The 111,424-nt window shown below is 64.4% G+C and carries 107 protein-coding genes, 2 tRNA genes, 1 other RNA gene, 2 pseudogenes and 1 riboswitch (2 of these 113 only partly in view); of the genes and pseudogenes, 77 read left to right on the forward strand and 35 right to left on the reverse strand.

Features of this window, described 5'->3' with window-relative positions; all coding sequences use genetic code 11:
* The 3 genes in view from ACA097_RS16060 to ACA097_RS16070 are tightly spaced (at most 10 nt apart) and all read left to right on the forward strand, a layout consistent with a single transcriptional unit that may run on beyond the window.
* A protein-coding gene (locus tag ACA097_RS16060; protein WP_371364492.1) for a cytochrome ubiquinol oxidase subunit I crosses the window boundary here: on the forward strand, nt 1-1,053 show its 3' portion. Its footprint begins 384 nt before the window's first position; only the last 1,053 of its 1,437 coding nucleotides appear in the window; the start codon falls outside the window, past its left edge; the stop codon is at nt 1,051-1,053.
* A gap of 2 nt (nt 1,054-1,055) precedes the next feature.
* A complete protein-coding gene (gene cydB, locus ACA097_RS16065; protein ID WP_043255519.1) occupies nt 1,056-2,063 on the forward strand; it encodes a cytochrome d ubiquinol oxidase subunit II in 1,008 nt (335 codons plus the stop codon).
* A 10-nt stretch (nt 2,064-2,073) separates the two neighbouring features.
* Nucleotides 2,074-2,223 (forward strand): DUF2474 domain-containing protein, encoded by a 150-nt coding sequence (locus ACA097_RS16070; RefSeq protein ID WP_160288469.1) that lies wholly within the window; start codon nt 2,074-2,076, stop codon nt 2,221-2,223.
* 197 nt (nt 2,224-2,420) lie between these two features.
* On the opposite strand, the gene ACA097_RS16075 is transcribed toward ACA097_RS16070, so the two are convergent.
* Nucleotides 2,421-3,632: an MFS transporter gene (locus tag ACA097_RS16075; RefSeq protein WP_371364495.1), complete on the reverse strand. Its 1,212-nt coding sequence runs from the start codon at nt 3,630-3,632 to the stop codon at nt 2,421-2,423.
* Nucleotides 3,633-3,932: 300 nt separating this feature from the next.
* On the opposite strand from ACA097_RS16075, the gene ACA097_RS16080 reads away from it, so the two are divergent.
* From ACA097_RS16080 to ACA097_RS16100, 5 genes are read left to right on the forward strand one after another with little or no spacing between them, the layout of a single operon-like run.
* Nucleotides 3,933-6,764 carry a xanthine dehydrogenase family protein molybdopterin-binding subunit gene (locus tag ACA097_RS16080; RefSeq protein ID WP_043255513.1) on the forward strand — a complete coding sequence of 944 codons (2,832 nt, stop codon included), beginning with the start codon at nt 3,933-3,935 and terminating at the stop codon, nt 6,762-6,764.
* Entirely contained in the window at nt 6,757-7,290 is a 534-nt protein-coding gene (locus ACA097_RS16085) for a (2Fe-2S)-binding protein (protein WP_371364498.1), read from the forward strand. The genes ACA097_RS16080 and ACA097_RS16085 overlap by 8 nt, the downstream gene beginning before the upstream one ends.
* A 2-nt stretch (nt 7,291-7,292) precedes the next feature.
* Nucleotides 7,293-8,534 carry a cytochrome c gene (locus ACA097_RS16090; RefSeq protein WP_371364500.1) on the forward strand — a complete coding sequence of 414 codons (1,242 nt, stop codon included), beginning with the start codon at nt 7,293-7,295 and terminating at the stop codon, nt 8,532-8,534.
* 3 nt (nt 8,535-8,537) lie between these two features.
* Nucleotides 8,538-9,506: an XdhC family protein gene (locus ACA097_RS16095; protein WP_371364502.1), complete on the forward strand. Its 969-nt coding sequence runs from the start codon at nt 8,538-8,540 to the stop codon at nt 9,504-9,506.
* The gene (locus ACA097_RS16100) at nt 9,503-10,066 is read left to right on the forward strand and encodes an NTP transferase domain-containing protein (RefSeq protein ID WP_371364504.1); all 564 of its coding nucleotides are present in this window, start codon (nt 9,503-9,505) and stop codon (nt 10,064-10,066) included. Before ACA097_RS16095 ends, ACA097_RS16100 begins: the two co-directional genes overlap by 4 nt.
* Here ACA097_RS16100 and ACA097_RS16105 read toward each other — a convergent pair.
* Complete coding sequence (locus ACA097_RS16105) at nt 10,063-10,938, reverse strand: alpha/beta fold hydrolase (protein ID WP_371364506.1); 876 nt, start codon at nt 10,936-10,938, stop codon at nt 10,063-10,065. The genes ACA097_RS16100 and ACA097_RS16105 overlap by 4 nt on opposite strands.
* Nucleotides 10,939-11,005: 67 nt before the next feature.
* Nucleotides 11,006-12,130, reverse strand: a complete 1,125-nt coding sequence (locus tag ACA097_RS16110; RefSeq protein ID WP_371370530.1) for a methyltransferase — start codon at nt 12,128-12,130, stop codon at nt 11,006-11,008.
* Nucleotides 12,131-12,257: 127 nt separating this feature from the next.
* On the opposite strand from ACA097_RS16110, the gene ACA097_RS16115 reads away from it, so the two are divergent.
* Nucleotides 12,258-13,034 (forward strand): ferredoxin--NADP reductase, encoded by a 777-nt coding sequence (locus ACA097_RS16115; RefSeq protein WP_371364508.1) that lies wholly within the window; start codon nt 12,258-12,260, stop codon nt 13,032-13,034.
* Between the two features lie 55 nt (nt 13,035-13,089).
* On the opposite strand, the gene mscL is transcribed toward ACA097_RS16115, so the two are convergent.
* Entirely contained in the window at nt 13,090-13,491 is a 402-nt protein-coding gene (mscL, locus tag ACA097_RS16120) for a large-conductance mechanosensitive channel protein MscL (RefSeq protein ID WP_043255500.1), read from the reverse strand.
* Nucleotides 13,492-13,676: 185 nt separating this feature from the next.
* Between mscL and ACA097_RS16125 the strand changes: the two genes are divergently transcribed.
* From ACA097_RS16125 to radA, 4 genes are all read left to right on the forward strand, one after another.
* Nucleotides 13,677-13,919, forward strand: coding sequence for a YdcH family protein (locus ACA097_RS16125; protein WP_043255499.1), 243 nt, complete (start codon nt 13,677-13,679; stop codon nt 13,917-13,919).
* A gap of 76 nt (nt 13,920-13,995) precedes the next feature.
* On the forward strand, nt 13,996-14,244 hold the full coding sequence (locus tag ACA097_RS16130) for a hypothetical protein (protein ID WP_236658334.1): 249 nt from the start codon (nt 13,996-13,998) through the stop codon (nt 14,242-14,244).
* 662 nt (nt 14,245-14,906) lie between these two features.
* Complete coding sequence (locus ACA097_RS16135) at nt 14,907-15,320, forward strand: hypothetical protein (RefSeq protein ID WP_052355385.1); 414 nt, start codon at nt 14,907-14,909, stop codon at nt 15,318-15,320.
* A gap of 179 nt (nt 15,321-15,499) precedes the next feature.
* Entirely contained in the window at nt 15,500-16,873 is a 1,374-nt protein-coding gene (gene radA / locus ACA097_RS16140) for a DNA repair protein RadA (protein ID WP_043255496.1), read from the forward strand.
* Nucleotides 16,874-16,947: 74 nt separating this feature from the next.
* Here the strand turns inward: radA and ACA097_RS16145 are convergent, their stop codons facing one another.
* On the reverse strand, nt 16,948-17,322 hold the full coding sequence (locus ACA097_RS16145; protein ID WP_043255494.1) for a PilZ domain-containing protein: 375 nt from the start codon (nt 17,320-17,322) through the stop codon (nt 16,948-16,950).
* A gap of 253 nt (nt 17,323-17,575) precedes the next feature.
* Here ACA097_RS16145 and ACA097_RS16150 point away from each other — a divergent pair, with 253 nt between their 5' ends.
* The 3 genes from ACA097_RS16150 to yjiA all read left to right on the forward strand — a co-directional run bounded on the left by ACA097_RS16150 (nt 17,576) and on the right by yjiA (nt 20,922).
* Nucleotides 17,576-19,642 carry a carbon starvation CstA family protein gene (locus ACA097_RS16150; protein WP_371364512.1) on the forward strand — a complete coding sequence of 689 codons (2,067 nt, stop codon included), beginning with the start codon at nt 17,576-17,578 and terminating at the stop codon, nt 19,640-19,642.
* A gap of 15 nt (nt 19,643-19,657) precedes the next feature.
* Nucleotides 19,658-19,864 carry a YbdD/YjiX family protein gene (locus tag ACA097_RS16155; protein WP_043255491.1) on the forward strand — a complete coding sequence of 69 codons (207 nt, stop codon included), beginning with the start codon at nt 19,658-19,660 and terminating at the stop codon, nt 19,862-19,864.
* 74 nt (nt 19,865-19,938) lie between these two features.
* Nucleotides 19,939-20,922 carry a GTPase gene (gene yjiA, locus ACA097_RS16160; RefSeq protein ID WP_371364514.1) on the forward strand — a complete coding sequence of 328 codons (984 nt, stop codon included), beginning with the start codon at nt 19,939-19,941 and terminating at the stop codon, nt 20,920-20,922.
* Nucleotides 20,923-21,078: 156 nt separating this feature from the next.
* Here the strand turns inward: yjiA and ACA097_RS16165 are convergent, their stop codons facing one another.
* Nucleotides 21,079-21,768: a GntR family transcriptional regulator gene (locus ACA097_RS16165; RefSeq protein WP_371364516.1), complete on the reverse strand. Its 690-nt coding sequence runs from the start codon at nt 21,766-21,768 to the stop codon at nt 21,079-21,081.
* Between the two features lie 142 nt (nt 21,769-21,910).
* Between ACA097_RS16165 and ACA097_RS16170 the strand changes: the two genes are divergently transcribed.
* The 7 genes from ACA097_RS16170 (at nt 21,911) to ACA097_RS16200 (ending at nt 29,277) form a co-directional block, all read left to right on the forward strand.
* On the forward strand, nt 21,911-22,993 hold the full coding sequence (locus tag ACA097_RS16170) for an ABC transporter ATP-binding protein (RefSeq protein ID WP_371364519.1): 1,083 nt from the start codon (nt 21,911-21,913) through the stop codon (nt 22,991-22,993).
* Nucleotide 22,994: 1 nt separating this feature from the next.
* Complete coding sequence (locus ACA097_RS16175; protein ID WP_371364521.1) at nt 22,995-23,912, forward strand: ABC transporter permease; 918 nt, start codon at nt 22,995-22,997, stop codon at nt 23,910-23,912.
* On the forward strand, nt 23,909-24,700 hold the full coding sequence (locus tag ACA097_RS16180; RefSeq protein ID WP_160288455.1) for an ABC transporter permease: 792 nt from the start codon (nt 23,909-23,911) through the stop codon (nt 24,698-24,700). Before ACA097_RS16175 ends, ACA097_RS16180 begins: the two co-directional genes overlap by 4 nt.
* 27 nt (nt 24,701-24,727) lie before the next feature.
* Nucleotides 24,728-25,780 (forward strand): extracellular solute-binding protein, encoded by a 1,053-nt coding sequence (locus ACA097_RS16185; RefSeq protein WP_160288454.1) that lies wholly within the window; start codon nt 24,728-24,730, stop codon nt 25,778-25,780.
* A 121-nt stretch (nt 25,781-25,901) separates the two neighbouring features.
* Nucleotides 25,902-27,101: an amidohydrolase family protein gene (locus tag ACA097_RS16190; RefSeq protein WP_371364524.1), complete on the forward strand. Its 1,200-nt coding sequence runs from the start codon at nt 25,902-25,904 to the stop codon at nt 27,099-27,101.
* A complete protein-coding gene (locus ACA097_RS16195) occupies nt 27,098-28,594 on the forward strand; it encodes an amidohydrolase family protein (RefSeq protein WP_371364526.1) in 1,497 nt (498 codons plus the stop codon). The genes ACA097_RS16190 and ACA097_RS16195 overlap by 4 nt, the downstream gene beginning before the upstream one ends.
* A gap of 11 nt (nt 28,595-28,605) precedes the next feature.
* Nucleotides 28,606-29,277 (forward strand): flavin reductase family protein, encoded by a 672-nt coding sequence (locus ACA097_RS16200; RefSeq protein WP_043255475.1) that lies wholly within the window; start codon nt 28,606-28,608, stop codon nt 29,275-29,277.
* Nucleotides 29,278-29,881: 604 nt separating this feature from the next.
* On the opposite strand, the gene ACA097_RS16205 is transcribed toward ACA097_RS16200, so the two are convergent.
* Nucleotides 29,882-31,366: an APC family permease gene (locus ACA097_RS16205; RefSeq protein ID WP_043255473.1), complete on the reverse strand. Its 1,485-nt coding sequence runs from the start codon at nt 31,364-31,366 to the stop codon at nt 29,882-29,884.
* A gap of 108 nt (nt 31,367-31,474) precedes the next feature.
* Nucleotides 31,475-32,968 (reverse strand): aldehyde dehydrogenase, encoded by a 1,494-nt coding sequence (locus tag ACA097_RS16210; protein WP_043255472.1) that lies wholly within the window; start codon nt 32,966-32,968, stop codon nt 31,475-31,477.
* A gap of 299 nt (nt 32,969-33,267) precedes the next feature.
* On the opposite strand from ACA097_RS16210, the gene ACA097_RS16215 reads away from it, so the two are divergent.
* The 4 genes and pseudogenes from ACA097_RS16215 to ACA097_RS16230 all read left to right on the forward strand — a co-directional run.
* Complete coding sequence (locus ACA097_RS16215; protein WP_371364528.1) at nt 33,268-34,014, forward strand: FadR/GntR family transcriptional regulator; 747 nt, start codon at nt 33,268-33,270, stop codon at nt 34,012-34,014.
* Nucleotides 34,015-34,122: 108 nt separating this feature from the next.
* Nucleotides 34,123-34,881, forward strand: coding sequence for a cache domain-containing protein (locus tag ACA097_RS16220; protein WP_043255467.1), 759 nt, complete (start codon nt 34,123-34,125; stop codon nt 34,879-34,881).
* Nucleotides 34,882-34,940: 59 nt separating this feature from the next.
* Entirely contained in the window at nt 34,941-35,618 is a 678-nt protein-coding gene (locus ACA097_RS16225; RefSeq protein ID WP_043255465.1) for a YceH family protein, read from the forward strand.
* Between the two features lie 94 nt (nt 35,619-35,712).
* Nucleotides 35,713-35,943: pseudogene (locus tag ACA097_RS16230) on the forward strand (hypothetical protein); the annotation flags it as partial.
* A gap of 91 nt (nt 35,944-36,034) precedes the next feature.
* On the opposite strand, the gene ACA097_RS16235 reads toward ACA097_RS16230, so the two are convergent.
* The 4 genes from ACA097_RS16235 to ACA097_RS16250 all read right to left on the reverse strand — a co-directional run bounded on the left by ACA097_RS16235 (nt 36,035) and on the right by ACA097_RS16250 (nt 39,921).
* Complete coding sequence (locus ACA097_RS16235; protein WP_371364530.1) at nt 36,035-37,654, reverse strand: NADP-dependent glyceraldehyde-3-phosphate dehydrogenase; 1,620 nt, start codon at nt 37,652-37,654, stop codon at nt 36,035-36,037.
* Between the two features lie 129 nt (nt 37,655-37,783).
* The gene (locus ACA097_RS16240; RefSeq protein WP_167333377.1) at nt 37,784-37,933 is read right to left on the reverse strand and encodes a hypothetical protein; all 150 of its coding nucleotides are present in this window, start codon (nt 37,931-37,933) and stop codon (nt 37,784-37,786) included.
* Between the two features lie 39 nt (nt 37,934-37,972).
* On the reverse strand, nt 37,973-39,325 hold the full coding sequence (locus ACA097_RS16245) for a GntP family permease (protein ID WP_043255458.1): 1,353 nt from the start codon (nt 39,323-39,325) through the stop codon (nt 37,973-37,975).
* Nucleotides 39,326-39,399: 74 nt separating this feature from the next.
* The gene (locus ACA097_RS16250) at nt 39,400-39,921 is read right to left on the reverse strand and encodes a gluconokinase (protein ID WP_043255456.1); all 522 of its coding nucleotides are present in this window, start codon (nt 39,919-39,921) and stop codon (nt 39,400-39,402) included.
* Nucleotides 39,922-40,136: 215 nt separating this feature from the next.
* Here ACA097_RS16250 and ACA097_RS16255 point away from each other — a divergent pair, with 215 nt between their 5' ends.
* The 4 genes from ACA097_RS16255 to ACA097_RS16270 all read left to right on the forward strand — a co-directional run bounded on the left by ACA097_RS16255 (nt 40,137) and on the right by ACA097_RS16270 (nt 47,441).
* On the forward strand, nt 40,137-41,168 hold the full coding sequence (locus ACA097_RS16255; protein ID WP_043255454.1) for a LacI family DNA-binding transcriptional regulator: 1,032 nt from the start codon (nt 40,137-40,139) through the stop codon (nt 41,166-41,168).
* A gap of 245 nt (nt 41,169-41,413) precedes the next feature.
* Nucleotides 41,414-44,074, forward strand: coding sequence for an EAL domain-containing protein (locus ACA097_RS16260; protein WP_371364533.1), 2,661 nt, complete (start codon nt 41,414-41,416; stop codon nt 44,072-44,074).
* A gap of 96 nt (nt 44,075-44,170) precedes the next feature.
* Complete coding sequence (locus ACA097_RS16265; protein ID WP_371364535.1) at nt 44,171-45,790, forward strand: mechanosensitive ion channel family protein; 1,620 nt, start codon at nt 44,171-44,173, stop codon at nt 45,788-45,790.
* A gap of 322 nt (nt 45,791-46,112) precedes the next feature.
* On the forward strand, nt 46,113-47,441 hold the full coding sequence (locus tag ACA097_RS16270) for an OprD family porin (RefSeq protein ID WP_371364537.1): 1,329 nt from the start codon (nt 46,113-46,115) through the stop codon (nt 47,439-47,441).
* A 461-nt stretch (nt 47,442-47,902) separates the two neighbouring features.
* Here the strand turns inward: ACA097_RS16270 and ACA097_RS16275 are convergent, their stop codons facing one another.
* The 5 genes from ACA097_RS16275 to ACA097_RS16295 form a co-directional block, all read right to left on the reverse strand.
* The gene (locus ACA097_RS16275; protein WP_160288444.1) at nt 47,903-48,094 is read right to left on the reverse strand and encodes a hypothetical protein; all 192 of its coding nucleotides are present in this window, start codon (nt 48,092-48,094) and stop codon (nt 47,903-47,905) included.
* A gap of 249 nt (nt 48,095-48,343) precedes the next feature.
* Nucleotides 48,344-48,538 (reverse strand): hypothetical protein, encoded by a 195-nt coding sequence (locus ACA097_RS16280; protein WP_043255448.1) that lies wholly within the window; start codon nt 48,536-48,538, stop codon nt 48,344-48,346.
* 333 nt (nt 48,539-48,871) lie between these two features.
* Entirely contained in the window at nt 48,872-50,071 is a 1,200-nt protein-coding gene (locus ACA097_RS16285; RefSeq protein WP_371364539.1) for a hypothetical protein, read from the reverse strand.
* 78 nt (nt 50,072-50,149) lie between these two features.
* Nucleotides 50,150-50,656, reverse strand: a complete 507-nt coding sequence (locus ACA097_RS16290) for a hypothetical protein (RefSeq protein WP_371364541.1) — start codon at nt 50,654-50,656, stop codon at nt 50,150-50,152.
* A gap of 78 nt (nt 50,657-50,734) precedes the next feature.
* Nucleotides 50,735-51,001 carry a DNA-binding protein gene (locus ACA097_RS16295; protein WP_371364543.1) on the reverse strand — a complete coding sequence of 89 codons (267 nt, stop codon included), beginning with the start codon at nt 50,999-51,001 and terminating at the stop codon, nt 50,735-50,737.
* A 136-nt stretch (nt 51,002-51,137) separates the two neighbouring features.
* Between ACA097_RS16295 and ACA097_RS16300 the strand changes: the two genes are divergently transcribed.
* From ACA097_RS16300 to ACA097_RS16370, 15 genes and pseudogenes are all read left to right on the forward strand, one after another.
* Complete coding sequence (locus ACA097_RS16300; RefSeq protein WP_371370531.1) at nt 51,138-51,362, forward strand: DNA-binding protein; 225 nt, start codon at nt 51,138-51,140, stop codon at nt 51,360-51,362.
* A gap of 5 nt (nt 51,363-51,367) precedes the next feature.
* Nucleotides 51,368-51,478 (forward strand): annotated as a pseudogene (locus ACA097_RS16305) (Arc family DNA-binding protein); the annotation flags it as partial.
* A 28-nt stretch (nt 51,479-51,506) separates the two neighbouring features.
* Complete coding sequence (locus ACA097_RS16310; protein ID WP_371370532.1) at nt 51,507-51,794, forward strand: DUF5447 family protein; 288 nt, start codon at nt 51,507-51,509, stop codon at nt 51,792-51,794.
* A gap of 3 nt (nt 51,795-51,797) precedes the next feature.
* Nucleotides 51,798-52,025 carry a hypothetical protein gene (locus ACA097_RS16315; protein ID WP_371364545.1) on the forward strand — a complete coding sequence of 76 codons (228 nt, stop codon included), beginning with the start codon at nt 51,798-51,800 and terminating at the stop codon, nt 52,023-52,025.
* A gap of 227 nt (nt 52,026-52,252) precedes the next feature.
* Nucleotides 52,253-52,666 (forward strand): DNA-binding protein, encoded by a 414-nt coding sequence (locus ACA097_RS16320; RefSeq protein WP_371364547.1) that lies wholly within the window; start codon nt 52,253-52,255, stop codon nt 52,664-52,666.
* Nucleotides 52,667-52,682: 16 nt separating this feature from the next.
* Entirely contained in the window at nt 52,683-52,913 is a 231-nt protein-coding gene (locus ACA097_RS16325) for a hypothetical protein (RefSeq protein WP_371364549.1), read from the forward strand.
* Nucleotides 52,910-53,122, forward strand: a complete 213-nt coding sequence (locus ACA097_RS16330) for a hypothetical protein (protein ID WP_371364551.1) — start codon at nt 52,910-52,912, stop codon at nt 53,120-53,122. The genes ACA097_RS16325 and ACA097_RS16330 overlap by 4 nt, the downstream gene beginning before the upstream one ends.
* Nucleotides 53,123-53,135: 13 nt before the next feature.
* Nucleotides 53,136-53,366 carry a major capsid protein gene (locus ACA097_RS16335; RefSeq protein WP_371364553.1) on the forward strand — a complete coding sequence of 77 codons (231 nt, stop codon included), beginning with the start codon at nt 53,136-53,138 and terminating at the stop codon, nt 53,364-53,366.
* Nucleotides 53,367-53,511: 145 nt separating this feature from the next.
* A complete protein-coding gene (locus ACA097_RS16340; protein WP_371364555.1) occupies nt 53,512-54,951 on the forward strand; it encodes a virulence factor TspB C-terminal domain-related protein in 1,440 nt (479 codons plus the stop codon).
* Nucleotides 54,951-55,277 carry a DUF2523 domain-containing protein gene (locus ACA097_RS16345; RefSeq protein ID WP_371364557.1) on the forward strand — a complete coding sequence of 109 codons (327 nt, stop codon included), beginning with the start codon at nt 54,951-54,953 and terminating at the stop codon, nt 55,275-55,277. The genes ACA097_RS16340 and ACA097_RS16345 overlap by 1 nt, the downstream gene beginning before the upstream one ends.
* 12 nt (nt 55,278-55,289) lie before the next feature.
* Nucleotides 55,290-56,483, forward strand: a complete 1,194-nt coding sequence (locus tag ACA097_RS16350) for a zonular occludens toxin domain-containing protein (protein ID WP_371364559.1) — start codon at nt 55,290-55,292, stop codon at nt 56,481-56,483.
* A 141-nt stretch (nt 56,484-56,624) separates the two neighbouring features.
* Nucleotides 56,625-57,917: a hypothetical protein gene (locus ACA097_RS16355; RefSeq protein ID WP_371364561.1), complete on the forward strand. Its 1,293-nt coding sequence runs from the start codon at nt 56,625-56,627 to the stop codon at nt 57,915-57,917.
* Nucleotides 57,917-58,912 carry a tyrosine-type recombinase/integrase gene (locus ACA097_RS16360; protein WP_371364563.1) on the forward strand — a complete coding sequence of 332 codons (996 nt, stop codon included), beginning with the start codon at nt 57,917-57,919 and terminating at the stop codon, nt 58,910-58,912. The genes ACA097_RS16355 and ACA097_RS16360 overlap by 1 nt, the downstream gene beginning before the upstream one ends.
* Nucleotides 58,913-58,932: 20 nt before the next feature.
* Nucleotides 58,933-59,142 carry a YodC family protein gene (locus tag ACA097_RS16365; protein ID WP_371364565.1) on the forward strand — a complete coding sequence of 70 codons (210 nt, stop codon included), beginning with the start codon at nt 58,933-58,935 and terminating at the stop codon, nt 59,140-59,142.
* A gap of 5 nt (nt 59,143-59,147) precedes the next feature.
* Nucleotides 59,148-59,414: a hypothetical protein gene (locus ACA097_RS16370; protein WP_371364567.1), complete on the forward strand. Its 267-nt coding sequence runs from the start codon at nt 59,148-59,150 to the stop codon at nt 59,412-59,414.
* A gap of 87 nt (nt 59,415-59,501) precedes the next feature.
* Here ACA097_RS16370 and ssrA read toward each other — a convergent pair.
* From ssrA to ACA097_RS16420, 10 genes are all read right to left on the reverse strand, one after another.
* Nucleotides 59,502-59,858, reverse strand: a transfer-messenger RNA (tmRNA) gene (gene ssrA / locus ACA097_RS16375).
* Between the two features lie 68 nt (nt 59,859-59,926).
* Entirely contained in the window at nt 59,927-60,604 is a 678-nt protein-coding gene (locus tag ACA097_RS16380; protein ID WP_043255374.1) for a type 1 glutamine amidotransferase domain-containing protein, read from the reverse strand.
* 100 nt (nt 60,605-60,704) lie between these two features.
* Complete coding sequence (locus tag ACA097_RS16385; RefSeq protein WP_043255372.1) at nt 60,705-61,715, reverse strand: sodium:calcium antiporter; 1,011 nt, start codon at nt 61,713-61,715, stop codon at nt 60,705-60,707.
* A 58-nt stretch (nt 61,716-61,773) separates the two neighbouring features.
* A riboswitch (yybP-ykoY riboswitch) is annotated at nt 61,774-61,949 on the reverse strand.
* 38 nt (nt 61,950-61,987) lie between these two features.
* Nucleotides 61,988-65,269 carry a carboxyl transferase domain-containing protein gene (locus ACA097_RS16390; protein WP_371364570.1) on the reverse strand — a complete coding sequence of 1,094 codons (3,282 nt, stop codon included), beginning with the start codon at nt 65,267-65,269 and terminating at the stop codon, nt 61,988-61,990.
* 143 nt (nt 65,270-65,412) lie between these two features.
* Nucleotides 65,413-65,667: a hypothetical protein gene (locus ACA097_RS16395; RefSeq protein ID WP_043255369.1), complete on the reverse strand. Its 255-nt coding sequence runs from the start codon at nt 65,665-65,667 to the stop codon at nt 65,413-65,415.
* 98 nt (nt 65,668-65,765) lie between these two features.
* Nucleotides 65,766-67,151, reverse strand: coding sequence for an ATP-binding protein (locus ACA097_RS16400; RefSeq protein ID WP_043255367.1), 1,386 nt, complete (start codon nt 67,149-67,151; stop codon nt 65,766-65,768).
* On the reverse strand, nt 67,148-67,822 hold the full coding sequence (locus ACA097_RS16405) for a response regulator (RefSeq protein ID WP_043255366.1): 675 nt from the start codon (nt 67,820-67,822) through the stop codon (nt 67,148-67,150). The genes ACA097_RS16400 and ACA097_RS16405 overlap by 4 nt, the downstream gene beginning before the upstream one ends.
* Before the next feature lie 138 nt (nt 67,823-67,960).
* On the reverse strand, nt 67,961-70,777 hold the full coding sequence (locus ACA097_RS16410) for an FAD-binding and (Fe-S)-binding domain-containing protein (RefSeq protein ID WP_371364574.1): 2,817 nt from the start codon (nt 70,775-70,777) through the stop codon (nt 67,961-67,963).
* 145 nt (nt 70,778-70,922) lie between these two features.
* Nucleotides 70,923-72,071: an FMN-dependent L-lactate dehydrogenase LldD gene (lldD, locus tag ACA097_RS16415; protein WP_160288438.1), complete on the reverse strand. Its 1,149-nt coding sequence runs from the start codon at nt 72,069-72,071 to the stop codon at nt 70,923-70,925.
* Nucleotides 72,072-72,145: 74 nt separating this feature from the next.
* Complete coding sequence (locus tag ACA097_RS16420; protein WP_371364576.1) at nt 72,146-73,822, reverse strand: lactate permease LctP family transporter; 1,677 nt, start codon at nt 73,820-73,822, stop codon at nt 72,146-72,148.
* A gap of 303 nt (nt 73,823-74,125) precedes the next feature.
* Between ACA097_RS16420 and ACA097_RS16425 the strand changes: the two genes are divergently transcribed.
* Nucleotides 74,126-74,890, forward strand: coding sequence for an FCD domain-containing protein (locus ACA097_RS16425; protein WP_371364578.1), 765 nt, complete (start codon nt 74,126-74,128; stop codon nt 74,888-74,890).
* A 77-nt stretch (nt 74,891-74,967) separates the two neighbouring features.
* Here the strand turns inward: ACA097_RS16425 and smpB are convergent, their stop codons facing one another.
* Complete coding sequence (gene smpB / locus ACA097_RS16430; protein ID WP_043255356.1) at nt 74,968-75,447, reverse strand: SsrA-binding protein SmpB; 480 nt, start codon at nt 75,445-75,447, stop codon at nt 74,968-74,970.
* Between the two features lie 183 nt (nt 75,448-75,630).
* Between smpB and ACA097_RS16435 the strand changes: the two genes are divergently transcribed.
* Nucleotides 75,631-76,065, forward strand: coding sequence for a type II toxin-antitoxin system RatA family toxin (locus ACA097_RS16435; RefSeq protein ID WP_043255353.1), 435 nt, complete (start codon nt 75,631-75,633; stop codon nt 76,063-76,065).
* Between the two features lies 1 nt (nt 76,066).
* On the forward strand, nt 76,067-76,366 hold the full coding sequence (locus ACA097_RS16440; RefSeq protein ID WP_371370533.1) for an RnfH family protein: 300 nt from the start codon (nt 76,067-76,069) through the stop codon (nt 76,364-76,366).
* Between the two features lie 57 nt (nt 76,367-76,423).
* Here ACA097_RS16440 and ACA097_RS16445 read toward each other — a convergent pair whose 3' ends face one another.
* The gene (locus ACA097_RS16445; protein WP_160288436.1) at nt 76,424-76,957 is read right to left on the reverse strand and encodes an outer membrane protein assembly factor BamE; all 534 of its coding nucleotides are present in this window, start codon (nt 76,955-76,957) and stop codon (nt 76,424-76,426) included.
* Nucleotides 76,958-77,053: 96 nt separating this feature from the next.
* Between ACA097_RS16445 and fur the strand changes: the two genes are divergently transcribed.
* Nucleotides 77,054-77,458 (forward strand): ferric iron uptake transcriptional regulator, encoded by a 405-nt coding sequence (gene fur, locus ACA097_RS16450; protein WP_043255346.1) that lies wholly within the window; start codon nt 77,054-77,056, stop codon nt 77,456-77,458.
* Between the two features lie 77 nt (nt 77,459-77,535).
* Here the strand turns inward: fur and recN are convergent, their stop codons facing one another.
* A complete protein-coding gene (gene recN, locus ACA097_RS16455; protein ID WP_160288435.1) occupies nt 77,536-79,212 on the reverse strand; it encodes a DNA repair protein RecN in 1,677 nt (558 codons plus the stop codon).
* A gap of 170 nt (nt 79,213-79,382) precedes the next feature.
* On the opposite strand from recN, the gene grpE reads away from it, so the two are divergent.
* The 9 genes from grpE to ACA097_RS16500 all read left to right on the forward strand — a co-directional run bounded on the left by grpE (nt 79,383) and on the right by ACA097_RS16500 (nt 90,239).
* On the forward strand, nt 79,383-79,946 hold the full coding sequence (grpE, locus tag ACA097_RS16460) for a nucleotide exchange factor GrpE (protein WP_043255340.1): 564 nt from the start codon (nt 79,383-79,385) through the stop codon (nt 79,944-79,946).
* A gap of 90 nt (nt 79,947-80,036) precedes the next feature.
* Entirely contained in the window at nt 80,037-81,953 is a 1,917-nt protein-coding gene (gene dnaK, locus ACA097_RS16465) for a molecular chaperone DnaK (RefSeq protein WP_043255338.1), read from the forward strand.
* 122 nt (nt 81,954-82,075) lie between these two features.
* A complete protein-coding gene (gene dnaJ, locus ACA097_RS16470) occupies nt 82,076-83,209 on the forward strand; it encodes a molecular chaperone DnaJ (protein ID WP_043255335.1) in 1,134 nt (377 codons plus the stop codon).
* Nucleotides 83,210-83,290: 81 nt separating this feature from the next.
* Nucleotides 83,291-84,097, forward strand: coding sequence for a 4-hydroxy-tetrahydrodipicolinate reductase (gene dapB, locus ACA097_RS16475; protein ID WP_160288433.1), 807 nt, complete (start codon nt 83,291-83,293; stop codon nt 84,095-84,097).
* A gap of 196 nt (nt 84,098-84,293) precedes the next feature.
* Nucleotides 84,294-85,430 (forward strand): glutamine-hydrolyzing carbamoyl-phosphate synthase small subunit, encoded by a 1,137-nt coding sequence (gene carA / locus ACA097_RS16480; protein WP_043255332.1) that lies wholly within the window; start codon nt 84,294-84,296, stop codon nt 85,428-85,430.
* Between the two features lie 26 nt (nt 85,431-85,456).
* On the forward strand, nt 85,457-86,110 hold the full coding sequence (gene leuE / locus ACA097_RS16485; RefSeq protein ID WP_371370534.1) for a leucine efflux protein LeuE: 654 nt from the start codon (nt 85,457-85,459) through the stop codon (nt 86,108-86,110).
* Nucleotides 86,111-86,129: 19 nt separating this feature from the next.
* Nucleotides 86,130-89,351 carry a carbamoyl-phosphate synthase large subunit gene (gene carB, locus ACA097_RS16490; RefSeq protein WP_160288431.1) on the forward strand — a complete coding sequence of 1,074 codons (3,222 nt, stop codon included), beginning with the start codon at nt 86,130-86,132 and terminating at the stop codon, nt 89,349-89,351.
* Nucleotides 89,348-89,824, forward strand: a complete 477-nt coding sequence (gene greA / locus ACA097_RS16495; protein ID WP_043255325.1) for a transcription elongation factor GreA — start codon at nt 89,348-89,350, stop codon at nt 89,822-89,824. The genes carB and greA overlap by 4 nt, the downstream gene beginning before the upstream one ends.
* Entirely contained in the window at nt 89,787-90,239 is a 453-nt protein-coding gene (locus tag ACA097_RS16500) for a hypothetical protein (RefSeq protein WP_052355372.1), read from the forward strand. Before greA ends, ACA097_RS16500 begins: the two co-directional genes overlap by 38 nt.
* Nucleotides 90,240-90,297: 58 nt before the next feature.
* On the opposite strand, the gene yhbY is transcribed toward ACA097_RS16500, so the two are convergent.
* Nucleotides 90,298-90,612, reverse strand: coding sequence for a ribosome assembly RNA-binding protein YhbY (gene yhbY / locus ACA097_RS16505; protein ID WP_043255322.1), 315 nt, complete (start codon nt 90,610-90,612; stop codon nt 90,298-90,300).
* Nucleotides 90,613-90,690: 78 nt separating this feature from the next.
* On the opposite strand from yhbY, the gene rlmE reads away from it, so the two are divergent.
* The 18 genes from rlmE (at nt 90,691) to ACA097_RS16595 (ending at nt 108,389) form a co-directional block, all read left to right on the forward strand.
* Nucleotides 90,691-91,314 (forward strand): 23S rRNA (uridine(2552)-2'-O)-methyltransferase RlmE, encoded by a 624-nt coding sequence (gene rlmE / locus ACA097_RS16510; RefSeq protein WP_043255320.1) that lies wholly within the window; start codon nt 90,691-90,693, stop codon nt 91,312-91,314.
* 198 nt (nt 91,315-91,512) lie between these two features.
* Entirely contained in the window at nt 91,513-93,429 is a 1,917-nt protein-coding gene (gene ftsH, locus ACA097_RS16515) for an ATP-dependent zinc metalloprotease FtsH (RefSeq protein WP_160289004.1), read from the forward strand.
* A gap of 9 nt (nt 93,430-93,438) precedes the next feature.
* Nucleotides 93,439-94,308: a dihydropteroate synthase gene (gene folP / locus ACA097_RS16520; RefSeq protein ID WP_043255318.1), complete on the forward strand. Its 870-nt coding sequence runs from the start codon at nt 93,439-93,441 to the stop codon at nt 94,306-94,308.
* Nucleotides 94,305-95,645 carry a phosphoglucosamine mutase gene (gene glmM, locus ACA097_RS16525; protein ID WP_160288430.1) on the forward strand — a complete coding sequence of 447 codons (1,341 nt, stop codon included), beginning with the start codon at nt 94,305-94,307 and terminating at the stop codon, nt 95,643-95,645. The genes folP and glmM overlap by 4 nt, the downstream gene beginning before the upstream one ends.
* A 65-nt stretch (nt 95,646-95,710) precedes the next feature.
* Nucleotides 95,711-96,466: a triose-phosphate isomerase gene (gene tpiA / locus ACA097_RS16530; RefSeq protein WP_371364584.1), complete on the forward strand. Its 756-nt coding sequence runs from the start codon at nt 95,711-95,713 to the stop codon at nt 96,464-96,466.
* A gap of 3 nt (nt 96,467-96,469) precedes the next feature.
* The gene (secG, locus tag ACA097_RS16535) at nt 96,470-96,862 is read left to right on the forward strand and encodes a preprotein translocase subunit SecG (RefSeq protein WP_043255311.1); all 393 of its coding nucleotides are present in this window, start codon (nt 96,470-96,472) and stop codon (nt 96,860-96,862) included.
* A gap of 11 nt (nt 96,863-96,873) precedes the next feature.
* Nucleotides 96,874-96,959 (forward strand) — tRNA-Leu (locus tag ACA097_RS16540).
* A gap of 91 nt (nt 96,960-97,050) precedes the next feature.
* Nucleotides 97,051-97,127: transfer RNA gene (locus ACA097_RS16545), tRNA-Met, on the forward strand.
* Between the two features lie 129 nt (nt 97,128-97,256).
* Entirely contained in the window at nt 97,257-97,715 is a 459-nt protein-coding gene (gene rimP, locus ACA097_RS16550) for a ribosome maturation factor RimP (RefSeq protein ID WP_160288428.1), read from the forward strand.
* Nucleotides 97,716-97,761: 46 nt separating this feature from the next.
* Nucleotides 97,762-99,243, forward strand: coding sequence for a transcription termination factor NusA (nusA, locus tag ACA097_RS16555; RefSeq protein ID WP_043255309.1), 1,482 nt, complete (start codon nt 97,762-97,764; stop codon nt 99,241-99,243).
* 27 nt (nt 99,244-99,270) lie between these two features.
* Nucleotides 99,271-101,805 (forward strand): translation initiation factor IF-2, encoded by a 2,535-nt coding sequence (gene infB, locus ACA097_RS16560; protein ID WP_043255307.1) that lies wholly within the window; start codon nt 99,271-99,273, stop codon nt 101,803-101,805.
* 211 nt (nt 101,806-102,016) lie between these two features.
* A complete protein-coding gene (rbfA, locus tag ACA097_RS16565) occupies nt 102,017-102,406 on the forward strand; it encodes a 30S ribosome-binding factor RbfA (protein ID WP_043255305.1) in 390 nt (129 codons plus the stop codon).
* A gap of 3 nt (nt 102,407-102,409) precedes the next feature.
* The gene (gene truB / locus ACA097_RS16570; RefSeq protein WP_371364588.1) at nt 102,410-103,324 is read left to right on the forward strand and encodes a tRNA pseudouridine(55) synthase TruB; all 915 of its coding nucleotides are present in this window, start codon (nt 102,410-102,412) and stop codon (nt 103,322-103,324) included.
* A 97-nt stretch (nt 103,325-103,421) separates the two neighbouring features.
* Nucleotides 103,422-103,691, forward strand: a complete 270-nt coding sequence (gene rpsO, locus ACA097_RS16575; RefSeq protein ID WP_017518939.1) for a 30S ribosomal protein S15 — start codon at nt 103,422-103,424, stop codon at nt 103,689-103,691.
* A gap of 167 nt (nt 103,692-103,858) precedes the next feature.
* The gene (pnp, locus tag ACA097_RS16580; RefSeq protein ID WP_043255300.1) at nt 103,859-105,964 is read left to right on the forward strand and encodes a polyribonucleotide nucleotidyltransferase; all 2,106 of its coding nucleotides are present in this window, start codon (nt 103,859-103,861) and stop codon (nt 105,962-105,964) included.
* 233 nt (nt 105,965-106,197) lie between these two features.
* On the forward strand, nt 106,198-107,616 hold the full coding sequence (locus ACA097_RS16585; protein WP_371364591.1) for a hypothetical protein: 1,419 nt from the start codon (nt 106,198-106,200) through the stop codon (nt 107,614-107,616).
* A 196-nt stretch (nt 107,617-107,812) separates the two neighbouring features.
* Nucleotides 107,813-108,163 (forward strand): BON domain-containing protein, encoded by a 351-nt coding sequence (locus ACA097_RS16590; protein WP_160288424.1) that lies wholly within the window; start codon nt 107,813-107,815, stop codon nt 108,161-108,163.
* Between the two features lie 28 nt (nt 108,164-108,191).
* Entirely contained in the window at nt 108,192-108,389 is a 198-nt protein-coding gene (locus ACA097_RS16595; RefSeq protein ID WP_160288423.1) for a CsbD family protein, read from the forward strand.
* A 48-nt stretch (nt 108,390-108,437) separates the two neighbouring features.
* Here the strand turns inward: ACA097_RS16595 and ACA097_RS16600 are convergent, their stop codons facing one another.
* The 4 genes from ACA097_RS16600 to ACA097_RS16615 form a co-directional block, all read right to left on the reverse strand.
* Nucleotides 108,438-109,886 carry a rhomboid family intramembrane serine protease gene (locus ACA097_RS16600; RefSeq protein ID WP_371364594.1) on the reverse strand — a complete coding sequence of 483 codons (1,449 nt, stop codon included), beginning with the start codon at nt 109,884-109,886 and terminating at the stop codon, nt 108,438-108,440.
* A gap of 61 nt (nt 109,887-109,947) precedes the next feature.
* Complete coding sequence (locus ACA097_RS16605; RefSeq protein WP_043255290.1) at nt 109,948-110,250, reverse strand: DUF2845 domain-containing protein; 303 nt, start codon at nt 110,248-110,250, stop codon at nt 109,948-109,950.
* Between the two features lie 15 nt (nt 110,251-110,265).
* On the reverse strand, nt 110,266-110,556 hold the full coding sequence (locus ACA097_RS16610) for a DUF2845 domain-containing protein (protein ID WP_043255288.1): 291 nt from the start codon (nt 110,554-110,556) through the stop codon (nt 110,266-110,268).
* Between the two features lie 11 nt (nt 110,557-110,567).
* Nucleotides 110,568-111,424: the end of a DUF748 domain-containing protein gene (locus tag ACA097_RS16615; protein ID WP_371364597.1), read on the reverse strand. 2,332 nt of this gene lie beyond the right edge of the window; only the last 857 of its 3,189 coding nucleotides appear in the window; the start codon falls outside the window, past its right edge; it ends in the stop codon at nt 110,568-110,570.

Here is a 111,424-nt window from a genome sequence, read left to right on the forward strand (position 1 = left end):
TTCTTCGCCACGGTGATGGTGGCGATCGGCACGCTGATCTCGACCTTCTGGATCCTCGCTTCCAACAGCTGGATGCAGACCCCGCAGGGCTTCGAGATCATCGACGGTCGGGTGATCCCCACCGACTGGTTCGCGGTGATCTTCAACCCGTCCTTCCCCTACCGCCTGATGCACATGGCGATCGCTTCCTTCCTCGCCACAGCCTTCTTCGTCGGCGCCTCGGCGGCCTGGCATCTGCTGCGCGGGCGCGACAACCCGGCGATCCGCAAGATGTTCTCCATGGCCATGTGGATGGCCCTGATCGTGGCGCCGATCCAGGCCATGGTCGGCGACGCCCACGGCCTCAACACCCTCGAACACCAGCCGGCGAAGATCGCCGCCATCGAAGGGCACTGGGACAACGGCGAGGGCGGCCCGACGCCGCTGATCCTCTTCGGCCTGCCGGACATGCAGCGCGAGGAAACGCGCTTCAAGGTCGAGATCCCGGTGCTCGGCAGCCTGATCCTGCGCCATAGCCTCACCGAGCCGATCCCGGCGCTGAAGGACTTCCCGCGCGAGGACCGGCCCAACTCCACCATCGTCTTCTGGTCGTTCCGCATCATGGCCGGGCTAGGCATGCTGATGATCCTGGTCGGCCTCTGGAGCCTGTGGCTGCGCTGGCGCGGCGGGCTGTTCCGGCAGCGCGCCTTCCTGCGCCTGGCGCTGTGGATGGGGCCCTCGGGACTGCTGGCGATCCTTGCCGGCTGGTTCACCACCGAGGTCGGTCGCCAGCCGTGGGTGGTCTACGGACTGATGCGAACCAGCGAAGGGGTTTCCAACCACAGCACCCTGCAGATGAGCATCACCCTGCTGATGTTCGTGGTCGTGTACTTCTCGCTGTTCGGAGTCGGCATCGGCTACATGATGCGCCTGGTGCGCAAGGGCCCGGTCACCCACGAAGGTCGCGAAACCAGCGAGGGCGGTGCCGGTCGCCAGCGCACCCCGGCACGGCCGCTGTCGGCCACCGTCGAGGGTCTCGACGACGATGACAACGCACCGGAAGGGAGGAACTGAACATGGGCATCGACCTTCCGCTGATCTGGGCGATCATCATCGTCTTCGGCGTGATGATGTACGTCGTGATGGACGGCTTCGACCTGGGCATCGGCATGCTCTACCCGTTCTTCAAGGACGACGGCGACCGCGACGTGATGATGAACACCGTGGCGCCGGTCTGGGATGGCAACGAGACCTGGCTGGTGCTCGGCGGCGCGGCGCTGTTCGGCGCCTTCCCGCTGGCCTACTCGGTGGTGCTGGAGGCGCTCTACCTGCCGCTGGTGCTGATGCTGGTGGGGCTGATCTTCCGTGGCGTGGCCTTCGAGTTCCGCTTCAAGGCCAAGGCGCACAAGCGGCACATCTGGGACAAGGCGTTCATCGGCGGCTCGCTGGCGGCGACCTTCTTCCAGGGCGTGGCGCTGGGCGCCTACATAGAGGGTATCCCGGTGGCAAACGGGCAGTTCGCCGGCGGCTCGCTCGACTGGCTGGCGCCATTCCCGCTGTTCTGCGGCCTGGGCCTGATCGTCGCCTACAGCCTGCTCGGCTGCACCTGGCTGATCATGAAGACCGAAGGCACCTTGCAGGAGCGCATGCACGACCTGGCGCGGCCGCTGGCGCTGGTGCTGCTGGCGGTGATCGGCATCGTCAGCCTGTGGACCCCGCTGGCGCACACGGAAATCGCCCAACGCTGGTTCAGCCTGCCGAACCTGTTCCTGTTCGCCCCGGTGCCGTTGCTGGTGCTGGTGACCTTCTGGGCGCTGCTGCGGTCGGTCGCCAACTACGACCACGTGAAGCCCTTCGTGCTCACCCTGGTGCTGATCTTCCTCGGCTACAGCGGCCTGGGCATCAGCCTGTGGCCGAACATCATCCCGCCGTCGGTGAGCATCCAGGCCGCCTCGGCGCCGCCGCAGAGCCAGGGCTTCGCGCTGGTTGGCGCGCTGTTCATCCTGCCGTTCATCCTCGGCTACACCGCCTGGAGCTACTACGTGTTCCGCGGCAAGGTGAAGCACGGCGATGGCTACCACTGAGGGCACTGTCATGAAAGAGACGAACGCCGACAAGGCGCCGCTGCGCAAGCGCCTCGGCTGGCTGGTGCTGATCTGGGTGGCCAGTGTGCTGGCCCTGGGTGTAGCGGCCTGGCTGCTGCGTCTGCTGATGAGCGCGGCAGGGCTGCAGGCGCCACACTGAGCTCCTATCCGGGCGCCCCGTGCGCCCGCTTCCAGGCCCCCGCATTTGCGGGGGCTTTTTTATGGGAAGGGGAAAAAGACCTGTAGGAGCGGCCCATGGCCGCGATTCGCGCGCATGGCGCGCTCCTACCGGGTGCATCGGTGCGGGGATTTTCGCGGATGAGATCCGCTCCTACGGGGTGACGCCGGGCGGTCCTGTCAGTGCAACTTGTCGCGCTTGGCCAGCGCCGGGAACAGCTTCATCCAGGCGCCGGTGACGATCAGCGTGCCGACCCCGCCGAGCACCACCGCCGGCACCGTGCCGAACCAGTGCGCGGTCAGGCCCGACTCGAACTCGCCGAGCTGGTTGCTGGCGCCGATGAACAGGCCGTTCACCGCGCTGACTCGGCCACGCATCTCGTCCGGGGTTTCCAGCTGCACGAAGGCGCCGCGGATCACCATGCTGACCATGTCCGCCGCGCCGAGCACCACCAGCACGCCGAGGGAGAACCAGAATGACGTCGACAGGCCAAATGCGATGGTGGTGACGCCGAAGATGCCGACCGACAGGAACATGATGCGGCCGACGTTGCGTTCGATCGGGAAGCGCGCCAGCCAGAACGACATCAGCAACGCACCCACCGCCGGCGCCGAGCGCAGCAGGCCCAGGCCCCAGGGGCCGGTGAGCAGGATGTCCTTGGCGAACACCGGCAGTAGCGCAGTGGCGCCGCCGAGCAGCACGGCGAAGAGGTCGAGGGAGATGGCGCCGAAGATGTCGGGGCGGCTGCGGATGAAGCGGATGCCGGCGAGCAGCGATTCCAGCGTGGCCTTTCCCTGGGTCAAGGGCTGCTGCCGCGAGGGCAGGGTCAGTACCAGGCTGCAGGCGATGGCATAGAGCACTGCCGTCGGTACGTAGACCCAGAAGGCGCCGAAGGCGTAGAGCAGGCCGCCAAGTGCCGGCGCGGCGATGGTCGCGGCTTGCATGGCCGAGGCAGAGGCCGCCACCGCGCGGGGGAAGAGGGCGGTGGGCACTATGTTCGGTAGCAAGGCCTGGGTAGTCGGCATCTCGAACGAGCGGGCGCTGCCGAGCAGGAAGGCGAGCACGAAGATCATCTCGCGGGTGACGTTGCCGCTGCTGGCGCCGAGTACCAGGGCAACGGCGATCAGGCACTGCGCGCTCTGGCAGAGCGCGGCGACCTTGCGTCGGTCGTAGCGGTCGGCGACGTGCCCGGTGTGCAGCATGAACAGCACCCGCGGGAGGAACTCCACCAGGCCGACGAAGCCAAGGTCGAGCACGTTGTGGGTCAGCTCGTACATGTGCCAGCCGATGGCCACGGTGAGCATCTGGAAGCCGCTGGCGGTGCACACGCGGGCGAGCCAGAAGGCGAGGAAGGGGCGATGGCGGAGCAGCGAATTGGCGTCGGCGGACATGGCTGTCAGGCTATTTGTTAGGACGCTAATGAAAGGCCGCCGAGCGTAGCACGTCCGAGGATTACTGTCGGGTATTTCCTACAGACGAACGGTCGGCTCCACGCAATCCGGTGCGCTGATCGCCCTGCTTAACTTTTGCCTGAAGCGCTTTGATTGGGTAAAGTTGACAATTCGGTCAGGATTTTCCGTAGGACGCTTCCTTCGCAACCGCCGTTGCCCGGCGTCCCACGCCCCACCTCTGCCGCTTCCAGTACCCCATTACGACATGGGCGGGTTCGTTCACCGCCCAGAGGATGATCCATGTCCAACCGTGATATCTCCCGGCGCGCCTTCCTCCAGGGCGGATTGATCGCCGGCGTGAGCGTCACCCTGGCGCCGCTCGGCAGCCAGGCTTTCGCTGCCCTGATGGAGAAAAGTGTCGCCGCGCCGCCCGAGCGCTGGCTGGCCAACGACGGCCGCGTGCGCATGCGCAACGATGCGCTGTCCAAGGTGTGCGGCGAGAAGGTCTTCGCCCGCGACATCCGCGCCAAGGACATGCCCGGCTGGCCGCAGCAGCAGGGCCACGCCATGCTGCTGAAGACCATCAAGGCCGACCGCGTCTACGAAGGCTACGACCTCTCCTGGCTGGGCGCCGAGCTGCAGCCGGACCGCATCGTCACTGCCGACGACCTGGTCAAGGACGGCATCGCCTTCCCCGAGGCCCACAAGCCGGACCCGCTGCTGCCGCCGGGCAAGGTGCCGATGTTCATCGGCCAGCCGGTGGCCATCCTGATCTGGCACGACTTCGAGCGCTTCCGCCAGGCCAAGCTCAAGCTCAAGTTCAACGACAAGGCGATCCGCTACGGCGCGCAGGCGCCGCTGTACGAAGGCGATCCCTACGGCAGCTTCCGCTTCGTGCGCGTGGGCGGTGCCACCTCGGCCGATCCGGACGAGTTCTCCAGCCTCAAGGATTCGATGCTCTTCCCGCTGATCCGCAACCGCAAACCGGTGTGGGACCAGCAGCCGCGCGAGCATGGCAACCTGTCCGAGCAGGGCATGTTCTACGCGCAGAAGATCCAGCAGCAGATCGACAGCCCGCCGGCCGACTGGCTGGTCTTCGACGAACGCTACAAGACGCCGTCCATCGAGCCGGCGGCCATGGAGCCGGACAACGGCAACGGCTGGTACGACCCGGCCAGCAAGACCCTGCACTTCGTGGTCGCCACCCAGTGCCCGTTCGAAGCGGCGTCCGAAACCGCGCAGATGATTGCGCCCTCGCGCTTCGGCCTGGCCAAGCTGAACATGCACCCCGGCTACACCGTCGGCTACGGCTCCAAGGACCACAACATCTTCGTCTTCTACGCGGCCCTGGCTGCGCTGTACGGCGAAGGCGTGCCGGTGCGCCTGGCCAATGACCGCTACGAGCAGTTCCAGAGCGGCATCAAGCGGCATGCTTTCGACATCCACTACCAACTGGCTGTGGATAAGAAGGACCTGAGCTTCAAGATCTTCCGCGCCGAGATGAGCCTCGACGGCGGCGGTCGCGCCAACTACAGCGCCTCGGTTGCGGCCGTGGGGGCCACGGCCGCGCAGTCGATCTACTACATGCCGCAGAGCGACCTGCAGGCCACCGCCTACCATTCGCGCGGCGTCGAGGCCGGCTCCATGCGCGGCTACGGCACCCTGCAGAGCATGGCTTCCACCGAGATGATGGTGGACGAGGTCGCCGACCGCCTGGGCGTCGATGCCATCGAACTGCGCCGCCGCAATGCCATGGTCTCGGGGATGAAGAACACCCAGGGCGCGGTGCCCGCCGGCGCGCTGCGCCTGCACGAGATCCTCGACAAGGCCTCCGCCCACGAAGTCTGGAAGAACCGCGCCGAGCGCAAGAAGAAGTTCGACGCGCAGGACCCGGACAACTGGTACGGCGTCGGCTTCGCCATCTGCCAGAAAGACTTCGGCACCGGCGCCGAGGCCCCCATGGCGAGCCTGGAGTTTGACGCCGACGGCCACATCCGCATGCGCCACATCGGCATCGAGATCGGCACCGGCATGTCCACTTCCCAGGCGTTGGTGGTGGCCGACTTCCTCGGTCGCCCGGCCGACGAGGTGAAGACCGCCGAGACCGACTGGTCCGAGCTGCAGCTCGCCAGCGGCGAAGACCCGTACATCATGAGCCAGGCCACCCAGGACGAAAAACTGCGCAACCCGCGCTGGGTCGGCAAGTATGCCTCGGCGTCCTCGGCGACCAACTCGGCCTACTACTTCAGCCACGCCAGCCGCGAGGCGGCGCGCGTGCTGTTCAACCACGGCCTGTGGCCGGCGGCGCTGGAAATCTGGGGCCGAGGCCCGTTCGGCGGCCAGGCCAACCCCTACGTGGTGCGCCGTGAGGACGCCCGCTGGGTAGACGGCAAGCTCACCGCCAACGGCCTGGAGCCGCTGCCTTTCGCCCTGCTGGCCAAGCACGCCCACGAGCGCGGCCTGGTCACCGGTGCGACCGTGCACGCCTTCAACCGCTGGAGCTGGGCGGATAGCGAGTTCACCGTGGACGGTGTCAGCGAGCGTCTGCCGCTGGACGGCCTGGCGGTGAAGTACGGCGACGGCGCCCCCCAGGTGAAGAAGGCGCAGATGACCAGCGCCGGCTTCCACCTGCTCGACCGCAAGAACGTGAACTACCCGCCGGTGCAGCTGAACAACGCCATGGTCACCTACTACAGCCCGGTGGCCACGCTGGTGGAACTGAAGGTCAACAAGGGCTCCCACGAGGTGCAGGTGCTCAGCCACCACTCCTGGATCGAGTGTGGCCGGGTGCTGGTGCCCGAGCTGGTGAAAGGCCAGATCGAGGGCGGCACGGCCATGGGCCTGGGCCACGCGCTGCTGGAGGAAATGCCGCTGCACGAGGGCGGTCCGGCCGAAGGCGACTGGAACTTCAACCGCTACCGCCTGCCGCGCGCCAAGGACGTCGCAGTGTGGACCCAGAGTTCGGAAATCCTCCCGCCGCTGTCGGACAGCGATCCGGCCAAGGGCATCGCCGAAGTGGTGATGATCCCTATCGCCGGTGCCATCGGCAACGCCGTCGCCCATGCCATCGGCAAGCGCGTCCGCGACCTGCCCGCAACCCCCGCCCGTATCAAGGAGGCCCTCAATGGCTAAGCTCCAGCTGACCCTCAACGGTCAAGCCGTCGGCCCGGTGGAGGTCCCCGCGGACCTGCCGATGATCGACTACCTGCACGAATACCAGAACCTCACCGGCTCGCGCCTGGGCTGCGGCCAGGGCATCTGCCACGCCTGCGTGGTGATCGTCGACAACCCCGACGGCACCAGCGAGGAAGTCCGCACCTGCATCACCGGCGCCAACTGGTTCGACGGCAAGAAGGTGCGCACCATCGAAGGCCACGCCAAGCGCGATGCCGACGGCAAGGTGAACGAGTTGAACCCGATCCAGCAGAAGTTCGTCGAGCGCTTCGCCTTCCAGTGCAGCTACTGCGCGCCGGGCTTCGTCAACGCCGCCACCGTGCTGGTGGAGAAGGCCCAGCGCCAGCCGCTGAAGAAGAGCGAACTGGAGTCGGAGATCGAGGCGAGCCTCGGTCACCACATCTGCCGCTGCACCGGCTATGTGCGTTACTACGAAGCCACCCGCGAGGTCCTCGGCGACCTCGGCCTGGTCAAGGAGGGCTGAGCATGGCGCGACTGCTATCCGGCCTGCTGCTGGCAGCCGGCATCGGCCTGGCCGCCAGTGCCCAGGCTGCCGATGCCGATCTGGTCAAGCGCGGTGAATACCTGGCCCGCGCCGCCGACTGCATGGCCTGCCACACCGCCGAGGGCGGCGCGCCCTATGCGGGCGGCCTGCCGATCGCCTCGCCGTTCGGCACCATCTACGGCAGTAACATCACCCCGGACAAGGACCACGGCATCGGCGCCTATAGCGCCGACGAGTTCTTCGCGGCCCTCACCCAGGGCAAGCGCAAGGACGGCGCCAACCTCTATCCGGCGATGCCCTACACCTCGTACCACCTCATCAAGCGCGAGGATGCCGATGCCATCTACGCCTACCTGATGAGCGTCGAGCCGGTGCACCGCCCGGCGCCGCAGACCGCGCTGAGCTTCCCGTTCAACGTGCGCGTCGGCCTCTCCGGCTGGAACATGCTCTATGGCAAGGGCGTGCAACTGCCCGGCGCCGAGGGCAAGAGCGAGACCTGGCGGCGCGGCCAGTACCTGGTGGAAGTGCTCGGCCACTGCGGCGAGTGCCATACCCCGCGCAACGCCATCGGTGCGCTGCAGCAGGACAAGCGCCTGTCCGGCGGCCTGCTCAACGGCTACCTGGCGCCCAGCCTGCTGCCCGACGATCTCGCCGCGCGCGGATGGAACCAGGCCGACCTCGCGGCCTTCCTGGAGCACGGCATGAGCGGCCAGGGCAGCATGTTCAACGAGATGTTCCCGGTGCATCACCACAGCACCCAGCACCTGGAAAGCCAGGACCTCGCGGCCATGGCCACCTACCTGCTGGGCGACACCCCGCCGGCGGCCAAGGCGGTGCAGCACGTGCCTTATCCACAGCTGTCCGAGAGCTCCAAGCGCGGCCGCCAGCAGTACCTCAACGTCTGCGCCGGTTGCCACGGCATGGAAGGCGAGGGCAAGCCACACATCGCCGTGGCCATGCAGGGCAACACCACCCTGCGCCTGAGCGACACGCGCAACCTGCTGCGGGTGGTGGTCGACGGCATCGGCGAACAGCAGTTCGGCGGCTTCGAACGCATGCAGCCGATGCCCGGTTTCGCCGAGAAACTGGATGACGCGCAACTGACCGATCTGCTCAACTACCTGCGTCAATCCTGGGGCGGCCTGCCTGGCGATCTCGATGTCCAGGCGGTCTCGCAGCTGAAGTCCGATGGTGTGCCGGCCCATGCCGGCAAGGCGATGTAAGACGTGCAACATCTCGATCTGCAAGTGGTTCGCCAGGCGCTGAAGTGGTCCGTCGAGGGCCAGCGTGTCTGGCTCTGCACCGTGCTCTTCACCTACGGCTCGGCGCCTCGCGCGCCGGGTTCGCTGCTGGCGGTGAACGGGCAGGGGCAGTGGGTCGGTTCGCTGTCCGGCGGCTGCGTCGAGGATGATTTCCTCGAACGCGTCGCCGTCGGCGAATTCGCCGATCCGGTGCGAGTCGTGCGCTACGGCGAAGGCGACGAGCGCAGCAACATCCGCCTGCCCTGCGGCGGCATCCTCGACGTGCTGGTGGAGAACCTGGCCGCGGATTGTGACGTCCAGGCCCACCTGCGCGAACTCGAATCGGCGCTGCTCGGCCAGCGCCGCCTGCTCCGCGAAGTGAACCTGGAAACCGGCGCGCGCCGCCTGAGCGACGACCATGACCATGGCCCGCGCGTGGAGCGCGACCAGGCTCATGTGCAATTGCGCGTGGGTGCGGCGCAGCGCCTGTTGCTGGCCGGCTACTCCAGCGTGGCGCATTTCTGCGCGGAATTCGGCAAAGGGCTGGGCTTCGAGGTGATCCTCTGCGATCCCCGCGAGGAAGCACTGGAGGGCGTGGTGCTGGACGGCATCGAGATCCGCCGCGAACTGCCGTCGATCTTCATCGCCAACGGCGGCTGCCATGCCGACACTGCGGTGGTGGCGCTGACCCACGATCCGAAGATCGACGACCTGGCGATGCTCGAAGCGGTGCGCACCGAGGCGTTTTATATCGGTGTGATGGGCTCGCGTACGACCTCGGCGAAACGCATGGAACGCCTCCAGCGCATTGGCGGTTTGGGGGAGGCGGAGCTGGCGCGTATCCACGCACCCATCGGTCTCAACCTGGGCAGCAAGACCCCGGCGGAAATCGCTTTGGCGGTGCTCGCCGACATCCTTCGCGTACGCAGCGGCATTGCCCGCGAGAGCCTGTGACGTCAGTCGCCCTGTTGCTCGCTGCCGGCTTCGGCCGGCGCTTCGGTGCCGACAAGCGCCGCGCACGCCTGGCCGATGGCCGCACGCTGTTGGCTGCGAGCCTGGCCAACGCCCGCGCGGTGTTCGACGAAGTGCGCGTGGTGTTGCGCGCCGAGGACGATCCAATCGAACTCGGCCTGCCTGTGGATATCCCGCTGGTGCGCTGCGCCGATGCCCAGTCCGGTATGGGGCATAGCCTGGCGGCCGGCGTGAATTCTTTGAAGAGTTGCACGGCCGACAGCGTGGCCATCCTGCTCGGCGACATGCCCTGGCTCGCTGAATCGACCCTGCGGTTGTTGCTGGAGCAGGCCACTGCTCAACGCATTGTCTTCCCCCAGCACGACGGCCAGCGCGGCCACCCGGTGCTGTTCGGCCGCGCCTTCTGGCCGGAGCTGCTGCAGTTGCAGGGCGACGAGGGCGCCCGCCAGGTGCTGCAGGCGCACCGCGATGCCTGGCATCCCGTGGTGGTGGACGATTCGGGCGTGCTGCGCGACGTGGATACGCCGGCCGCGCTCGACTAGCGCTGTGCCATCCAGTCGGCGATCAGCGGCCACAGCTCCAGGCTCGCGTTGCGCGACAGCACCAGGCGGTTGTGGCTGTAGTCCTCGCGGAAACCTGTCGCGTTACCGCAGAGCCGGAAGCTTGCATCGCCGGCATCGAAAGCCCGCACCAGCGTCTGGCAGCCGCTCGCCGGAGCGATGAATCGGTCGCCGCTGCCGGCCAGACCAAGCACCGGCAGGCGTAGGCCGGCCAATCCGTGCAGATAGTCGAAACCATCTTCTCCCTGGAAGCGTGCGCGCAGGTTCCACTGACACCACTGGCGCATCAGCCGCGCGCTCTCGGTTTCCGGGCCGATGCGCTTGCGTTGTTGCGGGGCGGTCCGGCGTCCGCGCAGTAGCCAGTCGTAGGCGTGGATCGCCCAGCGGTGCAGCGGCCGCTCGGCCGCGGCTGTCGCCTGCGAACCCAGCAGCACCAGGCCGCGCATGCGCTCGCGGGCCTGCGCCGGGTTGCGCGCGGCCCACATGGAGGCGATCAGGCCGCCGCCGGAATGGCCGATCCAGAACTGCGCCGGCTGGCCGCTGCGCTGGTGCACGGCGTCGAGCACCGCCGGTACGTCGTGGGCGGCGACTTCGTCGAAGCTGTGGCGGAAGTCGCCGTTGTCGCTGGCGCCGTGGCCGCGCCAGTCGAAGATCCAGCAGGCGAAGCCGCGCGCGGCGAGGAAATTAGCCAGGCCCAGGCAGCTGCGGTAGTTGGAGAAGGTGCCGTGGGTGAGGATCACCGGCAGGCCGTCGGCCGCGCCTATGCGGTACAGCGCCAGGTGCAGGCCGTCGCCGGTGCGGATGCGTTCGACGGGGATCTCGGCGCTGGCGAAGGCGCTAATCGACTCGGACATGGCGGGGCTTCCTGGCTCGCGTTGGGGTTCGCGCATCCTGCTCCCGGCGCGGCCGCCAGGCAACCGGTCACTTGCTGGCCTTGAGCACCACGAATTTCGGGTTTGCCGCCACCTGCTCCACGCCGCGGAACAGGCGCTTGAGCTTGGCGTGGTAGCCCAGGTGGCGGTTGCCGACTATCCACAGCTGGCCGCCGGTCACCAGCGCGTGGCGGGCCTGCTGGAACATGCGCCAGGCGAGGAAGTCGCCGACCACCTGCTGCTGGTGGAAGGGCGGGTTGCACAGCACCAGGTCCAGCGAATTTTCCGGCTGCCCGGCCAGGCCATCGGCGGCACGGAATTCCGCTTCGCGCCCGCCCAGGGCGGCACGCCAGTTCTCCTGCGCCGATTGCACGGCCATGAAGGATTCGTCGACCAGCGTGTAGTGCGCGTCCGGGTTGGCCAGGGCGCTGGCGATGGCGAGCACGCCGTTGCCGCAGCCGAGGTCGGCGACCCGCGCGCGGCCCAGGCCTTGTGGCAGGTGCGGGAGGAAGGCGCGGGTGCCAATGTCCAGGCCTTCGCGGCAGAACACGTTGGCGTGGTTGATGAGCTCCAGCGCGGGTTTGTCTAGCCGGTAGCGGGTGGGGTAGGGCGATACCACCGCCGCTTTATCCACAGGCGTGGCGAACAGCAGGCGCGCTTTCTTCTCCGCCAGCGAGGCCTGCACCGGGCCGATGTACTTCTCCAGCAGGTCGCCGGCGGCGCGCGGCAGGTGCTTGATCATCGCCCCGGCGATCACCCGCGCGCCGGGCGCGAGCTGGCCGTGCAGGCGGATCAGCTGTTCCTCCAGCAGGGCGAGGGTCTTGGGCACGCGCAGCAGCACCAGGTCGAACGGGCCGGTCGGGGTCGCGCTGGCTGGCACGAAGGTCACCGCGTCTTCCGCCAGGCCGTTGCGGGCGAGGTTTTTCTGCAGGGCCAGGGCGGCGAGGAAGGAATCGCCGCTGCTGGTCACCCGCGCATGCCCGGCGAGGCCGGCGGCCAGCGCGCCGAAGGCGTCGTTGAGCACCAGCACGCGGCTGCCTTCGGCAAGGCCGTCGGCGACCACCTGGCGCAGCAGGTATTCGTCGGCGGCGTCGAACGCCTGCAGCGGGTCGTTGTGTTGCTCCGGCTGGCGGATCAGGTCGAGTTCGGCGAAGGGCGTGAGGAAGGTCGGCATGGGCATCGCTTTTCGTTGCGCCAGGTCAGGGCGGCTGCCGATTGCGGCAAAGGCCCTGTTTTCTGGCGGTGTTTCTCGCACCTGCGATGGGAGAAACTGTAGGCAGAGATTGGATCGGGAGCGGAGTATGACCGCCAGCGAAGAGAAGTTCACCCGTCAGACGCTGACAGACGTGCAGACCCTGACGCCCAGCCTGTTCACCCTGCGCACCACGCGCGACGCGGGCTTCCGTTTCCGCGCCGGGCAGTTCGCCCGCCTGGGTGTGCGCAAGGAAAGCGGCAGTATCGTCTGGCGCGCCTATTCGATGGTGTCCTCGCCGTTCGACGAGTACCTGGAGTTCTTCTCCATCGTGGTGCCCGGCGGCGAATTCACCAGCGAGCTGAGCCGCTTGCGCGAGGGCGACCAGCTGCTGGTCGATCGCCAGGCCTTCGGCTTCCTCACCCTCGACCGCTTCCCCGACGGCCGCGACCTCTGGCTGCTGGCCACCGGCACGGGGCTCGCGCCCTTCCTGTCGATCCTCCAGGACTTCGAGGTGTGGGAGCGCTTCGAGACCATCAAGCTGGTCTACAGCGCGCGCGAGGAAAAGGAACTGGCCTACCGCGAGCTGATCGCAGGCCTGGCGCAGCGTGAGTACCTGGCCGAGTACGCGCACAAGCTGCAGTTCATCCCGGTGGTGACCCGCGAGCAGGTGCCCGGCTGCCTGAACGGGCGCATCACCACGCTGATCGAGAACGGCGAACTGGAGCGCGCGGCCGGCCTGGAACTGTCGCCGGAGCATTCGCGGGTGATGATCTGCGGCAACCCGCAGATGATCGAGGACACCCGCGCGGTGCTGAAGACCCGCGGCATGAGCCTGGCGCTGACGCGCAAGCCGGGGCAGATCGCGGTGGAGAACTACTGGTAGCGCAACGCCAACGAAAAGGGCCCCGATGGGGCCCTTTTGCATTTCTGCCTGCGCGTCAGGAGCGGTTCTGGTTCTTCAGCAGGTCGCGGATCTCGGTGAGCAGTTCCTGATCCTTGGTCGGCGCCGCCGGCGCGGCTTCTTCCTCGCGTTTGAAGCGGTTGATCGCCTTCACGCCCATGAAGATGGCGAAAGCGACGATCAGGAAGTCCAGGCAGGTCTGGATGAACTTGCCGTAACCCAGTACCACGGCCGGCGCGTTGCCTTCGGCGGCCTTGAGGGTGATGGCCAGGCTGGAGAAGTCGACCCCGCCGATCAACAGGCCGATCGGCGGCATGATCACGTCGCCGACGAAGGACGAGACGATCTTGCCGAAGGCCGCGCCGATGATGATACCGACGGCCATGTCGACCACGTTGCCCTTGACCGCGAAGGCCTTGAACTCGCTAAGCAGACTCATGCACAGACTCCTTTCATAAACAGAGGGGGACAGGCGCCAGTGTAGCGGCCTGGCTGCGGCGCAGCAGCCCCGGCGCGGCGCTGCGGGGAATATTTCCCGGGCGTGGCGGCATGACCGGCGGTTATGGGCGAATTTCGGCGCTGGACTAGGCTGTAGGGAAATCCACCCCGCAGAGGAGGTCTGCCATGCCACTCGAGCACCACCCGCTGGCCCGCGAGTTTCCCGAGCAACGCGCCAAGATGGCCCGCCTGATCGAGGAAAACGCCCAATTCACCCGCCTGGCCGGCACCTACGAGGAGCTGGACCGCAAGATCTACGACGTCGAGGACGGCCGCGAAGCGATGGATGACCTCGCGCTCAACAGCCTCAAACTGCAACGCGTCACCCTGAAGGACGAGATTGCCGAACTGCTGCAGCGATCGACCTGACCTTGACGAGCGTCAAGGGTACTCACCAGGGGCGGGAGTAGGCTCCGGTTATCCATTTTCCAGCTGGTGTCTAGTCATGCTCAAAGCATCTCGCCCCTTCAACCAGTTCACCCGCAAATCCGCTACCACCGACGCAGGTGCCCGCCAGGCGCAGGAGCGCCTGGTGCGACTGAAACTGCAGTACGAGCTGCTGGACCAGCGCATCAGCCGTGTCGAGGAGGGCATCGAGCGCCCCGACGGCTCGCTGGCCGCGCTGCTGATGCGCCGCGAAGGTCTTCGCCACGATATGGAAAGCCAGTACCGGCGCCTGGGCATTGCCTGCTGAGGCGCATCGCGCTCCCGGCTTTCTCGCTGGGCGACGAGGCTAAAGGCTTCTCGACGAACGCAAGGGTTTCAATGACAGGCTCACCGGGCACTAGCGTCCGGTGGGCCTGCGTTCGTTATAGCGGCGTTGAACTTTCAGGAGATGGAATTGCGTCTGGCTGGATGGCGCTATTCATGGGGCGCAAGTGTGGCGCGCACTGGTGCTCGGTATTGCCGCTTGAGTGAATAGTTCGACGGAAAAGTCATTGTTTTACAGACTTTTCTGACAAGCCAGCCCATATCGAAAAATACATAATGGTAATGCAGAGCTATCGGCTAGTGGCGGGCACTCTTGTTAACGCGTTTGTCCGCCGCCCGGCCTCTTTCAATGGAGCAATTGCAGGAAGCCTTTATAAGGCGGCTCGTATTGAGTCTCGGGGTAATTGGCTTGCCGGGCTGTTTGGGCAAAGTCGGGCTGCGAGATGTTCGCTCTATATCAGGTTGATGACCTGTCGATGTATGGCGTCCGAGCTGAACGCCCCATCACCATAAAGTCACTCATCGAATTCACAACGGCGAAATGGCCAGGCGATTGGGCGGGATTTGGGCAATGAAACGCTTTCCGCCTCAAGGCGCCCAGCTCACGGAATTGACTGACGCAGATGAGTCATAGAGAAGAGACGCATGCATAAACTTTCTATCGCGGGATTGAGCTTTGTCTTGTTGGCCGGATGCGCGCAGAAGACGCCGGAGACTGTTGTCGTAGCTGCGCCGGAGCCAGCACCCGTCCGCGCGCCAGCGCCGATCATTATCCAGCAGACTGCCGTTGAGCCTAAGGCCGAAGACGCTCAAGCGAAAAGCCTCAAGGAATGCCGTCAGCAACTGGAAACCATGCAGGTTTACAGCAAGGCGTCCTATAACAGGTACCAAGCTGAGCTCAAGAAGTTGGATGCGGCTCAGGCGAAGTACCAGCGGGTGAAAGACGCCGTTGGCGAAGACATCAATAGCGTCCTGATGCCGAAGTCCGAGTTCCAGACTCGCGAGCTTTGCTTCCGAATCAAGGGCCATCTGATGCAGTTGATGGTCAGGCGGACTTGATCGCGTATTGCGGTTCCTGAAAGGGAGCTCGATGACCTCCTTTTTGCTTTTTGAGGGAGTGCATGACGGCCTGTGCGACCGGGATATGCCTGCTCTGCGAGCTGGCGATCCGGGGTGCTAAGATCGCCCGCTTCAATTGCCGGCTCCTTCTGGCCGGCACTACGACGGAGTCCGCCCCCATGGCCAAGGCCAAGCGTATGTATGGCTGCACCGAGTGCGGCGCCACCTTCCCCAAATGGGCCGGCCAGTGCGCCGACTGTGGCGCCTGGAACACCCTGGTCGAAACCGTCATCGACAACACGCCCACCGGCGGCACCGGGAGTTCAGGGCGCGGCGGCTGGGCCGGGCAGCAGGCCAACATCAAGACCCTGGCCGAAGTCAGCATCGAAGAGATGCCGCGCTTCTCCACGGCCTCCAACGAACTCGACCGCGTGCTCGGCGGCGGCCTGGTGGATGGCTCGGTGGTGCTGATCGGCGGCGACCCGGGCATTGGCAAGTCGACCATCCTCCTACAGACCCTGTGCAACATCGCCACGCGTCTGCCGGCGCTCTACGTCACCGGCGAAGAGTCGCAGCAGCAGGTCGCCATGCGCGCGCGTCGCCTGGGCCTGCCGGAAGACAAGCTCAAGGTCATGACCGAGACCTGCATCGAAAGCATCATCTCCACGGCTCGCCAGGAGCAGCCGAAGGTGATGGTGATCGACTCGATCCAGACCATCTTCACCGAGCAGCTGCAGTCCGCCCCCGGCGGCGTCGCCCAGGTGCGCGAGAGCGCGGCGCTGCTGGTGCGCTTCGCCAAACAGAGCGGCACGGCGATCTTCCTGGTCGGCCACGTCACCAAGGAAGGCGCGCTGGCCGGCCCGCGCGTGCTCGAACACATGGTCGACACCGTGCTGTATTTCGAGGGCGAGTCCGACGGCCGCCTGCGCCTGCTGCGCGCGGTGAAGAACCGCTTCGGCGCGGTCAATGAATTGGGCGTGTTCGCAATGACCGACCGCGGCCTGAAGGAAGTCTCCAACCCTTCGGCGATCTTCCTCACCCGCGCCCAGGAGTCGGTGCCCGGCAGCGTGGTCATGGCTACCTGGGAGGGCTCGCGGCCGATGCTGGTGGAGGTGCAGGCGCTGGTCGACACCAGCCACATGGCCAACCCGCGCCGCGTGACCCTGGGCCTGGACCAGAACCGCCTGGCCATGCTGCTAGCGGTGCTGCACCGCCACGGCGGCATCCCGACCTACGACCAGGACGTGTTCCTCAACGTGGTGGGCGGGGTGAAGGTGCTGGAGACGGCCTCCGACCTCGCGCTGATGGCAGCAGTGATGTCGAGCCTGCGCAACCGTCCACTGGATCACCAGTTGCTGGTGTTCGGCGAGGTCGGCCTGTCCGGCGAGGTGCGCCCGGTGCCCAGCGGCCAGGAGCGCCTGAAAGAGGCGGCCAAGCATGGCTTCAAGCGCGCCATCGTGCCGCAAGGCAATGCGCCCAAGGAGGCGCCGGCCGGCCTGCAGGTGATCCCGGTGACGCGCCTGGAGCAGGCGCTGGATGCGTTGTTCGAGTAGCGTTCTTCGCGGTTGATCTCGGCGCAGTCGGCGGCGGCTGTGTATCGGCGTACAACCGCGAGCGGTTGTACGCCCTACGCCTCCGGCTCACCCAGCAAAGTCAGCTCGCGTTCGAGCAGCGACTCATCCCCCAGGTTGAGCTCCACCAGGCGGCGCAGGTGGCTGATGGAGTCCAGGTCGATGTGCCGGCAGTTGAAGCCGAGCAGGCCTTCGCGTTCCCAGGCCAGCTCCGCGTCCATGTAGACGTTGGCGTCGAAGCCCAGGTAGATCCTCACCTGGAAGGCTTGCCCGGTGCTGCCCTCGAAGTGCTCCGGGCGCTCCACCAGCACCCCCTGTAACGAAAGGTCGAGCAACTCGGCTTTCCAGCGGTGCTCGCCCTGGCTGATTTCGGTGCTGGCGTCGAAGGCGATACGGCTGAAACGCCGCCGTTCGGCATGGTCATCGCTCATCTGCGGGCTCTCCGGCCGATCTGGTTGCATCACTATAGCCAAGCTGCCCGCAGACCGCCGTGGCGAGCGGCTTTCGGCGCACTCCGCTGCGCCGGGATGCCCGGAATAGACGGATGCGGCGTCCTACAATCGCTGTAGGAAGACCGGCAATATCGCTGTAAGGCCTATAGACTAAGGTCGTATAAATGGTTTGTAGGAAAGGACTAGAATTTTCCTGCGAATTCTCGCCCTTCAAACAGTCGGAAGCCTCGCCATGAACAATAACAACAGCCTCCTGCGTCACGTCGCCTGGGCGATAGTGGCGATAGTTGGTGCCTGTGCCTTGGGAGTCGTGGCATTGCGCCGCGGCGAAGCCATCAACGCTCTGTGGATCGTCGTCGCAGCAGTCGCCATCTATCTAGTCGCCTACCGCTACTACAGCCAGTTCATCGCCAGCAAGGTGATGCAGCTGGACCCTAACCGCGCAACGCCGGCGGTGCTCAACAACGATGGTCTGGACTACGTTCCGACCAACAAGCACATCCTCTTCGGTCACCACTTCGCCGCCATCGCCGGCGCCGGACCCCTGGTCGGTCCGGTACTCGCCGCGCAGATGGGCTACCTGCCCGGCACGCTCTGGCTGATCGCCGGCGTGGTGCTGGCCGGCGCAGTGCAGGACTTCATGATCCTGTTCATCTCCACGCGGCGTAACGGCCGCTCGCTGGGTGAACTGGTGCGCGAGGAAATGGGCCAGGTGGCGGGGACCATCGCCCTGTTCGGCACCTTCCTGATCATGATCATCATCCTCGCGGTGCTCGCCCTGATCGTGGTGAAGGCCCTGGCCAACAGCCCCTGGGGGACCTTCACCGTGCTGGCGACCATCCCGATCGCCATCCTCATGGGCCTGTACATGCGCTACCTGCGCCCAGGCGCGGTGGGTGAGATCTCGGTGATCGGCGTGGCCCTGCTGCTGGGCTCGATCTGGCTGGGCGGGCAGGTCGCCGCCAGCCCCGAATGGGCGCCGGTGTTCACCTTCAACGGCGTGCAGATCACCTGGATGCTGATCGTCTACGGCGCCGTCGCCTCGGTGTTGCCGGTATGGCTGCTGCTGGCGCCGCGCGACTACCTGTCGACCTTCCTGAAGATCGGCACCATCGTTGCCCTGGCCATCGGCATCCTGATCGTCATGCCGGAGCTGAAGATGCCGGCCCTGACCCAGTTCACCGACGGCACCGGCCCGGTGTGGAAGGGCGCCCTGTTCCCCTTCCTGTTCATCACCATCGCCTGCGGCGCCGTTTCCGGCTTCCACGCGCTGATCTCCTCGGGCACCACGCCCAAGCTGCTCAACCGCGAGCCCGACGCCCGATACATCGGCTACGGCGGCATGCTGATGGAGTCCTTCGTGGCGATCATGGCCATGGTTGCCGCCTCGGTGATCGAGCCGGGCGTGTACTTCGCCATGAACAGCCCGCCGGCTGTCGTCGGCGCCGACGTCAACGCTGTCGCCGCGACCGTCAGCAGCTGGGGCTTCGTGATCACCCCGGAAGTGCTTACCCAGACCGCCAAGGACATCGGTGAAACCACCATCCTCGCCCGTGCCGGTGGCGCGCCGACCCTCGCGGTGGGCATCGCGCACATCCTGCACAATGTGATGCCGGGCGAGAACACCATGGCGTTCTGGTACCACTTCGCGATCCTCTTCGAGGCGCTGTTCATCCTCACCGCGGTGGACGCCGGCACCCGCGCCGGACGCTTCATGCTGCAGGACCTGCTGGGCAACTTCGTCCCGGCGCTGAAGAAGACCGACTCCTGGGGCGCCAACATCGTCGGCACCCTGGGCTGCGTGGCGCTGTGGGGCTGGCTGCTGTACCAGGGCGTAGTCGATCCGCTGGGCGGCATCAACACCCTGTGGCCGCTGTTCGGCATCTCCAACCAGATGCTCGCCGGTATCGCGCTGATGCTCGCCACCGTCGTGCTGATCAAGATGAAGCGCCAGCAGTACGTCTGGGTCACCGCCTTCCCGGCGGCCTGGCTGCTGATCTGCACCACCACGGCGGGGCTGATCAAGATCTTCGACAGCAACCCGGCAGTGGGCTTCGTCTCCCTGGCGAAGAAATACGGCGCCGCGCTCGACGCCGGCCAGGTTCTGGCCCCGGCCAAGGACATGGCGCAGGTGCAGGCCGTGATGGTCAACGCCTACATCAACGCCGGCCTCACCGTGCTGTTCCTGCTGGTGGTGCTCAGCGTGCTGGTGTACTCGATCAAGGTCGGCTCCAGCGCCTGGACCAAGAAGGAGCGCACCGACAAGGAAGCGCCCTTCCAGCCCATCCCCGAGTCCTGAGGGAGGAGGTGACACGTGTTCAATGACCTCAGCCGCATGGGCAAGTACCTCGGGCAGGCCGCCAGGATGCTGGTCGGCATGCCCGACTACGACACCTATGTCGAGCACATGAAAAGCAAGCACCCGGACAAGCCGGTGATGAGCTACAAGGAGTTCTTCCGCGAACGCCAGGAGGCGCGCTACGGCGGTGGCGGCAAGGGTCGTCCGATCCGTTGCTGCTGATGAAGCGGAAGGGTGTATAACGGGACGGGCCGCCTGCGGGCGGCCCGTCCTTTTTCCTGCCTGGAAGTTGCCCCATGAGTGAATCGACACAGCCCGCGCAGATTCCGGTGACCGTGCTCACCGGTTTCCTCGGCGCCGGCAAGACCACCCTGCTGCGCCACATCCTGGAGGCCGAGCACGGCCTGAAGATCGCAGTGATCGAGAACGAGTTCAGCGACACCCCGATCGACGGCCAACTGCTCGGCGATGCCCCGGCGCAGGTGATGACGCTGTCCAACGGCTGCGTCTGCTGCACCATCAACAATGACCTCGAGCGCGCGCTCTATGTGCTGCTGGAGCAGCGCGACAACGGCGAAATCGAGTTCGATCGCCTGGTGATCGAATGCACCGGCCTGGCCGACCCGGCGCCGGTGGCGCAGACCTTCTTCGTCGACGAGACCCTGCGCGAGCGCTACCTGCTCGACGGCATCCTCACCCTGGTCGACGCCGCCAACGCCGACCGCCACCTGCAGGAAGCCATCGCCCAGGCCCAGGTCGGCTTCGGCGACCGTGTACTGGTGAGCAAGCGCGACCTGGTGTCGGCCGAGCAGCACGAAGCGTTGGTCGAGCGCCTGCAGCGGATCAATCGGCGCGCTGAGATTCATCCGGTGGACCATGGCCGTATCGACCTGGAACGCCTGCTCGATGTGCGTGGTTTCAACCTGAATGCCGACGTCGGCCTGCGTCCGCTGCAACCGCTGCGCCCGGCGACGAAAGCCAACGACCGCATTTCCACCATGGTGCTGCGCAGCGACAAGCCGCTGGATATCGAGCGCCTGAGCACCTTCATGGACGACCTGCTGCAGTGGCACGGAAATTCGCTGCTGCGCTACAAGGGCGTGCTGAGCATCGCCGGCGAGGACCGCCGCCTGGTATTCCAGGGCGTGCTGCGGTTGTACGGATTCGACTGGGATACGCCCTGGGGCGAGGACGAGCAGCGCGAGAGCGTGATTGTCTTCATCGGCGACAACCTGCCCGAAGAGCAGATTCGCCAGGGCTTCGAAGCCATCCTCGGCTAAGCCCGTTGCCGCAATAAAAACGCCCGGCAGATGCCGGGCGTTTTTGTTTCACCGGACCTGTAGGAGCGGATCTCATCCGCGAACAGCCGTGCACGGCGTAACCCTGTAGGAGCGCGCCATGCGCGCGATTTCGCGGACAAGGTCCGCTCCTGCGGGTTACGACGAAATCAGGTGCTTCAGCGGGTGATAGTCCGCCTTGAAGCCTTCAGCCGCCTTGAGGATCGCCTGTTCGATACCGTTCAGGTGCTGGCAGGTCATTTCGATGGCCGCCGCCTGGTTGCCCGCCTCGATGTACTCGACCAGGCGCAGGTGCTCGTTCTCCCGGCAGGTGCCGTGGCTGTCGTCGTCCAGCGCCGCGGCGAACAGCGAGGCGCGCTCCACCAGCTTGCGGAACCAGCCGAACAGCACCGGGTTGTTCAGCGCCTGGGCGAGCTTCAGGTGGAACTCGCCGAGCAGGTGCACGAAGTGCGCGTGGTCGCCGCCATGGGCCGCTTCTTCTTCCAGCGCCAGGTGGTCGCGCAGGTCGCGGAATACCGCGCTGTCGGCGCGTCGGCAGAGCTCGCTGACGATACCGATCTCCAGCAGACGGCGGGTTTCGAACAGCGAACGAATCTCCTCGTCGCTGGGCAGCGACACCCACGCCCCTTTATTGAGCGCGCTCGACACCAGGCCGTCGGCCTCCAATTGCTTGAGCGCGGCGCGCACCGAGGTGCGGCTGACCTTGAACAGCTCCGCCAGCGACGCCTCGCCGAGCTTCATGCCCGGGCGCAGGCTGCGCTTGATGATCGCTTCGTAAACCCCCTGGTAGACGCGTTCCACCGTGGATTCGGGGTGTTTTTCCGTCATTGCCGACTCCGTCATGGCTGTCTCCCGCGCAAGCATGCCGCGCAAATGGGGCTCGACAAAACCCCTTGCGGATTAAAAATAAACCGGCTATTTGTATTTTGCATCCAGTTATTGCATACAAAAACAAGAGGAATGCACCAATATGGATCACTCTTCCTCCGTCGAGGTGCGCAGCGTCAGCAAGCGCTACACCGACGATCCCAAGGTCGCCCCAGCCCTGAACAACGTGTCGGTGAACATCGCCCACAACGAGTTCTTCACGCTCCTGGGCCCCTCCGGCTGCGGCAAGACCACGCTGCTGCGCAGCATCGCCGGCTTCGAGAACGTCACCAGCGGCGACATACTCATCGGCGGCCAGCGGGTCAACGACCTGCCGCCCTACCGCCGGCGCATCAACACCGTGTTCCAGAGCTACGCGCTCTTCCCGCACATGACCGTGGCCGAGAACATCGCCTTTGGCCTGGAGATGCAGGGCCTGGAGCGCAAGGCGATTCCGGCGCGGGTGAGTGAGATGCTGGCGCTGGTGCAGATGGAACACCTGGCGCGGCGCAAGCCGGCCGAGCTGTCGGGCGGGCAGCAGCAGCGCGTGGCCCTGGCCCGCGCGTTGGCGCCCAAGCCGGCGGTGCTGCTGCTCGACGAACCGCTGTCGGCACTCGACCTCAAGCTGCGCAAGGAGATGCAGGTCGAGCTCAAGCGCGTGCAGGAAGAGGCGGGCATCACCTTCATCTTCGTGACCCACGACCAGGAAGAGGCGCTGACCCTGTCCGACCGCATCGCCGTGATGTCCTCCGGCAACATCATGCAGGTCGGCACGCCCAACGAGATCTACGAACGCCCGCGGCACCAGTTCGTCGCGCAGTTCATCGGCGACATCAACTTCCTCCCCGGCCAGCTGCGCCGCGACGGCGAACAACCGCTGTTCCGCCCCAGCGCCATGCCGGTGGACATCCCCTGCAACCTGCCCGGCGGCCTCGATCCGAACCGCGTGCAGCTCGCCTTCCGCCCGGAGCGCTCGAAGCTGGTGGAGCCCTCGCAGCCGCACCACCTGCGTGCGGTGATCGAGACCGTGATGTACGTCGGCACCGCCACCCTGTACCGCTGCCGCCTGCCCGACGCCTCGCCGATCACCCTGCGCGAGAGCAACGAAGGCGGTCGTGCGCGCGATGTCGGCGAGGCGCTGGCGGTGCACCTGCCGCCGCAGGCCTGCCTGCTGATGGAGGCCTGAGATGAGCGTCACCGCTAGGTCCCCGGCGACCAGCCGCCTGCTGCTGCTCAGCCCCGTGGCGCTGACGCTGCTGGCGCTGATCGCCATTCCGCTGGGCATCATGGGCTACATCAGCCTGCTGCCGCGCAACCTCTACGGCGGCGTCGACTGGCACGCCGACTGGCAGATCCAGAGCTACGTGCAGCTGTTCTTCCAGGAAGACTTCGACGGCAACCTGGAGCTCAACTGGGTCTATGCCCAGGCGCTGCTGCGCTCGCTGCTGCAGGCCGGCGGCACCACGCTGCTGTGCTTCCTGGTCGGCTTCCCGGTGGCACTTTGGATGAGCAGCCTGAACGAGCGCGCGCGCAACCTGATGGTGCTGCTGATCACCATCCCGTTCTGGACCAACCTGCTGATCCGCAACTACGCCTGGCTGATCATCCTCCGCGAGCACGGCTGGATCGCCCAGACGGTAAACGCGCTCTTCCCGCAGGCCGGTGGCATCACCTTGCTGTACAACGACTTCGCGGTCTGCGTCGGCCTGGTCTACAGCTTCCTGCCGTTCATGATCCTGCCGATCTACTCGACCCTGGAGAAGCTCGACTGGCGCCTGGTGGAAGCCGCCTATGACCTCGGTGCCACGCGCTGGAAGGCGCTGCGCCGGGTGATCCTGCCGCTGTCCATGCCCGGTGTGATCGCCGGCTCGCTGCTGGTGTTCGTGCCCAGCCTGGGCGCCTTCATCACCCCGGCGATCCTCGGCGGCGGCAAGACGCTGATGATCGGCAACCTGATCCAGCAGCAGTTCGGCACCGCGCGCAACTGGCCGCTGGGCGGCTCGCTGTCGTTCCTCCTGCTCGGGATCATGCTGCTCGCGCTGGTCCTCTTCGCCCTCTACAGCCGCAAGGCCGCCCGCTCCGTGCACATGGGAGGCGCCGCATGATCGCCCAGCACCTGAAGAAACTCCCCGGCACCCGCGAAACCAGCCTGCTGGTGCTGGCCTACCTATACCTGCCGATCCTCGTGCTGATCGGCTACAGCTTCAACGCCAACCGCTCGGCCACGGTGTGGACGGAGTTCTCCTTCGCCTGGTACGGGCGCATCGTCGCCAACCCGTCGATCCAGGTCGCCGCCTTCAACTCGCTGGTGGTGGCGGGCTTCGCCACCGTGCTGTCCACCGCCATCGCGCTGCTGGCGGCGCTGGCCACCTCGCGGCCGTTCTATGGCCGGCGCCTGGTGGAAGGCGGCATCAACCTGCCGCTGATCCTCCCGGAGATCGTCATCGCCGTGGCCACGCTGCTGCTGTTCATGTCGCTGGGGATCAAGCTCGGTCTATTGACGGTAATCGTCGCCCACGTCGGTTTTTGCATCCCCTTCGCCTACCTGCCGATCCGCGCACGGTTGAACGACCTGGACAAGAGCCTGCTGGAAGCCGCCGGCGACCTCTACGCCAACCCCTACCAGGTGTTCCGCCGGGTGACCCTGCCGCTGCTGTGGCCGGCGGTGCTGTCCGGCGCGGTGCTGGCGTTCGTGGTGAGCCTCGACGATTTCATCATGACCTTCTTCGTCGCCGGGCCCGGCTCGACGACCCTGCCGGTGTACATCTTCTCGGCCATCAAGGCCGGCGTAACCCCCGAGATCAACGCGATCTCGACCCTGATGCTGGTGATTTCCATCGTCCTCGTGGTGCTGTCGTACTGGCTCGGCCAGCGCGGCAAACCCGAGGCCTGAACTGCTGACCTTTCGCGGAGAACGACCATGAAGTTGCAAGCCCTGCGTCACGGCCTCGCCGGTTTCACCCTCGCTGTGCTGGCCGGCGGCATCGCCCATGCCGACGAGCCCAAACAGCTGTTCTTCTACAACTGGACCGACTACTACCCGGTGGAGCTGCTCGGCAAGTTCGAGAAGGAAACCGGCATCAAGGTCACCATGGATGGCTACGACAGCAACGAGACGCTGCTCGCCAAACTGCAGGCTGGCGGCGCCGCCTACGACGTGATCGTGCCCTCGCACTCGATCATGCAGACGCTGATCAAGCAGGACCTGCTGCTGGAGATCGACTCGCCGAAGCTGGCCAACTTCCAGTTCGTCAAACCGGCCTTCCGCGACCCGGCCTTCGACCCCGGCCGCAAGTTCTCCGCGCCCTACCTGTGGGGCACCACCGGCTTCTCCTACGACAGCGCGCGGGTGCCCGGCGGCAAGCTCGACGACTCCTGGAAGGAGTTCTTCGAGCCACGCCCGGAGCTCAACGGCGAAGTCGCCGCGCTCGATACCCCGAGCAGCCTGATCAACGCCGCCGCGCACTACCTGAACGTCGACGAGTGCACCGAGAACCCGCAGGACGCCAAGAAGATCCTCGACCTGCTGCAGAAGCAGAAGCCGCACCTGAAGATGTACAGCTCGGACAACACCGTGGACCGCATGGCCTCCGGCGAAGTGGTGATGATGCAGAACTGGAACGGCTCCACCGCCCGCGCCACGGCGCAGAAGAGCACCATCAAGTACGTCTACCCGCGTGAAGGCGTGGCCTCCTTCCAGGACAACTTCGCCGTGCCCAAGAGCGCGCCGCACCCGGAGAACGCCAAGATCTTCATCAACTGGATGATGAAGCCGGAGAACGCCGCCGCGGTGACCAACGCCATCGCCTATTCCAACGGTATCGAGAGCGACAAGCTGCTCGACGCCAAATGGAAGGTGATGGACGCGATCAACATGCCGCCCGAATACGCCTCGCGCCTGCGCCTGGAAAAGGAATGCAGCAACAAGGCGCGCGAGCTGCAGGACCGCATCTGGTCCAAGCTCAAGGGCTGAAGCACGACGGCATCGGCGGATGACCGCGAACGGCTATCTGCCTGATGCCTGACCCTGTAGGAGCGAGCAAGCTCGCTCCTACAGGGTGCCTCCCTGATCCAATTCTTTGTTCGAGGTCCCCATGACCCACCGCTACTGGCTGCGCAACGTCCGCCCCTTCGGCAACGCGGCCGAAGACTTCCTCATCCACGACGGCCGCATCGCCGAGCGCCGTCCGGCTAGCGCCGAAGCGCTGCAACCCGGTGATATCGACGGCGCCGGCCAGCTGCTTTTGCCGCCGCTGGTGGAAAGTCACTGCCACCTGGACAAGACCCTCTGGGGCCAGCCCTGGCGGCCGAACAGCGCCGGACCGACGCTGAAGGACTACATCGCCAACGAGCGCCGCGTGCTGCGTGAGATCGAGGCGCCCATCGCCGCGCGCGCCGCTGCGTTGTTGGAGCAATGCATCGCCCGTGGCTCGCTGACCTTCCGCTGCCACGTCGATATTGACCCCGACCTGGGCCTGCGCCACGTCGAGGCGATGATGGCGCTGCGCGAGTCCTATGCCGATCTGATCGACATGCAGTTCGTGATCTTCCCGCAGACCGGCCTGGTCAAGCGCCCGGGCACCGCCGAGCTGATGCGCGAAGCGCTGCAGAAGGGCGTGGAGCATGTTGGCGGCCTCGATCCGTGCGGCATCGACGACGATCCCATCGCCCAGCTCGAGATCGTCTTCGGCCTGGCCGCCGAGTTTGGCCGTGGCGTCGATATCCACCTGCACGACAAGGGCGAGCTGGGCCTTTGGCAGATCGCCCGGATCGCCGACTACACCGAGCGCTTCGGCTTGCAGGGCCGGGTAATGATCAGCCACGCCTACTGCCTGGGCATGGCGCCCTGGGCGCAGGTTGAACCGCTGGCAGCGCGCCTCGCCGCGCTGAATATTTCGCTGATGAGCTCGGCTCCCGCCGATACGCCGGTGCCGCCGTTCCTCGCCCTGCGCGAAGCGGGCGTCAACCTGTGCCTGGGCTCGGACGGCATCCGCGATGCCTGGTCGCCGATGGGCAACGGCGACATGCTCGAACGCGCCATGCTCCTGGCCTTCCGCTTCGACCTGTGCAAGGACGACGAACTCGCCGCCGCCTTCGAGGCCGCTACCGCCAATGGCGCGCGCGCACTGGAACGCGAACCGGCGCGGATCGAAGTCGGTGCGCCGGCGGACTTCCTGCTGCTGCCGGCGCAGACCCTCGGCGAAGCCGTGGTCGCCCGTCCGCTGCAGCGCCAGGTGTTCAAGGCAGGCCGGCTGATCGCAGAGGGCGGCCGTCTTCAGGAGTCGCGTCAGTGACCACGCGCATCGGTCTCAAGGCCAGCTTCGTGGTCGGCTTCGATGGCCGCCAGCATGTGCTCTGGCGGCATGGCGAAGTGGTGTTCGAGGGCGGGCGCATCGTCTTCGTCGGGCGCGGTTTTCCCGGTGAGGTGAGCCAGTGGATCGACTACGGCCACGCGCTGATCGGCCCCGGCTTCATCGACCTCGACGCGCTCGGCGACCTCGACTCCACGGTGCTCACCCTGGACAACGGCGCCGAGTGGAAGATGGGCCGCACCTGGTCGGCCGACTACCTGCGTGCTGGTCCGCAGGAGTGCTACAGCGCCGAGGAGGAGCTGTTCAAGTACCGCTACGCCTTCACCCAGCTGATCCGCAACGGCATCACCACGGCCATGCCGATCACCTCCATGTACTACCGGCGCTGGGCCGAGCACTACGACGAATTCGCCGGGGTCGCCGCGTTGTCCGCCGAGCTCGGCCTGCGTACCTACCTCGGCCCCTGCTACATGAGCGGCATGACCTACGCCCGTGAAGATGGCAGCGCAGCGCAGCACTGGGACGAAGCCGCTGGTATGGCCGGGCTGGATGCGGCGGTGCGCTTCTTCGCCGATTTCGACGGCGCGCATGGCGGCCTGGTACGCGGCGCGTTGCTGCCGGATCGCATCGAGACTTGCACGCCGGCCCTGCTCGAGCGCAGCGCGGCGATGCAGCGTGAACTGAACGCTCCGCTGCGCCTGCATTGCTGCCAGTCGCACTACGAAGTCGACCTCGTGCAGCGGCTGTACGGCCTGTCGTCGCTGCAGTGGCTGGATCGCCTCGGCCTGCTCAATCCGCGCAGTGTGCTGCCGCACGGCATCCACACTAATGGCGAAGACGATCTGCAGCGCCTGCGCGACGGCGGCGCGAGCCTGGTGCATTGCCCGGTGGTGTTCGCCCGTGACGGCGACGCGCTGGATTCCTTCGGCAGCTACCGCGAGCGCGGCATCAACATCGCCATGGGCACCGACACCTTCCCGGCCGACATGCTCGACCAGCTGCGTCAGGGCCTGAACATCGCGCGGGTGAAGGAGGGCAACGCCGAGCGCACGCGCATCCTCGATCTCTATAACGCCGCGACCCTGGGTGGTGCGCAGGCGCTGGGCCGCGACGACCTCGGTCGCCTCGCCGCGGGCGCGCGCGCCGACATCACGGTGTTCCGCCTCGGCGCCTTCCACCAGGGGCCGTTCTTCGACCCGCTGAAGAACCTCGTCACCGCCGGGCGCGGCGACGACTGCATCGCCAGCTACATCGACGGGCGCTGCGTGATGCAGGACGGCCAGGTCGTCGGCGTCGATTACGCCGCGCTGCAACGCCAGGCCGACGTGCTGTTCGAGAAGCAGATGCGGCATCACTCGGACCGCGCCTTCGGCAATCCACCGTGGCGCACGCTGTTCCACTCCGCCATCCCGTTCGCCGACGCCTACAGCGCCGAAGCGCCCCTGCAGGACGCCCGCGCCCCCATACGCCACTGAAGGACCGCCCCATGCTCAGCTTCGATTTCCAGCAGCTGTCCGCCCGCGAGAAATACAAGATCCTCATCGGCAGCGTGGTGCCACGCCCGATAGCGCTGGTCACCACCATCGACCCGCAGGGGCGCGCGAATGCCGCGCCCTTCAGTTTCTTCAACGCGCTCTCGGCGGACCCGCCGATCCTCGCCCTGGGCGTGGAGAACTACAGCGACCTGAGCCCCAAGGACACCACGCGGAACATCCGCGAGAACCAGGAGTTCACGGTGAACATCGTCTCCGACGCCCTGGTGGAAGCGATGAACGTCTGCGCGGTGCCCTTTGAGCCGGGCTTTGACGAGCTGGTGGCGGCGGGCCTTACAGCGATCCCCGGTACCCGCGTGGCCTGCCCGCGAATTGGCGAAGCGCCGGTAGCCCTGGAGTGTCGGCGGATGATGGCGCTGTCGATTGGCCAATCCCGCGAGATCATCCTCGGCGAGGTCCTGATGGCCCACGTGCGCGACGACCTCATAGACCCGGCGACCCTCTACATCGACCAACTCGGCCTCGACGCCATAGGCCGCATGGGCGGCCACGGCTACGCCCGCACCCGCGACTACTTCGACCTGCCGACCCGCTCATTGCAGCAATGGACCGAAGCGCCCGGCGGTGGCGAGCGGCGCTGGGTGCGGACGGAAGAGCTGGCCTGACCTGCATCCCTCATCTGCGAAATACCTCGCGCCGATCCACCCGTAGGGCGCATAACCGCGTTCGCGGTTATGCGCCGCCATCCGGTACGAAAACGGCGGATAACCCCTTCGGGGTTATTCGCCCTACGGGGTCGGCATTCGTGCCATGCGGTTTGCGAGCAAGCTCGCTCCTACGAAAAACATTTCCAGAGAAACATCCGCGCACGCCGAACGCCCCTTTCAGAAGGCCGAGCGCCCCCCCGTAGAGGAGGTCGGGCGACATGGATGTCGCACAAGCCCCGACTTGTACAGGGACGTATTTTCGGTGGGGGGACGCCTAGTTCGGGCCTCCGATGCGGGGGAATTCGTGAGGGAAGCCCGGCTTCATCGGGCCCGTATGACGGGGCACAGACCTTTGGTTACTTTGGGGCTTGCCAAAGTGACTCGCCCGAGGGGGCGAAACAAGAAACATCCGAGCATGCCGAAGCGGCGCGCCACACCGAACAAGACGTCTCTGGGTCCCCGCATTCGCGGGGATGACGAGGGTGTGTGGGAGCGTGCCATGCAAACAAAAACGCCCGGCATCTGCCGGGCGTTTTCATTGGGCGGATGACCGCCGCTCACCTCACTGGTGATGCAGCTTCCAGGCATCGCCATGCGGCGCATTGCCCTTGTCGTACGGGCGGAACAGGGTCATGTAGACCAGGCCCACGACGATGACGATGGCGCCAACCAGGACGATCCCGTAGTTGACGTACCAGGGCGCATCCGGGGTGCGCGGCCAGGACATGTTGACGATCGCCAACGCGCCATAGACCTGCGCGGCGATGTTCACCGGCCAGCCCCACTTGCCGAGCTTGAAGGCGCCGCTGGGCTGCCAGCCGCGCGCACGGGCGAAGAGGGCGCCGGCGACGATCATCTGGAACGACAGGTAGATGCCGATGGCGGCGAAGCTCACTACCAGGGCGATGGCGTTCTGCAGGTAGAAGCCGGCGCAGACGATGGCGGCGGGAACGACGCCGCAGGTGATCAGGGCCGGCACCGGCACGTGGGTGTTGGGCGACAGGCGCTTGAGCAGGCCGCTGCCCATGACCATCTCGTCGCGGGCGTAGGAGTACAGCAGGCGGCTGGCGGCCGCTTGCAGGCTGAGCACGCAGGAGACGAAGGAGACGATGATCACGGCCATCACCATGCGCGCGCCGGTTACGCCGAAGGCGCTGTCGAGGATGGTGGTCATCGGGTCCTTGTCGGTGCCGTTGATCACGGCGGCCATGTCCGGCACCGCGAGGATCAGCGCCAGGGCGGCGAACATCGAGGCGGCGCCGCCGATCCAGATGGTCATGCGCATGGCCTTGGGAATGCGCCGGCTGGGGTTCGGGGTTTCCTCGGCGACGTCACCGCAGGCCTCGAAGCCGTAGTAGAGGAACATGCCGGCCAGGGACGCGGTCAGGAACGCCGGCCAGTAGGAGCCGTCGATGCGGATGTCGAAGGTGTTGAACAGTACCGAGAACGGCTGGTGACGTTCGAACATCAGCAGGTAGCAGCCGATCACGATGGCGCCGATCAGCTCGCAGAGGAAGCCGAACATGGCCACGCGGGCAAGCAGCTTGGTGCCGCTGAGGTTGAGCACGGTGGCGATCAGGGTCAGCGCCAGGGCCACCAGGGTGTTGGTCACGGGGGTCGACTCGAAACCGAGCAGGGTGGCGATGTACGGGCCGGCGCCGAGGGCCACGGCGGCGATGGTCACGCAGAGCGAGATGGAGTAGATCCAGCCGACCATCCACGCCCAGCGCTTGCCCACCAGGCGCCGCGCCCAGGGGTACACGCCCCCGGAAATCGGGAACTGCGAGACCACTTCGCAGAAGATCAGGCACACCAGCATCTGGCCGATGCCCACCAGCAGGTAGGACCAGAACATCGGCGGCCCGCCGGCGGCCAGGCACAGGGCGAACAGGGTGTACACGCCCACCACGGGCGAGAGGTAGGTGAAGCCCAGGGCGAAGTTTTCCCAGAGGCTCATGGTGCGGTTGAAGTTGGAGGTGTAGCCCAGCTTGCGGAGCTGTTCCGCGTCGCTGTCCAGGAGCGCTCCCGGCTGCAAGGGGTTGTTCATTGTGATTGTCCTGTGGAGGTTTTGGCGTTGGCAGCTAAAGGGGGCTGCGAATGTTGTTGTCATGGCCGGGACGCGGGGCGTCCCGGCTGAACCTCGGGTGCGCGGCGCTTAGAGCTTGATCCAGGTGGCTTTCAGCTCGGTGTACTTGTCGAAGGCGTGCAGCGACTTGTCGCGGCCGTTGCCCGACTGCTTGAAGCCGCCGAAGGGCGCGGTCATGTCGCCGCCGTCGTACATGTTCACCCACACGCTGCCGGCACGCAGGGCGCGGGCGGTGAGGTGGGCCTTGGAGATGTCGCGGGTCCACACCGCAGCGGCCAGGCCGTACGGGGTGTCGTTGGCGATGCGCACGGCTTCTTCGGCGTCCTCGAACTCGATCACCGAGAGCACCGGCCCGAAGATTTCCTCGCGGGCGATCTTCATGGCGTTGCTCACGCCGTCGAACAGGGTCGGCTCGACATAGGTGCCGCCGGTTTCCTCCAGCACGCGCTGGCCGCCGGTGAGGATCTTGGCGCCTTCGGCCTTGCCGGCCTCGATGTAGCCCAGCACCTGTTCCAGCTGACGGCTGTCCACCAGGGCACCGACGTTGGTTTCCGGGTCCAGCGGATGGCCGGCTTTCCAGCCTTTCATGGCCTCGACCACCAGCGGCAGGAACTCGGCCTTGATGGATTTCTCGACCAGCAGGCGGGAGCCCGCAGTGCAGACTTCACCCTGGTTGAAGGCGATGGCGGCAGCGGCGGATTCGGCGGCGGCCTGCAGGTCCGGGGCGTCGGCGAAGACGATGTTCGGGCTCTTGCCGCCGGCTTCCAGCCAGACGCGCTTCATGTTCGATTCACCCGCGTAGACCATCAGCTGCTTGGCGATCTTGGTCGAGCCGGTGAACACCACGGTGTCCACGTCCATGTGCAGCGCCAGGGCCGAACCCACGGTGTGGCCGTAGCCCGGCAGCACGTTGAGCACGCCTTTCGGCAGGCCGGCTTCGATGGCCAGCTGGGCGATGCGGATGGCGGTCAGCGGCGAGCGCTCGGAGGGCTTGAGGATCACCGAGTTGCCGGTGGCCAGGGCCGGGCCGAGTTTCCAGCTCGCCATCATCAGCGGGAAGTTCCACGGCACGATGGCGGCGACCACGCCCACCGCTTCGCGGGTGACCAGGCCGAGCTGGTCGTGGGAGGTGGCGGCGACCTCGTCATAGACCTTGTCGATGGCCTCGCCGCTCCAGCGGATGCTGTCCACCGAGCCGGGCAGGTCGACGTTCAGCGAGTCGCCGATCGGCTTGCCCATGTCCAGGGTTTCCAGCAGCGCCAGTTCCTCGGCGTGCTGCTCCAGCAGTTCGGAGAAGCGAATCATCACGGCCTTGCGCGCGGCCGGTGCCTGGCGCGACCAGACGCCCGACTCGAAGGCGGCGCGGGCGCTGCGCACGGCCAGTTCGGCATCGGCGGCATCGCAGCTGGCGACCTTGGCCAGGAAGCGGCCGTCCACCGGGCTGATGCAGTCGAAGGTCTGGCCGGCGCTGGCGTTGACGTACTGGCCGTCGATGAAGGCGCGGCCTTCGATCTGCAGTTTGCTGGCGCGGGCTTCCCAGTCTTGGCGGGTCGGTTGGCTCATGGGTGGGGCTCCTGGATCGGCAAAAGGGGACGGGCAGGGCCGTCGGTTCGAATAAAACATTTAAAACCATATCTTAAGAGTTTTTGCTTGCCAATATCCCCATTCGTTTGATTGATAAATACACAGCTTTACCCGCTTTGATGGGTTTCATGGGTGACTTTTCGTGGGATGAAATCTGTGTTCATATGTTTGCGTCCGGTCGCCAACCCAGCGGCACCGGGTAGACTTCCGTATTCCCACGCCACGGCGTGCCCAGGAGCTTCCGCCGGCGTATCGCGCGGCACTGCTTGACCTTGCCTATGAACGATTTCAGGAACATCCGACCGGCCAGCTTCATGCACCTGCGCCAGGAAGGCCGCACCGAGGCAGTGGCGCGTCGCCTGGTGGAACTGGTTGACCTCGGCCTGTTCGCCGAGGGCGAGCAGCTGCCCAGCGAAAGCGAGCTGGCGACGCAGTTCGGCGTGGCCACCGTGACCCTGCGCGAGGCGCTGGCAGAACTGCGCGAGCGCGGGGTGATCGAGACCCGTCGCGGACGCAACGGCGGCAGCTTCGTCTGCGCGCCGCCGCACAGCCCGGACGAGGCATTGCTCGGGCAATTGCGCAAGAAGAGCGCGCTCGAATTGCGCGACCTCTGCGACGAGCACCTGGCCATTTCCGGCACCGCCGCGCGCCTGGCTGCGCAGCGCGGGGCGCCTGATCAGCACGCACGCCTGGCGCAGTGCATCGACGCCTTGCAGGTCGCCGGCACACGCCAGGAGCGGCGTCGTGCGGATGCGCGTTTCCACATCGAAGTGGCGGTGGCGGCTCAGTCGGTGCGCCTGACCCAGGCCGAAGTGCGCCTGCAGGCAGAACTGGGTGAACTGCTCTGGCTGCCGCAGGCGGGGGGCGACGAGCTCGACGCGCGGGTCCAGGAGCATCGTGCGATCCACGGCGCCATCGCGGCCGGCGACGCCAACCTCGCCAGCGCGCTGGCCGAGGCCCACGTGACCCAGGGCATCAAGCGCCTGATCGGCCTGCGCCTGAGTCTGGTGGCGGGCGACGGCTGAACGGCAAGCGCTTGCTGAATCTGCGGCGGGCTGGTTGGCTGCCGCGGTCGATTGCGAAGGCGCCCAGGGGGCGCAGTGAAAACAAGAGCCACGAGAGAGGCCTACGAAATGTCCAACTCCCTTCCCGCGGATGAGCTGCAGCAGTGCGCCACGCGCATCGACGCTTCCATCCGTAACGTTTTCCAGTGTCTCGAGGCGATGGCCGGCGAGGTGGTGGCGATCTGGGAGCGCCTGCAGGCGACGGACGCCCGGCCGACCTCGAAGGATCTTCGCGCGCTGCAACCGTGCATCCAGGACAACCTGGGCGAGGGCGCACCCTGCCGCATGCACGGCACCGGCGTGGTGCTGGAGCCGGGCGAGCTGGCGGACCAGGAGATGTACCTGGAGTGGTGGTACCACGGCCGCGGCGGCAAGGTGGTGCCGCTTTCGCTGAACCTCAACAGCCGCAGCGAGCGCTTCTACAACTACCTGAACATGCCCTGGTTCTCGCGCCCGCGGGACACCGGGATGCCGTCGGTGGAAGGGCCGTTCGTGGACCTCTACGGCACCGACCTGTACATCCTCGCCTTCTCCGTGCCCATCGTGGTCAACGGCCGCTTCATCGGCGTCGCCGCGGCCGACATCGCCTTGCAGGAGTTCGAGCCAGTGTTGCTGCGCAGCCTGATGCGCCTGGGTAACGAAGCGCTGGTGGTGAACGGCGAGGGTCGCGTGGTGGCGGCCAACACCGCCAACTGGTTCGTCGGCGACATGGCGCGCCAGGCGCTCGGGCGCGGCGACGGCCAGGCGCGGGTGCTGGAGCTGCTGGGTTCGTCGTCGCACTGGGCGGTGATCGAGCGGCCGGTCAGCCGCCTGCAGCGCTTCCACTGAGTGCCAAACGCGGCGTTCGCGGCTAGGCTAGTGCGCTCTACGCGAAACCTGGAACGGCCATGAACGACGAGTCCTCGAGCGCTCCCGAGCGGGAGCCCCTCACCGCGGTGGAAGTCCGCATCCTCGGCAGCCTGATCGAAAAGCAGCTGACCACCCCGGAAACCTATCCGCTGACCCTCAATTCGCTTGTCACCGCCTGCAATCAGAAGACCAGCCGCGAGCCGGTCATGGACCTCACCCCCGGCCAGGTCGGCCAGGCCCTGCGCCGCCTGGAGGGCGAGCAGATGGTGCGCCTGCAGATGGGCAGCCGCGCCGACCGCTGGGAACAACGCCTGGACAAGGCGCTGGAGCTAGTCAAGCCGCAGTGGGTGCTGCTCGGCCTGCTGTTCCTGCGCGGCCCGCAGACGCTCAACGAGCTGCTCACGCGCAGCCAGCGCATGCACGACTTCGACGACACCGAAGAAGTCCGTCACCAGCTCGAACGCCTCGCTGCGCGCCACTTCGTCATGCAGGTGGAGCGCCAGCCAGGGCAGCGCGAAGACCGCTACATGCACCTGCTGGGCAGCGCCGCCGACCTCGAAGCGGCCATCGCCAGCAGCGGTCGCCAGGCCTCGGGCGGGCGCAGCGAGCACAGCGCCCAGGACGAATCGCGGATCGCCGAGCTGGAAGCCAAGGTCGCTGCGCTCGAAGAGCGCCTGGCGCGTCTGGAGCAGGATCGCGACAACGGCCTGGACTGAGCCTCGCCCGCCAGGGACGGCGGATAAGCATTCTTTAAGATTTCATCCGCATAGTCGGCAGGCTCGTCTCATTGGCTGCGCAAGGGGAGCCTGCATGAGCCCGAAACTGTCGCCGGCATTGTTGATGTCGGTGTTGTGCCAGTTATCCGAAAACCAGCCGCGTTCGCTCGAGGAACTCAGCGGTCGGCGCGAGAACAACCTGCTGGCGATCCGCGAACTGTTCCGCCAGGGGCGCATCAGCGGTGTGCTGCGTGACGATCCGTTGGGCGCCGAGGATGCCGCCGGCCCGTTGCTCTGCCATGCCGAGCGCCTGCGCCTGCGCCGCTCCTACGCCTGCCAGGTTGAAGAGCTGAACGAACGGGTGCCGGCCCCGGAGTGGGGGCTGATCCGCGTCTGAGGCGGCACCCGTACCGACATCAGAAGATGTAGTCGGTGGTCAGGAAGTTCGACTCGCGGCCCTGGATGATCTCGCTGATCAGCGCCTTGTTGGCGGCATTGAAGCGCGTCGCCACCAGGGTGCGGATGGAGAAGGTGCGCAATGCGTCGTGTACCGACAGGGTGCCTTCCGCCGAGTTCTTGCGGCCGTTGAACGGATAGCTGTCCGGGCCGCGCTGGCACTGCGCGTTGACGTTGATGCGGCCTACCTGGTTGGCAAAGGCGTCGACCAGCCGGCCGACCTGCTCGGGGTCGCTGCCGAACAGGCTGAGTTGTTGGCCATAGTCGGACTGCAGCACGTAGTCGATGACTTCCTCCACTTCGCGGTAGGGCACCACCGGCACCAGCGGGCCGAACTGCTCCTCGTGGTACAGGCGCATCTGCGCGTTCACCGGGCTGAGCAGCGCCGGGTAGAAGAAGCTCTCGCGCGCCGCGCCGCCGCCCTCGTTGATCACCTTCGCGCCCTTGGCCAGGGCGTCCTCCAGCAGCGTTTTCAGGTAGTCCACCTTGCCCGGCTCCGGCAGCGGCGTCAGCGCCACGCCCGGCTCCCAGGGCATGCCCGGCTTGAGCTGGGCGAGGCGGCTGGCGAACTTGTCGAGGAAGGCCGGCAGCACGCTGTCGTGGACGAAGAGGATCTTCAGCGCGGTGCAGCGCTGGCCGTTGAAGGACAGGGCGCCGGTGATCGCTTCCTCGACGGCGTTGTCCAGGTCGACCTGCGGCAGGACGATGCCGGGGTTCTTCGCGTCCAGGCCGAGCGCTGCGCGCAGGCGGTGCGGGCGCGGGTGCAGGCGCTTGAGGTCGGCGGCGCCCTTGTGCGTGCCGATGAACGCGAAGACATCGATCTTGCCGCTGGCCATCAGTGCCGAGACGGTCTCGCGGCCACGCCCGTAGATGATGTTGATGACGCCCGGCGGGAAGCTGTCGCGGAACGCCTCCAGCAGCGGACGGATCAGCAGCACGCCGAACTTGGCCGGCTTGAACACCACGGTGTTGCCCATGATCAGCGCCGGGATCAGCGTGGTGAAGGTCTCGTTCAGCGGGTAGTTGTACGGGCCCATGCACAGCGCCACGCCCAGCGGCACGCGGCGGATCTGGCCAAGGGTGCCCTGTTCCAGCTCGAAGCGGCTGGAGCGGCGGTCGAGTTCCTTGAGCGCCTCGATGGTGTCGACGATGTAGTCGCAGGTGCGGTCGAACTCCTTCTCCGAGTCCTTGAGGTTCTTGCCGATCTCCCACATCAGCAGCTTGACCACGGCCGCGCGCTGTTCGCGCATGCGCGCCAGGAAGGTCTCGACGTGCTGGATGCGCTCGGCCACCCGCAGGTTCGGCCACAGGCCCTGGCCGTTGTCGTAGGCGGCCACGGCGGCGTCGAGGGCGGTGAGAGCGGCGTCGGCGTCCAACAGCGGCGTGCTGCCCAGTACCACCTGCCGCTCGCCCTCGGCGGTCTTCAGGAAGATCGGGCTGCGCACCGGCGCCAGCGGGCCGTCCCAGCGGCGCAGTTCGCCGTTCACCAGGTATTCGCGTTGTTCGACCGGGGCGTCCGGGCGGAAGGCTTCGGGAATGTCGGCAACGTCGGGGAACAGATTTTCGAGCTTGTTGTGCATGGTTCCTCCCTCGGGGACCGGGCGACAGTAATGGCGAAAGCGGCAGCGCCCGGTGAATGTTTTAGCCTGAAAAATGCTTTAGGTGAATCGTTTCAGCATTCATTCGTCGGAAAGCCCCGGAGGGGGCTTTCAGCGGGCGTTGCGGTCGTTGACGGGCTTGGGCTGACGCTCGCCGAGCAATTCCTGCTGCTCGGCGTAGCGGGCGCGGACATCGAAGTCGCGCGGCCAATCGCGCGGATCGGCGGGCTGGGCGGGGGCTTGCGGGGTGGTGGCGGACATCTGCGGTACTCCTTCCTTCAGGGGTGGAGCCGGTGGTCCTCAGACCACCAGCGAAAGCAGCAGGATGAACACCAGGCCGACGACGGAGAGGATGGTCTCCATGGCCGTCCAGGTCTTGAAGGTCTCGACGACGCTCATGTTGAAGTACTGCTTCACCAGCCAGAAACCGGCGTCGTTGACGTGCGAGAGGATCAGCGAACCGGCGCCGGTGGCGAGCACCAGCAGCTCGCGGTTGACCCCGGGGATCAGCCCGACCACCGGCGCAACGATGCCGGCGCCGGTGATGGTGGCGACCGTGGCCGAGCCGGTGGCGATGCGGATAAGCGCGGCGACCAGCCAGGCCAGCAGGATCGGCGAGATCTGCGCCTGTACGGCCATGTGGCCGATCACGTCGCCCACGCCGCTGGCCACCAGCATCTGCTTGAAGCCGCCGCCGGCGCCGATGATCACCACGATGGCGGCGGTGGGCGCGAGGCTCTGGTCGAGCAGCTTGAGGATCTTCTTCGAGTCGAAACCGCGGGCGTGGCCGAAGGTATAGAGCGCCAGCAGCAGCGCGAGGAGCAGGGCGCTGATCGGGTGGCCGATCATGTCCATCCAGGCGCGGAAGATGTGGCCGTCGGGCAGCAGCACGTCGGCGAAAGTCTTCAGCAGCATCAGGAACACCGGCAGCAGCACGGTGAGCAGGGTTACGCCGAAGCTCGGCAGGTTATCGGTCTCCGGCTCGCGGGCGATCTGCGCCACCAGCTCCGGCGAAGGGTTGCCCGGGATGCGCTTGGCGATGAAGGCGCCGAACAGCGGGCCGGCGATGGCGGCGGTGGGCAGGGCGACGATCAGGCCGTAGAGGATGGTCTTGCCGATGTCAGCGTTGAACACGCCGATCGCCAGCAGCGGGCCCGGGTGCGGCGGCACCAGGCCGTGCACGGCGGAGAGGCCGGCGAGCAGCGGGATGCCGATCTTGATCAGCGATACGCCGCTGCGCCGCGCGACGATGAACACCAGCGGGATCAGCAGGATGAAGCCGATCTCGAAGAACAGCGGGATGCCCACCAGGAAGGCGGAAATCATCATCGCCCAGTGCACCCGGCGCTCGCCGAAGGCGTCGATCAGGGTGCGGGCGATCTGGTCGGCGCCGCCGGAATCGGCCATCAGCTTGCCGAGCATGGTGCCCAGGGCAAGGATCACGCCGACGAAGCCGAGCACCCCGCCGAAACCGTCCTGGAAGGATTTGACGATCTGCGCCACCGGCATGCCCGAGGTCAGGCCGAGGAAGCCGGAGGCGATGATCAGGGCGAGGAAGGGGTGCAGCTTGAAGCGGGTGATCAGCAGGATCAGACCGATGATGGTGACTACCGCGTCGAGCAGCAGGTAGGTGTCGTGAGACAGACCGAACATGGCAGGGGCTCCCTTGTCTTTGTTGTGTCAGGAGTATGAGACAGCGCTATCTTTTGCGCGTGTGGCAAATCGGCTCAGAGCGAATCGTGCGCTCGCCACCAGGCCAGGGCCTGTTCGGCGATGCGTTCGACCGGCAGGGTCGCATCGACCGCCAGGGTCAGCGGCTCGTCGTGGGGGGCTTCGAGGGTGGCGAACTGGCTGTCCACCAGGGTCGCCGGCATGAAGTGGCCGGGGCGCTCGGCGACGCGCTGGGCGGCGACACCTCGGGGCAATTCGAGGAACACCACGCCCAGGCCGGGTACGGCCTGGCGCAGGCGTTCGCGATAGGCGAGCTTGAGCGCCGAACAGGTCAGCACCGGGCGTTGGCCGGCGGCCAGGGACTGGCGCAACTGCTCGGCGAGGATTTCCAGCCAGCCGGCGCGGTCGTCGTCGGTGAGGGGCATGCCGGCGCGCATCTTCTCGATGTTCGCAGCCGGGTGGAAGGCGTCGCCTTCGATGCCGTGGGCGCCGCTGAGGCCGCAGATGGCCTGGCTGACGCTGGACTTGCCGCAGCCGGAGACGCCCATGATCAGCAGGGCCTGGATGGTGGGGAGCATGTCGCACCTCGGTGCGGAGACAGCGCTATCTTTAAAAGTCGAAGCCAAAAGCATGGGGCTGCCTCCGCTTTCTTGTCATTTTAGGTGGTTGCGATCTGTCGGCGGCTGTATGGCCGCTGCGAGGGGCGGGGCCGCCAGAGGCGGTTGCAGGCAATTGCCCGGCTCGCGAGACAGCGCTACCTTAGTGCCTCGATTTTTGTTTGGCAAGCCAGCCGATGACCGTCCAGAAGAACGACAAGAACTCCCGCGCCAGCGGTCGCCCGACCCTCAACGAAGTTGCCCAGCGTGCCGGCGTCAGCCCGATCACCGCCTCGCGCGCCTTGCGCGGGGTCAGCAGCGTGGCCGAGGCGCTGGTGCTCAAGGTCCAGGAGGCGGCCCGCGAGTTGGGCTATGTGGCCAATCCGGCGGCACGGGCGCTGGCCTCGGCGCAGAGCCACAGCGTGGTGGTGCTGGTGCCGTCGCTGTCTAACCAGCTGTTCGTCGATACCCTCGAAGCCATCCACGGCGTGCTGCGTCCGCAGGGCCTGGAAGTGCTGATCGGCAACTTCCACTACTCGCGCGACGAAGAGGAGACGCTGATCCGCAACTACCTGGCCTACCAGCCGCGCGGCATGCTGCTGACCGGATTCGAGCGCACCGAAAGCGCCCGACGGATGGTCGAGTCCAGCGGCATTCCCTGCGTCTACATGATGGACCTGGACAACAGCCCGGGCCTGCACTGCGTCGGCTTCTCCCAGTTGCGCGCCGGTGCTGCCGCCGCCGAGCACCTGCTGGCGCGCGGGCGCCGCCGGCTGGCCTATGTCGGCGCGCAACTCGACCAGCGCACCCTGTTGCGCGGCGAGGGTTTCCGCCGCGCCCTGCAGCAGGCCGGCTGCTACGACCCGGCGCTGGAGCTGCTCACCCCGCGGCCTTCCTCGGTCGGCCTTGGCGGTGAGCTGTTCCGCCAGTTGCTGGCCAGCCAGCCGGATGTCGACGGCATCTTCTTCGGCAACGACGACCTGGCCCAGGGTGCCTTGCTCGAAGCGCTGCGCAGTGGCATCCCGGTGCCCGAGCGGGTCGCTGTGGTGGGCTTCAACGACCTGCCGAGCTCCGAGTTCATGGTCCCGCGCCTGTCGAGCATCCGCACGCCGCGCCAGGCCATCGGCCAGCGGGCGGCCGAGCAGTTGCTGGCGCTGATCGGCGGACGGGCGGTAGCCGAGCCGGTGGTCGACCTCGGTTTCGAGCTGATGGTGCGCGAGAGCAGCTGAGGCTTTCGCGCGGTTGGGACGTCTGTGCTATTTCCGCCAAAGTGCATGACTACAAGGTCATGCCCGACGACGCGACCGCTCTAGCTCCATGAGACGAACCGCTGAACCCCGCCGCTCGGCGGATGGCGCCTGGATTTTCCCGTCTGCCGGCCGATAAGCCTGACTAATGTAATAGTCGTATCGGGTTGATGGCTCTATGCCATACCCTTGTCGCGGCATTCTCGCTGCAGTCGTAGACGGAACCCATGACCAGCAATCTCGATTTCTTCGCCCATGCCCGAGGAGCCACCCGCCGCCAACGCATCGGCGTGACCTTCTATTCTGGCGTCTTGCTGGTTCTGGTTCTGCTCATCGGCATCAGCGGCTGGAGCAGCTACCGCGACTACAGCAGCAGCTCCGCCTTGGTGCGGCAGAACATCTCCGCGCTCGCGCGCTCCCTGGAGGGCTACATCAGCTCCCTCCTGCTGCAGAGCTACGCGAGCATGTACGTCGTCGCCGACGACCTCAATGCAACGGGCGTGACGAGTGACCAGGACACCCTGGAGGTCCTGGCCAAGGCCATGCGCTACGACCCGATCTCGGCCTACCTCTTCGTGGTGCGCGATGACCGGGCCCTGGCCGTGGACAACCGCGGGCATCCGGCTAGCGAAGAGTTCAAGGCGCTGGCCGGGCAGTTCCCTCTGGAAGTCGGCGAGCGCCCGATCTTCGGGCGCGTGCAGCGTCTGCCCAGCAGCAACAACCTGTACCTGCCGATGCTGATCGGCCAGCGCGATGCCAAGGGCCGGATCCAGCGGGTCGGCGCGCTGATCGATGCCGACCGTATCGGCGAGCTGCTGCGCCGCCTGGGGCTCGCCGCCGAGATGAACGCCGGCATGATCGACAACGACGGCATGATCCTCTACCGCATGCCTGAACCGAGCGGCTATGTCGGCCTGCCGTTGCCGGCGGACTCGCCACTGCGCAAGCGCCTGGAGATACCGCGCTTCGCGGTGGTCGAGGGGCCGAGTATCGACGGCAGCAATACCCTGTTCGCTGACGCGCCTTCGGCCAGCTTCCCGATCCACGCCGTGGTCGGACAGACCACCGCCAGCTTCCTGATTCCCTGGCTCAAGCGCACCGCATTCAGCGCCGCCCTGTTGCTCATCAGTGCGCTGGCGATCGGCTTGGCGGCCTGGCAACTGCGCCTGCTGATCGGCGAGATCAGCCAGAACGGGCGCTTCTACCGGCAGCTGTTCACCGACATCAACGACGGCGTCCTGCTTATCGGCGTCGATGGCCGCGTCCAGGCCGCCAACCAGCAAGCCGGGCAGATGTTCGGCGTGGCGGCGCCGGAAGCGCTGATCGGAATGCTGCCCTCGGAGCTGTCGCCCAAGTTCCAGCCCGATGGCCGGCTGTCGCTGATCGCCAGTCGCGCCAACCTGGGCAACCTGCTCAGCGGCGCACAGCGCCAGGTGGACTGCGAATGGCAGTTCCTGCGTCGCGACAACCAGCAGCCGCTGGATTGCGAGGCCCACGCCACGCTGTTCCGCTGGCAGAACAACACCCTGCTGATGCTGGTGCTGCACGACATCACCGAGCGCAAGCGCTACCTCGCAGAACAGGAGTACCTGGCCAGCCACGACTCGCTGACCGGCTTGCCGAACCGCTACTGGCTGGTGCGCGACATCGAGCAGCGCATCGCCAACCGGCCGGAACAGCGCTTCGCCGTGCTGCTGCTGGACATGAACCGCTTCAAGGAAGTCAACGACACCCTCGGTCACCAGCACGGCGACGCCGTGCTGCAGGAAGTCGGCAAGCGCCTGGGTGGCTGGCTGCGCACCCAGGACGCGGACATCGCCCGCCTGGGGGGCGACGAAATGGCCATCGTGACCAGCCACCTGCTGGACGAGGTGGCGATCACCGGGCTCTGCCAGGGGGTCGGCCAGGTGCTCGGCCAGCCGCTGCTGGCCGGCGGCATCCAGATCGAACTGGCGGCCAGCATCGGCGTGGCCAGCTACCCGGAGCACGGCGACAACCCGGGCGACCTGCTGCGCTGCGCGGACATCGCCATGTACCAGGCGAAGAACAGCCGCCGCGACTTCGTGCTCTACCAGCGCAGCGACGACAACTACACCCCCGAACGCCTGGCCATGCACACCGGGCTGGGCCGGGCGATCCGCGAGGGCGGCCTGCATCTGCACTTCCAGCCCAAGGTGCGTCTGAGCGACCGTCAGGTAGTCGGCTTCGAGGCGCTGCTGCGCTGGGACCACCCCGAGCGCGGCATGGTGCCGCCCAGCGAGTTCATCCCCCTGGCCGAGTCCACCGAGCTCATCCACCCGCTCACCCACTGGGTGCTCAACGAGGCCCTGCGTCAACTGCGCCAGTGGAGCGAGCGCGGCCTGGGCACCTGCATGGCGATCAACATCAGCGCCAACAACCTGCGCAACCCGCACTTCGTCAGCGAGTTGCAGTCGCTGCTGAACGAGCACCAGGTGGCGGCCGAGCTGATCGAGCTGGAGGTGACCGAGGGCACCCTGCTCGAGGATCCGGAAATGGCCCTGCGCAGCCTGCAGGCCATCCGCGACCTGGGCGTGACGCTGTCGATCGACGACTTCGGCACCGGCTACTCCTCGCTGGCCTATCTCAAGCGCCTGCCGGTGCAGGTGCTGAAAATCGACCGCACCTTCGTCTCGGCCATGACCAGCAACTTCTCCGACGCGATGATCGTGCAGTCCACCGTGGCCCTCGGGCACAACTTCGGCATGCAGGTGGTCGCCGAGGGCGTGGAGGATGCCGCCACCGCCGAGGCGCTCGAACGCCTGGGCTGCGACATCGCCCAGGGCTACTACTTCAGCCGCCCGATGAGCGCCGATCAGGTCACCACGTGGCGCCTGCAACGCCAGTTGGAAGCGCTCGACATCGGCTGACCCGCCCCACCGTCCATCGGTAGCGGCTGGGCTACGCTGCGAAGCGACGTTTCGAATTTTTATGGACGAATTCGTAGCAATGGGGTGGTCGGATCTATGCGCATCAGGGCGTATCTGTGGTCGTTGATGGTTTTGCTGCTGTGCTGCGTCTGCACCGCGAAGGCGGCGGATACGGCCGATGCGACGAGCGCCGCGCCGGCGACGGCGGAACTGAAGGTCGCAAACCGCAGCATCATGGTGTTTCGCGGCAATCTGCTCGGCGAGAGCCCGGAAATCCGCGTCGCCCGGGCCAAGGCTGCGATCGACGAGGCGCTGGAAGGTCACGCGGAACTGACGGTGACCGTGGATAGCGTGCAGAACAGCTACATGGTCCTGCTCGCCGACCGCCGCGCCTTCTTCGTCACCCCCAACGACCTCGGTCCGGACGACAGCAGCGTGCATGAAGCAGCCCAGCAGGCGGCCGAGCGCCTGCGCCAGGTAGTCGTCGAAAGCCAGGAGGCGCGCAGCCTGCGCTTCCTGCTGGTCGCGGCGGCGGCCGCGAGCATCGCCACGCTGATCTACCTGGCGCTGCTGCGCGCGCTGCACTGGATGCGCGGCAAGCTGCTCGCAGTGCTGGTACGGGTCATGAATCGCCACGCCGAGAGCCTGAAGATCGGCCACACGCCGCTGATCGACACCGGCTTCCTCTTCCCGCTGATCCGCCGGGTGGCCTCGCTGCTGTACTGGATCCTCGTGCTGCTGGCCAGCTACGAATGGCTGAGCTTCGTGCTCGCGCGCTTCCCCTATACCCGGCCCTGGGGCGAGAGCCTCAACAGCTACCTGCTGGAGCTGGCGACCTACCTGCTGACCGGCATGGTCAACGCGATTCCCGGCCTGGCCGTGGTCATGGCGATCTTCTTCATCGCCCGTGGCATCAGCGCCTTCAGCCGGCGTCTGCTGCAGCGCCTGTCGCGGCCGGGCGCCATCCCCTGGCTGACCCAGGAAACCCTGATCCCCACGGAGCGCCTGACCTCGCTGGCGATCTGGTTGTTTGCCATCGCCATGGCCTACCCGTACTTCCCCGGTTCCGGCACCGATGCCTTCAAGGGCCTGTCGGTGCTGATCGGCCTGATGATCTCGCTGGGCGCCTCCAGCGTGGTCGGCCAGGCCGCGTCGGGGCTGATCCTCACCTACACGCGCACGCTGCGGCCCGGCGAGTTCGTCCGCATCGGCGAGCACGAGGGCACGGTCAGCGTGGTCGGCATGTTCACCACCACCATCGTCACCGGCCTGGGCGAGGTGCTGACCATCCCCAACTCGACCATCACCGGCGCAGTGACCAAGAACTACTCGCGCACCGTGCAGGGCGCGGGCTACGTGGTCGATACCACCGTGACCATCGGCTACGACACGCCCTGGCGGCAGGTCGAGGCGATGCTGCTGGAGGCGGCGCGGCGCACCGAAGGCATCCTGCAGCGGCCAAAGCCGCACGTGTTCCAGACCGCGCTGTCGGACTTCTACCCGGAGTACCGCCTGGTCGCCCAGGCCGTCCCCAGCGGACCGCAACCGCGCGCCGAGTTGCTGAGCATGCTGCACGCGAACATCCAGGACGTGTTCAACGAATACGGCGTGCAGATCATGTCGCCGCATTACCTGGGCGATCCGCGCGAACCGAAATGGGTACCGCGCGAGCAGTGGTATCAGGCCCCGGCACAGCTGCCGAAGGACCCGGAGTGATCGCCTGACCGCACCGCGACCTTGCGGCCGGCAGCTATGCCGGCCGCTTGCTTTCCGGTCTCGGCTGATACCTCGGAGAAGGCTCTGGCACGGGGATTCATTACATTTTTGTTAAGAGTCCTTTGCCTGATTGCGGGTTCAAATCGCCCGCGCAATCGGCATCATGTGTCCCCACTCCGCAGGGGAAAACAAGCGGGGACCGCGTATTACCTCTCGATCGTTCGGCTGCTCCTCGCGAGCCTGGCCGCGCACTCGTTCTGCCTTAAAAAACGTGCCGTCACGCTTACATCGGCTCGCATTCCAAGACACAAGGGGCACCACCATGAAGCACGTCAAACTCAGCCTGCTGATGCTCGCTGTATCCGCCGCCAGCCAGATGGCCCACGCCGACGCTTTCGTCAGCGACCAGGCCGACGCCAAGGGCTTCCTCGAGGACAGCCACCTCGACCTGCTGCTGCGCAACATGTACTACGACCACGACGGCAAGAACGGCGCCGGCGACCAGCGTGACTGGACCCAGGGCTTCTTCGCCAACTACAGCTCCGGCTACACCCAGGGCACGGTCGGTTTCGGCGTCGACGCCTTCGGCTACCTGGGCCTGAAGCTGGACGCTGGCGGCGGTAACGCCGGCACCGGCAACCTGCCGGTGGACAGCCATGGCGACCCGCAGGACAGCTACGGCAAGGCCGGCGGCGCGCTCAAAATTCGTGTTTCCAAGACCGAGCTGAAATTCGGCGACATGCAGCCGACCGCTCCGGTATTCGCTGCCGGCGGCACGCGCCTGATGCCGCAGACCGCCAGCGGCTTCGCGCTGAAGAGCAGCGAAGTGAAGGACCTGGACCTGGAAGCCGGCCACTACACCGCCGCTACCAGCCCGGTGACCACCAGCCACACCGGCGGCATCTTCGCCACCTACGCCAACGTCGAGGCCGACAGCGCCAGCTTCCTGGGTGGCCGCTATGCCGTCACCCCGGACCTGAGCGTCTCGCTGTATGGTGCCGAACTCGAAGACATCTGGCGCCAGTACTACGGCAACGCCAACTACACCCTGGGCCTGGGCGGCGATCAGTCGCTGAACTTCGACTTCAACCTCTACAAGACCACCGACTATGGCCAGGCCAAGGCCGGTCGCATCGACAACACCACCTGGTCGTTCGCCACCGCCTACTCCTTCCTCCACGCGCACACCCTGACCCTGGCTTTCCAGAAGGTGCAGGGCGATACCCCGTTCGACTACGTGGGCTTCGGCGACAACGGTGCAGGCGCGGCCGGCGATTCGATCTTCCTCGCCAACTCGGTGCAGTACTCCGACTTCAACGGTCCGGGCGAGCGCTCCTGGCAGGCCCGCTACGACCTGGCGATGGACACCTACGGCGTACCGGGCCTGAGCTTCATGACCCGCTACATCAACGGCACCAACATCGACGGCGAGCACATGGCCGCCGACAGCCCGTACCGTGCCTACAACTACGGCGCCGATGGCAGCCACCACGAAACCGACGTGGAAGCCAAGTACGTGGTGCAGTCCGGCCCGGCGAAGGACCTGTCCTTCCGCCTGCGCCAGGCGTTCCATCGCGGCAATGCCGACCAGGCCGAGGCGGACAACAACGAGATGCGCCTGATCATCGACTACCCGCTGTCGATCCTCTGACGGCCGCAAGGCCCGCCGGCATCGCGCCGGCGGGCGTTCAAGGATTGTTACGTTTTCCCGAAGAGTTCATGGCTGTCTGCGGAATTTATTCGCAGGCTAACGGTCTTTAACCTGTCTCATCCATTCCGCCGCATCGCACAGGCGATGCGGCGGAAACCGGCTCCTGACGTTGAAAAATCGTGATTGCTCTATCAACGTCCTTTCAGCCGCTCCCCTGGGAGCGGTTTTTTTTATGCCCTGTTTTTTCCTCAGCTGTCGCCTGAGCCCCCGTGCAACAGGCTGATTCCGTCTCGGGAAAATGCCGTATTACCGACCAGCGCCCCGGCGGGGAAACTCAACCCATCGCCGATCGCGCCGGCGTCCCGGGAAGCGGCGCGGTCCGGCGATGCCTACACGGCGGGGACGTGATTCGGAGGGGCAGGCGAGAGCGCTACCGGCGGGAGGCTTGAGGAAATCGCCGATCAGAGCATGACCTGGGCGAACCAGAACGGATGAGCCGGTTGATGCAGTGGCGCCGGGGCTGGCATGCGGAAAGCGTGTTCGACGCGGACCGGTTTGCTCAGCGGCGGCGACCAGACGATCACCGTCCAACTCAGGGCGCCAACGAATACGCTGGCCAGCAATACGTTGGCCAGCAGGAGGAGTTTGAACATCCAGATTCCTCTTCTTGTTATTCGTGGAGGTTCGGGGTGCTCTTAAGTACCACAACTGGGCAGGACGGAAAATGATCTGTGGAGCCAAAGGCGAGCCATTCAGAGCCACCTTCCACCTGCGAGCATCGCCCCCAGAAAACCCGGCTAGAGCATTCCGGTGACGTTCAGCAGTTGCAGCCAGTGGATCTCCCGCGGCCCACGGAAGAGCAGCAGGGAAAGGACGATCAGCAGCAAAGGCAGCAACTGCAATCAGAGAAAGACCGCGACATGCGCATCCCTATGCCAGCCACTAAAACCGGCCAGCAAAGCGCCAATGAGCAATAGCGCCGCGACCAGGCCATGGGCTGAGACAAGGAGTCGCAAGGGGAGGGATGTACCGGCCGAGGCGCTCTGGAAGTACCAGTAGCTGGTCAGCAGCATCAACGGCAGCCAGAGCAGTTCCATGGCAGCTCCAGGCATTCGTCCTGCGAAGAGACTAGCGCCCGCCAGCCCCAATGAAAAAGCCCCCGAACTTCGCCTGGAAGGTCGGGGGCTTCTCGTCTTGCATTTGGTGGGCCGGGGGGATTTGAACCCGTTCCCTGCCGGTCTCGTTGCTGGTCTTCCTTGGTCAACATCAGCTTTCTAGAGAGCTCATCAGTTACTCCATGGCTAATGTTGGCAATTGTCCGTGAGTGGGTTCGACACTTTTTCGACTCATGGCTTTGTTGCCTTGGTATTAGTTCGCTGACCAGTAGCTTATCCCTTACGCCCTGATCTTTTCGATTTGTGCGGAGGGATTTAATTATCGGGCTCCTTCCAAGAGTTTAGGCGTCTTTTTTTAAGAGATTCTCTTGTTTTTTCGAATATCTTCTCCCGGAATAGCTCTCCTATATTTCTTTTTCTGGGGATTTGCGAATCTAAGTAGCGAGTGAGTCCATAATTTTTTATTTCAATTTTTGACTCTTGGTCGCTTAAAAAATCTGGCGCTGTTGTTCTGTAAGGGTCGTATATGGTTAATTTGTTTTTAGGATTAATTAGCCAGTTTTTTATGGTGTTATTTATGTGCGGGTCGCCAAATCCATATCCGATGACATCGATTTCGCAAGAGTGGTTTATCCTATTTTTGAATTCTTCAAATAGGGCTCGCGGGGCAATTTGATCAAAAGTTTTGCTGAATTTATGAGAGCCAGAGAGTAGGGAGCGTCTTAGGAATTGTAGCTCTCCATTTTTGTCATAAACGCAAAGCTCCATCGTTGCGCGGACTTTGGATTCTTGGCAGATTTCTCTGTTGTGCTGTTCTATTTTTCTTATTTCATTTATATGTCCCCCTATAGGCTCATTTTCATCGGGGGTGCACTTTAGGTATAGGTTTTTATCTTCGGCGGCAAATATGTCAAGTGAGCCATGTAGCTTTATTATGTTTATCCCTTCCTCGTCTTTGGTGAGGAAGTTAAGGTTTCCTGAATCTAGCTGCTCTTTTGTTGCGACTTTGAATCTTGCAATGTGAGAGTAGTTGTTTTCTTCGCTTTCATAGAAGCCGTCTTTGTATTTTATTCCATGGTGCTTGCATATTTCTTCGAGGTTTATGTCGTGATTTAGGCTGAATATGTCAACTTTTCCATGCTTTGATATCAGACTCTTTATTCCGTCGTAATCTTTGCATTTTAATTTGAAGTATTCGGTGGTATTTTGCTGGTCCTCTAGAAGTAGAATCTGTACGCACTCTGTTAGCTGGAGGGCTGTTGATGTGGCTACGCTTGACTGTTCTGGATTGTCTATTCTTATTCTTTCAAGCTCACCAATCATTTCCTCATAGTGTAGCTTTGGGTTGGAGATTATTTTTTCAAAAATATATCTAAAATCAGGGCTTTCTCTGAAATCAAATAGCTTTGTGTCAAGCCTTTTTAAGACGTTGCTTCTTAATATATTTGTGAACTCCCAGACGAGTGGCATTCCGCATTCGTAGGAGGCGCCCGCGCCAATCAAGAGTGCTTTCATGGTATGTTCTTCTTGATTTGTTTTTGATAATAATCAATAGGGGGGATTTTGCGGTTTAGTCCATCTCTCGGGGAGCCTTTAGTCTCCACAGCTTTCGGCTTTCTTTTGTGCCGTTCGCTCTGTTGGGTTCTGCTGGTGTTGCTGCCACCAAAACTGGCATTGCGCGGACTCGAAGCGTTTTTCCTGACTGATGCGCGCCTGTTCTGCCTGGCGCTGGGCAAGTTGTTCGGCTTGTCGCTGTTCTCTGGCTTCTTCTTCTAGCGCCATTCGCTGCTGCAGTTCGGCCTGCGCTTGCCTTGAGTTTTCTTCGGCTTGTCTCATTGCTTGTTGCATATAGTGGCCGGCCTCATTGAGTGCGGCCTTCATACGCTGCTCTTGGATATAGTCGTAGAACAGCTTACCGCCCCAAAGGCCGCCGACGATGATGATGGCGGCCAGGATGATGGCGTGACTTGGGTCCATCGGACGATAGACGTGGCTGGGAGCTGAGGAGCGATGGCCAAGACGTTCGTTGCGATCGTCTATTTCGTCGTCCATGTCGAAGCTGAGGTTTTTCAGCTGCTCGTCGATTTCGCGCTTATCCATGCCTGACGTGCTCCTGTTATTCCTTCTTGACTCCACGTGCTCGGGCGTACCAGCGCCTAGCCACTTCCGTTGTGATCGCTATCCCGCGCTTTGATTGGTCAAGTTTCGGTGTGCTTCGTCGTATTCGGGGCTTGTTTGCCCGCATTCAGGGGCGATGTTGCCGCTGACCAGCCATAGAGCGTATTCGGGTGCGAGCTCAACGATGACCTTTATGTCGTCCTCGTTTACCCGCCGACCGCCTTTTCTGAGCGCGTACCACTTTTCACGGTCGACGCCGCTTAGCTCCTCCAGCTTCTTCGCGGTGAGCTTCTTATAGTCAAGTATCGCGACGATGCGGTCTTTCATATTCCTAAATCATCTAAATAGCCGGCAATATTTGCTAGTCAAAAATGCCCGCCTGCCTATAATCGTCAATATGAAACCGGCAAATATTGCCGGATCATAATTGACCAACAAATACCAACATAGTGCAGCAAAGGCCATGGATGTGGAAGAAATCAAGCTCACTCTGAAAGACCTACTCGCGCCCCCGCCGGTGATGCCCTGGAGGGAATTCGCCGACTGGATCCGGATGGGAGACAACCACGACGTCGTTTGGGGTTGGATTCGCAACGGCTACATCCCGTCACACAAGGTCGGGAAGCACGTCATGGTGAACGTGACGCTGCTGACTCGGGAGTTGTTGGAGAAGGAGTGGACCGCATGAGCCGCATGGATTCGCAATTCAAGCTCCGCCTGCCTTCTGCGCTCCGTTCCCGCGTTGAGCGCTCTGCCAAAGCCGCTAACCGCTCCTTAAATGCCGAGCTGGTCTTCCGTCTCCGAGAGAGCTTTGACTGGGAGGTGTTTGCCGATGCACGTCAGTCGATATCTGCACCTACCCCATCCCGCCCACTGCGACTGCTCTGTGTGCTTTGTCGCAAGGATGGGGCCGCAATCGTGCAACCCGTCTCCGTGTCTGGACTGCCAGCCCCCTGGGCGCCCTTACAAGGAAAATGGCCGGTGGCTCTGCCGCCCCCGTTCTTTCTGCGCGAAACACGATCCCGCCCGGCGTCCGCCGCAGTACTGGCACGTTGTGTACGACAGCGGCAGACCGACGCCCTTCGTGCCGATCCGCGAGCCCTTCGAACTGGAGGCCTGAGCCATGCCCACTGACGCCACCTTCTGCGTAAGTTTGCTGTTCGCCCTCCTGACCTGCGTTGGCTTTCCGCTGATGTGCGTAGCCCATGAAATCTCGAAGTGGGCCGACCGCAACAAGCGCACCCAGGCCAACCCGGTCCAGGGCCGCCGCCCCGGCTTGTCCGAACCCGCTTTCCCGTTCGGACAAACGGAGCGCCGGGCGAAGCGCACCCTTGACCGCCCCCCGCCCTGAATAGCCTCCGCTCTGGAGTGTGGGGCAGCTCCACCGCCCCGCGCTCCTGAGCCCTCGGCGGCAAGAGCGGGATGACAAGGGCAGCGCCCTTGGTGTTCACCCGACTTACCGCCCGCACCACCGCAAAACCAAGCACCACCCCACCCGCTGAATGACGGCCACCAAAGCGAGCCCATTGCAGCAGCGGGCCAACTCATGCCCGAAAAAGGCCAATAAGGAGCTTCACCATGTTCGATACCGCCAAAAGCATCACCGAGATTTGGGTCACCAAGACCGACACCTACACCTCCAAGAGCACGGGCGAAATTTACGCCAACGTCCAAGCCATTTCGGCGATCCCGCCGGGCTCGCGGGGCAATGCCAAAGGCTACGAAATCACCGAGTACCCGGTAGAGCCGACCCTGCTGGACGAAATCGTTTTCGTCGATGGCCCGGTTCTCTGCAAGTTCGCCTCGGTGGTGCGCCCGACTCAAGACCGCTTCGGCCGAGTAACCAACACCCAAGTCCTCGTCGAACTGCTCGCCGTCAACGGCAAGCCCCTCGGCGATGCGCCTGCCGCCCGCCCGGCTGCGCCCCAGCAACCGGCCCGCTCCGGCCAGCAGCCCACCTCGGACAAAGCGTCCGAGCCGGCCAAGTCCTAAGCCGAGGGGCGCCTAGATGAAAGCTCCGCTGCGTTTCGCCTTCGGCTGGGTTCTCTACGTCGCACTCTTCTGCGCCGTCGCTCCGGTAGTGCGTGCGGTGCTGGCGTTCCTCGATGGCGCTCCGCTCGATCTGGCTATCTCCCTGGCTGCCGCCCTGGTGGCCTTCATCGCCCTTTGGTGGTTCGTCCTCCGCGCCTTCTGGCGCTGGTGTGACGCCCCCCGGCGGCGGGTCGGAGCGGCCAAGTGAATTTCCTCGCTTGTGACGGCAGCTGGACCGTGAACGCAGATGGCGCCGCCGCCTGCACCGGCACCCTGCACACCTACACGAGCGAGGAAATGCGGAGCCTGTTGGGCTCCGATCTGACCTGGGATCAGGTCGCCGAATTGCGCGGCGAAGTGCTCGGACTCTTCTGCATCGCGTTCGGCTTCCTGGCCCTGAAACGACTCATCAAATAGCGAGGTAACACCCATGAACCAACTGAAAACCCAGCTGCAAAACGGCGCTTCGGCCTTCGGTCGTAAGGCCGCTGCGGTAGCCGCTCTGTCCGTCGGCGCTGTCGGCGTCGCCATGGCCGAAGTCCCGGCTTCCGCCACCACTGCCCTGAGCACCGCAGGCGAAGACACCAGCACCATCGGCTGGGCCGTGTTCGCCGTGCTGGTCGCCGCCGCGGCCTTCAAGTACATGCGCCGCGCCCTGTAACCCCACCCGGCCTAGACAGCCGAAGCACCGAACCCCGCTCCGGCGGGGTTCTTTCTTCTGGAGACACTGCAATGACCGTCCAATGGTATGTCCTCATCGTCACCACCTTGGCGTTTGCCGTGGTGCTGTTCGGGCGGGTGTGAGCATGGGACGGCGCATCCTTCTGGCTCTGGTCCTTTGCCTGGGTACGGTCTCGGCTCATGCGGCCGACTACTACTGGGAAATTGGCTCGGTTCAGGCCGCGACCCCTGAGGCGCTTTGCACGCTCGCTGCGGCGAACTACCCCAATGTGGTATCGCATAGCGCCTCCGCCCCCTTCGTTTCGGGAAGCGAGATAAGTGCCTATTGCTATGTGAATCAATCCACCGGCAATCAGTACCGTCTCCAGATGTACCGTCGTGGCACCAGTTGCCCGGCAGGCACGACGTACAACACTCAGACCGGCGCCTGCGATGCACCGCAGCCTGATAAGTGCGAGTCAACCAAGGGCCAGGTGATCTACCACGGGCAAAAGATTGCCGACATTCAAGACGGCCATCTGAGCAACTACGCCGAGCCGCCTGCGTCGATGTGCTCGGGCTCCTGCACCTACAACTCCCCCGCTGAGTTCGCCGATGCCTACCGCTTCAAGAACGGCGACCCCGCCGGGGTGTGGCAGAACTACTCCTACTTGGGGACCGGCGAAAGCTGCACCGCCTCCACCTCGTCCCCCGAGCCGAGCACGCCCTCGGAGCGCAATCCGACCGGCGAGAAGACCACTACCTGTACGAACAAAGTCCCGCTTTACGGTGAAAGCATCGACGGGGGCTACAAGTACGACTGCCGTGCGTTCGAGTCGAAGACTGAGCCGGGCAACCTCAAGTGCGCTAGCGGTGAAAACGGGAAAACGGTCTGTGTCACCGGCAAACCGAGCCCCAGCAAAAAAGACACCGAAATTAAGACCGAGGTGAAGGAAGAGCCTGCCTCCGATGGTTCGTCCACTACTACAACGACGACCACCACCACGGTGACCAGCTGCACGGGGGTGGATGCCTGCACGACCACCACCACGGTGAACAACAGCACCAGCGGCACCAAGGCCGATGGCACGCCCGGCGACACCTCGTCCAGTTGCTCCGGCCCCGGCTGCCAGGAAGGCGAGTCGGACGACGGCGAGGACGAAGAGGACCAACCCGAGCGCACCGCCTCCGGCGATACCGACTGTGACGCGCCCTTGGCCTGCGACGGCGACGCCATCGACTGCGCGGTCCTGCGGCAACAGAAGCAATTGCGCTGCGAAGTGAAGGACCAAGGCGACTTCCCCAAGCACAAGGACGAAGTGAAAGGCCTGCTCGGCAACGGCCAGTTCGCCCAGGAAGAAGACGGCCAAGTCGAAGCGCCGTCCTTCCTCAACCAAGGCAGCCGCTTCCTGCCCGCCACCTGCCCAACCGCCAAATCCTTCTCGCTCAAGACCAATGGCGGGCGGACCTTCCAGCTCAGCTACGAGCCGCTGTGCGCCGCCGCCAGCGACCTCGGAATCCTCTTCGTGATCGGAACCAGTGTCTTTTGTGCGCTCTACGTCGGGCGCGCCTTCGGAGGTGAATGATGCAATTCGTCTACTTGGCTCAACTCGTCTTCATGATCATCGGGCCGCTGGTGCGGCTGGTGTTCAAGGTGATCGGCATCGGCTTTATCACCTACACCGGATCGAACCTGCTGCTCGATCAGGTGCGCAGCTACATCCTTGGGAAGTTCGGTGCGGGCTCCATCGTGATTCAGCAGATCCTCGGCCTCGCCAATGTCGATGTGTGCATCAACATGTTCCTGGCCGCCGTCACCACGCGAATGGTGCTCAGTGGCTTGGACAAGATTCAGGATCGCCGCCGCAAACAGGTCTGGAATCCCCCGGGCCGCGACTACATCGACGCGTAAGGGGGACCAGCCATGCTCTATATCCGCACCGGCAAACCTGGCCACGGCAAGACCCTCAACACCATCCGCGAAGTGGACGCCAAGGCGAAGGCCGAAGGTCGCGTCGTGTACTTCCACAACGTCGCCGGCCTCAAGCCGGAGAAGCTCGACGCGGCCTGGTTCGAGTTCGACGACCCGCTTAAGTGGTACGAGCTGCCGCACGACGCGATCATCGTGGTGGACGAATCGCAGGGCTGGTTCGGCGTGCGTGATCCGCGCAATCGCCCGCCCGAGCACATCACCCGCTTCGAGACCATGCGTCACCAAGGCCACGAAGTGCACCTCGTGACCCAAGACCCGCGCTACATCGACGTCCACCTGAGGCGCCTGTGCAACGGCCACATCCACTACTGGCGGGTCTTCAAGAGCCAGCAGCTGCTCCGCTTTGAATCGGAAGTGGTGATCGAAAGCGTCGAGAAGAAGACCAGCTTCAAGGATGCCGACAAGACCGTCCTCAAGCTCGATAAGAAGTACTTCGGCGTCTACAGCAGCACCCAGGCCAAGCACCATTTTTCGTTCAAGCCGCCGAAGAAAATGATCCTCGCGCTCGCGGTGATCATCGGCGCGGGCTTCCTCGTCTATCGCGCGTATGAGCGCTACCAGCAGGGCAGCAAGCCTGCCGAGGCGGAGGCGAGCAGCACCAAACCCGGCGAGGACAAGGGCGTAGTCGATCAGGTGAAGTCCTCGGTCGGCGCGCTCATTACGCCCAGCGGCGGCAATGAGGCCAAGCCCCTCACCGCTGCGCAGTACCTCGAACGCCGCACCCCGAGGGTGCCGGACGTGCCGTCGTCGGCCCCGGTGTATGACCAGCTCACGCAGCCGGTGAGCCATCCCCGCGTGTACTGCCTGTCCACCACCGACCCACGCCTCGTCGCCCGGCGTCCGCAAGCCACGGTGAAGGATGGCAAGTCCTGCCAGTGCTACACGCAGCAGGGCAGCAAGTTCGCGACGTCCTTCGATTTCTGCATGAGCGTGGCGCAGGACGGCTACTTCGACCCGAGCATCCCCGACCGAGGCACAGGCCCTGATGGCGCCCTCGCGCAACGACAGCCGCAGCCGGGCCAGCCCCTACCCGACAACACCGCGAACCCTACCGGCAGCGGCGAGGACTTCGGCGGACCGAGGGTGACGGTGATCCCGCACCAGAAAGGGGAATTCCTGTGGTAGCCGGCTGGCTCCGTTTTGCGGCTGGAGGCGACGGAGGAGCCCCACCGCAAACCGGCCAGCCGGCGCGGTCGACGCCCCTGTAACACGTCGGATAACCCGGAACTGAAGTAGCCATTAATGGACATTGAAGGACTGTAGAAAATGAGCAAACCGACCCACCAAATCCGCGCAATGCTTCAACCTGATGGGCAGTTTTTCGAGTCGCCCGAAGGGCGCCTGTTTTTCAGTCGTGGCTCTGCCAAATTCACTGACCTGTCCGGCGTGCGTTTCCTGCGCTGTGGCGTGGACACCGTTCGCCAGCTCTACAACGGTCTTATTCGTCCCGAGGTGTTCGCTCTGTTCGAGGAGCGGGAAGAGGTTGTTGAGTTCGCGGGCTATGAGTGGGTCAAGGGTCGCATCGGTCGCGATTCGGGCTATCAGTTCCGGCTGCAGAACGCCGACCTCGGCTTCATCCTGCTCATCAAAAACCACAACGTGAAGGCCGAGAACATCGGTCCGCACCTCAAGATTGAAGTGTCGCCGCACGCCCTAGATGGCGCCGATCCGCACATCCTGCAAGGCATGCTTGATGACCTCGCCGCTGGTGTTCTCGCCGCCTGCGAAACCAACCAATGCGCCGTGCATATCGCGCTTGACGTGCAGGGCTGGGCACCTCCCGCCGATCTGGTGGACCGCATGCATTGTCGCTCGCGCCGCGTGCGCCAAATCAGCGGTATTGAGCGCATCGAATTCGACGGCAACGCCTCGGTTTATGGTCGTGGTGAAACCTTCATGTTCGGCACTGCTGCCGGCATGCAAATGTGCATCTACAACAAGACGCTTCAGGCTCGGGCCACCGACAAGCTCGATTACTGGCAGGCCGTATGGGCTACCCTGAACGGCGATCCCTTCGGCGATGACGAGCCCGCGTATAACCCGCTGGAAACGGTATGGCGTATCGAGTTCCGCTTTCACCATTCGGTGATTCAGCAGTTCTCGGAGGGCTCTACGCTGGCCTCTGGTGATGTGATCGGATTCCGCACCTACGACGGGCTCTGCCCGCATCTGCAAGGGCTCTGGCAGTACGCCTGCGAGAGCTTCCGCTTGCTGGAGTCGCGTTTCACCTTCGATCCGTTCTGGTCCCTCATCACCCAGGACGTGAAGGTCCAGGTCGAGGCCGATCCGCTCATCGAACGCACGGAGTACCGGCGTTACTACAAGACGGCCCAGGGCTTCTCCGGCAAGAACTGCGAAATGTTCCTCGGCCAGTTCGCCAGCCTGATTGCACGGGAGCGGTATGCGCCAAAAAAGGCCCTTGAGGTCGGGAGAACGCTGCCGTTCTGGCATGTGATCGAAGATCACTACACGGCGAAGGGGTACAGCACTCGCGACTTCGAAAGGCACATCATCGGGCTCATCAATGATCGCTACCTAAAACGGGGGTATGCGATCTAATGAGCATCACTAAGCTCCCGGATGGCCGTTGGTTTGTCGATGTCGAACCGATCAAAGGGAAACGCTTCCGTAAGCGGTTCAAGACCAAGGGGGAGGCCCAGCGCTTTGAAACGACAGTCCGTCAGAAGTGCGCCGAAAATCCTGCGTGGAGTATCAAGCCAAAGGATCGTCGCCGCCTCTCTCAGCTGGTTCAACTCTGGTACGACCTGCATGGCCATTCGCTGCGTGACGCTCCGCGCCGCCTGTCGAAGCTCCAGCAATTAGCTGTTCGCCTGGGTGATCCGGTGGGCACCGCATTCGATGCGGCGTCTTATGCGCAGCTGCGCCGCAAGCGTCTGGATGAGGGGATTTCGGGGAAGACGCTCAATAACGAGCTGGGCTACGCGCGTGCAGTCTTCAACGAGCTTAGGGCTCTAGGCGAGATCGACTACGCCAACCCGCTGGCCGGGGTGAAGCTGCTCAAGCTTCAAGAGCGCGAACTGTCCTGGCTTACTTTGGAGCAGATAGCCGAACTGCTCGAGGCGATCCGGACTGGCTGCGACAATCCGCATACGGAGCCGGTTACATTGCTTTGTCTCGCCACCGGAGCCCGCTGGTCGGAGGCCGAGAAGCTGACCCCGCATCGTCTACAAGGCAACGTCGTCACCTATTCCGGCACTAAGTCGGGCAGGGTTCGTCATGTGCCTATTCAGTCCGAGCTTGCTGATCGGCTCCGAGCCCATTGGAAAGCCAGCGGGCCCTTCACGTCGTGCATCACTTCGTTCCGTCGCGCCCTGGAGCGCACCACGATTCATTTGCCGCAAGGGCAGGCCAGTCACGCTCTCCGGCACACCTTCGCCAGTCACTTCATGATGAACGGCGGCAACATCCTCACGCTCCAGAAGATCCTGGGTCATTCGACGCTGACGATGACAATGCGCTATGCACATTTGTCCCCAGACCATCTGCAGGATGCTATTCGATATGGGCCTTTGGCTAGGTTTCCGGCTTCATAGACGGTATAACAACAAGGCAAATGGCCATCGAAAAGGAGATGCACATGGCGAAGGGAAATGAGTTCAAGGTTGGTGACATTGTTAAATTGAAGTCTGGCGGCCCTGATATGGCAGTTCAGGCAGTGGTCAATCAGGAGAGCGGCATTTACGCCTGTCAGTGGTTTGCCGGTAAGAAGCTTGAGTCTGGAAGATTCCCGGCGGACTCCTTGCAACTGGTGAAGCCGGAGTAGGCCCCGTGGAAGCCAAGGACGTTGCGCAGTGGATGCTCGAGCAGTTAGAGCGTGAAGGGTGCATTTACCAAGATGATGTTGTTGACCACTTGGTGAAGGGCAACGCAGAGGGCTTGCTCCGTGAGAACGCTGACGGGAACCTCGTCGTTGGTCGCAAGGTTCTTGATGCCTTCAAGGCTGTTTCTGAGCAAACCGTAGTTTGGGTTAAACCCGACATGTACTGGCGCTGGCGTGTTGCAGAGGACGAGCCTGGTCGAGAGGCAAGGGGATAGTTTGCGACAGTTCCTCGACACTTACGTCCAGCAAAGAAAAAGCCCCTGAAATTCACTAGGAAAATCAGGGGCTTCTCGTCTTGCATTTGGTGGAGCCGGGGGGATTTGAACCCCCGTCCGCCAGCACTCGGCTATCGGTTCTACATGCTTAGCCATCTCTATTAGGTTAACTCCTCGCGGCCCGAGTGGCAGGGCGCTTGGAGCGAGCTGTATGAGTTTTAGCCGTTACGTCTACAGCGAACTTGGCGGCGATCCTGTTCTATCTGACAGACCTAATCTTCGGGTTTACAGGCATCCCCTAGGGTCTGCTGGCGCCCTTAGGCGGCCAGAGCGTAGTTGTCGTCGTTGGCAACTATGAAAGTGTGGCAGCGGATTTACGAGAACTGTCACCTACTCGGCATGCCCCTCAAGTTTCGTCACCGGCGTCGAATCCTAATCGGCCCCACGAACCTTGGAAGGTCGGCGGCCATTCTACGCGAAGGCCGCCGCAATAGCCACTCGAAGCGGCCGGCTCAGCCGAGCAACTTGAGCAGGGCGTTGGCGACGGCTTCGGAGGAGGCCGGGTTCTGCCCGGTGATCAGCAGGCGGTCGACTTCGACGTGGCTCTGCCAGTTGTCTGCCTTGCTGTAGCGACCGCCGTTGGCCTTGAGCACGTCCTGGACCAGGAAGGGCACCACCTGGGTCAGGCCGACCGCGTCTTCCTCGCTGTTGGAGAAGCCGGTGACGTGGCGCCCCTCGACCAGCGGCTTGCCGTCGCCGTTCTTCACGTGGCGCAGCACGCCCGGTGCGTGGCAGACCGCGGCCACTGGCTTGCCGGCGTTGGCGAAGGCTTCGATCAGGGCGATGGAGTGCCGGTCCTCGGCCAGGTCCCAGAGCGGGCCGTGGCCGCCGGGGTAGAAGATGGCGTCGTAGTCGTCCTCGCTGACCTCGGCCAGCACGCGCGTGCTGGCCAGTTCGGCCTGGGCCGCGGCGTCCTGGCGGAAGCGCTCGGTGGCCGGAGTCTGGGCGTCGGGTTCGTCGCTCTTGGGGTCGAGCGGCGGGTGCCCGCCCTTGGGCGACGCCAGGGTCAGTTCGGCGCCTGCGTCCTTGAACACGTAGTAGGGCGCGGCGAATTCCTCCAGCCAGAATCCGGTCTTCTTGCCGGTGTCGCCCAACTGATCGTGGGAAGTGAGCACTACCAGGATCTTCATGGCCTCTCCTTACTTGCAGCGTATGACGGCAGCCAGCGCCGTGGCGCTGGCTGGAACCCGTCAGTTTAGGCGCTGCGGACGGCCTTGCACGGCGCGCCGGTCAGTGCGACAGGGTGATCGCCAGGTAGGTGACGTAGAGTGCGCCGTTGCCCAGCAGGACCCACGCGGCGATGCCGTCCCGATGCGCATTGATGCGCAGCCAGACCGCGGCGAGCAGGGTGATCAGCACGCCGGTCAGTACTTCGATGCGCGGCTGCCAGGGTGTCAGCAGGATGCCGATGGCCGGCAGCAGGGTGCCCTGGAAGACCATGGCGCCGGTGATGTTGCCGAAGGCCAGGGTGTCCTTGCCGCGACGTACCCAGAGGATGCTGTTGACCTTTTCCGGCAGCTCGGTGGCGATCGGGATGATCAGCAACGAGATCAGCAGGGCGGATACTCCGAGCAGGTTCGACAGGCCTTCCACGCCGTGGATGAAGCCTTTGGCGCCGGCCACCAGCATGGCCAGGCCAAGTACCAGCTGCAGGGCGATGGTGAAGGCGTTGGTCGGCAGGCCGATGCGCGACAGCAGCATGGGGCCGTCGGCCTCGGTGCCATGGCCATCGTCCACGAGATCACGCGAAGCTCGGATGGTCAGCGTGATGTAGCCGATATAGGTGAGCACCAGCAGCACGCTCAGGCCGATGCGGTAGGTGTGCAGCTGCGAGGGTACGAACATTGCCAGCGTCGCCAGGGTGAACGCCAGGAGGAAGAAGTTCAGGTCGCGCAGCAGGCCGCTGCGCTCTGGTTTCAGGCGCCCGCGCAGGCCGCGCTTGCCGATGACGAAGCAGGCCATCAGGCAGGCGGAGAGGGTGGACAGCATCAGCGGTGCGCCGAGGATGGCGCCGACGCCGACTTCCTCGTTCACCGTCACGTTGCTGGTGCCGGCGAGCAGGGCCAGCAGCGGGACAAGGGTTTCCGGCAGGGCGGTGCCGATGGCGGCGAACAGCGAGCCGGTGACGCCTTCGGAGATGCCGAGGCGTTCGCCGAAGTGTTCCAGGGCGTTGGTGAAGACTTCTGCAGCAACCAGGATCAGCAAAAGCATGCCGAGCAGTTCGAGGACGAAAGTCAGCATGCGGCGCGCTCCTCGTGGAGAGAAGGCGAAGCGGGGTGCGAAAGGTGCATCACGGTGGAACTCCCGGCCGGTGTGATACCCATGACCATGCGCCTCCCCGGCCGTTGCGGAGGTTGCATGGTCAAAGGTCTTGCCAGGCGCTGCGCTGATCACACCATGGCCTGCGGGCCAAGGATGTTGGCGTGATCCCCGCCGGACGGACCGGGCGGGCGGCTACTCCCCAATGACGCCGGGCATTCTAGCGGAACGCACGGCGTGCTCAAGGGGTTGTTTCACCATGTGTCGATGAGTGGGCGCTTCTTGCCCTCGCGTTTTGCCGGCTTCGGCGCCGAGGCCAGGCCGCGCAGCAGCCAGCGGCGCGTCTCGGCCGGGTCGATGACGTCGTCGATCTCCAGGAAGCTCGCCATGTTCAGGCCTTTGCCGTTGCGGTAGGCGGCGGCGACCATCTTGTCGAACAGCTTCTGCCGCTCCTGCGGATCCTCCACGGCGGCCAGTTCCTTGGCGTAGCCCAGGCGTACCGCGCCTTCCAGGCCCATGGCGCCGAACTCGCCGCTGGGCCAGGCGATGGTGAACAGCGAGGCGTGGAAGCTGCCGGCAGCCATGGCCATGGCGCCCAGGCCGTAGCCCTTGCGCAGGACCACGGTGAAGAAGGGCACGCTCAGGCTCGCGGCGGTGACGAACATGCGCGAGACGTGCCGCACCGTGCCCTGCTTCTCCGCTTCGGGGCCGACCATGAAGCCGGGGGTGTCGCACAGCGAAAGCAGCGGCAAGTCGAAGGCGTCGCACAGCTGCATGAAGCGCGCGGCCTTGTCGCCGGCCACGGCGTCAATGGCGCCGCCCAGGTGCGCGGGGTTGTTGGCGATCAGGCCGAAGGGCTTGCCCTCGATGCGCACCAGGGCGGTGATCATGCCGGGTGCGAATTGGCGGCGCAGTTCCAGCACCGAGCCTTCGTCGGCAAGGGTGGCGATGACCTGGCGGATGTCGTAGGCGCGCAGGCGGTTCTCCGGCACGGCGTGGCGCAGCAGGCGCTGGTCGGCGCACTGCCAGTCGCGCAGTTCGCCCTGGAAGTACGACAGGTACTGGCGGGCGATGCGGGTGGCTTCGGCCTCGTCTTCCACCAGCACGTCGATCACGCCGTTCGGGCCCTGCACGTGGCTTGGCCCGACCTCTTCGGCGGCATAGCGGCCCAGGCCGCCGCCTTCGATCATCGCCGGGCCCGCCATGCCGATGCTGCTGTCACGGGTGGCGATGATCACGTCGCAGCAGCCGAGCAAAGCGGCGTTGCCGGCGAAGCAGCGACCGGACGCCACGCCCACCAGCGGCACCAGCCCGGAGAGTTTCGCCATGCCCATGAAGGTGGCGCAGTCGAGCCCGGCGACGCCCAGGTAATCGCTGTCACCGGGGCGCCCGCCGCCGCCTTCGGCGAAGAGCACCAGCGGGATGCGCCACTGCTCGGCGAGTTGCAGCATGCGGTCGCTCTTCTTGTGGTTCATCACGCCCTGGGTGCCGGCGAATACCGTGTAGTCGTAGGCGATGGCCAGGCAGCGCGCGGCCTCTTCGTCGAACAGCGCTGCGTTGACGCTACCCAGGCCTGTGACCAGGCCGTCCGCCGGGCTGATCGCCTGCAACTCCTCCAGGCTGCGCCGGCGGCGTTGCGCGGCTATGGCGAGGGCGCCGTATTCGATGAAGCTGTCGGGGTCGAGCAGGTCGGCGAGGTTTTCCCGCGCGCTGCGTTTGCCTTGTGCGTGGCGTTTGGCGATGGCTTCCGCACGGCGCTCGTCGAGGCCGATGGCGTGGCGCTCGATGACTTCGGCGAGGTCGGCGCGGATGTGGTCCAGGTCCAGTTCGTTGCTCTGTTCAGCACTGTGCGCGGCCACTTCGGCGGGTTCGATGAACAGCAGCGGCGCGCCTTCGTCGAGGCTGTCGCCGGGCGTGGCCGCCAGGCTGTGGACGATGCCGCTGGCGCTGGCCTTGATCTCGAATTCCATCTTCATCGCTTCGACCACCGCGATCACCTGGCCCTGGGCCACGGCGTCGCCGGGCGCAGCGAGCAGGCTGACCAGCACACCGGCACTCGGCGCGTTCAGCGCTTCGCAACCCGGCGGAACGTCCGCCGCTTGGCGGCTCTGCACTTTGGCCTCCTGGGCGATCCAGCGGTGCGGGTGGGCTTCGCCTTGAGCCGCCAGCAGCTCCGGCAGGTGCTGTTCGATGAAGCGGGTATGTACCTGGTTGTCGGTCAGCTCCGGCTGGCGCAGCAGGTTGAGCAGCAGGGGGATGTTGTTCGCCACGCCGTCGAGGTGGAACTCGCAGAGTGCGCGGTAAGCGCGGCGCAGCGCCTGTGGATAATCAATCGCGTGGACGATCAGCTTGGCCAGCAGCGAGTCGTAGCCGGCGCTGGTGCGATAGCCGGGGTAGCCGTAGCCGTCCACGCGCAGGCCCGGGCCGCTGGGCGGCTGGTAGCTGTGCAGCACGCCGCTGGCCGGTTGCGGGGTGCCGTCGGCGGTGAGGTTTTCGAGGTTGATCCGCAATTGGATGGCGAAGCCCTTGGGCGCAGGGATATCCGCTTGCAGCAAGCCCAGTTCGGCGAGGCTGGCGCCGCCGGCGATGCGCAGTTGTGCCTGGACCAGGTCGATGCCGGTGACGGCCTCGGTGACCGTATGTTCCACCTGCAGGCGCGGGTTCGCTTCCATGAACAGGAAGTCGCCGCTGTCTTCGTCGAGGAGGAATTCGACGGTGCCAAGTCCGCGATAGTGAACCACTTCGGCGAGGCGCACGGCGGCCGCGACTATCGCCCCGCGTAGACGCGGATGCAGGCCGGGGCTGGGGGCGATCTCCAGCAGTTTCTGGTTGCGCCGCTGCAGGCTGCAGTCGCGTTCCCACAGGTGACTCACGTGGCCACTGCCATCGCCAATTACCTGCACTTCGATGTGCCGTGCGCGCTCGATCAGGCGCTCGACATAGAGTGCGTCGTTGCCGAAGGCTGCGCGGGCCTCGGATTGGCAGCGGGCATAGGCTTCGGCGATTTCCTCGCGCATGCGTACCGCGCGCATACCGCGTCCGCCGCCACCGGCGAGGGCCTTGATCATCATGCCGGCGCCGCTGGGCAGTTGGGCGAAGAAGCGTTCGGCCTCTTCCAGCGAGGTGGCGCTGTTGGTTCCGGCAGCCAGTGCGATGCCGTGTTCGCTGGCCAGCGCGCGGGCGCGGGCCTTGTCGCCAAGCTGATCGAGCACATCCGCGTCGGGGCCGACGAAGCGCAACCCGGCGGCCTCGCAGCGGCGGGCGAACTCGGCGTTCTCGGAGAGGAATCCGTAGCCGGGGTGCACCGCATCGCAGCCGGCGGATAGGGCTGCTTCGATCAGCTGCTGCATGTCCAGGTAGGCCGAGGCGCCACGACCGCGCAGGGCGACGGCCTGGTCGGCCTGGCGGGTGTGCAGCGAGGTGGCGTCGTCCTCGGCGAACACGGCGACGCTGCGCATGCCGAGCTCGGCGGCGGCGCGGGCGATGCGGATGGCGATCTCGCCACGGTTGGCGATCAGCAGGGAGGCGATGGGCATGGGCGATTCCGCTTGGGCTACGGGGAAATCGCTCCATCTTAGGGAGGGCAAGGGGCGCCGGAATGAAACGGGGTTTCGCGAATGACGCCCGCTCAGCGGCGCTTATGGATGGGCCGCGCCCGCGGTCGGGCGCGGCTGCTGGATCAGCTGTTGGATGCAGAGGATTTGAGCAGGCGCAGGGCTTTCTCGGTCATGGCGACGCAGGCTTTGTCGTTGCCGGCCTGTTGGGCCTGGGCGGCTTTTTCCTGCAGGCGCATGGCCTGCTCCTGGACGGTTTCGCTGCGGTTCGTGGTCTGCATGCTCTGGTCGATCTTCTGCAGGTTCTCGCTGCACAGGTCGGCCGCGAACACCGGCGACGCCAACAGCGCAAGGCTGAGGATCATGGCGATTCGTTTCATGGCGGTTCTCCTGTCGGGCTGAACGTGTCCCAGGCCGCGGTGCATAGTGCGACGTGGCCTTGAAGGGTGGACCGCTATCAGTTCGCCAGGGTTCCGTGCTAGGGCGCGGACGGTAGTTCGACGCGCACGCCGAGGCCGGCGCCGCCCAGGCCGGGATGCAGGCTGATGCGGCCCTGGTGGATCTCCACCACGCGCTTGACGATGGGCAGGCCCAGGCCGCTGCCGCTGCTGCCGCTCACTCCTGGGCTGCGGTAGAAGCGGGTGAAGATCGCCGCCTGTTCGCTTGCCGCCACGCCGGGGCCGCTGTCGCGTACCCACAGCTCGACCCATTGGCCGTGGCGCTCCAGGGTGATCTCCACCTGGCCGCCTTCGGGGGTGTAGCGCAGGGCGTTGCCGACCAGGTTGCCGAGCATGATGCCCAGCCACACCGGCACGCCGAGCACCGTCCCACCCTGGTTCTCCAGGGTCAGTTCGATGTTCTTGGCGATGGCCTGCGGCGCCAGTTCGGCGATGGTTTCCTCGCTCAGCTGGCCGAGGTCGACGCGGATGAAGGTCTCGTGCAGCTCCTCGTTGTCCAGGCGCGCGAGCAGGAGGATCTGCTCCATCAGCGCGGTGATGCGCTCGACGCTCTGGCTGACCTGACGCAGGCCGTGGGCGAGTACGGTCGGGTCCGATGAGCGCAGTGCCACCTGCGCATGCGTGCGCAGGCTGGCCAGCGGCGTGCGGATCTCGTGGGCCGCGTCGCTGGTCAGGCGGCGCTCGGCCTCCATGGCGCTGCCCAGGCGTTCCAGCAGCAGGTTCAGCGCATTGACCAGGCTGTGCACTTCCACCGGTGCACGGCTCAGCGCAAGTGGCTGCAGGCTGCGCGCGCCGCGCTGGTGGAGCTGCGTGGCCAGCCCGCGCAAGGGTGCCAGGCCGCTGCTGACGCCGAGCCAGACCAGCAGGGCGAGCAGCGGCAAGGCCAGCAGCAGCGGGAAGAGCGAGCTGAGCAGCAGCAGGTGCAGGGTGTGGCTGCGGTGGTGGAGGTTCTCGACTATCCAGATGCGTGTGCTCTGGTCGCGGGTGCTCAGTTGCAACACGCGCCAGTGGACGCCGTCCTGGTCGAGGTCGGAGTAACCGCTGCCCAGAGACTCGACCCCACGCGGCAGGCCGCTGGTGGCGAAGAGCTGCTGGCCGTTGTACCAGATGGCATAGCCCAGCGCCGATTCGCGGCGCACCAGCGGCAGGTCCTCGATGGCCTTGCGGCTGCGCGCGATCAGGTCGTTGCGGCCCTGGCCGGTGAGGTGGTCGTCGGCGACGTCGACCAGGCGCAGCGCCGCCTCGCCGAAGTCGATCATGTCCTCGTCGTAGAGACGGTCCACCTGGCGCGAGGCCAGGTGGTAGGTGAGGGCGCCGGCGAGCAGCCAGCACAGCGAGACGCCGCCGATCAGCAACAGCAGCAGGCGCCGGCTGAGCGAGCCGGCGCGGGGTGGGCGTACGTTCAAGCAGGGTCCTTGTTCGGGCGGTCGATGCCGTAGCCGATGCCGCGCACGGTGCGGATCAGCTCGTTGCCGAGCTTGCGCCGCAGGTGGTGCACGTGGACTTCGATGGCGTTGCTTTCCAGCTCGCCGTCCCAGCCATACAGCGCTTCGACCAGGCGCGAGCGCGACAGCACCTTGCCGCGTTGTTCCAGCAGCAGGCGAAGCAGGGCGTATTCGCGCGGCGCCAGTTCCACCGGCTGGCCGGCGAGGCTGACCTGGTGGGTGGCCGGGTCCAGGCGCAGGTCGCCGTGTTCCAGATGCGGCACGGCGCGGCCGGTGTGGCGGCGGGTAAGCGCGCGCACGCGGGCCAGCAGTTCGTCGAGGTCGAAGGGCTTGCTCAGGTAGTCGTCGGCGCCGGCGTCGAGGCCGGCCACGCGGTCGGCGACCTTGTCGCGTGCGGTGAGGATCAGCACCGGGGTCATGTCGCCGCGTTTGCGCAGGCCGCGCAGCACTTCCATGCCGTCGCGGCGCGGCAGGCCCAGGTCGAGCACCAGCAGGTCGAATTCGTCAGTGGTCAGGGCCTGGTCCGCCGCCACGCCATCGGTGACCCAGTCGACGGTGTCGCCTTCCAGGCCCAGGCCGGCGCGAATGCCGTCGCCCAGCAGTGGATCGTCTTCAGCCAGCAGGATTCGCATCTTCTGTCCTCTCTCGCGGCGTCGCCGCGGCAATCCCGAGCAGGATAGCCGCAGCGGTGGATTCGCGGCAGAGGCTGGCAGCGGTCGGTTAACAGGCGGTTAAGGCGGTTCGCGAAGCGGCGGATAACCGCTTCGCGGTTATTCGCCCTGCAGCCTTGGGCGGGTGACGCGATCCACCAGGTAGACCACCCCGCGGTAGTCGATTCCGCCGTGGGCGCTCAGGCCGATCTCGCAGGTTCGGCTGGTCGATACGCCTTCCTCGCAGTACTGCACCGCGTCCTTCAGGCTGCGCAGCGAGTGGGCGTTGAGCTCCGGCGTGGTGAAGCCCTTGTCGCCGGCGAAGCCGCAGCAGTGGATGCCTTCGGGAATCACCACCTGTGAGGTGCAGCGGCCGACCAGGTCGATCAGCGCCTGGCTTTCGCCCAGGTGCTGGGTGCTGCAGGTGACGTGCACCGCCACCGGCTTGTCCTGCGGCTCGAACGCCAGGCGCTCGACCAGGAAGGTGCGGATGAACTTCACCGGGTCGTAGATATCCAGCCGGGTATCGGCGAGGTCCTGGACCAGACGCAAGGTACAGGGACTGGTGTCGCAGTAGATCGGATCGAGCCCGCCGCGACTGGCCTGCAGCAGCGCGGCAAGCAGTTCGTCGCGTTTGTCGTCGGCCTGCTGCTTGTAGCCCTTGGAGGCGAACGGCTGGCCGCAGCAGAGGTTGTCGGCGTTGTCCGGGAAGACCACCTGGTAGCCGGCCTTCTCCAGCAGTTGGCGGGTCTTGTCGATCAGCGGTACCTGCTCCTCGTCGCCGGCCGCCGGGCCCATGGCGCGGGACACGCAGGCGGTCAGGTAGACGACGCGCGGGCGGCTGTCGTCGATAGCGCGCGGCGGCTGCGGCAGGCGCACCGGCTGAGGCATGGCGGGCGTCCACTGTGGAACACGTCCCTTGCTCGCGTGGCTGATGGTCGCGCTGAGGCTTGCCAGGCGGGGTGCGCCGAGGACCATTCGCGCACCGTTGGCGACATGCAGCATGAAACGCGTGCCCTGCATGGCAGTAGCGAAGTTGCGGGCCAGCCAGGTGGCGGTGCCAGGGTGGCGGGTTTCTTCGCCGCGCAGTTTCTTCACCAACTCGCCGGTGTTGATGTTCACCGGGCAGCGCTGGGCGCACAGGCCGGTGGCGGCGCAGGTGTCGATGCCCTGGTACTGGTAGTCGCGCTCCAGTTGCGTGGTGTCGATGCCGGCGCGGCGTTTGGCCTGGATGTCGCGCCACATGACGATGCGCTGGCGCGGGCTGAGGGTCAGCCCCTTGGACGGACAGACCGGCTCGCAGAAGCCGCACTCGATGCACTTGTCGACGATCTCGTCGGCGGCCGGCAGCGGCTTGAGGTTCTTCAGGTGCAGCTGCGGGTCGTCGGTGAGGATCACGCCCGGGTTGAGGATGCCCTGCGGGTCGAGAAGGCGCTTGAGCTGCCACATCAGCTGGTAGGCGTCGTGGCCCCATTCCAGCTCGACGAAGGGCGCCATGTTGCGCCCGGTGCCGTGCTCGGCCTTCAGCGAGCCGCCGTATTCGACGGCGACCAGGTGCGCGACGTCGTCCATGAAGGCCGAATAGCGCGCCACCTGCTCGGGCGAGTCGAAGCCCTGGGTGAAGACGAAGTGCAGGTTCCCCTCCAGCGCATGGCCGAACAGGATCGCCTCGTCGTAGCCGTGCTTGTCGAACAGCTCGATCAGGCGGTTCACGCCCTCGGCCAGCTTTTCGACGGGGAAGGTGACGTCTTCGATGATGACCGTGGTGCCTGTTTCGCGCACCGCGCCGACCGCCGGGAAGGTGTCCTTGCGGATGCGCCAGAGCTGGTTGTAGACCACCGGGTCTTCGCTGAAGTCGACCTGCTTCTCCACCGGGAACTCGGCGATGGAAGCCATGATCTGCGCGAGCTGTTCATGCAGCAGCGTCTGGGTTGCCGCGCGGGATTCGATGAGCAGGGCGCAGGCGTTGGCGGACAGGCTTTTCACCCACTCCGGCATTCCCTGCATGTTCTCCACCGAGCGCAGGCTGCGGCGGTCGAGCAGCTCGACGGCGGACACCGGCTGCAGCTTGAGCACCGGCACGGCCTTGCAGCAGGTTTCCACGTCGGGGAAGACGATCAGCGCGCTGGCCTTGTGCGGGTGGTCGGGCACCGTGTCGTAGGTCACCGCGCTGATGAAGCCGAGGGTGCCCTCGGAGCCGACCATCAGGTGGGTGAGGATATCCAGCGGCGCGTCGTAATCGACCAGTGCATTCAGCGACAGCCCGGTGGTGTTCTTCAGCCGGTACTTGTGGCGGATCTTCGCGGCCAGCTCGGTGTTGGCGCGGGTCTGCCGGCCGAGTTCGGCGAGTTGCTCCAGCAGTTCGCCGTGGCTGGCGCTGAACGCCTCGACGCTCTCGGCATCCTCGCTATCCAGCAGGGTGCCGTCGGCCAGCAGCAGGCGCATGCCAGCGAGCGTGTGGTAGCTGTTCTGCGCGGTGCCGCAGCACATGCCGCTGGCGTTGTTGGCGACGATGCCACCGATCTTGCAGGCGTTGATCGACGCCGGGTCGGGGCCGATCTTGCGGCCGAAGGGGGCCAGCCACGCGTTGGCCTGGGCGCCGATCACGCCGGGCTGCAGGCGGATCTGTTCGCCTTGTCCACGGATGTCGCGACCGTTCCAGTTATCGCCCAGCACCAGCAGCACCGAGTCGCTCACGGCCTGGCCGGAGAGGCTGGTGCCGGCGGCGCGGAAGGTCACGGCGACCTGTTGCGCGTGGGCGGCGCGCAGCAGTGTGCGCACCTCGTCTTCGCTCTCGACGCGGATCACCAGTTTCGGGATCAGCCGGTAGAAGCTGGCGTCGGTTCCGAAGGCCAGGGTCGACAGCGGGTCGTCGAAGCGGCGTTCGCGGGGAATCAGGTGTTCGACGGTATCGATGAATGCGGCGGGCAGGCTCATCACGGCTCCAGTCATCATCGGTGCGGGCCGCTGGACGGCCCGTCGGTGTTCTTTTGGTTGAGCGCGCCAGGGGCACGTTCTCTTCGTAGGAGCGAGCTTGCTCGCGAACCCTCGGAGTCACCGGCGTTCGCGAGCGAGCTCGTTCCTACAGGGCTTTCAGTTCGCGCACCAGCGAATCGCGGGTGATCTCGCCGATGGACTTGGCGCCGGTCAGCACCATGGCCACACGCATTTCCTTCTCGAACAGCTCCAGCAGGTTCTTCACGCCCGCTTCGCCGTGGGTGGCCAGGGCGTAGAGGAAGGCGCGTCCGATGAGCACGGTGTCGGCGCCCAGGGCGATCATGCGCACCACGTCCAGACCATTGCGGATGCCCGAGTCGGCGAGGATCTTCAGATCGCCCTTCACCGCATCGGCAATGGCCGGCAGCGCGCGGGCGCTGGACAGCACGCCGTCGAGCTGGCGGCCGCCGTGGTTGGAGACGACTATGCCGTCGGCGCCGAATTTCACCGCGTCCTTCGCATCCTCCGGATCGAGGATGCCCTTGATCACCATCGGGCCTTCCCAGAAGTCGCGGATCCACTCCAGGTCCTTCCAGGAAATCGACGGGTCGAAGTTGGCGCCCAGCCAGCCGATGTAGTCGGCCAGGCCCGTGGGATTGCCGCGGTACTTGGAGATGTTGCCGAGATCGTGCGGCTTGCCGAGCAGGCCGACGTCCAGCGCCCACTGCGGGTGGGTCATGGCCTGCCAGACGCGGCGCAGCGGCGCGTTCGGGCCGCTCATGCCGGAGTGCGCGTCGCGGTAGCGGGCGCCGGGCACCGGCATGTCCACGGTGAACACCAGGGTGCTGACGCCAGCGGCCTTGGCTCGCTCCAGGGCGTTGCGCATGAAGCCGCGGTCCTTGAGCACGTAGAGCTGGAACCACATCGGCCGGTCGATGGCCGGCGCCACTTCCTCGATCGGGCACACCGAGACGGTCGACAGGGTGAAGGGGATGCCCTTCGCCGCCGCCGCGCGCGCTGCCTGCACTTCCCCGCGGCGTGCGTACATGCCGGTCAGGCCGACCGGCGCCAGCGCCACGGGCATGCTCAGCGTCTCGTCGAACAGCCGGGTTTCCAGGCTCAGCTCGGCCATGTTCTTCAGCACGCGCTGGCGCAGGGCGATGTCGGACAGGTCGGCGACGTTGCGGCGCAGGGTGTGCTCGGCATAGGCGCCGCCGTCGGCGTAGTGGAACAGGAACGGCGGCAGCTTGCGTTGGGCGGCGGCGCGGTAGTCGGTGGAGGCGGAAATGATCATCTGGCGGGGCACCGGTGATGGAAGGCGGTGGGGACGAAAAACCTGCCGGGCCGTGCGGCCCGGCAGCAGACAGCTTAGTGAACCAGCATGCCGGTGAAGACATAGGCCTGGAGCAGGGTGATCACGCCGATCACCGTGGCGAACAGCAGGCTGTGCTTCAGGGTGAAGCGGAACAGGTCCGACTCCTTGCCGACCATGCCGGTCGCCGCGCAGGCCACGGCGATGGACTGCGGCGAGATCATCTTGCCGGTCACGCCGCCGGTGGTGTTGGCGGCCACCAGCAGGGTGTCGTGCACGCCGATCTGGTGCGCGGTGGTGCCTTGCAGGGCGCCGAACAGGGCGTTGGACGAGGTGTCCGAACCGGTCAGGAACACGCCCAGCCAGCCGAGGAACGGCGAGAAGAACGGGAAGGCCGCGCCGGTGCCGGCGAGGACCAGCGCGAGGGTGGTGGACATGCCCGAGAAGTTGGTGACGAAGGCGAAGGCCAGCACCATGCCGATCGACAGGATCGGCCACTTCAGCTCGACCAGGGTCTCCTTGAATGTGGTCAGACCAATTTTCACGCCGATGCGCAGGATGAACATCGAAACGATCCCCGAGAGCAGGATCGCGGTGCCGGTTGCGGCCAGCGGGTCGAACTTGAACACAGCCGGCATGGCGGTGGCGGTCGCGACTATGGGCGCGCCCTTGATCACCAGTTGGTCGAGGCCCGGGATCGGGAAGTTGAACACCAGGCTGTAGAGCGCGCCGCCGGGCAGGAACATTGCCTTGAACGGCTTCAGCGTCCAGATGGTCACCAGGACGGTGAGTACCAGGAACGGCGACCAGGCCTTGAGGATTTCACCGGCGCTGTAGGGCGAGGGCTCCGGACGCGGATTGCCGCTACCACCGGCAACTGCCGCGCCGCCGGACATGCCGAGCACTGCCACGGCGTTGGCTGGTTGCCAGACCTTGAGGAACAGGGTCAGCGACACCAGGCTGACCAGCGCGGAGGTGATGTCCGGCAGCTCCGGGCCGATGAAGTTGGAGGTGAAGTACTGGCTGACGGCGAAGCTGCCGCCGGCGACCAGTGCGGCCGGCCAGGTTTCCTTCACGCCTCTCACGCCATCCATCATGAACACCAGCCAGAACGGGACCGCCAGCGACAGCAGCGGCAGTTGGCGACCAGCCATGGCGCCGATCTTGAACGCTTCGATGCCCGACACCTGGCCGGCCACGATGATCGGGATGCCCAGGGCGCCGAAGGCTACCGGCGCGGTGTTGGCGATCAGACACAGGCCGGCGGCGTAGAGCGGGTTCAGGCCGAGACCGACGAGCAGGGCGGCGGTGATCGCCACTGGCGCGCCGAAGCCGGCTGCGCCTTCGAGGAAGGCGCCGAACGAGAAGCCGATCAGCAGCACCTGCAGGCGCTGGTCCGAGGTGATCGACAGCACCGAGCTGCGGATGACGTCGAACTGGCCGCTCTTGACCGTGAGTTTGTAGAGGAACACGGCGGCCACGATGATCCAGGCGATCGGCCAAAGGCCGTAGAGGAAGCCATAGAAGGCCGCGCCCAGTGCCTTGTCGACGGGCATCCCGTAGGCGGCGATGGCGACGACGAGCGAGAGGATCAGGGTGATGGTGCCGGCGATGTGCCCCTTGAGGCGGAACACGGCCAGCGCGAGGAAGAAGAAGACGATGGGTACCACGGCGACCAGTGCGGACAGCCCGAGGCTGCCGAGCGGCGTGTAGATCTGCTGCCAGGTTTGCATGCTGATGCGGCTCCTAATTGTTTTTGGTGTGGAGTCTGTTGCCGTGTCGTGTGATTGCCACCCGGCGCTGTGGCGAGGCGGAAAAGGCGGACGACCGGGTTCGGCAATGCTTTCTAAAATTGGTAATACCAATTTACAAAAGCAGGTGCTCAGGGTAAAAGCATGTCCTGCGGGCTGTCAATTTGCCGCGCTACTACTTTTGTCGGGAGCCCGCTGGCGGCCTTGTTGTCGCGTCGGTGGCTGGGTAGGCTGCCGGCCTGCGTATTCACGGGCGGCGAGTGACGCCGGCCGAAGAGGTGGAAGATGAGTTTCAACCAGGTGCGGCAGCGCCGCTTGTCGGACGACATCGTCGAGCGGCTGGAGTCGATGATCCTCGAGGGCACCCTCAAGGCGGGCGAGCGCCTGCCCGCGGAGCGCGTGCTGGCCGAGCAGTTCGGCGTATCGCGGCCGTCACTGCGCGAGGCGATCCAGAAACTGGTGGCCAAGGGGCTTCTAGTTAGTCGTCAGGGTGGTGGCAACTATGTCGCCGAAGCCCTGGGCTCGACCTTCAGCGATCCGTTGCTGCATCTGCTGGAAGCGAACCCCGAAGCCCAGCGCGACCTGCTCGAATTCCGCCATACCCTGGAGGGCTCCTGCGCCTACTACGCCGCGATGCGAGCCACCGAAGTGGACCAGCAGCGCCTGACCACTGCCTTCGAGCGCTTGCAGAGCTGTTATCAGCAGACCGACAAGGTCAGCAGCGAAGAGGGGGCGGCTGACGCCAGCTTCCACCTCGCGATCGCCGAGGCGAGCCACAATGCGGTGCTGCTACACACGATCCGCGGCTTGTTCGACCTGCTCAAGCGCAACGTCGTGATCAACATTGGCGGCATGTATGCGCAGCGCACGGAAACCCGCGAGCAGCTGATGCGCCAGCACCGCGAGCTGTACGACGCGATCATGCAGGGGCGTGCGGAGGAGGCGCGGGAGATTTCCCACCGGCACATTTCCTATGTGCAGGAAGTGCTCGATGAGGCGCAGGACGAAGCGCGGCGGCTGCAAAGGGCGCAGCGCAGGCTGGGTGTCTGAGGCGGAAGCTGCAGGAGCGAGCTTGCTCGCGAACGGCCCCGCTTCGGAGCCTGTTCGCGAGTAAGAAAGGCAGGACCTTAGTCGCCCTTGCCGTGGCGCATGGCGCGCTGGATCTCGCGATCGGAGTCGCGCACCTTCTCGGTGTCGCGCTTGTCGTACTCCTTCTTGCCCTTGGCCAGTGCGATCTCGCACTTGATCAGGTGCTTCTTCCAGTAGATGGACAGGGCGACGCAGGCATAGCCTTTCTGCTGCACGGCACCGAACAGCTTGCCCAACTCGCGCTTGTGCAGCAGCAGCTTGCGCGTGCGCACGGGGTCGGCGATCACATGGGTGCTGGCGGCGGTCAGCGGCGTGATGTGGCTGCCCAGCAGCCAGGCTTCGCCGTCCTTGAGCAGGACGTAGCTGTCCACCAACTGGGCCTTGCCTGCGCGCAGGCTCTTGACCTCCCAGCCGGACAGGGCGATGCCCGCTTCGAAGCGTTGCTCGATGAAGTAGTCGTGCAGAGCCTTCTTGTTCTGCGCGATGGTCCCCGCGGGGTGTTTCTTCTGTTTAGCCATAGGCCGCGCATTATAGGGAGTCGTCGGCCGCGCCGCTATCGGTGCCGTGGATTTCGCCGCGTCGCGGGATGCGCGCTTGAGGGGGCGTGGCTAATCTCGGAGAATGCGCGCTGTTTTTTTGCCGATGGAAGCCGCGTCGCCCGGCGTTCGCGGGCTTCCCTTCATTGAATGAGCGAGAACCTTATGAGCACGCATATCCAGCGTTCGGCCCTCCTGCCATTTCCCGCGCGGGCGCTGTACGACCTGGTGAACGATGTGGCGCGCTACCCGGAGTTCCTGCCCTGGTGTTCCGCGAGCACCGTGCTCGAGGTGAGCGAGACGGCCATGCGCGCCGAGCTTTGCGTCGCCAAGGGCAGCCTGTCGCAGCGCTTCACCACGCGTAACGCGCTGGTCCCCGGCGAGAGCATAGAGATGAAGCTGGAAGAGGGACCATTCAGTGAGCTGCACGGTGTCTGGACCTTCAAGGCGCTTGGCGACAAGGCCTGCAAGATCAGTCTCGAGCTGACGTTCGATTACGCCGGCGCGCTGGTGAAGGCCACTCTGGGTCCGCTGTTCACCCAGGCCGCCAACACCATGGTCGATGCCTTCTGCCAGCGCGCCAAGCAGCTGTATGGCTGAAATCCGCAGCATCGCCATCGAAGTGGTCTGTGCGCTGCCAGAGCGGCAGCGCCTGCTACGTCTGGGCGTGCCCTATGGCACGAAGATGCGCGAAGCGGTGGAGCTGTCGGGCATCGCTGCACACTTTCCCGAGCTGGACCTGCGGCAGAGTCCGCTGGGTATCTTCGGCAAGGCTGTGGCCAATCCCGAGGAGCGCGTATTGGAAGAGGGGGAGCGGGTGGAGGTGTACCGGCCGCTGATCGCTGATCCCAAGGAAGTGCGCAAGCAGCGCGCGGCGCGGGCCCGCGCTAGCAAGTCCTGAGTTTTGCGCAGGCATGAAAAAGCCCGGCATTGGCCGGGCTTTTTCGTCGCAGGCGAATTACTGCGGATTCTTGTCCAGCGGCTGCGGCGTCGGTACGGCGACCGGTTTGGCCTCGTCGACTTCGCGTTGCAGTTGCTCTTCCACGGAGCCGGGCTTGGCCGGTTCTTCCTTGGGCTGCTCGGGTTTCTGCTGCGTCGGTTGCTGCGGATTGCCGGGAGCCGCTTCCTTGCCGAGAATGGCCTCGTCGCGGCTGACGCCCGGGCGGAAGTCGCCGTTCAGGCCGATCAACTGGTCGCTGTCGTTGAACATCAGGCTGACACGTTCCTGGGAGCGTTGACCGCCACCGGGCTGCAGGCTGTACAGGTAGTCCCAGCGGTTGGCATGGAAGGTGTCGACAATCAGCGGATTGCCCATGATAAACCGCACTTGGCGCCGGGTCATTCCGGGCTTCAACTGGTCTATCATGTCCTGAGTCACGACGTTGCCCTGCTGGATGTCGATCTTGTAGACCCCTGGGAACGAACAGCCGGCGAGTGCGGCAAGTCCCATCGCGAATGCGAGACTGGTCAGCGTGAGCTTGGCTTTTTGCATCGGGGGGTGACTTCCACTATCTTGGCTGGGCAACGAAACCCCGATCATACCTGCATTGAAGGATGCTGCGAAGCATTCCGCGCCGAGAAAGCAAACATGGTTGAAAACAACGAACTGCGCAAAGCCGGACTGAAAGTCACGCTGCCGCGCGTCAAGATCCTGCAGATGCTCGATTCCGCCGAGCAGCGCCACATGAGCGCCGAGGATGTCTACAAGGCGTTGATGGAGGCGGGTGAGGACGTCGGCCTGGCGACCGTGTACCGCGTGCTGACCCAGTTCGAGGCCGCGGGCCTGGTGGTTCGCCACAACTTCGACGGCGGCCACGCAGTGTTCGAGCTGGCCGACAGCGGCCACCACGACCACATGGTCTGCGTCGATACCGGCGAGGTGATCGAGTTCATGGACGCCGAAATCGAGAAGCGTCAGCGCGAGATCGTCAAGGAGCGCGGCTTCGAGCTGGTGGACCACAATCTGGTCCTGTACATCCGCAAGAAGAAATAAGCCGCGTTTGATGCGTGAAACGGCGACCCAAGGGTCGCCGTTTTCGTTTGTGCGTCGAGTGAATGATGGCGGGGCGTTTAGCCTTGCAGCGCCCGATCGACCATCTTGCGAGCGTGCGCCAGCGACTCCTTGGTGAGGTCGACACCGCCGAGCATTCGGGCGATTTCTTCGATGCGTTCGGCCTTCTTCAAGTTGGCGACCGCGGTGCGGGTTTCGCTGCTGCTGCGATCCTTGTGCACGAACAAATGCTGGTGACCCTGGGCGGCGACCTGCGGTAGGTGGGTGACGGTCAGTACCTGGCCGCGCTCGCCCAGGCGACGCAGAAGCTGGCCAACGACTTCCGCCGTTGGCCCGCCAATGCCGACGTCGACTTCGTCGAACACAAGCGTGGGAATGCGCGAGGTCTGCGCGGTTATGACCTGGATCGCCAGGCTGATGCGCGACAGCTCGCCACCGGAAGCGACCTTGGCGATGCCCTTGAGCGGCTGCCCGGGGTTGGCGCTGACCAGGAATTCCAGTTGCTCCAGTCCGTTGGCCTGGGGTTCGGCATGGGGAGTTTCGCTCAGTTCGATGGCAAAGCGGCCGCCGGGCATGCCGAGGCGCTGCATTTCCGTCTCTACTGCCGTGGCCAGTTGCGGTGCGGCCTGGCGGCGCAGGGCGCCCAGTTCGGCGGCCTTCTCCTGATAGTGGCGTTCGTAGGCGGCCAGCTCCTCGCCCAGGCGCTCCACGGCTTCGTCGTCGGCGTTGAGCGCTTCCAGTTCGTCAAGCAGGCGCTGCTGCAGGTCGAGCAGTTCGCTGGGCTGCACGCGGTGCTTGCGTGCCAGCCCGTAAATGCTGTCCATCCGTTCTTCGAGTTGCTGCAGACGATTGGGGTCGGCATCGAAGTTATCGACGAAGCGGTTCAGCTCGCCGACCGCTTCCTCGACCTGGATCTGTGCGCTGGACAGCAGGTTGACGGCTTCGGCCAGCGCCTGCGGCTGGCTCTGGAAGGCGGTCAGCCGGTGGAGGCTCGCGGTCAGGACCGAAAGCACGTTTCCGGCATCGCTTTCGCTGCACATGTCCACGACTTGGCGGCAGGCGCCAAGAAGCGCGCCGGCATTGCTCAGGGTCTTGTGTTCGGCCTCCAGCGACTCCAGTTCGTTCTCGCCCAGAGCCAGGTTTTCCAGTTCGTCGAGCTGGTAGCTGAGCAACTGGTGGCGGGCGCGCTGCTCATCGCCGCTGCGCGACAGGCGGTCGAGCTCCTGGCGCGTCTGCTTCCAGCGCTGCGCGGCCAGTTGCACCTGGCGCGCCAGGTCCTGGCTGCCGGCGTATTCGTCGAGCAGGCGGCGATGGGTGTCGGCCTTGAGCAGCGACTGGTGTTCATGCTGGCTGTGGATATCGATGAGCAGCTCGCCCAGTGCCTTGAGGTCGCCGAGCGGGCAGGGACTGCCGTTTATATAGCCGCGAGAACGGCCTTCCGCGGTGATGACCCGGCGCAGGATGCACGGGCCGTCCTGCTCCAGGTCGCGCTCGGCGAGCCAGTCGCGGGCCTCGGCGATGGCGCTGACGTCGAAGCTGGCGAGGATGTCCGCCTTGTCCGCACCAGGGCGCACCACGCCGCTGTCGGCGCGGTCGCCAAGGGCCAGGCCGAGGGCGTCGAGCATGATCGACTTGCCCGCACCGGTCTCGCCGGTGATCACGCTCATGCCGGCGGCGAGCTCGAGATCGAGGTGTTCGACGATGGCGTAGTTGTGTACGGACAGGTGAACCAGCATGGGAATGGCTCCGTGGAATGTTCTGGATATTTATACAGTATTTTCGCTGACTGGCAATTATCCGTCCGACCCTTGAAGCGGCAGATTTGGCCCCCATATAGCCGGCAGAGCCGCGAACCCGTCGGTTCGCTTTGTTTTCTAAGGCTTATTTCTTTTGGTAGGAGAGTGGCATGTCTGACGAACAACAGACCCAGGATTCGCGCATGAACGAGCAGCCGGAACAGGGTGCCGGCGAAGACCTGAACGTCCGCGTGCAGAACCTGGAAGAGCAGCTGGCCGCGGCCAAGGACCAGAGCCTGCGTGCGGTTGCCGAATTGCAGAACGTCCGCCGGCGTGCCGAGCAGGACGTGGAAAAAGCGCACAAGTTCGCCCTGGAGAAGTTCTCCGGCGACCTGCTGCCGGTGGTCGACACCCTGGAGCGCGCGCTGGAAATGTCGAACCCGGACGACGAGGCGATCAAGCCGATGCGCGAAGGCATCGAGCTGACCCTCAAGATGTTCCACGACACCCTCAAGCGCTACAACCTGGAGCCGGTCGACCCGCACGGCGAGCCGTTCAACCCCGAGCACCATCAGGCCATGGCGATGCAGGAAAGCGCGCACATGGAGCCGGGTAGCGTGGTCAAGGTGTTCCAGAAGGGTTACCTGCTGCACGGCCGCCTGCTGCGTCCGGCGATGGTCGTGGTCAGCAAGGCACCCGAACAGACTCCGCCTTCGATCGACGAAAAGGCTTGAAATCCACCACCCGGTCCCCATCTGGGTATTCAACCGAGCAATAGGCCCGCAGCGGGGCCCGCACGGAATCTAATTTCTGGAGAGTGAAATATGGGCAAAATCATTGGTATCGACCTGGGGACCACCAACTCCTGTGTGTCCATCCTGGAGAACGGTAACGTCAAGGTCATCGAGAACGCCGAGGGCGCTCGTACCACCCCGTCGATCATCGGCTACGCCAACGACGGCGAAATCCTGGTAGGTCAGCCGGCCAAGCGCCAGGCTGTGACCAACCCGAAGAACACCCTGTACGCAGTGAAGCGTCTGATCGGCCGTCGCTTCGAAGAAGAAGTCGTGCAGAAAGACATCAAGATGGTGCCGTACAACATCGTCAAGGCTGACAACGGCGACGCCTGGGTTGAAGCGAAAGGCCAGAAGATGGCTCCGCCGCAGGTTTCGGCTGAAGTCCTGAAGAAGATGAAGAAGACCGCCGAGGATTACCTGGGCGAGCCGGTCACCGAAGCGGTCATCACCGTTCCGGCCTACTTCAACGACAGCCAGCGTCAAGCCACCAAGGACGCCGGCCGCATCGCCGGTCTGGACGTCAAACGCATCATCAACGAACCGACCGCAGCTGCGCTGGCCTATGGCCTGGACAAGGCCAAGGGCGACCACACCATCATCGTCTACGACCTGGGCGGCGGTACCTTCGACGTATCGGTGATCGAGATCGCTGAAGTCGACGGTGAGCACCAGTTCGAAGTGCTGGCCACCAACGGTGACACCTTCCTGGGTGGTGAAGACTTCGACCTGCGCCTGATCGACTACCTCGTCGACGAGTTCAAGAAAGAAACCGGCATGGACCTGAAGGGCGACCCGCTGGCCATGCAGCGCCTGAAAGAAGCTGCCGAGAAAGCCAAGATCGAGCTGTCCTCGACCCAGCAGACCGACGTCAACCTGCCGTACATCACCGCTGACGCCAGCGGCCCGAAACACCTGAACGTGAAGGTGTCCCGCGCCAAGCTGGAATCCCTGGTGGAAGACCTGGTCGCCCGTACCGTCGAGCCGTGCCGCGTCGCGCTGAAAGATGCTGGTCTGGACGTATCGAAGATCGACGAAGTGATCCTGGTCGGCGGCCAGACCCGTATGCCGCTGGTGCAGAAGACCGTTGCCGAGTTCTTTGGTAAAGAAGCGCGCAAGGACGTCAACCCGGACGAAGCCGTGGCCATGGGGGCTGCCATCCAGGGCGCCGTGCTGGCTGGCGACGTCAAGGATGTGCTGCTGCTCGACGTCACCCCGCTGACCCTGGGTATCGAAACCCTGGGCGGCGTGATGACCGCGCTGATCGACAAGAACACCACCATCCCGACCAAGAAGTCGCAGGTGTTCTCCACTGCCGACGACAACCAGGGCGCCGTGACCATTCACGTGCTGCAGGGCGAGCGTAAGCAGGCTGGCCAGAACAAGTCGCTCGGCAAGTTCGACCTGGCCGACATTCCGCCGGCTCCGCGCGGCGTGCCGCAGATCGAAGTGACCTTCGACATCGACGCCAACGGCATCCTGCACGTGAGCGCGAAGGACAAGGCCACCGGCAAGCAGCAGTCCATCGTGATCAAGGCTTCCTCCGGTCTGTCCGAGGACGAGATCCAGCAGATGGTTCGCGACGCCGAGGCCAACGCCGAGGAAGACCGCAAGTTCGAGGAACTGGCCGCTGCCCGCAACCAGGGTGATGCGCTGGTCCACGCGACTCGCAAGATGGTCACCGAGGCTGGCGACAAGGCCACCGCTGATGAGAAGGCTGCCATCGAGAAAGCTCTCGGCGAGCTGGAAGTTGCCGTGAAAGGCGACGACAAGGCCGAGATCGAGGCGAAGATGAACGCGCTGTCCCAGGCGTCCACTCCGCTGGCTCAGAAGATGTACGCTGAGCAACCGCAGCCTGGTGCTGCCGCTCAAGGCGATGGCGCTGACGACAAGGCTGGCGACGATGTCGTCGACGCCGAGTTCGAAGAGGTCAAGGAGAACAAGTAAGCCGCGTGCTTGCTTCCGCTCCGGCGCACCGACCAGCGTGTCGGTGCGCATGAACCGTCGCGCGGGGGCTTGCTCCCGCGTCGGCGTGTCTGGGGGAGAGGTTTTCAAGGTGCAAAGAATTTATGGCCAAACGTGATTTTTACGAGGTACTGGGTGTCGAGCGTGGCGCCAGCGAAGCGGACCTGAAGAAGGCCTATCGCCGGCTGGCCATGAAGCACCACCCGGACCGCAATCCCGGCGACAAGGAAGCCGAGGATAAATTCAAGGAGGCCAACGAGGCGTACGAGATCCTGTCTGACGCCAGCAAGCGTGCAGCCTACGATCAGTACGGTCACGCCGGTGTCGACCCGCAGATGGGTGGTGGCGCCGGAGCCGGCTTCGGCGGCGCGAGTTTCTCGGACATCTTCGGCGACGTCTTCAGCGATTTCTTCGGTGGCGGCGGCGGTGGTCGTGGCGGTCGCGGCGGCCCGCAGCGCGGCGCCGATCTGCGCTACACGCTGGATCTGGATCTTGAAGATGCCGTGCGCGGCACCACCGTGACCATCCGCGTGCCGACCCTGGTTGGTTGCAAGACTTGCAGCGGCAGCGGCGCCAAGCCCGGCACCTCGCCGGTCACCTGCACCACCTGCGGCGGCATCGGCCAGGTGCGCATGCAGCAGGGCTTCTTCTCGGTGCAGCAGACCTGCCCGCGTTGCCATGGCAACGGCAAGATGATCAGCGATCCATGCGGCACCTGCCACGGCCAGGGGCGAGTGGAAGAGCAGAAGACCCTGTCGGTCAAGGTGCCGGCGGGTGTCGATACCGGCGACCGTATTCGTCTGTCCGGCGAAGGCGAGGCCGGTGCCCATGGCGGCCCTGCGGGCGATCTCTACGTGGTGGTGAACGTGCGCGAGCACGACATCTTCCAGCGCGATGGCAAGCATCTGTACTGCGAAGTGCCGATCAGCTTCGCCGACGCAGCCCTGGGCGGTGAGCTGGAGGTGCCGACCCTGGATGGTCGCGTGAAGCTGAAGATCCCCGAGGGCACTCAGACCGGCAAGCTGTTCCGCCTGCGCGGCAAGGGCGTGGCCCCGGTGCGCGGCGGCGGTGCCGGCGACCTGATGTGCAGGGTGGTGGTGGAAACGCCGGTCAACCTGGACAAGCGCCAGCGCGAACTGCTCGAAGAGTTCCGCGGCAGCCTGCAGGGCGACACTTCCCACTCGCCCCGTGCCAGTGGCTGGTTCGAAGGCATGAAGCGCTTCTTCGACGACCTATGACTTGAAGCTGCAGGTTGCAGGCGGAGGTCCTCGAGATGGGCGCCGCTTGCAGCTTGGGGCTTGCAGCTTGGAGCTGACTAAATGCGACGTATAGCTGTAATGGGCGCCGCCGGGCGCATGGGCAAGATCCTTATCGAGGCGGTGCAGCAGACCAATGGTGGCGCCGGCCTGACCGCCGCCATCGATCGTCCGGACAGCACGCTGGTCGGTGCCGATGCTGGAGAGCTGGCAGGTCTGGGTCGCATCGGCGTGCCGCTGTCGGGCGACCTGCTCAAGGTGGCTGACGAGTTCGATGTGCTGATCGATTTCACCCACCCGACCGTCACCCTGAAGAACCTGGACATCTGCCGCAAGGCGGGCAAGGCCATGGTCATCGGCACCACCGGTTTCTCTGCTGAGGAGAAGGTGCTGATCGCCGAGGCGGCCAAGGAGATCCCGATTGTCTTCGCCGCCAACTACAGCGTTGGCGTGAACCTCTGCCTTAAGCTGCTGGACACTGCTGCTCGTGTGCTGGGTGATGATGTCGACATCGAGATCCTCGAGGCGCACCACCGCCACAAGGTCGATGCGCCGTCCGGTACTGCGCTGCGCATGGGCGAAGTCGTTGCCAATGCGTTGGGGCGTGATCTGGAGAAGGTTGCCGTCTACGGCCGTGAAGGCCAGACCGGTGCTCGTGCTCGTGAAACCATTGGCTTCGCCACTGTGCGCGCGGGCGATGTGGTCGGTGATCACACTGTGCTGTTCGCCGCCGATGGCGAGCGCGTGGAAATCACGCACAAGGCTTCGAGCCGCATGACCTTCGCCCGTGGCGCGGTGCGTGCCGCGCTCTGGCTGGACGGGCAGGGCAGTGGTCTTTACGACATGCAGGATGTGCTCAGCTTGCGTTGAGTCGGTCAGGCGGTAGCACCGTATGTCGTGCCTTGGGTGGACCTGGATGTCGCTTTTCTGTAAACTACAGATTTAGTGTGTCCACTAAAAGCAGCGCAGCATGAACCATAAAAAAGCGGGATGACCTCTTCTGACGTCATCCCGCTTTTTTACAATCTGCGCACGCCCAGCCAGGCTTGATTTACGGGAGGTCTTCTTGACTAAGCCAGCCATACTTGCACTTGCCGACGGCAGCATTTTTCGCGGTGAAGCCATCGGTGCCGACGGTCATACCGTTGGTGAGGTGGTGTTCAACACTGCCATGACCGGCTACCAGGAAATCCTTACCGATCCTTCCTATGCCCAACAGATCGTCACCCTGACCTACCCGCACATCGGCAATACCGGGACCACCCCGGAAGACGCCGAGTCGAACAAGGTCTGGGCCGCCGGCCTGATCATCCGCGACCTGCCGCTGCTGGCCAGCAGCTGGCGCGACAAGCAGTCGCTGCCGGATTACCTGAAAGAAAACGGCACCGTCGCCATCGCCGGTATCGACACCCGCCGCCTGACTCGCATCCTGCGCGAGAAGGGTTCGCAGAACGGCTGCATCCTCGCCGGCGACGACGCCACCGAAGAGAAGGCCCTCGAGCTGGCCCGCTCCTTCCCGGGCCTGAAAGGCATGGACCTGGCCAAGGTCGTTTCCTCCACCGAGCGCTACGAATGGCGCTCCAGCGTGTGGAACCTGGAAACCGACAGCCACCCGGAAATTGCCGCCGCCGAGCTGCCGTACCACGTGGTTGCCTACGACTTCGGCGTCAAGCTGAACATCCTGCGCATGCTGGTTGCTCGTGGCTGCCGCCTGACCGTCGTTCCGGCCCAGACCCCGGCCAGCGAAGTCCTGGCGCTGAACCCGGACGGTATCTTCCTCTCCAACGGCCCTGGCGACCCCGAGCCTTGCGACTACGCCATCCAGGCGATCCGCGAGTTCCTCGATACCGACATCCCGGTCTTCGGCATCTGTCTCGGTCACCAGCTGCTGGCCCTGGCCTCCGGCGCCAAGACCGTGAAGATGGGTCACGGCCACCATGGTGCGAACCACCCGGTGCAGGACCTCGACAGCGGCGTGGTGATGATCACCAGCCAGAACCATGGCTTCGCCGTGGACGAGTCGACCCTGCCGGCCAACCTGCGCGCCACCCACAAGTCGCTGTTCGATGGCACCCTGCAGGGCATCGAGCGCACTGACAAGGTGGCCTTCAGCTTCCAGGGTCACCCGGAAGCCAGTCCTGGCCCGCACGACGTCGCCCCGCTGTTCGACCGCTTCATCGCGGCGATGGCCGAGCGCCGCTGAAGGCTGCGAAGAGGTAGACGAAGATGATGCCGACCCTGGGAATCACCGACCTCTGGACTTACGTCCTGGGTACGCTGTTCATCGTCCTGCTGCCGGGCCCGAACTCGCTGTTCGTGCTTGCCACCGCCGCCCAGCGCGGCGTCGGCGCCGGCTACCGGGCGGCCAGCGCGGTGTTCCTCGGTGACGCCGTGCTCATGGCGCTGTCGGCGTTGGGTATCGCCTCGCTGCTCAAGGCAGAGCCAGTGCTGTTCCTCGGGCTGAAGTACGTTGGCGCGGCCTACCTGTTCTATCTCGGCATCGGCATGCTCCGCGGCGGTCTGCAGAAGCTGCGCCAGCCGGTCGAGCGGGCTGCTGCGCCGGCGAAACAGGTCGACGTCAACCAGCCGTTCCGCAAGGCGCTGCTGCTGAGCCTGTCCAACCCGAAGGCGATCCTCTTCTTCGTTTCCTTCTTCATCCAGTTCGTCGACCCCGGTTACGCCTATCCCGGAGTGTCGTTCCTGGTGCTGGGCACGATCCTCGAGATCATCAGCGCCCTGTATCTGAGTTTCCTGATTTTCTCCGGTGTGCGTCTGGCGGCATGGTTCCGCCGGCGGCAACGGTTGGCTGCCGGCGCCTCGAGTGGCGTCGGCGCCCTGTTCGTCGGCTTTGGCGTGAAGCTGGCCAGCGCAACCCTTTCCTGAATATTGCAACGAGAGTCCCATGCCCAAGCGTACAGACATCAAGAGCATCCTGATCCTCGGCGCCGGCCCGATCGTCATCGGCCAGGCCTGCGAGTTCGACTACTCCGGCGCACAGGCCTGCAAGGCCCTGAAGGAAGAAGGCTTCCGCGTCATCCTGGTGAACTCCAACCCGGCCACCATCATGACCGACCCGGCCATGGCCGACGCCACCTATATCGAGCCGATCAAGTGGCAGACCGTCGCGAAGATCATCGAGAAAGAGCGTCCTGACGCGCTGCTGCCGACCATGGGCGGCCAGACCGCGCTGAACTGTGCCCTCGACCTCGAGCGCCACGGCGTGCTGGAGAAGTTCGGCGTGGAAATGATCGGCGCCAACGCCGACACCATCGACAAGGCAGAAGACCGTTCGCGCTTCGACAAGGCCATGAAATCCATCGGCCTGGCCTGCCCGCGCTCGGGCATCGCCCACACCATGGAAGAAGCCTACGGCGTACTGGATCAGGTCGGCTTCCCCTGCATCATCCGTCCGTCCTTCACCATGGGCGGCACCGGTGGCGGCATCGCCTACAACCGCGAGGAGTTCGAAGAGATCTGCGCCCGCGGCCTGGACCTGTCGCCGACCAACGAACTGCTGATCGACGAATCGCTGATCGGCTGGAAGGAATACGAGATGGAGGTTGTCCGCGACAAGAAGGACAACTGCATCATTGTCTGCTCCATCGAGAACTTCGATCCGATGGGCGTGCACACCGGTGACTCCATCACCGTTGCGCCGGCACAGACCCTGACCGACAAGGAATACCAGATCATGCGCAACGCCTCCCTGGCGGTGCTGCGTGAGATCGGCGTGGAAACCGGCGGTTCCAACGTGCAGTTCGGCATCTGCCCGAACACTGGCCGCATGGTCGTGATCGAGATGAACCCGCGCGTGTCCCGCTCCTCGGCCCTGGCCTCCAAGGCCACTGGCTTCCCGATCGCCAAGATCGCCGCCAAGCTGGCTGTCGGCTACACCCTCGACGAGCTGCAGAACGACATCACCGGCGGCCGCACCCCGGCGTCCTTCGAGCCGGCTATCGACTACGTCGTCACCAAGGTGCCGCGCTTCGCCTTCGAGAAATTCCCGAAAGCCGACGCCCGCCTGACCACCCAGATGAAATCCGTGGGCGAAGTCATGGCCATCGGCCGTACCTTCCAGGAGTCGGTGCAGAAAGCCCTGCGGGGCCTGGAAGTCGGCGTTGCCGGCTTCGATCCGAAACTCGACCTGGCCGACCCGGAAGCCGAAGGCATCCTCAAGCGCGAGCTGACCGTGCCGGGCGCCGAGCGTATCTGGTACGTGGCTGACGCTTTCCGTGCCGGCAAGTCCATCGAGGAAGTCTTCAACCTGACCAAGATCGACGAGTGGTTCCTGGTGCAGATCGAAGACCTCATCAAGGACGAAGAGAAGGTCAAGACCCTCGGCCTGTCCGGCATCGACGCCGACCTGATGCGCAAGCTCAAGCGCAAGGGCTTCTCCGACTCGCGCCTGGCCAAGCTCCTCGGCGTCACCGAGAAGAACCTGCGTGCCCACCGTCACAAGCTGAAAGTGCTGCCGGTGTACAAGCGCGTGGACACCTGCGCCGCCGAATTCGCCACCGACACCGCTTACATGTACTCGACCTACGAGGAAGAGTGCGAAGCCAATCCGTCCGGCCGCGACAAGATCATGATCCTGGGCGGCGGTCCGAACCGTATCGGCCAGGGCATCGAGTTCGACTACTGCTGCGTACACGCTGCACTGGCGATGCGTGAAGACGGCTACGAGACCATCATGGTCAACTGCAACCCGGAGACCGTCTCCACCGACTACGACACTTCCGACCGCCTGTACTTCGAGCCGGTGACCCTGGAAGACGTGCTGGAGATCGTCCGTGTCGAGCAGCCCAAGGGCGTCATCGTGCAGTACGGCGGCCAGACTCCGCTGAAACTCTGCCGTGCCCTGGAAGAAGCTGGCGTGCCGATCATCGGCACCAGCCCGGACGCCATTGACCGCGCCGAAGACCGCGAGCGCTTCCAGCAGATGGTCCAGCGCCTGAACCTGCGTCAGCCGGCCAACGCCACCGCGCGCAGCGAAGAAGAGGCCCTGGCCCTGTCGAAGAACATCGGCTACCCGATGGTCGTGCGCCCGTCCTACGTACTGGGCGGCCGCGCGATGGAAATCGTCTACCAGGAAGAAGAGCTCAAGCGCTACATGCGCGAGGCTGTGAAGGTCTCCAACGACAGCCCGGTGCTGCTCGACCGCTTCCTGAACTGCGCCATCGAAGTCGACATCGACGCCGTCTGTGACGGCGACACCGTGGTGATCGGTGCGATCATGCAGCACATCGAACAGGCCGGCGTGCACTCCGGTGACTCCGCCTGCTCGCTGCCGCCGTACTCGCTGCCGAAGCACATCCAGGACGAGATCCGCGAGCAGGTCAAGAAGATGGCCCTGGAGTTGGGCGTCGTAGGCCTGATGAACGTGCAGATGGCCGTTCAGGGCGAAGACATCTACGTCATCGAAGTGAACCCGCGCGCCTCGCGTACCGTGCCGTTCGTTTCCAAGTGCATCGGCGAATCTCTGGCCAAGGTCGCGGCCCGCGTGATGGCCGGCAAGACCCTGGCCGAAGTCGGCTTCACCGAAGAAGTGATCCCGCCGTTCTACAGCGTCAAGGAAGCGGTGTTCCCGTTCGCCAAGTTCCCGGGCGTCGACCCGATCCTTGGCCCGGAAATGAAGTCCACCGGTGAAGTCATGGGTGTCGGCGACAGCTTCGGCGAAGCCTTCGCCAAGGCCCAGCTGGGTGCCAGCGAAATCCTGCCGAACGCCGGCTGCGCCTTCATCAGCGTCCGCGAAGACGACAAGCCGCAAGCCGTGCAGGTCGCCCGCGACCTGATCGCCCTGGGCTTCGAAGTGGTCGCCACCGCCGGTACAGCCAAGGTTATCGAGGCCGCCGGTCTGCCGGTTCGCCGCGTGAACAAGGTGACCGAAGGTCGTCCTCACGTAGTCGACATGATCAAGAATGACGAAGTCACCCTGATCATCAACACCACCGAGGGTCGCCAGTCGATCGCCGACTCCTACTCCATCCGTCGTAACGCCCTGCAGCACAAGATCTACTGCACCACCACCATCGCGGCTGGTCAGGCGATCTGCGAAGCGCTCAAGTTCGGTCCCGAGAAGACCGTACGCCGCCTGCAGGATCTGCATGCAGGAATCAACGCATGAGCAAGTTCCCCATGACCGTCCAGGGCGCTCGCGCCCTGGAAGATGAACTGAAGTATCTGAAGACCGTTCTGCGCCCGCAGATCACCCAGGCCATCGCCGAAGCGCGTGAGCTGGGCGACCTCAAGGAGAACGCCGAGTACCATGCCGCGCGCGAGCAGCAGGGCATGTCCGAGGCGCGTATCCGCGATATCGAGGCCAAGCTGTCCAACGCACAGATCATCGACGTCACTACCATCCCGCACACCGGCAAGGTGATCTTCGGTACCACCGTGGATATCGCCAATGTCGAAACTGACGAGACCGTGACCTACCAGATCGTTGGCGACGACGAGGCCGACATCAAGGCCAGCAAGATCTCGGTCAACTCGCCGATCGCCCGCGCGCTGATCGGCAAGACCGAAGGGGATGCCGTGCTGGTGCGCACCCCGGGTGGCGATGTCGAGTACGAGATCGTTGAAGTCCGTCACGCCTGATCCGCGTCCCTACAAAGCTGCAGCAGCCAGCTGGCTACTGGCCCAGACATTCTGGGTCGGCGGTCTCTGGCTACTGCGCTTTGTGGTTTTGCCTGCGCTGGAGAAGGTAGGCCTGGCACCGCTGCTCGTGCAGTCGGTCGCCGACGCCCTCACTCCATTGCTGGTCGGATTCGCCGGTTTCTGCGCTTTGCTGCAGGTCGTGCTGCTGGTAGCTGCGCACGGCTTCGCCAGCCTCTGGCGCGAAATGCGAGGGCAGTTGCTGCTGACGGTATTGGTGATGGTGGTCAGCTACCTGGTGGTCGATCGCATCGCGCCGGATGCCCAGCGTTGGCTGCTCTTTAACTACCTGGTGCTGGCTCTGTGCGGCGTGCTGCTGGTGCTGCAGCCGGTACCTGGGCGAGATGCCGTGCGCTAAGCGCAGGCAGGCTGGAATGAATCTCCGGGCGCCGTGGCGCCCGGCCCGATCCCGAGTCTTACAGGCCGCTGAAGCGGCTGATGTTCGACAGATTGCGGTTCGGCTTGGAGTTGCGGCGATAGACCAGTGCCATCTTGCCGATGACCTGGACCAGTTCGCAGCTGCCGTTCTGGCACAGTTCATCGATCAGCGCGCGGCGATCGTCGCGCTCTGTGATGCGGAACTGTACCTTGATCAGTTCGTGATCATTGAGCGCACGCTCGAGCTCGGCCATCACGCCTTCGGTAAGACCGTTTTCGGCTACGGTCAATACAGGCTTCAGATGGTGGCCGATAGATTTGAACTGTTTCTTCTGCTCCTGAGTGAGCGCCATAATCAGACCCCTGGGAAAAAAGGCGGATATCTTACCCGAATTCACATTTATCCGGGTGCCGCTCAGACGAGGTAATACGTGGCCCGTTCCAAGACTAGCCATCGCTGGCTAAAAGAACATTTCGACGATCCTTACGTGAAGATGGCGCAACGCGACGGCTACCGCTCGCGCGCCAGCTACAAGCTGCTGGAAATCCAGGAGAAGGATCGCATCCTGCGCCCGGGAATGACCGTGGTCGACCTCGGCGCGGCGCCAGGCGGCTGGTCGCAGGTCACCAGTCGGGTCATCGGCGACAAGGGCATCCTGATCGCTTCCGATATCCTGCCTATGGACAGCATTCCGGACGTCACCTTCATCCAGGGCGACTTCACCGAAGACGAGGTCTTCGCCCAGTTGCTCGAGGCCATCGGAGAAAATCCGGTAGACCTTGTGATTTCCGATATGGCCCCCAATATGAGTGGGCTGCCCGCTGTGGACATGCCCCGTGCGATGTTCCTCTGCGAGCTGGCACTGGACCTCTGCACCCGGGTGTTGCGCCCGGGCGGCGATTTTCTGATCAAGATCTTCCAGGGTGAAGGGTTCGACACTTACCTGAAGATGGTTCGCGAGAATTTCGAGAAGGTACAGATGCGCAAGCCCCTGTCCTCCCGCGACCGCTCCCGTGAGCAATATCTGCTCGCACGCGGATTCCGCGGAGCCTAGACTGCGACGAATGGGCTTCCAGCCTGTCCAGTGTGCGTAAGTAAGGCTTGTGTCGGCTCGAGCCGGGGTTCATAAAGGGTTACAGACGCCTTCCGCCTGGGCGGGAGTTGTGTAGTAAGTTGGCCGGAAGGAGTCCGGCCGTCGTGCGAAGCGGTTTCCAGGGCGGAGCCGGCTTCAGAGGGTAGTCAATTGAACGACATGGCAAAGAACCTGATCCTGTGGTTGATCATCGCGGCGGTCCTCGTCACCGTGATGAACAACTTCTCCAGTCCGAACGAGCCGCAAACGCTCAACTATTCGGATTTCATCCAGCAGGTGAAGGAAGGCAAGGTCGAGCGGGTTACCGTCGACGGTTACGTCATCACTGGCAAGCGCCAGGATGGGGACACCTTCAAGACCATTCGTCCGGCGATCCAGGACAATGGCCTGATCGGCGATCTGGTCAACAACAACGTGGTCATCGAAGGCAAGCAGCCTGAGCAGCAGAGCATCTGGACTCAGCTGCTGGTCGCCAGCTTCCCGATCCTCGTGATCATCGCCGTGTTCATGTTCTTCATGCGCCAGATGCAGGGCGGCGGCGGCGGCCGTGGTGGCCCGATGAGCTTCGGCAAGAGCAAGGCACGCCTGCTTTCCGAAGATCAGGTGAAGACCACCTTCGCTGACGTCGCCGGTTGCGACGAGGCAAAGGAAGAGGTCAGCGAGCTGGTCGAATTCCTCCGCGATCCGGGCAAGTTCCAGCGCCTCGGTGGCCGCATTCCGCGCGGCGTGCTGATGGTCGGCCCGCCCGGTACCGGTAAGACCCTGCTGGCCAAGGCGATCGCTGGCGAGGCGAAAGTCCCGTTCTTCACCATCTCCGGCTCCGACTTCGTCGAAATGTTCGTCGGCGTGGGTGCGTCCCGTGTTCGCGACATGTTCGACCAAGCCAAGAAACACGCGCCGTGCATCATCTTCATCGACGAGATCGACGCCGTTGGTCGCCATCGTGGCGCCGGCCTGGGCGGTGGTCACGACGAGCGTGAGCAGACCCTCAACCAGTTGCTGGTCGAGATGGATGGCTTCGAGATGAACGACGGCATCATCGTGATCGCCGCGACCAACCGCCCGGACGTCCTCGACCCGGCGCTGCTGCGCCCGGGCCGCTTCGACCGCCAGGTAGTGGTTGGCCTGCCGGACATTCGTGGCCGCGAGCAGATTCTCAAGGTGCACATGCGCAAGGTTCCGCTGGGCGATCATGTCGACGCAGCCGTGATCGCGCGCGGTACTCCGGGCTTCTCCGGTGCCGATCTGGCCAACCTGGTCAACGAGGCCTCGTTGTTCGCCGCCCGCGCCAACAAGCGCATCGTCGACATGCGTGAATTCGAGCTGGCCAAGGACAAGATCATGATGGGTGCCGAGCGCAAGACCATGGTCATGTCCGAGAAAGAAAAGCGGAATACCGCTTACCACGAGGCCGGTCACGCTATCGTCGGCCGCCTCGTGCCCGAGCACGACCCGGTCTACAAAGTTTCCATCATCCCGCGCGGTCGCGCGCTGGGCGTGACGATGTTCCTCCCCGAGGAAGATCGCTACAGCCTCTCCAAACGCGCCCTGGAAAGCCAGATATGCTCGCTGTTCGGCGGCCGTATCGCCGAGGAGATGACGCTCGGTTTCGAAGGTGTTACCACTGGCGCTTCCAATGACATCATGCGTGCCACCCAGCTCTCGCGGAACATGGTTACCAAGTGGGGCCTCTCCGAGAAGCTCGGTCCGTTGATGTACGCGGAAGAAGAGGGCGAGGTGTTCCTGGGGCGCAGTGCCGGTTCCCAGCACTCCAATGTTTCCGGTGAGACCGCCAAGCTGATCGACCAGGAAGTCCGTCGCATCATCGACGACTGCTACGGCACCGCCAAGCGTCTGCTGGACGAGAATCGCGACAAGCTCGACATGATGGCCGATGCGTTGATGAAGTACGAAACCATCGACTCGGACCAGATCGACGACATCATGGCTGGACGGGAACCGCGCGAGCCTCGTGATTGGCAGGGTGGTTCTGGCTCCACTGGGTCGACCACTACCAGTCGCGACGATGCTGGTCGCAAGGAAAAGCCCATCGGCGGTCCTGCTGGCGAACACTGAGAACGATTGATGAGCTCCAAGCTGTACCCAACCCGGTTGCCTTGCGGCAACCGGGTTCTTGATTTAACGCGCCCCCATGTCATGGGAATCCTCAACGTCACGCCGGACTCGTTTTCCGATGGTGGTCGTTTCAATCAGCTGGACCGAGCGCTGCAGCGCGCAGCAGAGATGGTCGAGGCTGGTGCGACCCTTATCGATGTTGGCGGAGAGTCGACTCGCCCGGGCGCGCGCCTGGTCACTCCGACAGAAGAGCTGGAGCGCGTAGCGCCAGTCGTCGAGGCTATCGCTCGCGAATTGGATGTGGTGATTTCCGTCGATACATCGACGCCCGCGGTGATGCGCGAGTCCGGTCGCCTGGGGGCTGGTCTGATCAACGACGTTCGTTCCCTTCAGCGCGATGGTGCCGTCGATGCGGCTGCGGATACCGGAATGGCGATCTGTCTCATGCACATGCGCGGCGAGCCGAGCAACATGCAGAACGATCCGCGCTATCCGGACATCCTCGCCGAGGTGCGGGATTTCCTTGTGGAGCGCATGGCTGTGTGCGAAGCGGCTGGCATTCCCCGTGAGCGCATCGTGCTCGATCCTGGTTTCGGATTTGCCAAGACGCAGGCGCATAACCTTGTGCTGTTCCAGCGTATGGAACGCCTGCTGGAACTGGGCTGTCCGCTGCTGGTCGGAGTGTCGCGCAAGAGCATGATCGGGCGTGCGCTCGGTCGCGAGGTTGGTGATCGTCTCTATGGCAGCCTTGCCCTTGCTGCTCTGGCGGTTAGCAAGGGGGCGCGCATTATTCGAGTACATGACGTCGCCGAGACGGTCGACGTGGTCCGCATGATCGATGCGGTAGAGCAAGCTAAGGAAGAAGGTCTGACGCTATGAGCAGGAAATACTTCGGTACCGATGGCATCCGTGGCCGTGTCGGCACGCCGCCGATCACTCCGGATTTTGTGCTCAAGCTGGGTTGGGCTGTGGGTACGGCTTTCCGGCAGCAGGGCAAGTGCCGTGTGCTGGTGGGTAAGGACACGCGAATTTCCGGGTACATGTTCGAGTCGGCGCTAGAGGCAGGTCTCTCCGCTGCTGGCGCTGACGTGATGCTGCTGGGGCCAATGCCGACTCCGGGCATCGCCTACCTGACCCGCACTTTCCACGCCGAGGCGGGAATCGTCATCAGTGCTTCGCACAATCCGCATGACGACAACGGGATCAAGTTCTTTTCCGGCCAGGGCACCAAGCTGCCCGATGAAGTCGAGATGGTCATCGAGCAACTGCTCGATACGCCTATGACAGTGGTCGAGTCGGCCCGCCTGGGTAAGGTTTCGCGCATCAACGATGCAGCTGGCCGCTACATCGAGTTCTGCAAGAGCAGCGTGCCGAGCAGTACCGATTTCTCTGGGCTCAAGCTAGTAATCGATTGCGCCCATGGTGCGACCTACAAGGTGGCGCCTAGTGTGTTCCGCGAGCTGGGTGCGCAGGTTTCCGTACATGGCGTTCAGCCTAACGGCCTGAACATCAATGAGAATTGCGGCTCCACGCATATCGCCCCGCTTCAGGCGGCGGTTATCGCCGAGCAGGCGGACATGGGCATCGCCTTTGATGGCGATGGCGATCGCGTGCTGATGGTCGACCATACAGGCGCGGTGGTGGATGGTGACGAGATTCTCTTCCTGATCGCTCGTGACATGCAGGAGCGCGGCCGCCTGGATGGTGGCGTCGTCGGGACGCTCATGAGCAACCTCGGCCTGGAGCTGGCTCTGAAAGATCTGCAGATTCCATTCACTCGTGCCAAGGTCGGCGACCGCTATGTCATGGCGGAATTGATGGCGCGCAACTGGCACCTGGGCGGTGAAAACTCAGGCCATGTCGTTTGTGGTCAGCACACCACCACTGGCGATGCGATCATCGCTGCGCTGCAGGTTCTGATGGCACTCAAGGCGCGCGGTCAGACGCTTGCCGAGGCGCGCCAAGGCATTCGGATGTTCCCGCAGGTGCTGATCAACGTCCGCTTCCAGCGTCGCGATGTCGACCCGATCGAGCATCCTGCGGTCAAGGAGGCGTGCGAACGTGTGACCGAAAGCATGGCGGGCCGTGGCCGAGTGCTTCTGCGCAAATCCGGTACCGAGCCGCTGGTGCGGGTGATGGTCGAAGGCGACGAAGAAGCTCGCGTACGTGCTTACGCCGAGCAGCTGGCGAAAGTCGTTACTGAGGTATGTGCTTGATTTCGCTTGTCAGTTCGATTTTTGTCGATTAACATCTGCGCCCACTTTGCTCAGCGAGGTACAGCATGCGTCGACCCTTAGTGGCCGGGAACTGGAAAATGCACGGTACCCGCACCAGTGTTGCGGAGCTGATCAAAGGCTTGCGACAGCTGGCTCTGCCTACAGGTGTCGACGTGGCGGTTCTGCCGCCCTGTCTGTACATCAATCAGGTGATTCAAGGCCTGGACGGCAAGGCCTTGGCGGTGGGTGCGCAGAACTGCGCAGTCGAGCCGATGCAGGGCGCCCTGACGGGTGAGATTGCTGCAAGTCAACTGAGCGATGCCGGTTGCACGCTGGTTCTGGTTGGGCACTCTGAGCGCCGCCAGATTCTGGATGAAAGCGACGGTGTCATCAGTCGTAAGTTTGCCGCAGCGCAGTCCTGCGGTTTGGTTCCGGTGTTGTGCGTGGGGGAGACCCGCGAGCAGCGCGAAGCTGGAAAGACCCTGGAAGTCGTCGGGCGTCAGCTGGGGACCGTGATAGAGGATTTGGGTGTCGGGGCTTTCTCCCGCGCCGTTGTGGCTTACGAGCCAGTGTGGGCAATCGGGACGGGGCTGACCGCCTCTCCTGAGCAGGCTCAAGAAGTACATGCGGCCATCCGCGCGCAATTGGCGGCAGAAAATGCCGAAGTCGCCTGCGGTGTTCGCCTGCTGTATGGCGGTAGCGTCAAGGCGGCGAATGCGGTCGAACTGTTCGGCATGCCGGACATCGATGGGGGGCTGATTGGTGGTGCCTCCCTCAATGCGGATGAGTTTGGTGCGATTTGTCGCGCCGCAGGAAACTGACAGATGCTGGAAACAGTTGTAATCGTGATTCACCTGCTGATGGCGCTGGGTCTGGTTGTACTGGTCCTGCTGCAGCATGGTAAGGGCGCGGATGCTGGTGCCTCGTTTGGTTCGGGCGCTTCGGGTACCGTTTTCGGTAGCCAAGGCTCTGCTACCTTCCTGAGTCGTTTTACTGGTGTGCTCGCTGCAATTTTTTTCATTACTAGCTTGGGTTTAGCGTATTTCGCTAAAGAAAAAGCTGATATGCTACGTCACGTTGGTCTTCCTGATCCGGCAGTGATGGAGCAGAAGCAGGAGAAGGTTCCGGCGGCATCCGATGTGCCGGCAACCCAGGGGCAGCAACAGGCTCCGGCAGCTGGCAACTCTGACGTTCCGGCGGCTCCTGAGAAGAAGTAAGGCAAGTTTTTGCCGAGGTGGTGGAATTGGTAGACACGCTACCTTGAGGTGGTAGTGGCCATAGGCTGTAGGGGTTCGAGTCCCCTCCTCGGTACCATATGACGAAGGCCCGCTATGCGGGCCTTTCGTTTCAGGTGTTTCGGTTGACCTGATTAGGGTGTAACCGTATAATTTTGCACCAGCTTTGACGCGGGATGGAGCAGTCTGGTAGCTCGTCGGGCTCATAACCCGAAGGTCGTTGGTTCAAATCCAGCTCCCGCAACCAGTTTTGGCAGAGCCCCTTTTCAGGGGCTTTTTGCTAGCTGGACAGTCCGCGCCACCAGTCTAGGGTGGCTCCTTTAGGGATGGGCGTTTCGCCCATTTTTTGTTTCTACGGCATACGCGAGGCGATCAGGTGTCGAGCAAGCTAGAACAGTTGCAGGCCTTGTTGGCCCCTGTGGTAGAGGCGCTCGGCTATGAGTGCTGGGGCCTGGAGTTCATTTCCCAAGGTCGTCACTCCCTGCTCAGGGTGTATATCGATCGTCCTGAAGGGATCCTGATCGAAGACTGCGAAACAGTCAGTCGGCAGGTCAGCGGGGTGCTCGATGTCGAGGACCCGATCAGTGGCGAATACACCCTCGAGGTTTCCTCTCCGGGGATGGATCGACCGCTGTTCACGCTGGAGCAGTTCGCTCGGTATGTCGGCGAGCAAGTGAAGATCAGGCTGCGCATCCCCTTCGAGCGGCGGCGCAATTTCCAGGGCGTTCTCCGTGGTGTGGAGGAGCAGGACGTAGTGGTCCTCGTGGATGACCATGAATACCTGCTGCCGATCGATTCGATCGATAAGGCCAACATCATTCCCCGATTTGAGTGAGCCGCGTGTTGCGCGGATTCCAATGGATTGAAAGGCGAGGCGTACGATGAGCAAAGAAGTACTGCTGGTTGTTGAGTCGGTATCCAACGAGAAGGGTGTACCGCCCGGCGTGATTTTCGAAGCGCTGGAACTGGCTCTGGCAACCGCCACCAAGAAGCGTTTCGAGGACGAGGTCGACCTGCGGGTGCAGATCAACCGCGCCAACGGCAACTACGACACTTTCCGCCGTTGGACCGTGGTCGAGGACGAGGATTACTCCAATCCTGCCTCCGAGCTAACCGTCGATGACGTTCGCGAGAGCCATCCGGACCTCAAGGCCGGTGACGTCATCGAAGAGAAGATCGAATCCATCGAGTTCGGCCGCATCGCCGCACAGACCGCCAAGCAGGTCATCGTGCAGAAGGTGCGTGAAGCCGAGCGCGCTCAGGTGGTCGACGCCTACCGCGAGAAGGTTGGTGAAATCATCTCCGGCACCGTGAAGAAGGTCACCCGCGACAACGTCATCGTCGACCTCGGCAACAATGCCGAAGCGCTGCTGGCCCGTGACCAGATCATTCCGCGCGAGACCTTCCGCGTCGGCACTCGTGTGCGTGCCCTGCTGAAGGAAATTCGCAGCGAGAACCGCGGTCCGCAACTGGTTCTCTCGCGTACCGCGCCGGAGATGCTGATCGAGCTGTTCCGCATCGAAGTGCCGGAAATCGCCGAGCAACTGATCGACGTGATGGCAGCTGCCCGTGATCCGGGTTCGCGCGCCAAGATCGCCGTGCGCTCCAAGGACAAACGTATCGACCCGCAGGGCGCCTGCATCGGCATGCGCGGTTCGCGCGTACAGGCCGTTTCCGGCGAACTCGGTGGCGAGCGCGTGGACATCGTGCTGTGGGACGATAACCCTGCCCAGTTCGTGATCAACGCGATGGCGCCTGCCGAAGTGGCCGCGATCATCGTCGACGAAGATACCCACACCATGGATATCGCCGTCGCCGAGGACAACCTGGCGCAGGCCATCGGCCGCAGCGGCCAGAACGTCCGTCTGGCCAGCCAACTGACCGGCTGGACCCTGAACGTGATGACCGAGGCCGACATCCAGGCCAAGCAGCAGGCCGAGACCGGCGACATCCTGCAGCGTTTCATCGACGAGCTGGATGTGGACGAAGAACTGGCTCAGGTGCTGGTCGAGGAAGGCTTTACCACCCTGGAAGAAATCGCCTACGTACCGATGGAAGAGATGCTCAGCATCGACGGCTTCGACGAGGACATCGTCAACGAGCTGCGCTCGCGCGCCAAGGACCGTCTGCTGACCAAAGCCATCGCAACTGAAGAAAAACTTGCTGACGCTCAACCGGCCGAAGACCTGCTCAGCCTCGATGGCATGACCAAAGAGCTGGCCCTGGACCTGGTGCTGCGTGGCGTAACCACCCGTGAAGATCTTGCCGAGCAGTCGATTGACGACTTGCTCGACATCGACGGCATGGACGAAGAGCGTGCCGGCAAGTTGATCATGGCCGCCCGGGCCCATTGGTTCGAGTAAGCATTCGCGGCCTGAGGAGAGAAATGCATGACGCAAGTCACGGTGAAAGAACTGGCCAAGACGGTCGATACCCCGGTTGAGCGCCTGCTGCAGCAGATGCGCGAAGCGGGCCTCCCGCACAGCGATGCCGAGCAGGTTGTGACCGATACTGAAAAGCAGGCTCTGCTGGCGCACCTTAAAGGTAGCCACGGCGATCGCCTGGAAGAACCGCGCAAGATCACCCTGCAGCGCAAGACCACCTCGACCCTGAGAGTGGCTGGCAGCAAGACGGTGAGCGTTGAGGTCCGCAAGAAGAAGACCTACGTCAAGCGCAGCCCCGACGAAATCGAGGCCGAGCGTCAACGCGAGCTGGAAGAGCAGCGCGCCGTTGAAGAGGCTGCCCGCCTGAAGGCTGAGGAAGAGGCCCGTCAGAAGGCCGAAGTCGAAGCCCGTCGCGCTGCCGAAGACGCAGCCCGCCGTCAGGCCGAAGTGCCTGCCCAGGCAAGTGCTCCGGCTGCTGCTCCGGCGCCTGTCGTCGCTCCGGTCGCCGTCCCTGTCGCACCCGTCGCCGCTCCGGCTGCCGGCGACGAGCGCCGGAAGGAAGGCGAAGTCCGCCGTCCGCCGAAGCGCGATGACGAAGACGATCGCCGCGATCGCAAGCATGCCCAGCATCGCCCGTCGATCAAGGAAAAGGAAAAGACTTCCGCTCCGCGCGTTGTGCGCTCCGGTTCGGATGACGACGACAGTTTCGGTCGTCGTGGCGGTGGTCGCGGCAAGGCGAAGCTGAAGAAGCGTAACCAGCACGGGTTCCAGAGCCCGACAGGACCCATTGTGCGCGAAGTGAGTATCGGCGAGACCATCACTGTTGCTGAGCTCGCTCAGCAGATGTCGGTGAAGGGCGCCGAAGTCGTCAAGTTCATGTTCAAGATGGGCACTCCGGTGACCATCAACCAGGTCCTCGACCAGGAAACCGCCCAACTGATCGCCGAAGAACTCGGCCACAAGGTCAAGCTGGTCAGCGAGAACGCCCTGGAAGAGCAACTGGCCGAGTCGCTGAAGTTCGAAGGCGAGGCCGTATCGCGTGCGCCGGTAGTGACCGTTATGGGTCACGTCGACCACGGCAAGACCTCCCTGCTCGACTACATCCGTCGTGCCAAGGTTGCAGCGGGTGAAGCCGGCGGCATCACCCAGCACATCGGCGCCTACCACGTGGAAACCGACCGCGGCATGGTCACCTTCCTCGACACCCCCGGCCACGCCGCGTTCACCGCGATGCGTGCCCGTGGTGCCCAGGCGACCGACATCGTCATCCTCGTGGTGGCGGCGGACGACGGCGTGATGCCGCAGACCCAGGAAGCCGTGCAGCATGCGAAAGCCGCTGGCGTGCCGATCGTGGTCGCGGTGAACAAGATCGACAAGCCCGATGCCAACCCGGACAACATCAAGAACGGCCTGGCCGCGCTGGATGTGATCCCGGAAGAGTGGGGCGGCGACGCTCCCTTCGTCCACGTATCCGCCAAGATGGGTACCGGCGTCGACGAACTGCTCGAAGCCGTGCTGCTGCAGGCCGAAGTACTCGAGCTCAAAGCCACTCCGTCGGCCCCGGGCCGTGGCGTGGTGGTCGAGTCCCGTCTGGACAAGGGCCGTGGTCCGGTGGCTACCGTGCTGGTTCAGGACGGTACCCTGCGTCAGGGCGACATGATCCTCTGCGGTGTCAACTACGGCCGCGTGCGGGCCATGCTCGACGAGAACGGTAAGCCGATCAAGGAAGCCGGTCCGTCGATTCCGGTCGAGATTCTCGGCCTGGACGGCACGCCGGACGCCGGTGACGAAGTGACCGTGGTCGCCGACGAGAAGAAGGCCCGCGAAGTCGCTCTGTTCCGTCAGGGCAAGTTCCGCGAGGTCAAGCTCGCTCGTCAGCAGTCCGCGAAGCTCGAAAATATCTTCGAGAACATGGGCCAGGACGAGAAGAAAACCCTCAACATCGTCCTCAAGGCCGACGTGCGCGGTTCGCTCGAGGCGCTGCAAGGCTCGCTCAGCGGTCTGGGCAACGATGAAGTGCAGGTTCGCGTGGTCGGTGGCGGCGTCGGTGGTATCACCGAGTCCGATGCCAACCTGGCGCTGGCCTCCAACGCGGTGCTGTTCGGCTTCAACGTCCGTGCTGACGCTGGTGCGCGCAAGATCGTCGAGGCCGAAGGCCTGGACATGCGTTACTACAACGTGATCTACGACATCATCGAAGACGTCAAGAAAGCCCTGACCGGTATGCTCGGCAGCGATGTTCGCGAGAACATCCTGGGTATCGCCGAAGTGCGTGACGTGTTCCGTTCGCCGAAGTTCGGCGCCGTCGCCGGCTGCATGGTCACCGAGGGTCTGGTGCACCGCAACCGTCCGATCCGCGTACTTCGCGACGACGTGGTGATCTTCGAAGGCGAACTGGAATCGCTGCGTCGCTTCAAGGATGACGTTGCCGAAGTTCGTAACGGCATGGAATGCGGTATCGCCGTGAAGAGCTACAACGACGTTCGCGTCGGCGACAAGATCGAAGTGTTCGAGAAGGTCGAAGTCGCTCGTACCCTCTAAGAGGCAACGAGCGTAATCGCAGCGCCCGGGACGGCTTTCCAGCTTTCCCGGGCGTTTGCCGCTTAAACGGATTCGCCTTCAACCGTATAACGTCGTTGGGCAGCCTTGCCGTGCTGGAGCACTGCCATCGGCTCCCCGCCTAGTTATCCGGCTGAATTCAAACCCGTATTTTTTGCCGGTGCCTGCAAGGCGCCGGAAGCAGGTTAGGAAAATGGCCAAAGAGTACAGCCGTACACAGCGTATCGGCGATCAGATGCAGCGCGAACTGGCGCTGCTGATCCAGCGCGAGATCAAGGATCCGCGCCTGGGCCTGGTGACCATCACCGGCGTCGACGTGGCGCGCGATCTGTCCCATGCCAAGGTGTTCATCACCGTGATGGGCCAGGACGACAACGCCGAGGTGATCAAGCAGAACACCTCCATCCTCAATGACGCCGCTGGCTTCCTGCGCATGCAGTTGGGCAAGGCGATGAAGCTGCGCACTGTGCCGCAACTGCACTTCACCTACGACGCGAGCATTCGTCGTGGTGCCGAGCTGTCGGCCCTGATCGAGCGGGCGGTGGCGGAAGATCGTCGCCACGGCGGCGGTTCCGAGGAGTAAGGCGTGGCCCAGGTAAAACGTATCCGCCGTGCGGTCAACGGCGTGTTGGTGCTCGACAAGCCGCGCGGCATGAGCTCCAACCAGGCCCTGCAGAAGGTGCGTTGGCTGCTTAATGCCGAGAAGGCCGGGCACACCGGCAGCCTCGATCCTCTGGCGACCGGCGTGCTGCCGTTGTGCTTCGGTGAGGCCACCAAGTTCTCTCAGTACCTGCTGGATGCCGACAAGGCCTACGAAACCGTTGCCCGCCTGGGTATCACCACCACCACCGGCGACGCCGAGGGCGAAATCGTCGAGGAATCCGCGGTGACCGTCGGTCGGGAAGCGCTGGAGGCCGTGCTGCCGCGCTTCCGCGGCGAGATAGAGCAGGTTCCGCCGATGTACTCGGCACTCAAGAAGGACGGCCAGCCGCTGTACAAGTTGGCCCGGGCCGGTGAAGTAGTGGAGCGCGAGGCGCGTTCTGTTACTATTGCGCGCTTGGATTTGCTGGCCTTCGAGTCGCCTGACGCGACCCTGTCGGTTGCCTGCAGCAAGGGCACCTATATCCGTACCTTGGTCGAGGACATTGGCCAGGTGTTGGGATGCGGTGCACACGTAGCAGCATTGCGCCGTACCCAGGCCGGTCCCTTCGCTCTGCCCCAGGCGATCACGCTGGAAGAGCTGGAAAAAGCCCATGCCGAGGGTGGCAACGAAGCCCTCGACCGCTTCCTGTTGCCGGTAGACGCCGGCCTGGAGCACTGGCCGCTGCTGCAGCTTTCCGAGCACAGCGCCTACTATTGGCTGCACGGGCAGCCGGTACGCGCACCCGAGGCGCCGAAGTTCGGCCTCTTGCGTGTGCAGGATCATGAAGGTCGTTTCATCGGTATCGGTGAAGTGACAGACGACGGGCGAATCGCACCGCGTCGACTGATTCGGTCATAAGACCGGAACCGAGGGTGGCTGTCAGCAGGCACGGTCACTCCTCTTATATGAACACAGGGAGAAGTCCCTGGCCTGTTACCTCAGAGGAAAGCCCATCATGGCACTGAGCGTCCAAGAGAAAGCCCAGATCGTTAACGAGTACAAGCAAGCTGAAGGCGACACCGGTTCTCCGGAAGTGCAGGTTGCACTGCTGTCCGCCAACATCAACAAGCTGCAGGATCACTTCAAGGCCAACGGCAAAGACCACCACTCCCGTCGTGGCCTGATCCGCATGGTTAACCAGCGTCGTAAGCTGCTGGACTACCTGAAGAGCAAGGACACCTCTCGTTACAGCGCCCTGATCGGTCGCCTGGGCCTGCGTCGCTAAGACGGCAAGCCTGAAGTGAGAAGCTGGGAGTCTGGGGTTCTGCGTCGGTATTTGCCGATGCAGGGCTTCGGGCTCCCGGCTTCTCGCTTTTTTGGGAATGGCATCGGGTCCGACTCCCGGCATTTCCACGATTTCCCCCAAGGCAACAAAGAGAAGGTAGAAAAACCGTGAACCCGGTAATCAAGAAATTCCAGTTCGGTCAGTCGACCGTAACCCTCGAGACTGGCCGCATCGCCCGCCAGGCCACCGGTGCCGTCCTGGTCACCATGGACGACGTCACCGTGCTGGTCACCGTCGTCGGTGCCAAGCAGGCAGACCCGAGCAAAAGCTTCTTCCCGCTCTCCGTGCACTACCAGGAGAAAACCTACGCCGCCGGCCGCATCCCGGGTGGCTTCTTCAAGCGTGAAGGCCGTCCTTCCGAGAAGGAAACCCTGACCTCGCGCCTGATCGACCGTCCGATCCGCCCGCTGTTCCCCGAAGGTTTCATGAACGAAGTGCAGGTCGTCTGCACCGTCGTTTCGACCAACAAGAAGTCCGATCCGGACATCGCTGCCATGATCGGCACCTCCGCCGCTCTGGCGATCTCCGGCATTCCGTTCGCAGGCCCGATCGGTGCCGCTCGCGTCGGCTTCCACCCGGAAATCGGCTACATCCTGAACCCGACCTACGAGCAACTGCAGAGCTCCAGCCTCGACATGGTCGTGGCCGGTACCTCCGACGCCGTGCTGATGGTTGAATCCGAAGCCGACGAGCTGACCGAAGACCAGATGCTGGGCGCCGTGCTGTACGCCCACGAAGAGTTCCAGGCTGTCATCCGCGCCGTCGCCGAACTGGCCACCGAAGCCGGCAAGCCGACCTGGAACTGGAGCGCTCCGGCAGAGAACACCGCCCTGATCAACGCCATCCGGGAAGAGTTCGGCGCTGCGATCTCCGAGGCCTACACCGTCACTGTCAAGCAGGAACGCTACGCGGCCCTGGACGCCCTGCGCGAGGAAGTCCTCGCCAAGTTCGCCGGCGAAGGCGAAGGCCAGTACCCGGCCGCTGAAGTCAAAGACGTCTTCGGCCTGCTGGAATACCGCATCGTTCGCGAGAACATCGTTACCGGCAAACCGCGTATCGATGGCCGCGACACCCGCACCGTTCGCCCGCTGAAGATCGAAGTTGGCGTACTGGGCAAGACCCACGGTTCGGCGCTGTTCACCCGTGGCGAAACCCAGGCCCTGGTCGTTGCCACCCTCGGCACCGCCCGTGACGCTCAGCTGCTGGACACCCTGGAAGGCGAGCGCAAGGACGCCTTCATGCTGCACTACAACTTCCCGCCTTTCTCGGTGGGCGAGTGCGGCCGCATGGGCAGCCCGGGCCGTCGCGAGATCGGTCACGGCCGTCTGGCCCGTCGTGGCGTTGCCGCCATGCTGCCGTCGCAGGACGAGTTCCCCTACACCATCCGCGTGGTTTCGGAGATCACCGAATCCAACGGTTCCAGCTCCATGGCTTCCGTGTGCGGTGCTTCCCTGGCGCTGATGGACGCTGGTGTGCCGGTCAAGGCGCCGGTTGCCGGTATCGCCATGGGCCTGGTGAAGGAAGGTGACAAGTTCGCCGTCCTGACCGACATCCTGGGTGACGAAGACCACCTGGGCGACATGGACTTCAAGGTCGCCGGTACCGACAAGGGCGTTACCGCCCTGCAGATGGACATCAAGATCAACGGCATCACCGAAGAGATCATGGAGATCGCCCTGGGCCAGGCCCTGGAAGCTCGCCTGAACATCCTCGGCCAGATGAACCAGGTCATCGCTCAGCCGCGCGCCGAGCTGTCGGAAAACGCCCCGACCATGCTCATGATGAAGATCGATCCGGACAAGATCCGCGACGTCATCGGCAAGGGCGGCGCCACCATCCGTGGTATCTGCGAAGAGACCAAGGCCTCGATCGACATCGAGGACGATGGCAGCGTGAAGATCTACGGCGAAACCAAGGAAGCCGCTGAAGCTGCCAAGCAGCGCGTCCTCGGCATCACCGCCGAAGCCGAGATCGGCAAGATCTACGTCGGCAAGGTCGAGCGCATCGTCGACTTCGGCGCCTTCGTCAACATCCTGCCGGGCAAAGACGGTCTGGTGCACATCTCGCAGATCAGCGACAAGCGCATCGACAAGGTCACCGACGTCCTGAAGGAAGGCGAGGAAGTCAAAGTCCTGGTGCTGGACGTGGACAACCGCGGCCGCATCAAGCTGTCCATCAAGGACGTGGCCGCTGCAGAAGCCTCCGGCGTCTAAGGAACCTGCCACGATCTGCTGCGCGTCGGCATAACGGCGTTGAAAACAGGCGAGTGATGCTCATTTAGCTGTCTAAACTGCGCTCCCTCACCTGTTTTCGCCTTGTTCTGCTCTAGCTCGCGAGATCGTGATCAGATTCCAAGCAGTAGCGAAATAAAAAGAGGGCCCCTTGCGGGCCCTCTTTTTTTGCCTGGACAATGGCGCCTCGCCAGCACGGAAGGAACCCGCGGCCGATGGACAAGCAACACTGCCACTACCACCAGGCGCAACCCGCTACCTGGCATTGCGCGCCCTGCGAGCGCCACTTCGGCGACTGCTGTGTGCCGCTCAATGCCGATGTGCCGGAGTACGCGCCGTCCTGCCCGCTGTGTCGTGGCCAGCTGCGCTACCTGGGCGCGGCCAACAGTGCCGAACCTTTCTGGGAGCGCCTGCCGAAATTCTTCGCCTATGCGCTGCAACCCGGCCCGCTGATGTTCGCCGGCGCGCTGGCCCTGGCCAGCCTGTTCATGCCGAGCGTTCTCGTGTTCTGGCTGGCATTGCTGAGCATCGCCACCAAATACCTGCACAGCGTGATCGAGCAAGCCAGCCTCGGCAGCAACGACGCACCGAGCCTGGCCGAGGCTTTCGATGGATCCAGCTTCGGCGCCTTCCTGCGTCAGCTCGGCGTGTTCGGCGTGGCCATGGTGCTGCTCTGGCTGGCGGCCGACTTCGAGAGCCCGCCGTTGTTCTGGAGCGTCAACGTCGCGCTGGTCCTGGTGCTGCCGGCCAGCATCATCCGCCTGGCGCTGGACAAGTCGCTGGGCGCCGCGCTGAGCCCGGCGGAAGTAGGCCAGGTGATCGCCGCCATGGGTTGGCGTTACCTGATCCTTTGCCTGTTCCTCTTCATCCTCTGGCAGTCGCCGAGCTACCTGGCCTGGCTGCTGGGTTTCGGCCTGCCACGGGTGGTGTTGCTGCCGGTTCTGGCCTTGCTGTTCGGGTATTTCGGCGTGGTGATGTGCGCCATGATGGGATACGCGGTGTTCCAGTATCAGGGCGCTCTGGGCTACGTGGTCGCCGGCGACGACGCGGCCCAGGGCTTCCCCGAGGCCGAATGGCGCCGTCGCAAGGCGCTCGCGGAAGCCGAGGTCCGGGTCAAGGAAGGGCAGGGCGGCGCTGCTGTGGAAATCCTCAGCTCGGCCTTGCGCCAGGACCCGGAAGACTTGCGGCTCAATGAGCGCTATCACCAACTGCTGTACGTGCTCAACGAGCGCGGTGATTGTCTGGCACACCTGCCGGGCTACCTGGCGCTGGCCTGCCGGAGCAACCCGCAGTTGGCGGCCAACGCCTTCCTCAATGCGCGCCAACTTCAAGCCGACTTCCTGCCGGACGACCCCCTGATCTGCGAGCGCATCGCCGGCGTCCTCCTGGACCGGCACAAGACCCGCGAAGGCCTCAGCCTGCTGCGCAACCTGCACCAGCGTTTCCCGCAGTACCCGCATGTTGCCCGCGCGTATCTGCTGGCGGCCCGTGGTTTTGCAGAAGGGCTCGGCCAAGCGGATGCGGCAGGCAAACTGCTCGCCTTCATCCGCCAGCGCTACCCCGAAAGCCCGCTGCTCGGTGAGGTCGAAGCACTGGAGCGGGTGCTCGCGCGCATGGCTGCGCAAGGCAGCTAGGGATACTGCAAATTGCACGGTGAGCTGCGGCTCATTGTGCAATTTGCCCAGCCATTGGTTTCTGAATTTCAAGTTAAGTATTTGATACTTAATGGTTTATTTTGATGGCAAAAGTTGGCCCGAGGCTTGCGATATCACTCCTGTCACTGCCGCCAGGCATGGCTGCAGTTCTTCGCAAGCAATAGGAGAGATCGCCATGAAACCCCGTTTCCGCAAACTGGCCCTTGCCGCTGCTACTGCCTCCGCCATCAGTTTCTCGTTCGCCGGTTCGGTGTTCGCGCAACCGACGACCCTCGCCGCGAATGAAACCGTGCAGAAAACCGAAGAGATGGCTTCCGATACCTGGATCACCAGCAAGGTGAAATCCAGCCTGATCGCCAACAAGGACATCAGCGGCACCAGCATCAAGGTGGAAACCAACCAGGGTGTGGTTTCCCTGTCCGGTACGGTGAAGACGGACGCCGAGCGTCAGCTGGCGATCCAGACCACCAAGGGAATCAAGGGAGTGAAAGCGGTATCGGCCGATGGCCTGAAGGCCGTGGAGTGAGCTCGCCTTGCAGTACAGGAGCCCCGTCATGAATAGCGATGTGATCAAAGGTAAATGGAAGCAGTTGTCCGGCACGCTCAAGGAGCAGTGGGGCAAGTTGACCGACGATGATCTGCGGGCGGCGGACGGACACGCCGAGTATCTGGTCGGCAAACTGCAGGAGCGCTACGGCTGGACGCGCGAGCGCGCGGAAAGGGAAGTGCGCGAGTTCAGTGATCGTCTGTAGCCGTTCTCAAGGCCCCTCCGGTATCCGTCGGAGGGGCCTTTCTTTTTGTCAGCGCGCCTGCTGTTGGTAGAGGGCGAGCTGGCGAGTCTGCTCGGCGTCCGGATAGGCCTTGCGCAGGAACTGATCCAGTTCGGCGAGGACGCGGCTATCGCGCTGCGGCCCAAGCTGCTTGGCCAGTTGCAGGGTGAGCTGCGGCAGTTGCGCCGGCTGCTGGCCGCTCCGGGCCACCCGCCGCCAGGCGGCGAGGGCGCGCTGGGAGTCGATCATTTGCAGGAGCTTCTGCAGCAGGTGCAGTTGCACCTGCGGATGGCGAAGCAGGCGCTGATCTTCCCCCGCACTGTCGTCAGCCAGACGGCGCAGTAGGGCTGCGCCCTCCGCTGCCGGCAGGGCGAACAGTTGCTTGAGCAGTGCGCTGTAGAGAGCGCCGTCCTGACGAGAGCGGGCGACACCGTAGAGGCGCTCGATCAGCAGCAGGCGACCGGGATAGCGCGCCAGCAGGTCCAGCCCACGGGTAGAGGCCTGGTCCAGGGCGAAGCGGCCGATCAGCGCGTCCAGCGCGGCGAGCTCACGCTTGAACGGGGCATCCGGGTCTTCCTTGGCCAGATAGGCTTCGTCGACCTTGATTCGACCGAACTGGCGGGGCAGCCACACCAGCAGAAAACCCGAGGCGAGCCCGCCAAGGTGCGCGTAGTAGTTGACGTGGTCGGCGGCGCGCAGCAGGCCGAACAGTTCCTTGCCCATCCACAGCGGCAGGATCCACAGCGCCGGCGCGCGGAAATAGCCCAGCATCGGGCCCAGCCAGTAGAAGAAACGGATGCGCTTCAGACCGTAGACGCCGATGTACATGCCCATCAGCCCGGAGACCGCGCCGGAGGCGCCAATCCCCGTGACCCACACCGGGTCCAGCGCCCACCACAGCAGGCCCGAGCACAGGCCGCTGAGCAGATACAGCGCCAGGTACATTGCGCGGCCAAGCGCCACTTCCAGGGCGAAGCCGAAGACGAAGAGGAACACCATGTTGCCGAACAGGTGCCAGAAGTCGCCGTGCAGAAACATCGAGCCGACCAGCCCCTGCAGGGTGAAGTGCGCCGGGATGAAGCCAAAGCGCAGCGAGCTGAGCTGGTTGCGCGCGGCCTCGGCCTGTTCGCGCGCCGCTTGCCAGGCTGGATCCTGCTGGTAGGCCGGGAGGCTGCGCAGTTCGTGGCCGAACTCCAGGTCGCGGAGGATCACCCAGGCCAGGTCCTGGCGACGCATGCGCTCGATCTGCTGCTGCTGGGTGATGTCGAGCTTCTCGCGGCGGGCGAAGGATTCGGCGAACAGCGGGCGCTCGTGGCCGAGCAGGTCCTGCTGCAGGTAGACGTCGACCGCATGCTGCTGCCGGGCGTCATCGCCGCCCTGGTAGAAAAAGAAGATCAGGCAGTTGAGCAGGATCAGCAGCAGCGTGATCTGCGGTGGCTTCTTCCAGTCCAGCGGGTGTTCGGCGGGAACGATGAGCATGGGCGTCCTATCCCTGGCAGGCGCAATGATGGCGCGAGACTATCACCGCGCCCCGAGGCTGTCAGTCGCTGCGCTTGCTCTGGATGGAGTCGACGCGGTTGCCCTTGAAGATCACGAAATACAGCATTCCGTTCCACGGGCCGTAGATCCATTCCTCGACCCGCACTTCCTCGCGCTGGCCCCAGTCGCCAACCACGATGCGGGTGCCGAGGTAGGAGCGGTCGGTCGGTTCGCCGCAGCGGGAGTAGGCGTCGCTGGTGGTGTCGCCGCTGCTGATCAGGGTGCTGCCGCAGCGCATGCTGTCGGCACTGGCCTGAGCGGCGGCGAAGAGGAACAGAACAGGGAGAAGGGCGGCAAGGCGCATGGGGGCTCCGCGAGGTCAGTCGCGCTTGAATTCGATGCGGGTCAGGCGATTGGCTTCGAAGGTCAGGATGTAGGTTGCGCCGTTGTTCGGGCCGTAGACCCATTCCTCGATGCGGTATTCGCGGCGGTCGTACTCGCCGACGGTGTAGCCGACTTCGTCCCGGTGCACCGGCGGGCCGCACTTCTGCTCGACCTCCCAGGCGCGGTCGCCAACGTCCACCAGCGAGCTGCCGCAGCGCATGCTGTCGGCGTGAGCGAAGCCAGCGCCCAGGAGCAGGGCGCCGGCCAAAAGGGGAAGGGGTTTCATCGCGGACTGCCTCAATCGCTGTCCAGGTGGAGTTGGGTGGCGACTTCGCCGTTCTTGTCGGCCTCGCCCTGGCTGACGTCGATCAGATAGATACGATCATCCCCCAGTCCGCCCTTGGACACCAAGTAGTCCTTGATCTGCGCGCCACGCTGCTGCGCGAGCTTGCGCAGCAGCAGCGCGCTGCCGCTCCAGGAGTCGACCACGGCCTTGCGCATCTTGGCCGTGCGCTCGTCCTTGCTCAGCTGCTGCCATTCCGCCGGCGGCTGTTGCTTCAGGCGCGTGCGGTAGATGCCTTCGAGTAGGGCGGGCTGTACGTCTTCCGGTACTTCGAGCTTGCTCGAATCGCTGGGCACCTTGTCGCCGCGGCGTTGCAGCATCTTGTAGTAGTTGTCGCGGAAGTCCTGCTGCAGGCGCTGCTCGGCGAGCAGCGGGCCGTCGCTGGCGGCGGCGCTGACGCCTTCCACTTCGAGCTTCAGGGACGGGCGCTGTTTGAGCGCGCCGACCAGCTTGTCCAGGTTGCTCTGGGCGGCCGGGGTCAGGTCGGCGGAGCCTGCAGTGAAGGAGACCGCGCCAAGATCCTCGTCGCCGCCACCGCCAGCCAGCCCGGCGATGAACTTGAAGGGCGCCTGCACGGCCCGCAGCACCAGGTTGCGCAGGGTCTGCCAGACGATCGGCATGACGCTGAACTGCGGGTTGTTCAGGTCGCCTTCCACCGGTAGCTCTATGTCGATGTTGCCGTTGGTGTCCTTTAGCAGGGCTACCGCGAGCTTCACTGGCAGGTCCACGGCGTCCGGGCTGTCGACCTTCTCGCCCAGTTGCAGGTGTTCCACCAGTACCTTGTTCTCCGCCTTCATCTGGCCCTTGGTGA

This window comes from Pseudomonas sp. QL9, assembly GCF_041409665.1.
Classification (GTDB): Bacteria; Pseudomonadota; Gammaproteobacteria; order Pseudomonadales; family Pseudomonadaceae; genus Pseudomonas; species Pseudomonas knackmussii.

Excerpts from the sequence above, each read along its gene's own strand:
- ACA097_RS16275 (WP_160288444.1), bottom strand. The coding sequence starts at position 48,094 with ATGTTCAAACTCCTCCTGCTGGCCAACGTATTGCTGGCCAGCGTATTC.
- ACA097_RS16185 (WP_160288454.1), top strand. The coding sequence starts at position 24,728 with ATGAAGTTGCAAGCCCTGCGTCACGGCCTCGCCGGTTTCACCCTCGCT.
- leuE (WP_371370534.1), top strand. The coding sequence starts at position 85,457 with ATGCCGACCCTGGGAATCACCGACCTCTGGACTTACGTCCTGGGTACG.
- grpE (WP_043255340.1), top strand. The coding sequence starts at position 79,383 with ATGTCTGACGAACAACAGACCCAGGATTCGCGCATGAACGAGCAGCCG.
- ACA097_RS16175 (WP_371364521.1), top strand. The coding sequence starts at position 22,995 with ATGAGCGTCACCGCTAGGTCCCCGGCGACCAGCCGCCTGCTGCTGCTC.
- rbfA (WP_043255305.1), top strand. The coding sequence starts at position 102,017 with ATGGCCAAAGAGTACAGCCGTACACAGCGTATCGGCGATCAGATGCAG.
- ACA097_RS16145 (WP_043255494.1), bottom strand. The coding sequence starts at position 17,322 with ATGAGCGATGACCATGCCGAACGGCGGCGTTTCAGCCGTATCGCCTTC.
- ACA097_RS16395 (WP_043255369.1), bottom strand. The coding sequence starts at position 65,667 with ATGAAACGAATCGCCATGATCCTCAGCCTTGCGCTGTTGGCGTCGCCG.
- nusA (WP_043255309.1), top strand. The coding sequence starts at position 97,762 with ATGAGCAAAGAAGTACTGCTGGTTGTTGAGTCGGTATCCAACGAGAAG.
- ACA097_RS16315 (WP_371364545.1), top strand. The coding sequence starts at position 51,798 with ATGCCCACTGACGCCACCTTCTGCGTAAGTTTGCTGTTCGCCCTCCTG.
- cydB (WP_043255519.1), top strand. The coding sequence starts at position 1,056 with ATGGGCATCGACCTTCCGCTGATCTGGGCGATCATCATCGTCTTCGGC.
- ACA097_RS16130 (WP_236658334.1), top strand. The coding sequence starts at position 13,996 with ATGCTCAAAGCATCTCGCCCCTTCAACCAGTTCACCCGCAAATCCGCT.
- ACA097_RS16205 (WP_043255473.1), bottom strand. The coding sequence starts at position 31,366 with ATGAACAACCCCTTGCAGCCGGGAGCGCTCCTGGACAGCGACGCGGAA.
- ACA097_RS16250 (WP_043255456.1), bottom strand. The coding sequence starts at position 39,921 with ATGCTCCCCACCATCCAGGCCCTGCTGATCATGGGCGTCTCCGGCTGC.
- ACA097_RS16435 (WP_043255353.1), top strand. The coding sequence starts at position 75,631 with ATGAGCACGCATATCCAGCGTTCGGCCCTCCTGCCATTTCCCGCGCGG.
- ACA097_RS16115 (WP_371364508.1), top strand. The coding sequence starts at position 12,258 with ATGACCGCCAGCGAAGAGAAGTTCACCCGTCAGACGCTGACAGACGTG.
- ACA097_RS16265 (WP_371364535.1), top strand. The coding sequence starts at position 44,171 with ATGCGCATCAGGGCGTATCTGTGGTCGTTGATGGTTTTGCTGCTGTGC.
- ACA097_RS16260 (WP_371364533.1), top strand. The coding sequence starts at position 41,414 with ATGACCAGCAATCTCGATTTCTTCGCCCATGCCCGAGGAGCCACCCGC.
- ACA097_RS16350 (WP_371364559.1), top strand. The coding sequence starts at position 55,290 with ATGCTCTATATCCGCACCGGCAAACCTGGCCACGGCAAGACCCTCAAC.
- ACA097_RS16240 (WP_167333377.1), bottom strand. The coding sequence starts at position 37,933 with ATGTCCGCCACCACCCCGCAAGCCCCCGCCCAGCCCGCCGATCCGCGC.
- yjiA (WP_371364514.1), top strand. The coding sequence starts at position 19,939 with ATGAGTGAATCGACACAGCCCGCGCAGATTCCGGTGACCGTGCTCACC.
- ACA097_RS16165 (WP_371364516.1), bottom strand. The coding sequence starts at position 21,768 with ATGACGGAAAAACACCCCGAATCCACGGTGGAACGCGTCTACCAGGGG.
- ACA097_RS16220 (WP_043255467.1), top strand. The coding sequence starts at position 34,123 with ATGTCCAACTCCCTTCCCGCGGATGAGCTGCAGCAGTGCGCCACGCGC.
- ACA097_RS16335 (WP_371364553.1), top strand. The coding sequence starts at position 53,136 with ATGAACCAACTGAAAACCCAGCTGCAAAACGGCGCTTCGGCCTTCGGT.
- ACA097_RS16280 (WP_043255448.1), bottom strand. The coding sequence starts at position 48,538 with ATGGAACTGCTCTGGCTGCCGTTGATGCTGCTGACCAGCTACTGGTAC.
- ACA097_RS16090 (WP_371364500.1), top strand. The coding sequence starts at position 7,293 with ATGGCGCGACTGCTATCCGGCCTGCTGCTGGCAGCCGGCATCGGCCTG.
- ACA097_RS16405 (WP_043255366.1), bottom strand. The coding sequence starts at position 67,822 with ATGCGAATCCTGCTGGCTGAAGACGATCCACTGCTGGGCGACGGCATT.
- ACA097_RS16600 (WP_371364594.1), bottom strand. The coding sequence starts at position 109,886 with ATGCTCATCGTTCCCGCCGAACACCCGCTGGACTGGAAGAAGCCACCG.
- ACA097_RS16150 (WP_371364512.1), top strand. The coding sequence starts at position 17,576 with ATGAACAATAACAACAGCCTCCTGCGTCACGTCGCCTGGGCGATAGTG.
- ACA097_RS16445 (WP_160288436.1), bottom strand. The coding sequence starts at position 76,957 with ATGCAAAAAGCCAAGCTCACGCTGACCAGTCTCGCATTCGCGATGGGA.
- ACA097_RS16215 (WP_371364528.1), top strand. The coding sequence starts at position 33,268 with ATGAACGATTTCAGGAACATCCGACCGGCCAGCTTCATGCACCTGCGC.
- dapB (WP_160288433.1), top strand. The coding sequence starts at position 83,291 with ATGCGACGTATAGCTGTAATGGGCGCCGCCGGGCGCATGGGCAAGATC.
- ACA097_RS16590 (WP_160288424.1), top strand. The coding sequence starts at position 107,813 with ATGAAACCCCGTTTCCGCAAACTGGCCCTTGCCGCTGCTACTGCCTCC.
- ACA097_RS16345 (WP_371364557.1), top strand. The coding sequence starts at position 54,951 with ATGCAATTCGTCTACTTGGCTCAACTCGTCTTCATGATCATCGGGCCG.
- fur (WP_043255346.1), top strand. The coding sequence starts at position 77,054 with ATGGTTGAAAACAACGAACTGCGCAAAGCCGGACTGAAAGTCACGCTG.
- infB (WP_043255307.1), top strand. The coding sequence starts at position 99,271 with ATGACGCAAGTCACGGTGAAAGAACTGGCCAAGACGGTCGATACCCCG.
- ACA097_RS16285 (WP_371364539.1), bottom strand. The coding sequence starts at position 50,071 with ATGAAAGCACTCTTGATTGGCGCGGGCGCCTCCTACGAATGCGGAATG.
- ACA097_RS16200 (WP_043255475.1), top strand. The coding sequence starts at position 28,606 with ATGCTCAGCTTCGATTTCCAGCAGCTGTCCGCCCGCGAGAAATACAAG.
- secG (WP_043255311.1), top strand. The coding sequence starts at position 96,470 with ATGCTGGAAACAGTTGTAATCGTGATTCACCTGCTGATGGCGCTGGGT.
- ftsH (WP_160289004.1), top strand. The coding sequence starts at position 91,513 with ATGGCAAAGAACCTGATCCTGTGGTTGATCATCGCGGCGGTCCTCGTC.
- ACA097_RS16605 (WP_043255290.1), bottom strand. The coding sequence starts at position 110,250 with ATGCGCCTTGCCGCCCTTCTCCCTGTTCTGTTCCTCTTCGCCGCCGCT.
- glmM (WP_160288430.1), top strand. The coding sequence starts at position 94,305 with ATGAGCAGGAAATACTTCGGTACCGATGGCATCCGTGGCCGTGTCGGC.
- dnaK (WP_043255338.1), top strand. The coding sequence starts at position 80,037 with ATGGGCAAAATCATTGGTATCGACCTGGGGACCACCAACTCCTGTGTG.
- ACA097_RS16410 (WP_371364574.1), bottom strand. The coding sequence starts at position 70,777 with ATGAGCCTGCCCGCCGCATTCATCGATACCGTCGAACACCTGATTCCC.
- ACA097_RS16295 (WP_371364543.1), bottom strand. The coding sequence starts at position 51,001 with ATGAAAGACCGCATCGTCGCGATACTTGACTATAAGAAGCTCACCGCG.
- ACA097_RS16070 (WP_160288469.1), top strand. The coding sequence starts at position 2,074 with ATGAAAGAGACGAACGCCGACAAGGCGCCGCTGCGCAAGCGCCTCGGC.
- ACA097_RS16105 (WP_371364506.1), bottom strand. The coding sequence starts at position 10,938 with ATGTCCGAGTCGATTAGCGCCTTCGCCAGCGCCGAGATCCCCGTCGAA.
- ACA097_RS16325 (WP_371364549.1), top strand. The coding sequence starts at position 52,683 with ATGAAAGCTCCGCTGCGTTTCGCCTTCGGCTGGGTTCTCTACGTCGCA.
- tpiA (WP_371364584.1), top strand. The coding sequence starts at position 95,711 with ATGCGTCGACCCTTAGTGGCCGGGAACTGGAAAATGCACGGTACCCGC.
- ACA097_RS16500 (WP_052355372.1), top strand. The coding sequence starts at position 89,787 with ATGTCGAGTACGAGATCGTTGAAGTCCGTCACGCCTGATCCGCGTCCC.
- rpsO (WP_017518939.1), top strand. The coding sequence starts at position 103,422 with ATGGCACTGAGCGTCCAAGAGAAAGCCCAGATCGTTAACGAGTACAAG.
- ACA097_RS16235 (WP_371364530.1), bottom strand. The coding sequence starts at position 37,654 with ATGCACAACAAGCTCGAAAATCTGTTCCCCGACGTTGCCGACATTCCC.
- folP (WP_043255318.1), top strand. The coding sequence starts at position 93,439 with ATGAGCTCCAAGCTGTACCCAACCCGGTTGCCTTGCGGCAACCGGGTT.
- ACA097_RS16380 (WP_043255374.1), bottom strand. The coding sequence starts at position 60,604 with ATGAAGATCCTGGTAGTGCTCACTTCCCACGATCAGTTGGGCGACACC.
- ACA097_RS16180 (WP_160288455.1), top strand. The coding sequence starts at position 23,909 with ATGATCGCCCAGCACCTGAAGAAACTCCCCGGCACCCGCGAAACCAGC.
- ACA097_RS16595 (WP_160288423.1), top strand. The coding sequence starts at position 108,192 with ATGAATAGCGATGTGATCAAAGGTAAATGGAAGCAGTTGTCCGGCACG.
- ACA097_RS16310 (WP_371370532.1), top strand. The coding sequence starts at position 51,507 with ATGCACGTCAGTCGATATCTGCACCTACCCCATCCCGCCCACTGCGAC.
- mscL (WP_043255500.1), bottom strand. The coding sequence starts at position 13,491 with ATGAGTCTGCTTAGCGAGTTCAAGGCCTTCGCGGTCAAGGGCAACGTG.
- ACA097_RS16170 (WP_371364519.1), top strand. The coding sequence starts at position 21,911 with ATGGATCACTCTTCCTCCGTCGAGGTGCGCAGCGTCAGCAAGCGCTAC.
- yhbY (WP_043255322.1), bottom strand. The coding sequence starts at position 90,612 with ATGGCGCTCACTCAGGAGCAGAAGAAACAGTTCAAATCTATCGGCCAC.
- ACA097_RS16245 (WP_043255458.1), bottom strand. The coding sequence starts at position 39,325 with ATGTTCGGTCTGTCTCACGACACCTACCTGCTGCTCGACGCGGTAGTC.
- ACA097_RS16110 (WP_371370530.1), bottom strand. The coding sequence starts at position 12,130 with ATGCCGACCTTCCTCACGCCCTTCGCCGAACTCGACCTGATCCGCCAG.
- ACA097_RS16425 (WP_371364578.1), top strand. The coding sequence starts at position 74,126 with ATGAGTTTCAACCAGGTGCGGCAGCGCCGCTTGTCGGACGACATCGTC.
- ACA097_RS16085 (WP_371364498.1), top strand. The coding sequence starts at position 6,757 with ATGGCTAAGCTCCAGCTGACCCTCAACGGTCAAGCCGTCGGCCCGGTG.
- ACA097_RS16385 (WP_043255372.1), bottom strand. The coding sequence starts at position 61,715 with ATGCTGACTTTCGTCCTCGAACTGCTCGGCATGCTTTTGCTGATCCTG.
- ACA097_RS16190 (WP_371364524.1), top strand. The coding sequence starts at position 25,902 with ATGACCCACCGCTACTGGCTGCGCAACGTCCGCCCCTTCGGCAACGCG.
- ACA097_RS16365 (WP_371364565.1), top strand. The coding sequence starts at position 58,933 with ATGGCCATCGAAAAGGAGATGCACATGGCGAAGGGAAATGAGTTCAAG.
- ACA097_RS16225 (WP_043255465.1), top strand. The coding sequence starts at position 34,941 with ATGAACGACGAGTCCTCGAGCGCTCCCGAGCGGGAGCCCCTCACCGCG.
- ACA097_RS16080 (WP_043255513.1), top strand. The coding sequence starts at position 3,933 with ATGTCCAACCGTGATATCTCCCGGCGCGCCTTCCTCCAGGGCGGATTG.
- ACA097_RS16585 (WP_371364591.1), top strand. The coding sequence starts at position 106,198 with ATGGACAAGCAACACTGCCACTACCACCAGGCGCAACCCGCTACCTGG.
- recN (WP_160288435.1), bottom strand. The coding sequence starts at position 79,212 with ATGCTGGTTCACCTGTCCGTACACAACTACGCCATCGTCGAACACCTC.
- ACA097_RS16135 (WP_052355385.1), top strand. The coding sequence starts at position 14,907 with ATGCATAAACTTTCTATCGCGGGATTGAGCTTTGTCTTGTTGGCCGGA.
- ACA097_RS16125 (WP_043255499.1), top strand. The coding sequence starts at position 13,677 with ATGCCACTCGAGCACCACCCGCTGGCCCGCGAGTTTCCCGAGCAACGC.
- ACA097_RS16420 (WP_371364576.1), bottom strand. The coding sequence starts at position 73,822 with ATGCAAACCTGGCAGCAGATCTACACGCCGCTCGGCAGCCTCGGGCTG.
- ACA097_RS16610 (WP_043255288.1), bottom strand. The coding sequence starts at position 110,556 with ATGAAACCCCTTCCCCTTTTGGCCGGCGCCCTGCTCCTGGGCGCTGGC.
- ACA097_RS16320 (WP_371364547.1), top strand. The coding sequence starts at position 52,253 with ATGTTCGATACCGCCAAAAGCATCACCGAGATTTGGGTCACCAAGACC.
- ACA097_RS16300 (WP_371370531.1), top strand. The coding sequence starts at position 51,138 with ATGGATGTGGAAGAAATCAAGCTCACTCTGAAAGACCTACTCGCGCCC.
- carB (WP_160288431.1), top strand. The coding sequence starts at position 86,130 with ATGCCCAAGCGTACAGACATCAAGAGCATCCTGATCCTCGGCGCCGGC.
- radA (WP_043255496.1), top strand. The coding sequence starts at position 15,500 with ATGGCCAAGGCCAAGCGTATGTATGGCTGCACCGAGTGCGGCGCCACC.
- ACA097_RS16255 (WP_043255454.1), top strand. The coding sequence starts at position 40,137 with ATGACCGTCCAGAAGAACGACAAGAACTCCCGCGCCAGCGGTCGCCCG.
- dnaJ (WP_043255335.1), top strand. The coding sequence starts at position 82,076 with ATGGCCAAACGTGATTTTTACGAGGTACTGGGTGTCGAGCGTGGCGCC.
- ACA097_RS16355 (WP_371364561.1), top strand. The coding sequence starts at position 56,625 with ATGAGCAAACCGACCCACCAAATCCGCGCAATGCTTCAACCTGATGGG.
- greA (WP_043255325.1), top strand. The coding sequence starts at position 89,348 with ATGAGCAAGTTCCCCATGACCGTCCAGGGCGCTCGCGCCCTGGAAGAT.
- ACA097_RS16270 (WP_371364537.1), top strand. The coding sequence starts at position 46,113 with ATGAAGCACGTCAAACTCAGCCTGCTGATGCTCGCTGTATCCGCCGCC.
- lldD (WP_160288438.1), bottom strand. The coding sequence starts at position 72,071 with ATGATCATTTCCGCCTCCACCGACTACCGCGCCGCCGCCCAACGCAAG.
- ACA097_RS16390 (WP_371364570.1), bottom strand. The coding sequence starts at position 65,269 with ATGCCCATCGCCTCCCTGCTGATCGCCAACCGTGGCGAGATCGCCATC.
- ACA097_RS16290 (WP_371364541.1), bottom strand. The coding sequence starts at position 50,656 with ATGGATAAGCGCGAAATCGACGAGCAGCTGAAAAACCTCAGCTTCGAC.
- ACA097_RS16075 (WP_371364495.1), bottom strand. The coding sequence starts at position 3,632 with ATGTCCGCCGACGCCAATTCGCTGCTCCGCCATCGCCCCTTCCTCGCC.
- smpB (WP_043255356.1), bottom strand. The coding sequence starts at position 75,447 with ATGGCTAAACAGAAGAAACACCCCGCGGGGACCATCGCGCAGAACAAG.
- ACA097_RS16340 (WP_371364555.1), top strand. The coding sequence starts at position 53,512 with ATGGGACGGCGCATCCTTCTGGCTCTGGTCCTTTGCCTGGGTACGGTC.
- ACA097_RS16360 (WP_371364563.1), top strand. The coding sequence starts at position 57,917 with ATGAGCATCACTAAGCTCCCGGATGGCCGTTGGTTTGTCGATGTCGAA.
- ACA097_RS16210 (WP_043255472.1), bottom strand. The coding sequence starts at position 32,968 with ATGAGCCAACCGACCCGCCAAGACTGGGAAGCCCGCGCCAGCAAACTG.